We start from the raw sequence: 114611 nt of genomic DNA, 5'->3' as shown, positions 1-114611 counted from the left end.
CTGACGTGCAAACGCACGCGTCAGCGCGAAGATCACCGCAATACCGCTGGCGGCAGAGAGGAAGTTCTGCACGGTTAATCCGACCATCTGGCTGAAGTAGCTGAGCGTGGTTTCACCGGAATAGGACTGCCAGTTGGTGTTGGTGACAAAACTGACTGCCGTGTTCAGCGCAAGATGCCAGGACAGGCCCGGTAATTGTTGCGGATTCAGCGGCAGGATGCCTTGCAACATCAGCATGGCAAAAAGCGCAATGAGTCCGACAATGTTCAGCAGCAGAATGGCGATCAGATAGTCACGCCAGTTCATCTCCCGATCGTCTACACCCAGTACGCGCCAGATCCCTTTTTCAACGCTTCCCGTGCCGGGCAGGGGAACGTTATTGATCAGCCGTGCCAGCCCCGAGCCCAGTGGCCTTGCCAGGACGAACAACACCACTAAGAAACTGGCAATAAGCAAAAACGCCTGAGCAGCCATCAGAATGCCTCCGCATTAATCAGGGCATAAACCAGATAACCCAATAACAGGAACACCAGCACGATGCCGGCAATAAGACCTGCACTCACAATCCACCTCCGGGTGACTTTTGTTGTTGTGCTAACGGTAGAATTTATGGCGCAAAGATTTCGCAAAAATGAGAAGGGTGGGTGTAAAAAAAGTATAAAAATGGCAAAGCCCACAATTTAACTATTGATAAGTAAATCGTTAACTTTTTTGTAACTTAATTACGGTGCGAGTGTAAATTTTGGCTAAACGGACGAAAATAAGTGGTCGGATGAGTAGTAAAATTACAAACAAAGCGATATTATTTTAGCCAGGTCACAGATTTTGAATTTTCCGGATGACGTTTCCGGCCAACTATAGGGGAGAAAAATATGGATCTTTATAAAGAGTTTCCGGCTCATATCGTGTTCATGCGCCGCGCTTTCGCCGTAGTGGCTGGCGTGCTGGCTCTGCCGGTGATGCTGTTCTGGAAAGATCGTGCACGTTTTTATAGCTATCTGCACCGCGTCTGGGCGAAAACCAGCGAGAAGCCGGTATGGATGGATCAGGCCGAGAAAGCGACCTGCGACTTCTACTAAGACTACACACAGCAATAAAAAAACCGCCAACAGCAATGTGGCGGTTTTTTTGTCCCTCCGGATTCGCGGTCCGTTGGGTGGTTTTCAAGCCCTCGTCAGAGGCTTAAAAGAATATCTCGGGTCCTTAAGTAATCAAACTGCAACTCCCTAAATATATTCTTAAAAACCTTTTCGGTGGATTACGTTTTACGCCAGGGCCAACTACTATGCAGCGTCCCTTTCCGCCATCTCGCACATGGGCACCGGTCCCGGGAAAGGCGTGACCACAACCGTAAGTCAGGCTCTCGTCAGAGCTTGTGTCCACCGATTTATCACCGGTGGTGAACGGTGGAGCGGTTAGCAGCAGGGACCGCATAATGAAACGCTATTTTTGCATCGCGTTCATTGTCGCCAGCGTACTCGTTGTCAAAAGTGATGAACCGATCGGGTTTGTTGCATTTACCACGATAGCGCAGGACAAGTAGCGTTAAGGCCGCCTTGGGCGGCCTTTTTTATTTCATCCCGTCTACACTTCATGGCAAAGTAGTTCAATGCATGCTTTTTCCTTTTACGGCATGCCCTTACGGACATAATGGATATTTGCCTGGAGTTTTATGCCCACCCATCTGGTTTGGTTTCGCGCGGACCTGCGCGTACATGACAACATCGCCCTGGCGGCGGCCTGCCGCGCCAAAGACGCTAACGTACTGGCTCTGTTTGTGGCTACGCCCGAGCAGTGGCGGCAGCATGATATGGCGCCACGCCAGGCGGCCTTGCTGCGTGCGTATCTGACCGATCTGCAGCATTCGCTTGCCGGAAAAGGCATACCGCTGATTTATAAAGAGGTAAGTGATTTTGCCGCTCAGCTGCAGACGGTGCAGGAGACCTGTAAGCAGCACAACGTCACGCATCTTTTTTACAACTATCAGTACGAATTCAACGAGCAGCAGCGCGACCGTCAGCTGGAGAAGATGCTGGAGGATGTGGTCTGTGAAGGATTTGATGACAGCGTGATGCTGGCGCCGGGCAGCGTGATGACCGGCAACCGTGAGATGTATAAAGTTTTCACTCCGTTTAAAAATGCCTTTATCAAGCGTCTGAAAGAGTCGCTGCCGGAGTGCGTTGCCGCGCCTGCCGCGAGGGGCGAACCCCTGAAGGACCTGTCTGAACTGACGTTTGACTACCCTCAGGAGCCGTTTGACAAAGCGCTGTTCCCCGCCGATGAAAAAGCGGCCATCGCGCAGCTCCGCCAGTTTTGCAAACAGGGCGCGGCCAACTACGACGCGCGGCGGGATTTTCCGGCCATCGAGGGCACCAGCCGCCTGTCGGCCTGTCTGGCGCTGGGCGCGATCTCTCCTCGCCAGTGTTTACACCGTCTTCTGGCCGAGCAGCCGCAGGCGCTGGATGGGGGCACCGGTTCTGTCTGGCTGAACGAGCTTATCTGGCGTGAGTTCTACCGCCATCTGATGACGTATCATCCCGATCTCTGTAAGCATCGTCCGTTCATTCCCTGGACCGACAACGTAAAATGGCAGCATGATGAGGCACTTTTACAGGCCTGGAAAAAAGGGGAGACGGGCTATCCGATTGTTGATGCCGCGATGCGTCAGCTCAATGAGACGGGGTGGATGCACAACCGCCTGCGAATGATTACCGCGAGCTTTCTGGTGAAGGATCTGCTTATCGACTGGCGTATCGGAGAGCGCTATTTTATTTCTCAACTGATCGACGGCGATCTCGCCGCGAATAACGGCGGCTGGCAGTGGGCGGCCTCTACGGGCACCGATGCGGCTCCCTATTTCCGGATTTTTAATCCAACCACTCAGGGACAAAAATTTGATGAGAACGGCGAGTTTATCCGCCGCTGGCTCCCTGAACTAAAAGAGATACCGGCTAAAGCGATCCACGAACCGTGGGCATGGGCGGATAAACAGCGTGTAAAACTGAATTATCCCCGTCCGATCGTTGACCATAAACAGGCGCGTGTCGCCACGCTGGCAGCGTACGAAGCGGCCCGCAAAGCATAAGAGAGTGATGATGAAAAACAGCGAACTGGAACGCCTGATTAACGAAAAACTCAATACCGCCTCCTTTAGCGACTACGGTCCAAATGGCCTGCAGGTAGAAGGGCGCGAAACGGTGCAGAAAATTATCACCGGCGTCACGGCAAGCCAGGCACTGCTGGACGAGGCTGTCCGTCAGGAAGCCGATGCGGTGATTGTCCATCACGGTTACTTCTGGAAAAACGAATCACCGATTATTCGCGGCATGAAGCGCAACCGCCTGAAAACGTTGCTGGCAAATGACATCAACCTGTACGGTTACCACCTGCCGCTGGACGCGCACCCGGAGCTTGGCAACAACGTTCAGCTTGCCCGACTGTTGGGGATCACCGTAATGGGTGAAATCGAGCCGCTGGTGCCGTGGGGCGAGCTGGCGATGCCGGTTCCCGGACTGGAGCTGGCCTCGTGGATTGAAGCGCGCCTGGGACGTCGTCCGCTGTGGAGCGGCGATACCGGTCCGGATACGGTGAAGCGTGTTGCCTGGTGCACCGGGGGCGGGCAGAGCTTTATCGACAGCGCCGCGCGCTTCGGTGTCGATGCCTTTATCACTGGCGAGGTTTCCGAGCAGACCATTCATTCGGCACGTGAACAGGGGCTGCATTTCTACGCGGCCGGGCATCATGCCACCGAGCGCGGCGGTATTCGTGCCCTCAGCGAGTGGCTGACGGAAAATACCGATCTGGATGTAACCTTTATTGATATCCCTAATCCGGCCTGATGAGAGGTGCCTGAGTGCAGCGAGCGCGTTGTTATCTTCTGGGAGAAACGGCAGTGGTTCTGGAGCTCGAGCCGCCGGTGACCCTTGCCACGCAAAAGCGTATCTGGCGGCTAACCCAGCGTCTGGTCGAACTGCCGGACGTGGTTGAAGCCATTCCGGGAATGAATAACATCACGGTGGTGCTGCGTAGTCCGCATACGCTGGCACTGGATGCCATTGAACGTTTACAGCGATGGTGGGAAGAGAGCGAGGCGCTGGAACCGGAATCGCGTGCCATTGAGATCCCGGTCGTTTATGGCGGTACGGGGGGACCGGATCTTGGTGTGGTCGCAGACCATTGCGGACTCACCGAAAAGCAGGTTGTTGAGCTGCACAGTTCGGTGGATTACGTCGTCTGGTTCCTGGGGTTCCAGCCCGGATTCCCGTATCTGGGGGGATTATCTCCCCGGCTGCATACGCCGCGCCGCGCTGAACCGCGCCTGAGCGTACCGGCGGGGACGGTCGCGATTGGTGGCGAGCAGACTGGCGTATATCCGCTGACTTCGCCCGGTGGTTGGCAGCTTATTGGGCATACCGCCACCCCGTTATTTGACCCCGGGCTGGCGTCGCCAATACTCCTGCGCCCGGGCGATACCCTTCGCTTTATCCCGCAGAAGGAGGGGGTATGTTAACGCTTATTCGCGCCGGGCTTTATACCTCCGTACAGGATGCCGGCCGCTTTGGCATGCGCCAGTCGGGCGTGAGCTATTGTGGCGCGCTGGACCGTCCTGCGCTGGAAATCGCTAACGTGCTGGTGGGCAACCCCGGCAGCACGGCGGCGCTCGAAATTACGCTCGGCCAGTGTGTCATTGAGTTTGGTCAGGAGACGTGGTTCGCGCTCACCGGCGCCGGCTGTGATGCCACGCTGGACGGCAAAGCGGTGTGGACCGGCTGGCGTCTGCGGGCGAAAGCCGGACAGCGTCTGACCTTAAAGCGTCCTTTGCACGGCGTGCGTAGCTATCTCGCGGTGGCTGGTGGCATTGATGTGCCTGAGGTGCTGGGCTCATCCAGTACCGATCAGAAAGCCGGGATTGGTGGTCACGAAGGACGCTTGTTGCGCGATGGCGATCGCCTGGCGATTAAGCCCTCCTCGCGTCACTTCTCGACGGCGCAGGGGGTGAAACAACTTCTCTGGGGAAACCAGATCCGCGCCTTACCGGGGCCGGAATATCATGAGTTCGACGAGGCCTCCAAAGAGTCCTTCTGGCGCTCGCCGTGGAAGCTCAGTCCGCAGAGTAACCGTATGGGATACCGCCTGCAGGGGCAGCCGCTGATCCGGACGACCGACAGGGAACTGCTTTCCCACGGTTTACTGCCTGGGGTTATTCAGGTGCCGGGCAACGGGCAACCGATCGTGTTAATGAATGACGCGCAGACGACGGGCGGTTATCCGCGAATTGCCTGCATCATTGAAGCCGATCGCTACCATCTGGCGCAAATTCCCCTCGGACAGCCGATTCACTTCGTGCAGTGTTCGCTGGAGGAGGCGCTAAAGGCGCGGCAGGATCAGCAGCGCTATCTCGAACAGCTGGCGTGGAGGCTCGATGGTAAAGATTGATTTGAATGCCGATCTGGGCGAGGGCGGCAGCGCCGATGCGGCGCTGATGACGCTGGTCTCCTCGGTCAATATCGCCTGCGGCTTTCACGCAGGCGATGCGCAAACCATGCTAGAGAGCGTGCGTCATGCCATCAAAAATGGCGTGGCGATTGGCGCCCACCCGAGCTTCCCTGACCGGGAAAACTTTGGCCGCACCGCGATGGACCTGCCGCCTGAGACGGTCTACGCTCAGGTGCTCTACCAGATTGGCGCACTGGAGGCGATGGTTCGCGCCGGGAAGGGCGTACTGCGCCACGTGAAGCCGCACGGCATGCTCTATAACCAGGCGGCAAAAGATCCGGTGCTGGCGGAGGCGATTGCCCGCGCGGTACGCGATTGCAACCCGCAGCTGATCCTTGTGGGGCTGGCAGGCAGCGAGCTTATTCGCGCCGGCGAGCGTCTGGGGTTAACCACGCGGCAGGAGGTCTTTGCCGACCGGGGTTATCAACCCGATGGCAGTCTTGTACCGCGTTCGCAAGCTGGTGCGTTGATAACGGACGAAGGTCAAGCGCTGGCGCAGACGCTGGAGATGGTGCGCGCCGGGCGAGTGACCGCCGTGGATGGCACATCGGCGCACGTTCAGGCTGATACGGTATGTTTACATGGTGATGGCGAGCATGCGCTCCAGTTCGCGCGCCGCTTGCGGGCAGCGTTCTCTGAAGAGGGCATTCTTGTCAGCGCAGACTAATCATGAAAGGACAGAAAAATGCCAGAAGGCCCGGAGATCCGCCGTGCGGCGGATAGCCTCGAGGCGGCGATAAAGGGCAAACCGCTGACGGAGGTCTGGTTTGCTTTTCCTCAACTGAAACCGTTTGAATCACAGCTGGTGGGGCAGTCGGTAACGCATATTGAAACGCGCGGCAAAGCGCTGCTGACGCATTTTTCCCATAACCTGACGTTATATAGCCATAACCAGCTTTACGGCGTCTGGCGAGTGGTGGAGGCGGGTGAACAGCCGCAGACTACCCGCGTGCTGCGCGTCAGGCTGCAAACGGCCGATAAGGCGATCCTGCTCTATAGCGCCTCTGATATCGAAATGTTAACGCCGGAGCAACTCCTCACGCACCCGTTTCTACAGCGAGTGGGGCCGGACGTGCTGGATATGCGTCTGACGGCGAGCGATGTGAAAGCCCGACTGCTATCGCCCACATTCCGCAACCGGCAGTTTTCCGGCCTGTTTCTTGACCAGGCGTTTCTGGCCGGGCTTGGCAACTACCTGCGGGTGGAGATCCTCTGGGAAGTCGGGCTGGCGCCGCAGCATAAAGCCTCTCAGCTGAGCGATGAACAGCTGGAGGCGCTGTCCCACGCGCTGCTGGACATCCCGCGGCTGTCGTACAACACGCGCGGCATCGTAGATGAAAACAAGCACCACGGGGCGCTGTTCCGGTTCAAGGTGTTTCATCGGGCGGGGAAAAAGTGCGAGCGGTGCGGTGGCGTGATTGAGAAGGCTACGATCTCTTCCAGACCGTTTTACTGGTGTCCAGGGTGCCAGATGTAAAAAAGCCGGGTGGCAGCTACGCCTTACCCGGCCTACGTTTCGCATTTATTTGTAGGCCCGGTAAGCGGTAGCGCCACCGGGCTTAACTTTTAGCGCTTCAGGTCAGACTTAAAATCACGCTGCTCGTAGCCGGTATACAGCTGACGAGGACGGGCGATCTTCATGCCTTCGCTGTGCATTTCGTTCCAGTGCGCAATCCAGCCTACGGTACGGGCCATCGCGAAGATGACGGTGAACATGGAAGACGGAATGCCCATCGCTTTCAGAATAATGCCAGAGTAGAAATCGACGTTCGGGTAGAGTTTCTTCTCGATGAAGTACGGGTCGTTCAGCGCGATGTGTTCCAGCTCCATCGCCACTTCCAGCAGGTCATCTTTGGTACCCAGCTCTTTCAGCACTTCGTGGCAGGTCTCACGCATCACGGTGGCGCGTGGGTCGTAGTTTTTGTAAACACGGTGACCGAAGCCCATCAGGCGGAAGGAGTCATTCTTGTCTTTCGCGCGACGCACGAACTCAGGAATATGCTCAACGGTGCTGATCTCTTCCAGCATCTTCAGTGCCGCTTCGTTCGCGCCGCCGTGCGCCGGTCCCCACAGGGAGGCGATGCCCGCAGCGATACAGGCGAACGGGTTCGCGCCTGAAGAGCCTGCGGTACGAACGGTTGAGGTCGAGGCGTTCTGTTCGTGGTCAGCGTGCAGGATCAGAATACGGTCCATCGCGCGTTCCAGAACCGGGTTCACTTCGTACTCTTCGCACGGCGTGGAGAACATCATGCGCAGGAAGTTACCCGCGTAGGAGAGGTCGTTACGCGGATACACAAACGGCTGACCGATGGAGTATTTGTAACACATCGCAGCCATGGTCGGCATTTTGGACAGCAGACGATAAGCGGCGATTTCACGGTGACGCGGATTATTTACGTCAAGGGAGTCGTGGTAGAACGCTGCCAGCGCACCGGTAATCCCGCACATCACCGCCATTGGGTGAGAGTCACGACGGAACGCATGGAACAGACGGGTAATCTGCTCATGGATCATGGTGTGACGGGTCACGGTGGTTTTAAATTCATCGAACTGGGCCTGCGTCGGTTTTTCGCCGTTCAGCAGGATGTAGCACACTTCCAGGTAGTTGGATTCGGTGGCTAACTGATCGATAGGGAAGCCGCGATGGAGCAGGATACCTTCGTCACCGTCAATGAAGGTGATTTTGGATTCGCAAGATGCGGTAGAGGTAAATCCAGGGTCAAAGGTAAACATCCCTTTGGAACCCAGCGTACGGATATCAATAACATCCTGACCGAGCGTGCCTTTTAGCACATCCAGTTCAATAGCAGTGTCACCATTTAGGGTGAGCGTTGCCTTTGTATCAGCCATTTACGGTCTCCTTAGCGCCTTATGCTTAAGACTGCGCTTTACCGGATTTGCTTTCAGCTGTTAATCACCGTTACCAGATTGTTATTTGGCTTACCGCTCAGCTCACGAGGACAAACCAGGGTACAGAGCTATGGCGCCTTGCAGGTAAACGAATGAAATATCAGTGAAACAACAGCAAATCAGCGTTTTTGCAGTCCGAATTATTCAAACCTGTATATCACTAATAACTGTCCTGATAACTTCGGTCAATACCATCACACTGTTACATAACTATTTGTCAGGTGAAAGAGAGACCTCATAACTTTTGCGCATTATATGCCTTTTCTGATGACGTTTGTAACAATATTGTTTAACATTTGTCAAATCAGATGATTAAAAATTAAAAAGATGTTGTTATCGTGACCCTGATCACTGTTCCAGAGAAAACCCGACAAACTGTATGTAGGTTAATTGTAATGATTTTGTGAACGGCCTATACTGCCGCCAGGTCTCCGGAACACCCTGCAATCCCGAGCCACCCAGCGTTGTAATGTGTCGTTTAAGCATCTGGAAGCACTGTTTTGCATGACGCGCAGTTATAGAAAAGGAACGCTGTCTGACCCGCATCGCAGTCCGGAGGAAGGAAACAATAAGAACAGCATGTGGGCGTTATTCATGATAAGAAATGTGAAAAAACAAAGACCTGTCAATCTGGATCTCAAAACGATCCGGTTCCCCGTAACAGCAATAGCGTCCATTCTGCACCGTGTTTCTGGTGTGATTACGTTTGTGGCGGTCGGTATTCTGCTGTGGTTACTGGGCACCAGCCTCTCTTCCCCTGAAGGATTCCTCCAGGCCTCAGCCATCATGAACAGCTTCTTCGTGAAATTCATCATGTGGGGCATTCTGACCGCACTGGCGTACCACGTTGTGGTGGGTGTTCGCCATATGCTGATGGACTTTGGCTACCTGGAAGAAACCTTCGAAGCCGGAAAACGCTCCGCTAACATTTCATTTGTGATTACAGTCGTGCTTTCACTTCTCGCAGGAGTTCTCGTATGGTAAGCAACGCCTCCGCATTAGGACGCAACGGCGTACATGACTTCATTCTGGTCCGTGCTACCGCCATCGTTCTCACCCTCTACATCATCTATATGATCGGTTTCTTCGCGACCAGCGGCACGCTGACGTGGGAAATCTGGAGTGGGTTCTTCGGATCCGCCTTCACCAAAGTGTTCACCCTGCTGGCCCTGTTCTCCATCCTTATTCATGCCTGGATTGGCATGTGGCAGGTGTTGACCGATTACGTTAAACCGCTGGCGATTCGCCTCCCACTGCAGCTGGCCATTGTCGTTGCACTGGTGGTTTACGTTATTTATGGATTCGTTGTGGTGTGGGGTGTGTAATGAAACTGCCAGTCAGAGAATTTGATGCTGTTGTGATTGGTGCCGGTGGCGCAGGTATGCGTGCCGCACTGCAAATTTCCCAGAGCGGCCAGAGCTGTGCGCTGCTCTCTAAAGTTTTCCCGACCCGTTCCCACACTGTGTCCGCGCAGGGCGGTATCACCGTTGCGCTGGGTAACTCCCATGAAGATAACTGGGAATGGCACATGTATGACACGGTAAAAGGTTCCGATTACATCGGCGACCAGGATGCCATCGAATATATGTGTAAAACCGGCCCGGAAGCGATTCTGGAGCTGGACCATATGGGTCTGCCGTTCTCCCGTCTGGAAAATGGCACCATCTATCAGCGTCCGTTTGGCGGCCAGTCGAAAAACTTCGGCGGCGAGCAGGCGGCACGCACCGCGGCGGCGGCTGACCGTACCGGTCACGCGCTGCTGCACACCCTGTATCAGCAGAACCTGAAAAACCACACCACCATCTTCTCCGAGTGGTATGCGCTGGATCTGGTGAAAAACGCCGATGGCGCAATTGTTGGCTGTACCGCGCTGTGTATCGAAACCGGTGAAGTGGTTTACTTCAAAGCCCGCGCTACCGTGCTGGCGACTGGTGGTGCAGGCCGTATTTACCAGTCTACCACCAACGCCCACATCAACACCGGTGACGGTGTCGGTATGGCTATCCGCGCGGGCGTGCCGGTGCAGGATATGGAGATGTGGCAGTTCCACCCAACCGGTATCGCCGGTGCGGGCGTTCTGGTGACGGAAGGCTGCCGTGGTGAAGGTGGCTACCTGCTGAACAAACACGGCGAGCGCTTCATGGAGCGTTATGCCCCGAATGCGAAAGACCTGGCGGGTCGTGACGTGGTGGCGCGTTCCATTATGATCGAAATCCGTGAAGGCCGCGGCTGTGACGGCCCATGGGGTCCACACGCGAAGCTGAAACTCGACCATCTGGGTAAAGAAGTGCTGGAATCCCGTCTGCCGGGCATCCTGGAACTCTCCCGCACCTTCGCGCACGTCGATCCGGTGAAAGAGCCGATTCCGGTTATCCCAACCTGCCACTACATGATGGGCGGTATTCCGACCAAAGTGACCGGTCAGGCGCTGACCGTGAACGAGCAGGGCGAAGACGTGGTCATTCCTGGCCTGTTCGCGGTGGGCGAAATTGCCTGCGTATCCGTACACGGGGCAAACCGTCTGGGCGGCAACTCGCTGCTGGATCTGGTGGTGTTTGGTCGTGCGGTGGGTCTGCATCTGCAGGAATCCATTGCCGAGCAGGGCGCGCTGCGTGACGCAACCGACGACGAAATTGATGCCTCTCTTGAACGCCTCAACCGCTGGAACGGCAACCGTAACGGCGAAGATCCGGTGGAAATCCGCAAAGCGCTGCAGGAATGCATGCAGCACAACTTCTCGGTATTCCGTGAAGGCGACGCGATGGCTAAAGGTCTTGAGCAGCTGAAAGCGATCCGCGAGCGTCTGAAAAATGCCCGTCTGGACGATACCTCCAGCGAGTTCAACACCCAGCGCGTTGAGTGCCTGGAGCTGGATAACCTGATGGAAACCGCGTTCGCGACCGCGATGTCGGCAAACTTCCGTACCGAAAGCCGTGGCGCGCATAGCCGCTTCGACTTCCCGGAGCGTGATGACGAAAACTGGCTGTGCCATTCCCTGTATCTGCCAGAGTCGGAAACCATGACGCGTCGTAGTGTCAACATGGAACCGAAACTGCGTCCGGCGTTCCCGCCGAAGATTCGTACTTACTAATGCGGAGACAGGATAATGAAACTCGAATTCTCAGTTTATCGTTATAACCCGGATGTAGACGACGCTCCGCGCATGCAGGACTACACCCTGGAAGCGGAAGAAGGTCGTGACATGATGCTGCTGGATGCCTTAATCCAGCTGAAAGAAAAAGATCCAACCCTGTCGTTCCGCCGCTCCTGCCGTGAAGGGGTGTGTGGCTCTGACGGTGTGAACATGAACGGCAAAAATGGCCTGGCCTGCATCACGCCAATTTCAGCGTTGCAGCGTCCTGGTCAGAAAATTGTTATCCGTCCTCTGCCAGGCCTGCCGGTCGTGCGTGATTTGGTGGTAGACATGGGGCAATTCTATGCACAATATGAGAAGATTAAGCCTTACTTATTGAATAATGGGCAAAATCCACCCGCTCGCGAGCACTTACAGTCTCCTGAGCAGCGTGAAAAACTCGATGGTCTGTACGAGTGTATTCTCTGCGCATGCTGTTCTACGTCCTGCCCGTCGTTCTGGTGGAACCCGGACAAGTTTATCGGCCCGGCCGGTCTGCTGGCTGCCTATCGCTTCCTGATCGATAGCCGCGACACCGAAACCGACAGCCGTCTGGAAGGACTGAGTGACGCTTTCAGCGTATTCCGCTGCCATAGCATCATGAACTGCGTCAGTGTGTGTCCGAAGGGGCTGAACCCGACGCGCGCCATCGGCCATATTAAGTCGATGCTGCTGCAGCGTAGTGCGTAAGTAAATTTGCCGGATGGCGCTGCGCTTATCCGGCCTACGAAACTGTAGGCCCGGTGAGCGTAGTGCCACCGGGCAAAATGCAGAAACCTTTAAAAACTGCCCTGTACTACCCTGAAGTCCAGACAGTTTCTAAAGGTTCCTTCGCGGGCCACAAAGAGCTCGCAGGTGAACCCCGGCACGTACACGTGGTGTGCGTGGTAGTTTCTACGGCGAAAGTAAGCATAAAAATGCTTAAGGGATCACGATGCAGAACGGCGCAATGAAAGCCTGGCTGGACTCTTCTTACCTCTCTGGTGCCAACCAGAGCTGGATAGAACAGCTCTATGAAGACTTCTTAACCGATCCTGACTCAGTGGACGCAAACTGGCGTTCCATGTTCCAGCAGTTGCCTGGTACAGGGGTCAAACCGGATCAATTCCATTCCAAAACACGTGATTATTTCCGTCGTCTGGCGAAGGATGCCTCACGTTACTCTTCTGCGATTTCCGACCCTGACACCAATGCGAAGCAGGTTAAAGTCCTGCAGCTTATCAACGCTTATCGCTTCCGTGGTCACCAGCATGCGAATCTCGATCCGCTGGGACTGTGGAAACAAGACCGTGTGGCCGATCTCGATCCGGCGTATCACGATCTGACCGAGGCCGATTTCCAGGAAAGCTTTAACGTAGGTTCCTTTGCCATCGGCAAAGACACGATGAAGCTGGGCGATCTGATTGACGCGCTCAAGCAAACCTACTGCGGCTCCATCGGCGCGGAATACATGCACATTACCTCTACCGAAGAGAAGCGCTGGATCCAGCAGCGCATCGAATCCGTAGCGGGCCACGCGACCTTCTCGGCTGACGAGAAAAAACGCTTCCTCAGCGAACTGACCGCAGCGGAAGGCCTTGAGCGCTATCTGGGCGCGAAGTTCCCGGGCGCAAAACGCTTCTCGCTGGAAGGCGGTGACGCCCTGGTGCCGATGCTGAAAGAGCTGATTCGTCACGCAGGCAAGAGCGGCACCCGTGAAGTGGTGCTGGGCATGGCACACCGTGGTCGTCTGAACGTACTGGTCAACGTGCTGGGTAAAAAACCGCAGGACCTGTTCGACGAATTCGCGGGCAAACATAAAGAACACCTCGGCACCGGCGACGTGAAGTACCACATGGGCTTCTCGTCTGATATCGAAACCGAAGGCGGTCTGGTTCACCTGGCGCTGGCGTTTAACCCGTCACACCTGGAAATCGTCAGCCCGGTGGTTATCGGTTCCGTGCGCGCGCGTCTGGATCGTCTGGACGAGCCAAGCAGCAATAAAGTTCTGCCAATCACCATCCACGGTGATGCGGCGGTCACAGGGCAGGGCGTGGTGCAGGAAACCCTGAACATGTCGAAAGCGCGTGGTTATGAAGTGGGCGGTACCGTTCGCATCGTAATCAACAACCAGGTGGGCTTCACCACCTCTAACCCGCTGGACGCGCGTTCTACCCCGTACTGCACCGACATCGGTAAGATGGTGCAGGCGCCGATCTTCCACGTTAACGCGGATGACCCGGAAGCCGTGGCTTTCGTTACCCGTCTGGCGCTGGACTTCCGTAACACCTTCAAACGCGATGTGTTCATTGACCTCTTCTGCTACCGCCGTCACGGCCACAACGAAGCGGATGAGCCAAGTGCAACCCAGCCGCTGATGTACCAGAAAATCAAAAAACACCCGACCCCGCGCAAAATCTATGCTGACAAGCTGGAGAGCGACAAAGTGGCGACGCTGGAAGATGCGACCGAAATGGTCAACCTTTACCGCGACGCACTGGATGCGGGTGAGTGCGTAGTGAAAGAGCTGCGCCCGATGAACATGCACTCCTTTACCTGGTCGCCGTACCTCAACCACGAGTGGGATGAGAGCTACCCGAACAAGGTGGAGATGAAGCGCCTGCAGGAGCTGGCTAAACGCATCAGCACCGTGCCGGACGCTATCGAGATGCAATCTCGCGTAGCGAAAATTTATGCTGACCGTCAGGCCATGGCGGCAGGCGAGAAGCTGTTCGACTGGGGCGGCGCGGAAACGCTGGCTTACGCGACGCTGGTTGACGAAGGTATTCCTGTGCGTCTGTCCGGTGAAGATGCGGGCCGTGGCACCTTCTTCCACCGTCACGCGGTCGTTCACAACCAGTCTAACGGTTCAACCTACACCCCGCTGCAGCACGTGCACAACGGTCAGGGCCAGTTCAAGGTCTGGGACTCCGTGCTGTCTGAAGAAGCGGTACTGGCTTTCGAGTACGGTTACGCCACGGCAGAACCGCGCACCCTGACCATCTGGGAAGCGCAGTTCGGCGACTTCGCCAACGGTGCGCAGGTGGTTATCGACCAGTTCATCTCCTCCGGCGAACAGAAATGGGGCCGTATGTGTGGCCTGGTGATGCTGCTGCCGCACGGCTATGAAGGCCAGGGTCCGGAGCACTCTTCCGCGCGTCTGGAACGTTATCTGCAGCTCTGCGCTGAGCAGAACATGCAGGTTTGCGTACCGTCCACCCCGGCGCAGGTTTACCACATGCTGCGTCGTCAGGCGCTGCGCGGTATGCGTCGTCCGCTGGTGGTCATGTCACCAAAATCCCTGCTGCGTCACCCGCTGGCGGTGTCCAGCCTGGAAGAGCTGGCGAACGGTACCTTCCTGCCAGCCATCGGTGAAATTGACGAGCTGGATCCGCAGGCCGTGAAGCGTGTGGTGATGTGTTCTGGTAAGGTTTATTACGACCTGCTGGAACAGCGCCGTAAGAACGATCAGAAAGATGTCGCCATCGTGCGTATCGAACAGCTTTATCCGTTCCCGCACCAGGCGGTGCAGGAAGCGCTGAAACCGTACGCTCACGTTCATGATTTTGTCTGGTGCCAGGAAGAGCCGCTCAACCAGGGCGCATGGTACTGCAGCCAGCATCATTTCCGTGAAGTGATTCCATTTGGGTCAGCCCTGCGCTATGCAGGTCGCCCGGCCTCCGCCTCTCCGGCGGTAGGGTATATGTCCGTTCACCAGAAGCAGCAACAAGATCTGGTCAATGACGCGCTGAACGTCGATTAATTAAAGGATACATAATGAGTAGCGTAGATATTCTTGTTCCCGACCTGCCTGAATCTGTAGCAGATGCGACCGTCGCTACCTGGCACAAAAAACCAGGCGATGCCGTTAAGCGCGATGAAGTGCTGGTAGAAATCGAAACTGACAAAGTGGTACTGGAAGTACCGGCTTCGGCGGATGGCGTTCTGGACGCGGTGCTGGAAGATGAAGGTACCACCGTCACCTCTCGTCAGATCCTGGGTCGCCTGCGTGAAGGCAACAGCGCGGGCAAAGAGTCCAGCGCGAAGTCTGAAGAGAAAGCCTCTACGCCGGCTCAGCGCCAGCAGGCTTCTCTGGAAGAGCAGTCTAACGACGCCCTCAGCCCGGCGATCCGTCGCCTGCTGGCGGAACACAGCCTTGACCCGGCAGCCATTAAAGGCACCGGTGTGGGCGGTCGTCTGACCCGCGAAGACATCGACAAGCATCTGGCGAAAGCGCCAGCTCAGGCAGAAGCGAAAGCCCCTGCGGCAGCACCGGCTGCACAGCCTGCGCTGGGCGCACGCAGCGAAAAACGCGTGCCAATGACCCGCCTGCGTAAGCGCGTGGCCGAGCGTCTGCTGGAAGCGAAAAACTCTACCGCGATGCTGACCACCTTCAACGAAGTAAACATGAAGCCAATCATGGACCTGCGTAAGCAGTACGGTGACGCGTTTGAAAAACGTCACGGTATCCGTCTGGGCTTTATGTCCTTCTACGTGAAGGCGGTAGTTGAAGCGCTGAAACGCTACCCGGAAGTGAACGCGTCCATCGATGGCGATGACGTGGTTTACCACAACTATTTCGACGTCAGCATGGCGGTTTCTACCCCACGTGGCCTGGTAACGCCGGTTCTGCGTGATGTGGATACCCTGGGTATGGCTGACATCGAGAAAAACATTAAAGAGCTGGCTGTGAAAGGCCGTGACGGCAAGCTGACCGTAGACGATCTGACCGGCGGTAACTTCACCATTACCAACGGCGGCGTATTCGGCTCGCTGATGTCTACCCCGATCATTAACCCGCCGCAGAGCGCGATCCTGGGTATGCATGCCATTAAAGATCGTCCTATGGCGGTAGACGGTAAAGTTGAGATCCTGCCGATGATGTACCTGGCACTCTCTTACGACCACCGCCTGATCGACGGCCGCGAGTCCGTGGGCTTCCTGGTTGCCATCAAAGAGCTGCTGGAAGATCCAACGCGTCTGCTGCTGGACGTCTAGTCACGATTTAGCATCACCTGCCCCGTGGACCGGCACACGCTGCGCCGGTCTACAGGTTTGAAGATAACGATTACCCTGAAGGATGGATAGAACACATGAACTTACATGAATATCAGGCCAAACAGCTGTTTGCCCGGTATGGCTTACCGGCACCGGTGGGTTATGCCTGTACTACCCCGCGTGAAGCAGAAGAAGCCGCATCTAAAATCGGTTCCGGCCCGTGGGTAGTTAAGTGTCAGGTTCACGCTGGTGGCCGTGGTAAAGCGGGCGGTGTGAAGGTTGTTAAGAGCAAAGAAGAGATTCGTGCGTTTGCTGAACATTGGCTCGGCAAGCGTCTGGTAACGTACCAGACAGATGCGAACGGCCAGCCGGTTAACCAGATCCTGGTGGAAGCGGCGACCGATATCGCGAAAGAGCTGTATCTGGGCGCGGTGGTTGACCGTAGCTCCCGTCGCGTGGTGTTCATGGCGTCTACCGAAGGCGGCGTGGAAATCGAAAAAGTGGCGGAAGAAACCCCACACCTGATCCACAAAGTGGCTATCGATCCGCTGGCGGGCCCAATGCCTTACCAGGGACGCGAGCTGGCGTTCAAACTGGGTCTGGAAGGTAAACTGGTTCAGCAGTTCACCAAGATCTTCATGGGTCTGGCGACCATCTTCCTGGAGCGCGATCTGGCGCTGATCGAGATCAACCCGCTGGTGATCACGACCCAGGGCGATCTGATCTGCCTCGACGGCAAGCTGGGTGCTGACGGCAACGCGCTGTTCCGCCAGCCGGATCTGCGCGAAATGCGCGACCAGTCTCAGGAAGACCCGCGTGAAGCGCAGGCGGCACAGTGGGAACTGAACTACGTGGCGCTGGACGGTAACATCGGTTGCATGGTTAACGGTGCGGGCCTGGCAATGGGCACCATGGACATCGTTAAGCTGCACGGCGGTGAGCCAGCAAACTTCCTCGACGTGGGCGGTGGCGCCACCAAAGAGCGCGTAACCGAAGCGTTCAAAATCATTCTCTCCGACGACAACGTGAAGGCCGTTCTGGTTAACATCTTCGGCGGTATCGTCCGTTGTGATCTGATCGCCGACGGTATCATCGGCGCGGTAGAAGAAGTAGGTGTTAACGTTCCGGTGGTTGTGCGTCTGGAAGGTAACAACGCTGAACTCGGCGCGAAAAAACTGGCTGACAGCGGCCTGAATATTATTGCAGCGAAAAGTCTGACGGATGCAGCTCAGCAGGTTGTTGCCGCAGTGGAGGGGAAATAATGTCAGTTTTAATTAATAAAGATACCAAGGTTATCTGCCAGGGCTTCACCGGTAGCCAGGGGACTTTCCACTCCGAACAGGCGATTGCCTACGGCACGCAGATGGTTGGCGGCGTAACGCCAGGTAAAGGTGGCACTACCCACCTGGGCCTGCCGGTGTTCAACACCGTGCGTGAAGCCGTAGAAACGACGGGCGCAACCGCGACCGTGATCTACGTTCCGGCACCGTTCTGCAAAGATTCTATTCTGGAAGCGATCGACGCAGGCATCAAACTCATCATCACCATCACTGAAGGCATCCCGACGCTGGATATGCTGACCGTGAAGGTGAAGCTGGATGAAGCTGGCGTGCGTATGATCGGCCCGAACTGCCCAGGCGTTATCACCCCGGGCGAATGCAAAATCGGCATCATGCCGGGCCACATTCACAAGCCGGGTAAAGTGGGCATCGTGTCCCGTTCCGGTACCCTGACCTATGAAGCGGTTAAGCAGACCACCGACTACGGTTTCGGCCAGTCCACCTGCGTGGGCATCGGCGGTGACCCAATCCCGGGTTCTAACTTCATCGACATCCTGAAGCTGTTCCAGGAAGATCCACAGACCGAAGCGATCGTGATGATCGGTGAGATCGGTGGTAGCGCGGAAGAAGAAGCCGCTGCTTACATCAAAGAACACGTGACCAAGCCAGTTGTGGGTTACATCGCGGGTGTGACTGCGCCGAAAGGCAAGCGTATGGGTCACGCAGGCGCGATCATCGCCGGTGGTAAAGGTACGGCTGATGAGAAATTCGCAGCGCTGGAAGCCGCAGGCGTGAAGACCGTTCGCAGCCTGGCGGATATCGGCGAAGCACTGAAATCCATCATTAAGTAAGTCCTCTCTGCTCCCCGGAAGGGGGGCGTTGCAGTATAAAAATGTCCGTTTCGACATGGTTGGCCGCTGTAAAGCGGCCTTTTTTATTGCCTGCGTCTGGCGACTAGCGTGAACTTGTAATCATCGGTATTGAACACGTTGCGGCTGTATTCAAATACCCGTCCGTCCTTCAGAAACCCGCGGGAGACTTTTTCCAGGATCGGCTTTGTCGGATCGAGCGACAGCGCGGCGATCGCCTCCTCTGACGGCATGATCGGCACCAGCTCCTGCTCGCTGCGATCGATAACCAGCTTTTTGATCTGCTCAACGTAGTGGTATTTCGAATTCTCCATCACTTCCCAGGTGAGATCGGGGAACAAGGCTAGCGGCATCCACGTTTCTTCCAGATTTACCGGTTTTTGTTTGATAAAGCGGACGCGTTTGACGTGCCAGATTTTATCGTCATGAGAGAGATTCAGCTTTTCGGCAAGTTTTGCATCGGCTTTCAGCACTTCGAAAATGCTCACCTCACTGTGGGTATCCACGTTCCGGTCCGCCAGTTTTTCGTAAAACCCGGTGAGCTGGTAAATATCGTAATTGACGCGCTCTTCTTTTACGTAGGTGCCGCTGCCCTGAATGCTCTCGACGATCTGCTCTTCCGTAAGCAGCTTCAGCGCCTGTCTCACCGTGACGCGACTCACGTTGAATGCCTCCTGAAGGCTGGATTCCGTCGGTAACGCATCGCCAGGCTTTAACTCTCCCGCACTGATTTTTTCGCGAAGCGCATCGGCTATTTGCCGGTACATCGGTTTGTTACCCATCGAATCTGCCTTTCTAATACCTTTTCATGGAATTATGCCTCCCACTTAAAATTTGTAAATAATACAACTTAAATACAAATTTGCGTTGTTAGTGAAAGTGATCACATAAATGTATTGTATGACCTGCCAAAATTGCCGCCAGACAATAACAACTTATGTGTGAGGATCTTATGAACCTGACGACTCTGACCCATACCAGTGCTGTCTGTGTGCAGGAGCACTATGTCAGCCGTGATGAGGCCATTCGCCAGCTTACAATGCGGCTGGTGGCGCTGGGCAAAATTACAGATGGCGATGCATTTTTGGCGGAGGTCTACCGTCGCGAATCGCAGGGGCCAACCGCCCTGGGTGAAGGGCTGGCTGTCCCGCATGGTAAATCGAACGCGGTGAACGAAGCGGCTTTTGCGGTTGCTACGCTGCGCGAACCGCTGGAGTGGGAGGGGGTGGACGGCCCTGAACGCGTAGAGCTGATCTTCCTGCTTGCCATCCCGCCAGCTGAAGCGGGATCCACGCATATCCAGGTGCTGACGGCGCTGACGTCTCGCCTTGCCGATGATGCCCTCCGGGGACGCGTTATGGCTGCCGAGACGGCAGAGGATCTGCTTGATGCGCTGAACGGTGTCTCGAAGGAAGACGAGGCTGATACGCCGGTGAATGCACCAACCGTCGTCTGTGTCACCGCCTGTCCTGCGGGGATCGCGCATACCTATATGGCCGCAGAGTACCTGGAGAAAGCGGGACGTAAGCTCGACGTCAACGTGGTGGTCGAAAAGCAGGGGGCGAACGGCATCGAAGGGCGAATTACTGCCCAGCAGTTGCAGGAGGCGAAAGCGTGTATTTTTGCCGCTGAAGTGGCGATCAAAGAGAGCGAGCGCTTTCAGGGGATCCCCGCCATTTCCGTGCCCGTTGCGGAACCCCTGCGTCATGCCGAAGCGTTGATTGAGCGCGCGCTGGCGCTAAAGCCTTCTACCCATGCGCGCCATGCGCAAGTTGATACCGAAACGAAAAAGTGCGTTAAAACTGAACTCAAGCAGGCGCTTCTCAGCGGCATCTCTTTTGCGGTGCCGCTGATCGTCGCCGGCGGTACGGTGCTGGCCGTATCGGTACTGCTGGCGCAAATCCTTGGCCTGCAGCACCTGTTTGACCAGGAAAACTCGTGGCTGTGGATGTACCGCAAGCTTGGCGGCGGCATGCTTGGCATTTTGATGGTGCCTGTCCTGTCGGCCTATACCGCCTACTCGCTGGCGGATAAACCTGCGCTGACGCCGGGCTTTGCGGCCGGTCTGGCTGCCAACATGATCGGCTCCGGTTTTCTTGGCGCTATCGTCGGCGGGCTGATCGCGGGCTATCTAATGCGCTGGGTGAAAAACCACATCCGGCTCAGTAGTCGCTACAACGGCTTTCTGACTTTTTATCTCTATCCGGTGATTGGCGTGCTGGGCGCGGGCAGCCTGATGCTGTTTGTGATTGGCGAACCGGTGGCCTGGCTCAATAACACGCTCACCGTCTGGCTTAACGGTCTGTCCGGCGCGAATGCGCTGCTTCTGGGGGCAATCCTCGGGTTTATGTGCTCATTCGATTTGGGTGGCCCGGTCAACAAAGCCTCTTACGCGTTCTGCCTGGGGGCGATGGCGAACGGGGTATACGGTCCCTATGCCATCTTTGCCTCCGTCAAAATGGTCTCAGCCTTCACCGTCACGGCGTCAACGATGCTGGCACCGAAGCTGTTTAAGTCGTTTGAAATTGAAACCGGCAAATCCACCTGGCTGCTCGGCCTTGCGGGCATTACCGAAGGGGCGATTCCGATGGCGATAGAAGATCCGCTTCGCGTTATTGGCTCATTTGTACTCGGATCCATGGTGACAGGCGCGGCTGTCGGTGCGATGGGGATCGGGTTGTCTACGCCGGGGGCCGGGATTTTCTCTCTTTTTTTACTACACGATGCCGGGTTGGGTGGTGTGGTTGCTGCGGCGGGCTGGTTTGGCGCGGCGCTGGTGGGTACCGCTATCTCCACCCTGGTTCTGCTGCTCTGGCGACGCCTGGCGGTAAAAAAGGGCAACTACGTCACTGAAGACGCCTTATCGTAAAAACGCAAAAACAGGAAACGAAGATGAAAGCTGTATCTCGCGTTCATATCACGCCGCATATGCACTGGGACCGTGAGTGGTACTTCACCACCGAAGAGTCGCGTATTCTTCTGGTCAATAATATGGAAGAGATCCTGACCCGGCTGGAGCAGGATGATGAGTACAAATACTATGTTCTCGATGGACAGACGGCTGTTCTGGAGGATTATTTTGCCGTTGTGCCCGAAAACCGCTCTCGCGTGAAGGCGCTTGTCGAGCGTGGAAAGCTGATTATCGGCCCCTGGTATACCCAGACCGATACCACGATCGTGAGCGGCGAGTCGATTGTCCGCAACCTGATGTACGGCATCCGGGATTGTATGGCCTTCGGCGAGCCGATGAAGATCGGCTATCTGCCGGATTCGTTTGGCATGTCCGGCCAGCTTCCGCATATCTATAACGGGTTTGGCATTACCCGCACGATGTTCTGGCGCGGTTGTTCTGAACGCCACGGGACCGATAAAACCGAATTTCTCTGGCAGAGCCAGGACGGCAGTGAAGTGACGGCACAGGTGCTGCCACTGGGCTACGCGATTGGTAAGTACTTACCGGAGGACGAAGCGGGGCTGCGAAAACGGCTCGACAGCTATTTCGAGGTTCTGGAAAAGGCGTCCGTCACCAAAGCGATTTTGCTGCCCAACGGACACGACCAGATGCCGCTGCAGCAGAACATTTTCGCGGTGATGGAGAAGCTGCGTGAAATCTATCCGCAGCGTCAATTTGTGATGAGCCGGTTTGAGGAGGTCTTTGATCGCATCGACGCGCACCGCGATGACCTGGCGACGTTAAAAGGTGAGTTTATCGACGGGAAATACATGCGCGTGCACCGGACCATCGGCTCCACGCGCATGGATATCAAAATCGCCCATGCGCGTATTGAGAACAAAATTGTCAATATCCTTGAGCCGCTGGCGACGCTTGCCTGGACGCTGGGCTTCGACTACCACCACGGCTTGCTGGAGAAAATGTGGAAAGAGATCCTCAAAAACCACGCTCACGACAGCATCGGCTGCTGCTGCAGCGACAAGGTGCATCGCGAGATTGTCTCCCGCTTCGAGCTGGCTGAGGACATGGCAGACAACCTGGCGCGTTTCTATATGCGCAAGATTGTCGACAACATGCCGCAAAGCGATGCCGATAAGCTGGTGATGTTCAACCTGATGCCCTGGCCGCGTGAAGAGGTGATGAACACCACGATTCGACTGCGCGCCAGCCAGTTCCGTCTGCGGGATGACAAAGGCAACGAGATCCCGTATTTCATCCGCAGCGCACGCGAGCTCGACCCGGGCCTCATTGACCGACAGATTGTTCACTACGGCAATTACGAACCGTTTATGGAGTTTGATATTCAGCTCAGCCAGATACTGCCGGCGATGGGCTACCGTACGCTGTTTATCGAACCTAACGTGGCCGGGAAGGTACTCTCTCCGGGGGAAAACACCGCATCCTTACTTGAAAACGCCTTCTGGCAGATTGACGTAAATGACGACGGTACGTTGCGCCTGCGCGACAAAGAAACCGGGCTTGTTTATGACCGCGTGCTGGAAATCGAAGAGAGCTCGGATGATGGCGACGAGTACGACTACTCGCCTTCGCGGGAAGAGTGGAGACTCACTTCCGCGCAGGGCGGGCATGAATGTGAGGTTACGCATGAAGGCTGGCAGAGCAGGGCGGTTATCCGCCATCGAATCGCCGTTCCGGCGAACCTGGCCGAACGCGCGGCGCGCCAGCGAAACGGCTATCTCGACGCTGAATTTGAGATTACGCTAAGCCATAACAGCAGACGCATTGACGTGGTGGTGTGCCTGGATAATCAGGCCGATGACCACCGCGTTCGCGTGCTGATCCCAACGCCGTTTATGACAGAGGAAGTGTTAGCGGATACGCAGTTTGGCTCGATCACTCGCCCGGTGCAGGACGCAGCGATGCAAAACTGGCAGGAGGAGGGGTGGAAAGAAGCGCCGGTTCCCGTCTGGAATTTACTGAACTACGCCGTCCTGCAGGAAAAACGAAACGGGCTTGCGCTATTTACCGAGGGGCTGCGTGAATTTGAAGTCGTGGGCGATGAACAAAAAGCATTTGCTCTGACCTTGCTGCGCGGCGTGGGGGTACTCGGCAAAGAAGATCTGCTCCTGCGCCCCGGCAGACCATCTGGTATCAAAATGCCGGTCCCGGACTCTCAGGTGCGTGGTCCGCTAAGCTGTCGCTTTAGCCTCTTCAGCTTCAGCGGCTCGCCGGAAAACGCGGGTGTCGCGCAGCAGGCTCAATCGTGGTTAACGCCGGTGCAGTGTTATAACAAGATCCCCTGGGATGCAATGAAGTTGAATCGCGCGTCGTTGACCACGCCGGAAAGCTACAGCCTGTTAGCGCTTTCGCCAACGGGATGCGTACTCAGTGCGATCAAAAAAGCGGAAGATCGTGATGAGCTCATTCTTCGTCTGTTCAATCCTTCACAGTCCAGCGCATGTGATGCGACGCTATCCGTCAATCCGGCGGTGAAGCGGTGCTGCGAAACGGACATGAATGAACGGCTGATGGACCACGGTGAAGACGAAGGGATTGTCGGGGCGTTCAGACCGGGACAGTCGCGAACCTTTAGCCTTCTTCTTGCCTGAGAATCGCTGATATCATTAAAAGGCTGCACTGTTTGCGGCCTTTTTCATTAAATAGTCACTCCGCGGTGTTAAGTTATGGGGTGACAAAAGTAAAATAAATGTAATTACGAAGGGTTGCATAAATGCCGTGGAAAAATAACCCGGCCCGACTATGCTTTATTGTTTGCCGCGCATCGAAATGAGGCTTTTGTTTCGCGTTAATTAAAATCACTTCTGTTTATATTTTTTTCCGTCTTCGATAACCAATCACATCTTAGCATGCACATATCATTAACATGGTTTTTACCATTCTTACCACGATTAAACATAGTTAACATCAAGGTTTGTTTTTGATTTAAATCAAAGTTTAATCCTTGGAAAAAGGTGCTGAAAAGCGCTAAATTGTCCCCGATCAAAATGGCCGAAAAGTGGTAATTTTGCTATAAATTGATCACCGTCGAAAAACGTAAATGTGACTCTATAAAAACCTGTTTATTGTAAGGGTTTTGCAGCGTATTATATTTGCGGGATCAATTTGAGTTTTTTATTAACGTATTTGTAACCTCACGTCATCGTTTTTATCCTCCTTCAGGGTAATAACGACGACAAGGATGCGAATAATTTGTATTGGGGCATGCGTGTGGATCGCTTTGATGGGGTTCACTCTCGGAGTCTTCATGCGATGAGCAAGGAGTCATAATGTTAGATATAGTCGAACTGTCGCGCTTACAGTTTGCCTTGACCGCGATGTACCACTTCCTGTTTGTGCCACTGACGCTCGGTATGGCGTTCCTGCTGGCCATCATGGAAACGGTATACGTTCTCTCCGGCAAACAGATTTATAAAGATATGACCAAGTTCTGGGGCAAGTTGTTTGGTATCAACTTCGCACTGGGCGTGGCAACCGGTCTGACCATGGAGTTCCAGTTCGGGACTAACTGGTCTTACTATTCCCACTATGTCGGGGATATCTTCGGTGCGCCGCTGGCCATTGAAGGTCTGATGGCATTCTTCCTCGAATCCACCTTTGTAGGTCTGTTCTTCTTCGGTTGGGACCGTCTGGGTAAAGTCCAGCATATGGCGGTGACCTGGCTGGTGGCATTAGGTTCGAACCTGTCCGCGCTGTGGATCCTGGTCGCGAACGGTTGGATGCAGAACCCTATCGCGTCTGATTTCAACTTCGAAACCATGCGTATGGAGATGGTCAGCTTTGCCGAGCTGGTCCTGAACCCGGTTGCTCAGGTTAAATTCGTTCACACCGTCGCTTCTGGCTATGTGTGCGGCGCGATGTTTGTACTGGGCATCAGTTCTTACTATATGCTGCGCGGTCGTGACTTCGCGTTTGCTAAGCGCTCCTTTGCTATCGCTGCAAGCTTCGGTATGGCTGCTATCCTCTCCGTTATCGTTCTGGGTGATGAATCCGGTTACGAAATGGGTGACGTGCAGAAAACCAAACTGGCCGCCATCGAAGCCGAATGGGAAACCCAGCCGGCGCCTGCTGCCTTTACGCTGTTCGGTATTCCGGATCAGGACGCGCAGGAAAACCGCTTCGCCATTCAAATCCCTTACGCGCTGGGTATCATCGCCACCCGTTCTGTTGATAAGCAGGTGACAGGTCTGAAAGAGCTGATGGTGCAGCACGAAGAGCGTATCCGTAACGGTATGAAAGCCTACTCGCTGCTGGAACAGCTGCGTGCCGGTTCTACCGACCAGGCCGTTCGCGACCAGTTTAACGACGTGAAGAAAGATCTGGGTTACGGTCTGCTGCTGAAGCGTTATACCCCGAACGTGTCTGATGCGACGGAAGCGCAGATCCAGATGGCAACCAAAGACTCGATTCCACGCGTTGCGCCACTGTACTTCGCATTCCGTATCATGGTGGGCTGCGGCATCATCATGCTGCTGATCATTGCGGCGTCCTTCTGGTCCGTGATTCGCAACCGTATCGGCGAGAAAAAATGGCTGCTGCGCACTGCGCTGTACGGTATTCCACTGCCGTGGATCGCAATTGAATCCGGCTGGTTTGTGGCGGAGTATGGCCGTCAGCCATGGGCGATCGGTGAGGTGCTGCCAACGGCGGTAGCGAACTCGTCCCTGACCGCAGGCGACCTGATCTTCTCCATGCTGCTGATTTGTGGTCTGTACACCCTGTTCCTGGTGGCTGAACTGTTCCTGATGTTCAAGTTCGCGCGCCTTGGCCCAAGCAGCCTGAAAACCGGTCGCTATCACTACGAGCAGTCCACTGCGACTACTCAGCCGGCACGCTAAGACAGGAGTCATCAAATGATCGATTATGAAGTATTGCGTTTTATCTGGTGGCTGCTGGTTGGCGTTCTGCTGATCGGTTTCGCCGTCACGGATGGTTTCGACATGGGGGTGGGGATGCTCACCCGTTTCCTCGGTCGTAATGACACCGAGCGTCGAATCATGATCAACTCCATCGCCCCGCACTGGGACGGTAACCAGGTGTGGCTGATCACCGCAGGCGGCGCGCTGTTCGCTGCCTGGCCGATGGTCTACGCGGCTGCGTTCTCCGGTTTCTATGTGGCGATGATTCTGGTGCTGGCCTCTTTATTCTTCCGTCCGGTCGGTTTCGACTACCGTTCCAAGATTGAAGATACCCGCTGGCGCAATATGTGGGACTGGGGCATCTTCATCGGTAGCTTCGTTCCACCGCTGGTGATCGGCGTGGCGTTCGGTAACCTGCTGCAGGGCGTGCCGTTCCACCTGGACGAATACATGCGTCTTTATTACACCGGAAACTTCTTCCAGCTGCTGAATCCGTTTGGTCTGCTGGCCGGTGTCGTGAGCGTGGCGATGATCATCACTCAGGGTGCAACCTATCTGCAGATGCGTACCGTGGGTGAGCTGCATCTGCGTTCCCGCGCGACGGCTCAGGTTGCTGCGCTGGTTACGCTGGTCTGCTTCGCGCTGGCCGGTGTGTGGGTGGTGTACGGCATTGATGGTTACGTGGTGACGTCTGCGATCAACCACACCGCACCGTCTAACCCGCTGACCAAAGAAGTGGCGCGTCAGGCGGGGGCATGGCTGGTGAACTTCAACAATACCCCTGTGCTGTGGGCGATCCCGGCGCTGGGCGTGCTGCTGCCGCTGCTGACCGTGCTGACGTCTCGTCTGGAAAAAGGCGCGCTGGCGTTCGTGTTCTCTTCACTGACCCTGGCATGCATTATCCTGACGGCGGGTATTGCGATGTTCCCATTCGTCATGCCATCCAGCACCATGCTGAATGCTAGCCTGACCATGTGGGATGCAACGTCCAGCCATATGACGCTGAACCTGATGACGTATGTTGCATGCGTGTTCGTTCCGATCGTTCTGGCCTACACCATCTGGTGTTACTGGAAAATGTTCGGTCGTATCACGAAAGAACATATTGAAAGCAATACCCACTCTATGTACTAAGTAAGGAGCTGAATATGTGGTATTTCGCATGGATTTTAGGGACGCTTCTTGCCTGTGCATTTGGTGTCATCACTGCCCTGGCGCTTGAGCATGTAGAAGCGACCAAAGCGGGTGAAGAAAAACACTGATGAATATTATCGCGAAACTTTACGCGGTAATGGACAAGCGCCCGTTACGGGCGCTTTCTTTAGTGATGGCATTACTGCTGGCAGGTTGTATCTTCTGGGACCCTTCGCGCTTTGCAGCGAAAACCAGCGAGCTTGAAATCTGGCACGGCTTCCTCATTATGTGGGCGGTGTGCGCAGGTGTGATCCACGGCGTGGGCTTTCGTCCGAAAGCCGTTCACTGGCAGGGAATTTTCTGCCCGCTGATTGCCGATCTGGTGCTACTCGCCGGTTTGATTTTCTTCTTCTTCTGAATAAGAAATGTCCGTTAACGTTATGGGCTTACCCGAGCCCATAAAAATTTACTCTCCGTTTACTTTCCCCCATTCCAAAGCATCTTTCCCGCGCGTATAGTAGCGAAGTTTAAAAGCTCTAACTTTTGTTGCATTACTGGGATGTAAAGTGAATACAACGCTGTTTCGATGGCCGGTTCGTGTCTATTACGAAGATACCGATGCCGGTGGTGTGGTTTACCACGCCAGCTACGTTGCTTTTTATGAACGGGCACGCACAGAGATGCTGCGCCATCATCACTTTAGTCAACAGGTGCTGTTGGCTGAGCGAGTTGCCTTCGTGGTACGCAAGATGACGCTTGAGTATTTTGCGCCTGCCAGACTCGACGATATGCTCGAAGTCCAAACTGAAATTACATCAATGCGCGGGACCTCACTGGTTTTCACGCAGCGGATAGTCAACGCAGAGAACACCGTACTGAACTCAGCTGAAGTACTGATTGTTTGTGTTGATCCAACCATAATGAAGCCTCGTGCGCTTCCTAAGTCTATTGTCGCGGAGTTTAAGCAGTGACTGACATGAATATCCTTGATTTGTTCCTGAAGGCAAGCCTTCTGGTTAAACTTATCATGTTGATTTTGATTGGTTTTTCAATCGCATCCTGGGCCATCATCATCCAGAGAACGCGTATCCTCAATGCCGCCGGCCGTGAAGCTGAAGCGTTTGAAGATAAGTTCTGGTCGGGCATTGAGCTTTCTCGTCTGTACCAGGAGAGCCAGGGACGCCGTGAAAACCTGACCGGCTCCGAGCAAATTTTCTATAGCGGTTTCAAAGAGTTCGCCCGTCTGCATCGTGCAAACAATCATGCGCCGGAAGCGGTGGTGGAAGGTGCCTCGCGCGCGATGCGCATTTCCATGAACCGTGAGCTGGAAAACCTTGAAACGCATATTCCTTTCCTCGGTACTGTCGGTTCCATCAGCCCGTATATTGGTCTGTTTGGTACCGTGTGGGGGATCATGCACGCCTTTATCGCGCTGGGCGCGGTGAAGCAGGCGACGTTGCAGATGGTTGCACCGGGTATCGCTGAAGCACTGATTGCGACCGCTATCGGTCTGTTTGCGGCAATTCCGGCAGTTATGGCCTATAACCGTCTGAACCAGCGCGTGAACAAACTGGAACTGAACTACGACAACTTTATGGAAGAGTTCACTGCGATTCTGCACCGTCAGGCGTTTACCAGCACCGAGAGCAACAAGGGGTAAACCATGGCCAGATCGCGTGGACGAGGTCGTCGCGAGCTCAAGTCCGAAATCAATATCGTTCCACTGCTGGACGTCCTGCTGGTACTGCTGCTGATCTTCATGGCAACAGCGCCAATCATTACCCAGAGCGTGGAAGTGGATCTGCCGGATGCGACAGAATCACAGGCGGTGAGCACCAATGACGATCCTCCGGTTATCATTGAAGTTTCCGGCGTAGGGCAATACAGCGTCGTGGTAGAGAAGGATCGTATGGATCAGCTGCCACCTGAGCAGGTTATTGCCGAAGCGCAGCGTCGCCTGGAGTCAAATCCGAAAACGGTCTTCTTAATCGGTGGCGCGAAAGACGTACCCTACGATGAAATTATTAAAGCGCTGAACTTGCTACATAGTGCGGGTGTTAAGTCAGTTGGCTTAATGACCCAACCTATTTGATCATCCGCGTAGTTTTTGGGAACCGATAGTGTCAAAGGCAACCGAACAGAACGACAAGCTTAAGCGAGCGATAATCGTCTCCGCAGTGCTGCACGTGATTCTTTTTGCAGCGCTGATCTGGAGTTCGTTCGACGAGCATATTGATGCATCAGCCGGCGGCGGTGGAGGGTCTTCCATTGACGCCGTGATGGTGGATCCCGGTGCGGTAGTACAGAACTATAATCGCCAACAACAGCAGAAGGCGAGTGCAAAACGGGCTGAAGAGCAGCGTGAAAAACAGGCGCAACAGCAAGCGGAAGAACTGCGTGAAAAGCAGGCCGCAGAGCAGGAGCGTCTGAAGCAGCTTGAGAAAGAACGTTTGCAGGCGCAGGAAGCCGCGAAAGCGCAGGCAGAACAGCAGAAACAAGCCGAAGAGGCCGCGAAAAAAGCACAGGAACAGCAAAAGCAGGCGGAAGAGGCGGCAGCAAAAGCCGCAGCGGACGCGAAAGCACAGGCTGATGCCCAGGCGAAATTAGCGGCAGAAGCGGCGAAGAAAGCGGCTGCTGATGCCCAGAAGAAAGCGGAAGCCGAAGCCGCGAAGAAAGCCGCCGCTGATGCTCAGAAGAAAGCGGAAGCCGAAGCCGCGAAGAAAGCCGCAGCTGATGCTCAGAAGAAAGCAGAAGCGGAAGCCGCGAAGAAGGCCGCTCAGGAAGCAGAGAAGAAAGCTGCTGCCGAGGCCGCGAAGAAAGCGGCTGCTGCCGAGAAAGCCGCAGCAGAAAAAGCCGCGGCAGAAAAAGCGGCAGCCGCCGAAAAAGCCGCTGCTGACAAAAAAGCTGCAGCTGAGAAGGCCGCTGCCGATAAGAAAGCAGCTGCTGAAAAAGCGGCTGCTAAAAAGGCTGCCGCCGCTGAAAAAGCCGCTGCTGCCGCAGGGGTTGACGATCTGCTGGGCGATTTGAGCTCCGGTAAGAATGCGCCGAAAACGGGCGGTGGGGCGAAAGGAAACAACGCAGCGCCGACCGGAAGTGGTAACACTAAGAGTAACGGTGCGACAGGGGCTGAAATCAACGGTTATGCCGCGCAGATTAAATCCGCTATTGAAAGCCGATTCTATGATGCGTCTTCCTATACCGGTAAAACGTGTACGTTACGTATAAAACTGGCTCCGGATGGCATGCTGCTGGATATTAAGTCTGAAGGTGGCGACCCGGCTTTATGTACTGCGGCCCTGGCTGCAGCGCGTCAGGCGAAGATGCCTAAACCGCCTTCGCAGGCAGTCTACGAAGTCTTCAAAAATGCGCCGCTGGACTTCAAACCTTAAGTTACATTTTCCCCGTGCAAACGGGGAAAAATAGACCAGGTTTAGTCACAGGGTTCGGGTAGTTTTGTCTATTTGAGTTTGTTAACATTCTGCTAAATTATCGTGGGTAAGGTTACCCGGATAAGGGAGATATGATGAAGCAGGCATTACGTGTAGCATTTAGTTTTTTAATGCTGTGGGCAGCAGTACTGCACGCAGAAGTACGTATCGAGATCACCCAGGGGGTGGACTCGGCACGCCCAATCGGTGTTGTTCCGTTCCAGTGGGCCGGTCCTGGCGCTGCACCTGAAGATGCTGGTGGCATCGTGGCGGCTGACCTGCGTAACAGCGGTAAATTCAACCCGTTAGATCGTTCTCGTCTGCCTCAGCAGCCGGGTAGCGCGCAGGAAGTACAGCCTGCAGCATGGTCTGCACTGGGTATTGATGCCGTGGTTGTGGGTCAGGTTACCCCTAATCCAGACGGTTCATACAACGTGGCCTGGCAGCTGGTGGATACCGGTGGTGCACCAGGTACCGTTCTGGCCCAGAACTCTTACAAGGTCACCAAGCAGTACCTGCGCTACGCGGCACACGCTGCCAGCGATGCGGTATTTGAAAAACTGACCGGCATTAAAGGTGCGTTCCGTACCCGTATCGCGTACGTGGTGCAGACCAACGGTGGTCAATTCCCGTATGAGCTGCGCGTATCTGATTACGATGGCTACAACCAGTTCCTGGTGAAACGCTCTTCGCAGCCACTGATGTCTCCAGCCTGGTCTCCGGACGGTTCTAAGCTGGCGTATGTCACCTTCGAAAGCGGCCGTTCTGCGCTGGTTATCCAGACGCTGGCAAACGGTGCGGTTCGTCAGGTGGCGTCTTTCCCACGTCACAACGGTGCGCCTTCGTTCTCTCCAGATGGCTCTAAACTGGCGTTTGCGTTGTCTAAAACCGGTAGCCTGAACCTGTACGTGATGGACATTGGCTCTGGCCAGATCCGTCAGGTGACCGACGGTCGCAGCAACAACACCGAACCTTCATGGTTCCCGGACAGTCAAAACCTGGCGTTTACCTCTGACCAGGCCGGCCGTCCACAAATCTATAAAGTCAACATCAACGGCGGTGCTCCGCAGCGTATTACCTGGGAAGGTTCACAGAACCAGAACTCAGACGTGAGCAGCGACGGTAAATTTATGGTAATGGTCAGCTCCAACGGCGGGCAGCAGCACATTGCCAAACAAGATCTGGTAGCGGGTGGCGTTCAAGTTCTGTCGTCAACGTTCCTGGATGAAACGCCAAGTCTGGCACCTAACGGCACGATGGTAATCTACAGCTCTTCTCAGGGGATGGGATCTGTGCTGAATCTGGTTTCTACAGATGGGCGTTTCAAAGCGCGTATTCCGGCTACTGATGGACAGGTAAAATCACCTGCCTGGTCGCCGTATCTGTAAATAATAATTAATTGATTACTAAAGGAATCATAGAAATGCAACTGAACAAAGTGCTGAAGGGGCTGATGATCGCTCTGCCTGTAATGGCAATCGCAGCGTGTTCTTCTAACAAGAACGCCAGCAATGACCAGAGCGGCGAAGGCATGATGGGTGCCGGCACCGGTATGGACGCGAACGGCAATGGCAACATGTCTTCTGAAGAGCAGGCGCGTCTTCAGATGCAGCAGCTGCAGCAGAACAACATCGTTTACTTCGATCTGGATAAATACGACATCCGTTCTGACTTCGCTGCGATGCTGGATGCGCACGCTAACTTCCTGCGTAGCAACCCATCTTACAAAGTCACCGTAGAAGGTCACGCGGACGAACGTGGTACTCCAGAGTACAACATCTCCCTGGGTGAACGTCGTGCTAACGCTGTTAAAATGTACCTGCAGGGTAAAGGCGTTTCTGCTGACCAGATCTCCATCGTTTCTTACGGTAAAGAAAAACCTGCAGTACTGGGTCACGACGAAGCGGCTTACTCCAAAAACCGTCGTGCCGTACTGGTTTACTAAGAGAATTGCATGAGCAGTAACTTCAGACATCATCTGTTGAGTCTGTCGTTACTGGTTGGAATAGCGGCCCCCTGGGCCGCTTTTGCTCAGGCACCAATCAGTAGTGTCGGCTCAGGCTCGGTAGAAGACCGGGTCACTCAACTCGAGCGTATTTCTAACGCTCACAGCCAGCTTTTAACCCAACTCCAGCAACAACTTTCCGATAACCAGAATGATATTGACTCTCTCCGCGGTCAGATTCAGGAAAGCCAGTATCAGCTTAACCAGGTTGTGGAACGTCAGAAGCAAATCTTGTTGCAGATCGATAGCCTGAGCAGTGGTGGTAGTGCAGCAGCACAGCCAGCCGCAGGCGATCAGAGTGGTGCGGCGACGTCTACGCCAGCGCCATCGGCTGATACGTCAGCCTCAACAGGCGCGCCTGTACAGAGCGGTGACGCGAATACGGACTACAATGCGGCCATTGCCCTGGTACAGGATCAATCTCGTCAGGATGACGCGATTGCTGCGTTTCAGAACTTTGTTAAGAAATACCCTGATTCCACTTATCAGCCAAATGCCAATTACTGGCTCGGTCAGTTGAATTACAACAAGGGTAAAAAGGACGATGCGGCGTTTTATTTTGCCTCAGTGGTGAAAAATTACCCAAAATCGCCGAAAGCGCCCGATGCGATGTATAAGGTTGGCGTGATCATGCAGGACAAAGGCGACACCGCGAAAGCCAAAGCGGTTTATCAGCAGGTGGTCGCAAAATTCCCGGGTACCGAAGGTGCTAAGCAGGCGCAAAAACGTCTGAATTCGATGGGATGATTATCGCATGACCAGAAATCGCGTTATTTCTGGTCGTGCAGCATGATTACTAAGCAGTTAAGTGATCTTCATCGAAATTTTTGTTGCGCAGAATTCTTAAATCAGTAATATATGCCGCCGTTGCCACGGGATATCAAACAACGTGAAAGCAGCATAAAAGTGGGTCGTTAGCTCAGTTGGTAGAGCAGTTGACTTTTAATCAATTGGTCGCAGGTTCGAATCCTGCACGACCCACCACTAAGTCAGGTGGAAGTAGTAGTAAAACGTGAAGGATAACGTTGCGTCAGCAACGGCCCGTAGGGCGAGGCGAAGCCGAGTCATCCTGCACGACCCACCACTTAACGCAGTTCCGGCAGTACAGAGTGGGTGATTAGCTCAGTTGGTAGAGCATCTCCTTTACACGGAGGGGGTCGGCGGTTCGAGCCCGTCATCACCCACCACTCGGGTCGTTAGCTCAGTTGGTAGAGCAGTTGACTTTTAATCAATTGGTCGCAGGTTCGAATCCTGCACGACCCACCACTTTAAAGTGGTACCGAGTAAAAATCTTCGAAGTCAGCACCCGAATGGGTCGTTAGCTCAGTTGGTAGAGCAGTTGACTTTTAATCAATTGGTCGCAGGTTCGAATCCTGCACGACCCACCACTTCGAAGAAAAAAATCCCGCAAGGGGTCGTTAGCTCAGTTGGTAGAGCAGTTGACTTTTAATCAATTGGTCGCAGGTTCGAATCCTGCACGACCCACCAGTGTAGAAAGGCGCCCTAAAGGCGCCTTTTTGCTATCTGCGGTACAACAAATGCTCCGCCCATCTATTCCCGGTGACTTTTCACGCCAGATTCGCTATCTTGTTTAGTATACAAAACACAATTGCCACGCGTTTTGCTATGTCAGGCAAATGAAAGGCAATATTGTTAAGCCCGTAAAACGAGAAGCCATAATGAGTGTGATGTTTGATCCTGAAGCCGCAATCTATCCGTTTCCGCCAAAGCCTGTCCCGCTGAGCCAGGACGAAAAGCAGTTCTACCGCGAGAAGATCAAACGTCTTCTTAAAGAGCGCGATGCGGTAATGGTGGCCCATTACTACACCGACCCGGAAATCCAGCAGCTGGCGGAAGAGACCGGCGGCTGCATTTCTGACTCACTGGAGATGGCGCGCTTCGGTGCACGACATCCCGCTTCCACGCTGCTGGTTGCCGGCGTGCGTTTTATGGGCGAGACGGCAAAGATTCTGAGCCCGGAAAAAACCATTCTGATGCCCACGCTTAACGCGGAGTGTTCCCTGGATCTGGGCTGTCCGATTGACGAATTCACGGCCTTCTGTGACGCTCACCCTGACCGGACCGTGGTGGTCTACGCTAACACCTCTGCGGCGGTAAAAGCGCGGGCTGACTGGGTGGTCACGTCGAGCATCGCCGTTGAGCTGATTGAACATCTGGACAGCCTGGGGGAGAAAATTATCTGGGCGCCTGACCGTCATCTCGGCAATTATGTTCAGAAGCAGACGGGGGCTGACGTTCTTTGCTGGCAGGGTGCCTGCATTGTGCATGATGAATTCAAAACTCAGGCGCTGGCGCGCATGAAGGCGCTTTATCCTGACGCCGCCATTCTTGTTCACCCCGAGTCACCGCAGTCAATTGTCGACATGGCGGATGCCGTGGGCTCAACCAGCCAGCTTATCAACGCGGCCAGGACGTTACCTCACAAGCAGCTCATTGTCGCGACCGATCGCGGTATCTTCTATAAGATGCAGCAGGCCGTGCCGGAGAAAGAGCTTCTTGAAGCACCAACGGCGGGCGAGGGCGCAACGTGCCGCAGCTGCGCGCATTGTCCCTGGATGGCGATGAACGGCCTGAAAGCAATTGCCGAAGGGTTAGAAACCGGTGGTGCGGCGCATGAAATCCATGTGGATGCCGCCCTGCGTGAAGGCGCGTTAATTCCGCTTAACCGCATGCTGGATTTTGCGGCTACACTACGTACTTAATTCAACTCGCCCCGGGGAAAAGATGGATTTTTTTAGCACACATAACATTCTGGTTCATATACCGATTGGTGCAGGTGGCTATGACCTGTCATGGATTGAGGCCGTTGGTACGCTGGCGGGCTTATTGTGTATCTGGTTGGCAAGCCTGGAGAAGATCAGTAACTACGTGTTCGGGCTGATTAACGTCACGCTGTTTGCGATTATCTTCTTCCAGATCCAGCTGTACGCCAGCCTGCTTTTACAGCTGTTCTTCTTTGCCGCCAATATTTACGGCTGGTATGCCTGGTCGCGTCAGAACAGCCAGCAGGAGGCCGAGCTGCAGATCCGCTGGCTGCCCCTGCCGAAAGCCATCGCCTGGTTCGTCGCCTGCGTGGTGGCCATTGGCTTAATGACCGTTTACATCAACCCGGTGTTTGCCTTTCTGACCCGCGTTGCCGTTTCGGTTATGTCCGGCATCGGCCTGAACGTAACGATGCCAGAACTCCAGCCGGATGCTTTCCCGTTCTGGGATTCCTGCATGATGGTGCTGTCGATTGCGGCAATGATTCTGATGACCCGTAAATACGTCGAGAACTGGCTGCTGTGGGTCATCATCAACGTGATCAGCGTGGCGATCTTCGCCCTGCAGGGCGTCTATGCCATGTCGCTGGAATATCTGCTGCTGACCTTCATCGCGCTGAACGGCAGCCGAATGTGGATTAACAGCGCGCGTGAGCGAGGCTCTCACGCGCTTTCCAGCTAGTGGTCATGATGATGTGAATGACCGGACCGCGCCTCGTTAAGGTGGCAGTCCGGTCCGCTACAGGGCTGATACTCCATCTGGACGGTAGCGTGGCTAATGTCGTAGTGGTGCTCCAGGAAGTGCTGGATGCGATCGAGCAGCGCATCGTGGTCGTGAGGTGGGATCACCTGGACATGTAGCGTCATGACCGGTTTCTCTCCCACCAGCCAGACGTGCACGTGATGGACATTACGGACTTCCGGGACAGTGCGGCGCAGGTTACGCTTCAGCTCATCAATGTCCATGGATGCTGGCGCCCCTTCAAGCAGTTCGTTCACGCTCTCCTTCAGCAGCCGCCAGGCGCTGCGCAAGACCAGACACGACACCAGCACGGACAGAATCGGATCGACAGGCGTCCAGCCGGTATAGAGGATCACCAGCGCGGCGACAATCGCCCCGACTGAACCGAGCAAATCCCCCAGCACATGCAGTGCCGCCGCGCGCACGTTGAGGTTCTTTTCCCCGCTCCCGCGGTGCAGGATCCAGAAGGCCAGAATATTCGCCAGCAACCCTGCCACGGCAATGACCATCATTGTCGCCCCGGCGATCGGCTGTGGATGCCGAAAGCGCTGTATGGCTTCCCAGACGATAAGCACGGTAATGACCACCAGCGCAATGGCGTTAACAAACGCGGCCAGGGTGGTCAGCCTCAGCCAGCCGAAGGTGTGGCGCGCATTCGGTGGGCGGCGCGCAAACTGCACGGCCAGCAGGGCGAAGAGCAGGGCGGCGGCATCGGTCAGCATATGTCCGGCATCGGCCAAAAGCGCCAGAGAGCCGGAAACCAGGCCGCCAATGACCTCGATAATCATAAACGTTGCCGTGACGCCAAAGGCCAGCATCAGTCGTTTAGCGTTGTCGTTGCCGGGTGCATGCGAGTGGGAATGGGAGTGCGCCATGTCTGCTTTCCTGAAGTGTTATTGTTTTTAGTGTAGCGTTTTTAATAGGTTACTCCAAAAAGAAAGGAGAGCCTGGGCTCTCCTTTTTCTGACGGTGCATACAAATTACTGTGTGGTACCATCCGTTTTGGTATTGGCGTCGTTACCCACTTTGTCGTTAGGGTCCGGGCATTTGCCGTCCTTACACATGGAGTTCTTGTGGACCTCGTCTGAACTCATATTGTCATGGTTCATGGTGCCGGAACCGCTACCGTCTGGATGCAGCATGGTGCCGCCCGTGTTGGTATTGCCGGTATTGATCTGGCCGTTGTCGACGTTATTCGGGGCAATATTCTGTTTTGCATCAGGTGCAGGCTGACCTGCCGCCGCAGCCGCATTCGCGTCACCGTTGCTCTCTGAGGTGCCCGTTTCGGCGGCCAGGACGCTGCCGCTTGCCAGGGTAAGGGTGGCGGTCAGGAAGAGGGTTGCCAGTTTTGTCATTTTCATCATGGTGCTCCTGTTCTTGTCGTTACGCTGGATAACATTCTCCAACAGTGCATCTTTTTTGAGGCGAAAGATTCCGCCTTACGGACTTACGTCAGTAGGGAATCGCGTTTAAGCGTTTAAAATTGGTTGTTACAGTTAAAAAGCTTAGGTTAGATCTCATTTTTCGCTATTTTGTGGCGATTTTTAGGCGAATTCCAGGAATTATCTGCGTGAAGTGTAAAACCGTGTTTACACTTCCTGGTCGACAAGATAGATTGAAAGGATTGCTTTCATTACTAAAGATATGGCAGAGCTGGAACGAAGATGAATTATCAGAACGACGATTTACGCATTAAAGAGATCAATGAGTTATTACCTCCTGTAGCACTCCTTGAGAAATTCCCCGCCACTGAAAATGCCGCAAACACGGTTTCTCATGCTCGTAAAGCGATCCATAAGATCCTGAAAGGTAATGACGATCGTCTTCTGGTGGTGATTGGCCCGTGCTCGATTCACGATCCTGCTGCCGCGAAAGAATACGCTGCCCGTTTGCTCACCCTGCGTGAAGAGCTGAAGGACGAGCTGGAAATCGTCATGCGCGTCTACTTTGAAAAACCGCGTACGACCGTGGGCTGGAAAGGGCTGATTAACGATCCGCACATGGATAACAGCTTCCAGATCAACGACGGTCTGCGCATTGCGCGCAAGCTGCTGCTGGAGATTAACGACAGCGGGCTGCCTGCGGCCGGTGAATTCCTGGACATGATTACGCCCCAGTATCTGGCAGACCTGATGAGCTGGGGGGCAATTGGTGCCCGCACTACTGAATCTCAGGTTCACCGCGAGCTGGCGTCCGGTCTCTCTTGTCCGGTGGGCTTCAAAAACGGCACTGACGGCACCATTAAGGTGGCTATCGACGCCATCAACGCAGCGGGCGCACCGCACTGCTTCCTGTCCGTGACCAAGTGGGGTCACTCTGCCATCGTTAACACCAGCGGTAACGGTGACTGCCATATCATTCTGCGCGGCGGCAAAGAGCCAAACTACAGCGCAAAACATGTGGCCGAAGTCAAAGTCGGGCTGGAAAAAGCCGGGCTGCCACCGCAGGTGATGATCGATTTCAGCCACGCCAACTCCAGCAAGCAGTTTAAAAAGCAGATGGAAGTGGGCGCAGATGTCTGTCAGCAGATTGCCGGCGGTGAGAAGGCGGTAATTGGGGTGATGATCGAAAGTCATCTGGTTGAAGGTAACCAGAACCTGGAAGGCAGCGAGCCGCTGGTGTACGGCAAGAGCGTGACCGATGCCTGTATCGGCTGGGACGATACCGACGCCATCCTGCGCCAGCTGGCTAACGCAGTAAAAGCGCGTCGCGGTTAATTCTGACGGCTCAAATAAAAAAGCGCGGATGGTTCCGCGCTTTTTTTATGGTCAGCGAAATTACTTCGCTTTACCCTGGTTCGCAACGGCCGCCGCTTTCGCTGCGATTTCGTCCGCATTACCCAGGTAGTAGTGTTTGATTGGCTTGAAGTTTTCGTCGAACTCATACACCAGCGGTACGCCAGTTGGGATGTTCAGTTCGAGAATTTCGTCTTCACCCATGTTGTCCAGGTATTTCACCAGCGCACGCAGGGAGTTACCGTGAGCCGCGATAATCACGCGCTCGCCGCTTTTCAGGCGTGGCAGAATGGTTTCGTTCCAGTAAGGCACAACGCGGTCGATGGTCAGCGCCAGGCTCTCGGTGGTTGGCAGCTCAGCGTCGGTCAGTTTTGCGTAACGCGGGTCGTGGCCTGGGTAGCGCTCGTCATCTTTGGTCAGCTCTGGTGGGGTGACCGCAAAGCCGCGACGCCACTGTTTAACCTGCTCGTCACCGTATTTCTCAGCGGTTTCCGCTTTGTTCAGGCCCTGCAGCGCACCGTAGTGACGCTCGTTCAGTTTCCAGGATTTCTCAACCGGCAGCCAGGCCTGGTCCAGTTCGTCCAGCACGTTCCACAGGGTGTGGATGGCACGTTTCAGCACAGAGGTGTAAGCAAAATCAAAGCTGAAGCCTTCTTCCTTCAGCAGTTTACCTGCTGCTTTTGCTTCGCTTACGCCTTTCTCGGACAGATCAACGTCGTACCAACCGGTAAAGCGGTTTTCGTTGTTCCACTGGCTTTCGCCGTGACGCACCAGAACCAGCTTAGTAATAGCCATCTCTTACTCCTCAAGCATTTTTAGAATGATAACAATTCTCATTATATTGCCGTGGCCGTGCCAGCAGCAACGCTTAACCCTAACCATAGCGAAAATAGTCTCTGAGTGTAAGATGCTTGTGAATCCAGGGTTATGATTTTGTCTGCGATCGGCGCTATTTTCAGCAAGGCGCGCAGAAAAAAGCCCTCCAGAGGGAGGGCTGAAGATTAATGTGGAATAAAATGATATTCCGTCACGCTAACGTACTCTTCACCCGGGCGCAGCACGCAGTCCGGCTGCGGCCATTCCGGATGATTCGGGCTGTCCGGCAGGAACTCGCTCTCCAGCGCCAGGCCTTGCCAGTCGCTGTACTCTTCGTGTTCGCGCGCCGTGGTGCCGCCGAGATAGTTACCTGAGTAAAACTGCAGGGCAGGAGCGGTGGTATAAACCGTCATCTGCAGCTTCTCATCCGCAGACCAGACCTGTGCGGCAGGTTGTTTCACATCACCTTTGGCCTGCAGCAGGAACGCGTGGTCGTATCCTTTCACCTTGCGCTGGTCGTCATCGCTCAGGAAATCCTGGGCGATCGTTTTCGCGCGGCGGAAATCAAAGCTGGTCCCGCTCACGTCCTTGAGCCCCTGATACGGAATGCCCATTTCGTCAACCGGCAGATACGCATCCGCCAGGATCTGCAGCTTGTGCTCACGCACGTCGCACTGGTTACCGTCCAGATTAAAGTACGCGTGATTGGTCAGGTTGACCGGACACGGCTTGTCGACCGTCGCACGGTATTCAATGGCAATACGGTTGTCGTCCGTCAAGGTAAAGCGCGCAGAGGCGATAAGGTTACCCGGGAAGCCCTGATCGCCATCCTGCGAATCCAGCGAGAACAGCACTTCGCCGTCGTTTTGCCGAACAATTTTCCAGCGGCGTTTATCAAAGCCTTCCGGGCCGCCGTGCAGCTGGTTTTCACCCTGGCTTGGAAGCAGGGTGTACTGCACGCCGTCGAGCTCAAAGCGGCTCTTCGCGATGCGGTTAGCATAGCGTCCTACGGATGCGCCCAGATAGGCGGACTGATTAACATACTGCTCGGGCGATGCGCAGCCGAGCAGGGTTTCGCGCACGCTGCCGTCCGGCATCGGTACGCGGGCTGAAAGCAGGGTTGCACCCCAGTCCATAAGCGTAACCACCATCCCCGCGCGGTTGCGCAGGGTTAACAGGCGATACGGCAGACCATCCGGTGCGAGGGTCGGTGTTTCGTTTAGCACTGTCCGGCTCCTTGTGATGCTTTGCAAACATAGAAGGTTTCTTTAATACCTGTTTTCGCTTCGTACTGCTTCGCCACGGCGTCCTGTACGGCAGGGACCAGCTCCTCAGGCACCAGCGCAACGATGCAGCCGCCAAAACCGCCGCCCGTCATGCGTACGCCGCCTTTGTCGCCAATGACCGCTTTGACAATCTCCACCAGGGTGTCGATTTGCGGAACGGTGATCTCGAAATCATCGCGCATGGAGGCGTGAGATTCTGCCATCAGCTCACCCATGCGTTTCAGGTCACCTTTCGCCAGTGCGGAGGCGGCTTCAACGGTACGGGCATTTTCCGTCAGCACGTGACGAACGCGTTTGGCGACAATCGGATCCAGCTCGTGCGCCACTTTGTTGAATTCATTGAGCGTCACGTCGCGCAGGGCGGGCTGCTGGAAGAAGCGGGCGCCGGTTTCGCACTGCTCGCGGCGGGTGTTGTACTCGCTGCCCACCAGCGTGCGCTTAAAGTTGCTGTTGACGATCACGACAGCCGCGCCTTTTGGCAGGGGAACGGCTTTGGTGCCAAGCGAGCGGCAGTCGATCAGCAGCGCGTGTTCTTTTTTGCCCAGCGCGGAGATCAGCTGGTCCATGATGCCGCAGTTGCAGCCCACGAACTGGTTTTCCGCTTCCTGACCGTTCAGGGCGATTTGTGCGCCATCCAGCGGTAAATGATAGAGCTGCTGGAACACGGTGCCCACGGCGACCTCCAGAGACGCAGAGGAGCTTAAGCCCGCCCCCTGCGGCACGTTGCCGCTGATGACCAAATCGGCGCCGCCGAAGTTTTTGTTACGCTTCTGCAGATGCTTCACCACGCCGCGCACGTAGTTAGACCACTGCTGGCTGTCGTGCGTCACAATCGGGGCATCGAGGGAAAACGCGTCCGTCTCATTGCCGTAATCCGCCGCAATCACGCGAACCTGGCGGTCGTCGCGCTTCGCGCAGCTGATGACCGTCTGGTAATCAATGGCGCACGGCAGCACAAAACCGTCGTTATAGTCGGTGTGTTCACCGATCAGGTTAACGCGTCCAGGCGCCTGAATTACGTGGGTGGCAGGGTAGCCAAATTTCTCAGCAAACAGGGATTGTGTTTTATCTTTCAGACTCATTTTTTAGACTCCTGATTCGCGATAGTGGACGTCGCTAACGGCACGCAGACGTTCTGCCGCCTGTTCCGCCGTCAGATCACGCTGGGTTTCCGCCAGCATTTCGTAGCCCACCATAAATTTACGTACCGTCGCAGAGCGCAGCAGCGGCGGATAGAAATGGGCATGCAGCTGCCAGTGCGGATTCTCTTCCCCGTTAAACGGTGCGCCGTGCCAGCCCATGGAGTACGGGAAGGAGCACTGGAACAGGTTGTCATAACGGCTGGTCAGTTTTTTCAGCGCGAGGGCAAGGTCGTCGCGCTGCGCGTCGCTGAGTTCGGTGATGCGCTGCACGTGTGCTTTCGGCAGCAGCAGCGTCTCAAACGGCCAGGCGGCCCAGTAAGGGACGACGGCCAGCCAGTGTTCGGTTTCCACCACGGTACGGCTGCCGTCGGCCAGCTCACGCTGTGCGTAATCCACCAGCATCGGCGAGCCGTTTTCCGCGTAATACGCTTTTTGCAGACGGTCTTCACGCTCGGCTTCGTTAGGCAGGAAGCTGTTCGCCCAGACCTGGCCATGCGGATGCGGGTTGGAGCAGCCCATTGCCGCACCTTTATTTTCAAACACCTGCACCCACGGGTAAGTTTGACCCAGCTCGGCAGTTTGCGCCTGCCAGGTGCTGACCACCTCTTTCAGTGCCTCAACGCTCAGCTCCGGCAGCGTTTTGCTGTGATCGGGAGAGAAGCAGATCACGCGGCTGGTACCGCGCGCGCTTTCACAGCGCATCAGCGGATCGTGGCTTTCCGGCGCGTCCGGCGTGTCGGTCATCAGGGCGGCAAAATCGTTGGTAAACACGAAGGTGCCTTTGTAGTCCGGGTTTTTATCCCCGGTCACGCGTGTGTTGCCCGGACAGAGGAAGCAGTCCGGGTCGTGCTGCGGTAAGGTCTGTTTTGCAGGCGTCTCCTGCGCCCCCTGCCAGGGGCGCTTGGCGCGATGCGGAGAAACTAAAATCCATTGCCCGCTTAACGGGTTAAAGCGACGATGCGGATGATCGACGGGATTAAATTGCGTCATGACGGATCCTTAGTCCGGATAGCCTTGCGGGTGGCGTGACTGCCAGTGCCAGGTATCGTGTGCCATTTCATCAAGCGTGCGCGTAACACGCCAGTTAAGCTCTTTGTCGGCTTTGGTGGCGTCGGCCCAGTAAGCAGGCAGATCGCCCTCACGACGCGGTGCGAAGTGGTAGTTCACCGGCTTGCCGCAGGCTTTGCTGAAGGCATTGACCACGTCCAGCACGCTGCTGCCGACCCCGGCGCCGAGGTTGTAAATATGCACGCCAGGTTTATCCGCCAGCTGCTGCATGGCGGCAACGTGGCCGTCTGCCAGATCCATCACATGGATATAGTCGCGCACGCCAGTGCCATCTTCGGTGGGGTAATCATTGCCAAAAATCGCCAGCGAATCGCGACGACCGACGGCAACCTGCGCGATATACGGCATCAGGTTGTTCGGAATGCCCTGCGGATCTTCACCCATATCGCCTGACGGATGGGCACCGACCGGATTGAAGTAGCGCAGCAGCGCGATGCTCCACTCCGGCTGGGCTTTTTGCAGGTCGGTCAGGATCTGCTCCACCATCAGCTTGCTTTTGCCGTACGGGCTCTGCGGCGTCCCGGTCGGGAAGCTTTCAACGTAAGGAATTTTGGGCTGATCGCCATAGACGGTGGCGGAAGAACTAAAGATGAAGTTTTTGACGTTAGCCGCACGCATGGCGGAGATGAGACGCAGGGTACCGTTGACGTTGTTGTCGTAATACTCGAGCGGTTTTGCAACGGACTCCCCGACGGCTTTCAGACCCGCGAAGTGGATCACCGCTTCAATGGCGTGGTCGTGAAGGATCTCGGTCATCAACGCTTCGTTGCGGATGTCGCCTTCCACGAAAGTCGGTTGTTTACCGCCAAGACGTTCAATCACAGGCAGCACGCTGCGCTTACTGTTGCACAGGTTGTCGAGAATGATGACGTCATGGCCGTTTTGCAGCAGCTGCACGCAGGTATGACTACCGATGTAACCGCTACCACCTGTTACCAGAACTCGCATATTTCGCTCCATTGGGCTTATGGTATGTAATAACCATAGCATAACAGAGACGCAAAAAGTGTGACATGGGATAAAATAGTGGAATCGTTTACACTGTTTTTAAAATCCGATTTTCAGCTGCCACGAGGCATTGTAGATCAACGGGATAGCAATGTATTAGTGCAGGTTATCTGAAAAACGGAGGGCGGTGCCCTCCGGGGGTCAATCGATTTTGCTTTGCAGATAACGATAGTGCTCACCATCCGGAACAAACTCCAGGCGATGCGTGATGCAGGAGGGGGCATCTTCGGCATGATGTGAAACAAACAGCAGCTGCGTTTCACCTTCGCTAATCAGCACGTCCACAAAGCGGCGGATAAGCTGTCGGTTCAACGGGTCGAGTCCCTGCAGCGGTTCGTCGAGGATCAGCAGCGTAGGGTGTTTCACCAGCGCGCGAACGATCAGTGCCAGACGCTGTTGCCCCCACGACAGGCTATGAAACGGCGCGTCAGCGACCCGGTTGTCCATGCCCAGGATATCCAGCCACTGCTGGGCCAGCTTGTGCTGTTTGTCCGACACCGCCTGATAAATGCCGATCGAGTCAAAATACCCGGAGAGGATCACGTTGCGTACCGTGGTACTGACCCGATAATCCAGATGCAGGCTGCTGCTGACATAGCCGATATGTTTTTTAATATCCCAGATGGTTTCGCCGCTGCCGCGACGCCGACCGAACAGCGTCAGATCGTTGCTATAGCCCTGCGGGTGATCGCCGGTGATCAGGCTCAGCAGCGTGGATTTCCCCGCGCCGTTGGGGCCGACAATCTGCCAGTGCTCGCCCGGATTGACCGTCCAGCTGAGGCGGTTAAGAATCGGGCGATCGTCATAAGCAACCATCCCGTCACGCAGCACGATGCGCGGCTGGTGGGGATCAAGCGCGTGGCGCGCCGACGGGGCGTCAGGTTCCGGAAGGGTAATACCGTCGAGCTGTTCGCTGTGGGCGAGCTGGGCAATCAGCGCCTGCTTAAGCAGCGCGGTTTTTTCGCCGGTCTCGGTCAGGTTACAGTCGGCCAGGACGCCCGCGTGCTGGATAAAGTCCGGAATTTCATCGAAGCGGTTAAGCACCAGCACGAGGGTATATCCCTGCTGATTAAGCGATGCCAGCAGGGACGCCAGCTGCGCCCGGGACTGCACGTCAAGACCGTCGAACGGTTCGTCCAGAATAAGCAGTTCAGGTTGGCTCATCAGCGCCTGACAAAGCAACGTTTTTCGCGTCTCGCCGGTCGAAAGGTATTTAAAGCGCCGGTCCAGCAGAGGGGTGATACCGAACTGTTCTGCCAGGCGCTCACAGCGGGCGGGGTCTTTCACCTCATCCTGTATAATTTCTGCGGTCGTGCGGCCGGTATCGTCTTCGCCAGGGCTGAGCAAATCGGTGTTGTTGCGCTGCCACTCGTCGCTGACCAGCTTTTGCAGTTGTTCAAACGACAGGCGCGTCAGACGCGTAAAGTCGCTCTGATATTCGCCCTTGAGGAGGTTGAGCTCTCCCGCCAGCGCACGGGCCAGCGCAGATTTACCGCTGCCGTTGGTGCCGACAAACGCCCAGCTTTCACCCGCGCGTAGTGTCAAATCAGCAATCGTCAGCGTTCGGGTATCGCTAAGACGAAACGTGCCTTGCGAAATATGCAATGATGACATGATTTATCCCTGTTTTTGCAGCAATAGATATCAGGGATACGCACTGTCGGTACGATTGTCAATGCGCTCAGCACAAAGTGGCGATAATCACCCGGTCCGCGTTGAAATACGCGGTGACGACAGCACCTTCTTCTAAGTCGTCCGACTCGCTGAGCGGTAGGGTCGCGCAAAGCGGTTGCCCGTCTGCCAGGGTCATGAGCACTTCGCACTGCGCCTGGCCGCGTTCGATGTGGCTGATTGTTCCCTGCAGCTGGTTATCTGCTGCCTTTGCCGCATCGGGATCGCGCGTGATAGTGACCCACGGCGCCTTCAGCAGCACCAACACCTCTTTGCCTTCATCCAGTTCAAGACGTTCCGCGCTTTGCGCCGTTATGGCGGCTTTCAGGCGGGTGGTGCCATCGGCAAGCAGGATCTCAATATGCTGCTGTATCTGCAGATTATCGCGTGCCGTCACCGTTCCAAACCACTGATTGCGGGCGCTGGTTTGTAGCGAGAAGCGGGAAATGGCGGCCAGCAGACTGTCCAGCGGCACGTTATCGTCATCGCTTAACACATCGAACGCTTTTTGCTGAATCTGGGCCAGCAGATCGTAAAGCTGAATAAGGCGCTGGCCATAACGCGTCACGATCGCACCGCCGCCACCTTTGCCGCCCGTGGCTCTGTCCACCAGCGGCTGTTCGCTCAGGGTGTTCATTTCGTTGATGGCGTCCCAGGCGCTTTTATAGCTGATGCCCGCGTTTTTCGCCCCCTGGCTAATCGAGCCTGTTTGTTCTATTTGTTTAAGCAGGGCGATACGTCGCGGATCGGCGAAAAGCTTTTGCTGAAGTCGGAGTGTGAGGAGAATTTCGGCCTGCATAACAGTGTCCTGGCAAAAAGGGTATTGTGACCCAAATGGTGCAGGGCGCAAAGGGTACCGCACAAAAGGGGATGTTTTTCTCAGTTGAAAGGATAGAATACGCTATTCACAATATCTGGAGAAAACCATGTTAGAGTTGTTGAAAAGTCTGGTATTCGCCGTGATCATGGTACCAGTAGTGATGGCCATCATCCTCGGTGCCATCTACGGCCTGGGTGAAGTGTTCAACGTCTTTTCGAACATTGGTCACAGAGACCAGGCTAAAAAGCAGCATTGATTCCTCCCAAAACGCCCGGCTTGCCCGGGCGTTTTGCTCTCAAGATTTTCCCGTTTTCGCCGATAATATTTAACGTATCACACCGGTTTACCTCTTCAGCGGTACGATTTAACGCTGGGATCTCCCTGATGTTACCGTTATATTAATGTGTATATAACGCTACTCACAGGAGTTAAAAATGGCACGTACCTGGGTACGCCTTTTCGCAGGGGCAACGCTGACGCTTTCACTTACCGGCCATGCGCTGGCGGACGACGGTAAAATCACGGTCTTTGCGGCGGCGTCGCTGACCAACGCGCTGCAGGATATCGCGGCGGCGTATAAAAAAGAGAAAAACGTCGAGGTGGTCTCCTCGTTTGCCTCTTCCTCGACGCTGGCGCGCCAGATAGAAGCGGGCGCACCAGCGGATCTGTTCATCTCGGCTGACCAGAAGTGGATGGATTACGCGGTGGAGAAGAAAGCGATTGATGCGGCAACCCGCGAAACGCTGCTGGGGAATAGCCTGGTTGTCGTGGCGCCAAAAGCCAGCGCCCAGGCTGACTTCACCATCAACAAAGAGACCCACTGGATAAGTCTGCTGAACGGCGGGCGTCTGGCGGTGGGCGATCCGGAGCACGTTCCGGCCGGGATCTACGCCAAAGAAGCGCTGCAAAAGCTGGGCGCGTGGGAGACATTGTCGCCGAAGCTGGCTCCGGCGGAAGATGTCCGCGGCGCGCTGGCGTTGGTGGAACGCAACGAAGCCCCGCTGGGCATTGTGTATGGCTCTGATGCCGTAGCCAGCAAGGGTGTGAAAGTGGTGGCAACGTTCCCGGAAGACTCCCACAAGAAAGTGGAATATCCTGTTGCGATTGTTGATGGACATAAAAATGCGACCGTGACGGCTTTCCGCGATTATCTGAAGGGGCCGGAAGCGTCCGCAATCTTTAAACGTTACGGATTTACGACTCACTGATGATATTGACCGATCCTGAATGGCAGGCTGTTCTGCTGAGCCTTAAAGTCTCTTCCCTGGCGGTTGCGCTGAGTTTGCCCTTTGGGATCTTCTTTGCCTGGTTACTGGTTCGCTGTCAGTTTCCCGGTAAAGCGCTGCTCGACAGCGTGCTTCATCTTCCGCTCGTGTTGCCGCCCGTGGTGGTTGGTTATCTGCTGCTGATTTCGATGGGGCGGCGCGGTTTTATCGGCGAGAAGCTCTACGACTGGTTTGGGCTGACGTTCGCTTTTAGCTGGCGCGGTGCGGTACTGGCGGCAGCGGTAATGTCTTTCCCGCTGATGGTGAGGGCGATCCGCCTCGCGCTGGAAGGCGTGGACATGAAGCTCGAGCAGGCGGCCCGCACGCTGGGCGCCGGGCGCTGGCGAGTCTTTTTCACCATCACGCTCCCCCTGACGTTACCCGGCATTATTGTCGGGACGGTACTGGCCTTCGCCCGCTCGCTGGGCGAGTTTGGCGCGACAATCACCTTTGTCTCGAACATTCCCGGCGAGACGCGAACCATTCCGTCGGCCATGTATACCCTGATTCAAACGCCGGGCGGAGAGGGCGCGGCGGCGCGGCTCTGTATTATCTCAATCGTATTAGCCCTTGTATCGCTGCTGGTGTCGGAATGGCTGGCGCGGCTCAGCCGTGAGCGGATGGGGAAATAAGCATGCTGGAACTGAATTTCTCCCAGACGCTGGGAAACCATACCCTGACGCTTAACGAGACGCTGCCTGCAAGCGGTATCACCGCCATTTTCGGCGTGTCGGGGGCGGGAAAAACATCGCTGATAAATGCCATCAGCGGCCTGACGCGCCCGCAGTCAGGACGGATTGTATTGAATAACCGCGTTCTGAATGACGTGGAAAACAAGGTGTATCTGTCGCCGGATAAACGCCGCATTGGTTATGTTTTCCAGGACGCACGCTTATTCCCACACTACAGCGTGCGCGGCAACCTGCGTTACGGCATGGCGAAAAGCATGGGCGGGCAGTTTGATAAGCTGGTGACGCTTTTAGGTATTGAGCCACTGCTTGACAGGCTGCCATCCTCGCTTTCCGGCGGAGAAAAACAGCGCGTGGCCATTGGCCGCGCGTTGCTGACCGCACCCGAACTGCTGCTGCTCGACGAACCGCTGGCCTCGCTGGATATTCCGCGCAAACGTGAGCTCCTGCCCTACCTGCAGCGCCTGACGCGGGAAATTAATATTCCAATGCTCTACGTCAGCCATTCGCTGGATGAGATCCTGCATCTGGCCGACAAAGTGCTGGTGCTGGAAGAGGGCAGCGTCAAGGCCTTCGGCAACCTGGAAGAGGTGTGGGGCAGCAGCGTAATGCACCCGTGGTTGCCCCGGGAACAGCAGAGCAGCATCCTGAAAGTGAGCGTGCTGGAACATCATCCGCACTACGCGATGACGGCGCTGGCGCTGGGCGATCAGCACCTGTGGGTCAATAAGATCGACAAGCCATTACAGTCCGCGCTGCGTATTCGTATTCAGGCATCTGACGTTTCGCTGGTGCTGCAGCCGCCGCTGCAAACCAGTATTCGAAATATCCTGCGCGCCAAAGTGGCGGAGTGTTTTGATGATAACGGCCAGGTGGAAGTGAAGCTCGAGGTGGGAAGCAGAACGCTCTGGGCACGCATCAGCCCGTGGGCCAGGGATGAGTTAGGGATCAAACCTGGCCTGTGGCTCTACGCGCAAATCAAGAGCGTCTCGATCACCGCCTGATTACAGCAGGTGGGTATAAATGTACTGCGCGATGCTGTCGGTGGTGTTGTCGCCAATCACCACGTTAGCGCGCGCTTTTACCGCGTCGTCGGCATTGCCCATCGCCACGCCCGTACCGACGGCTTCCAGCATGCTGATGTCGTTGTAGTTGTCGCCGAAGGCGATCGCGTCCTGCATTGACCAGCCCTGCGATTCTACATACTGCGTCAGACGCTTGCCTTTGCTGTTGCCTTTGCGGGCAATATCCACCTGATCGTGCCAGGACCATTCGCACTCCAGACCCAGCGTCTGTTCCACGTGTTTCGCGAAGGCATTCAGTTTGGTGGTGTCTTCATCCGTCAGGGCAAATTTCCAGATAGCCTCAACGTCCTGGGCTGCCTGACGCAGGGAAGATACCTGAGTAAAGACCGGACGCTGCGCTTCAGGCAGGGACAACGCCCAGTTGCTGGTGCGCACCACATGGCCGGTTGGGCGCTCGTACACCATCGCGTTATCCACGTACATCAGGCCGTGAATGGCATGCTCATCCAGCAGATCAATCAGTTGCAGCGCCTGGTGAACCGGCAGCGGGTCGGAGGCTAAAACCTTTTTTGCCTGATAATCATACAAATAAGTGCCATTACAACAAATTGCAGGTGTATCTAACGCCAGTGCCTGATAAAAAGGGTGAATGGCAACGTGATGTCGACCCGTTACGATAAGGAGTTGATATCCCGCTTCCTGTGCGCGTTTAAGCGCTTCCAGAGAAGAGGGGAGAAGGGTTTTTTGCGGCGTCAGTAAGGTACCGTCTAAATCCAGAGCAATCACACGCGAGGTCATTTGTTTTTCCGGGTTAATATTGAATTTACGTTTTGATGGGATGGTACACCGAGAGGCGAACGCTTCAAAACTCCTGTCGACAATTCAGCATTCACCGTCAAAAGTTAACTACTTTCATGCGCAGTGAGGAGTGAATATTCATGAAACAAACCGTTTATACCGCCAGTCCTGAAAGCCAGCAGATCCACGTCTGGCGTTTAAATACCGAAGGGACACTCACGCTGGTTCAGGTTGTTGATGTGCCAGGTCAGGTGCAACCGATGGTTATCAGCCCGGATAAACGTTTCTTGTACGTGGGTGTGCGCCCGGAGTTTCGCGTGCTGGCCTATCGCATCTCTCCGGACGACGGCGCGTTGACTTACACTGCCGAAGCCCCGTTGCCGGGCAGCCCAACCCATATCTCAACCGATCGTAAAGGCAACTTTGTCTTCAGCGGCTCTTATAACGCGGGTTGCGTCAGCGTAACCCGTCTTGAAGATGGCATTCCGGTCGAAACCGTGGATGTGGTGGAAGGGCTTGAAGGCTGCCACTCGGCGAATATCTCTCCGGATAACCGCACGCTGTGGGTGCCTGCGCTGAAGCAGGATCGTATCTGCCTGTTCACCCTGAGCGACGATGGTCACCTGGTGGCGCAGAATCCAGCTGAAGTCACGACGGTAGAAGGCGCAGGTCCGCGTCATATGGTCTTCCATCCGAACCAGCAGTACGCCTACGTGGTCAACGAACTGAACAGTTCTGTGGACGTATGGGAACTGAAAGATCCAAACGGTCAGATTGAGTGCGTGCAGACGCTGGACATGATGCCGTCTGATTTCTCCGACACCCGCTGGGCGGCAGATATCCACATTACGCCAGATGGCCGTCATCTGTACGCCTGTGACCGTACCTCCAGCCTGATTACCGTGTTTAGCGTTTCCGAAGACGGCAGCGTGCTGGCGGTTGAAGGTTTCCAGCCGACGGAAACCCAGCCGCGCGGCTTTAATATCGATCACAGCGGCAAATACCTGATTGCGGCGGGGCAGAAATCCCACCATATCGCGCTGTATGAAATTAAAGGCGAGCAGGGTCTGCTGGAAGAGAAAGGGCGCTACGCCGTAGGCCAGGGGCCGATGTGGGTGGTGGTTAACGCTCACTAAGCGGCTTAAAACAAAAAACCTCGCGAATGCGAGGTTTTTTTATGGCCGGTGGCACTGCGTTTACCGGGCCTACATAACCTGTAGGCCGGGTAAGGCGAAGCCGCCACCCGGCAAAAGGACTGCTTACTGCTTCGGCTCAGCAACCACTTTGCTACCCAGACCGCGGTTGTTGTACTCCCACATGCGGTTGAAGTTAGCGTCGTTCAGGTTACGCTGCACGTTCCCTTTATCGTCCACCGCACCGGTATTGCCGGAGAACGGACGTTTGGAGATCGCCGCATCCGCCCACGGTTTCGCCATGTTGAAGCCTTCGTTGATCACGCTGTCGCGGATCACAACCTGACCGTTGGTCGCAGCGTCCACGTCCAGGGAGCGTCCCAGCTGCGCCACGCCGTCACCGGCAGCGTTAAAGCGGCTGTTCACGGCCAGGAAGCCGAAGAAGAGGTTCGACTGGGTTGCCGGAGCAAACACGTAACCTTCCTGCTGAGTACGTGAGTTCACCACGCGGAAATCGGTGTTATCAAATACCACCGCGCCGCGGCCGGACACCAGATCCACATCACCTTCAACGTAGCTGTTGGTCACCAGCGTACGGGTCAGACGATTATTCTGCAGCGTGTTCTGTACACCGCTGTTGGTCACGAAGAAAGTGTTCTGACGACCCAGAATGTTGACGTTGTTAATCTGCACCTTATCGCCATCGCTGCGCAGCGCGACGGCCTGGTGGTTACCGGCGTCAACGCTGTCACCCAGGGTATTCTGGATGGTAAGGTTCTGCAGCTGCAGACCGTTATTCTGGGACCAGAACACCGCAGAGCACATCACGCCAATGGTGGCGGCACGCTTGCTCTGGCAGTTATCAAACATGTACCACGCCGGTTTACCCGGCATATATTTACCGGCCGGGTTCACAAGGTGACGCCAGGTGTTGCTGTCGATTTCGGAATCAATCGCCAGGCCAATTTTTACGTCGATCGCTTTTTCGCCCAGACCGTAAAGCGTAATGCTGCCCGGTGCCGCCGGAACATACACGGTGCCTTCATATTCACCTGGCAGGATCGCAATGTACTGGCGAGACGCGCTGTGTTTCGTGATGGCAGCATCTACCGCAGCCTGAATCGAGGTATGCGTTACGCCCTGCGCTCCCGCCGGGCCAACCACGAAGTCAGGCTGTTTCGGCAGGTTAATCGAGGACGGGGTCCACGGCGCAGCGTTAGGATCCATCGACGAGAAGTAGTGCGCACGGTCGAAGTTCTTCGCTTCATCAGCAGACAAAATCGGGCGGGAGGCCGTACCGGGCGCGACCTGCTCAGAAGGCCGCTGATCCGGTGGGGTTGAACTGCATGCGGATAATGTCACGCCAAAGGCGAGTGCTAACGCCAGACGGGAAATCCTGGAAATGTTCAAGGTGAAGCTCCTGGGTATGCAAGTCTTTACGGGATAGACGAAATAGCCTGCTTTTTTATACTAAGTTGAGCGAAACGGGAAGATAAAAAGGGTAAAAGTTGCATTTTTAGCCCAGGGACGGCGGGTAAGTGATCACAAATAAATAACATTTTCCGCAAAGTCGGTTGACAGCAGACAATAGATGAAAATAAATGTCTATACAACCTATGACAAGTGGAATGCCCATGCAGCAGATTCATCCCGACGATGTGATATGGCGAAATGCGCGACTGGCTACGATGGCACCGGACGTCTGTGCGCCCTATGGACTGAAAGAGCAACACGCCCTGGTCGTACGCGGCCACACCCTTCTGGCCGTGATCCCTGAATCTGACATTCCGGCCGGACACCGTCACTGTGTCGATCTTCAGGGACGTCTGGTCACGCCGGGCCTGATTGACTGCCATACCCACCTGGTGTTTGGCGGCGATCGCGCGGCGGAATGGGAGCAGCGTCTGAACGGTGTCTCTTATCAAACCATCAGCGCCCAGGGGGGCGGGATTAACGCTACCGTGACGGCGACGCGCAGCAGCTCGCCCGAAACCCTGCTTAAGCTGGCGCAGCAGCGACTTCAGCGTCTGATGAATGAAGGTGTCACCACGGTTGAAATCAAATCCGGATACGGTCTCAACGCCGAGGCCGAAGAGAAGATGCTGCAGGTCGCACGCCAGCTGAGCCTCAATAATCCGGTTGATATCAGCCCAACGCTGCTGGCGGCTCATGCGGTTCCGCCGGAATACCGACAGGATCCGGATGCGTACCTCACGCTGGTCTGTGATCAGATATTGCCCACGCTGTGGCAAAAAGAGTTATACGAATCAGTAGACGTGTTCTGCGAAAACGTCGGCTTTACGCCGTCGCAAACCGAGCGCCTCTTTAAGGCGGCGACCGCGCTCGGTATTCCGGTGAAAGGGCACGTCGAGCAGCTGTCGAATCAGGGCGGTGCGGCGCTGGTCAGCCGGTATAAGGGGCTCTCCGCCGATCATATCGAATATCTTGACGACGCAGGCATTCAGGCGATGGCGCAAAGCGGCACGGTTGCGGTCCTGTTGCCGGGCGCGTTCTATTTTCTGCAGGAGCGCCAGCGTCCGCCGGTGGAACAGCTAAGAAAACAGGGCGTGCCGATGGCGGTCGCGACCGACTATAACCCCGGAACCAGCCCGTTTGCGAGCCTGCACCTGGCGATGAACATGGCCTGCGTCCAGTTTGGCCTGACGCCTGAAGAGGCCTGGGCTGGCGTCACGCGGCATGCCGCGCAGGCGCTGGGCCGCGGTGAAACCCACGGACAGCTGCGGGCCGGGTTTGTCGCTGATTTCATCGTCTGGGATGCACACCATCCGGTAGAGATGGTCTACGAGCCGGGACGCAATCCGCTGTATCAGCGTATTTTCCGTGGGGAGGCAGTATGAGGTTATGGCGGCCCGTAGCCGAAACGGTCTGGCAGGGGCGCGACGACAGCGCCGAGGCCAGCAACGCAACGCGCATTTTCCAGACGATACGGCAGCAGGGAGCGTTCACGCCGCTATCATCCGGCATTGCGCTGATAGGCTTTGAATGTGATGCAGGCGTAAAACGCAATCAGGGCAGGCCCGGCGCTGTGCAGGCGCCTGATATGCTGCGAAAGGCGCTGGCGAATATGGCCAGCCATCAGGGACACGATCGGCTGGCGGATATGGGATCGGTCTACGTTGAAGGTGACGAGCTTGAGGCGGCACAGCAGACGTTAAGCGATGCCGTGACAGCCTGCCAGCGCTCCGGGATGCGCACGCTGGTCTTTGGCGGCGGACACGAAACCGCGTGGGCGCACGGTCGCGGCGTGCTGGACGCCTTCCCGAATGAGCGGGTTGTCATTATCAACCTTGATGCCCATCTCGATCTGCGCAAGGCCGAGCGGGCGACGTCCGGCACGCCGTTTCGCCAGCTGGCGCACTACTGCGATGAGCGCGGGCGGGCATTTCAGTACGCCTGCTTTGGCGTGAGCCGTGCGGCCAACACGCAGGCGTTGTGGGATGAGGCTGAACGCCTGAACGTCACGCTGGTGGAAGATCTCCATTTCAGGCGCGATGCACTGTCTGCGCTGGAAAGTGTGCTGGCGCAGGCCGATCGCGTCTACCTGACGATCGATCTGGACGTCCTGCCCGCCAGCGAAATGCCTGCCGTTTCCGCTCCGGCTGCGTTAGGCATTCCGGCACTGGATCTCCTCCCCGTCATCGAACATATCTGCCGTAGCGGTAAGCTCCAGGCCGCCGATCTGGTAGAGTTAAACCCGCAGTACGATCGGGACGGGCAGGGCGCTAAGCTCGCCGCCCGCCTGGCCTGGCAAATTGCTCACTGGTGGGCATAACACTATTCAAGGAGTCACGATGTTTTCACGCTCACCCCTGCCGCAGTCGAGCTCTCCCGCACCTTTCTACGAAAAGGTGAAGCAGGCGATCAGCGAAAAAATCGCCACCGGCGTCTGGCGGCCGCACGACCGCATTCCCTCGGAGGCCGAACTGGTGGCACAGTTTGGTTTTAGCCGGATGACCGTCAACCGGGCGCTGCGCGAGCTGACCGACGAAGGGCTTCTGGTGCGCCTGCAGGGCGTCGGGACGTTTGTGGCGGAACCGAAAGGGCAATCCGCCCTGTTTGAAATCCGCAGTATTGCGGACGAAATTGCCGCGCGTAATCATCAGCACCGCTGTGAGGTGCTGGTGCTCGAAGAGACCCAGGCCAGCCCCGAGCAGGCGGTAGAGCTGAATGTCAAAGAGGGAAGTCGCATCTTCCACTCCGTGATGGTGCATTTCGAAAACGACATTCCGGTGCAGATTGAAGATCGCTGCGTTAACGCCGAACGGATACCGGACTATCTGAACCAGGATTACACCCACACCACGCCGCATGCCTATCTTTCGCTTGTCGCACCGCTGACGGAAGGGGAGCACATTGTGGAAGCCGTGCGCGCCACGCCGCAGGAGTGCGAGCGGCTGCGCATTAAAGAGCACGACCCGTGCCTGCTGATCCGTCGTCGAACCTGGTCCTCATCGCACATTGTGTCGCATGCCCGGCTGCTTTTCCCGGGTAACCGTTACCGGCTGCAGGGCCACTTTATGTCATAAGTTTTATAAGCGTGATCGCTAACGCAATATAACAAAATTGTATAGTTTTTGTTAAATCTGACCTTGTGTGTGCTTGTCTATACAAGTATATCTAAATGCATCATCTGTCCCGTATAGGAGCACACAATGTCGTCAGGTAAATACCGCCAGCAGGACGTCCGCGCCGCGCGCGGCACCACCCTTACCGCCAAAAGCTGGCTCACCGAAGCCCCGCTGCGCATGTTGATGAACAACCTCGATCCTGAGGTGGCGGAAAACCCCCACGAGCTGGTGGTTTACGGCGGCATAGGCCGCGCTGCGCGCAACTGGGAATGCTATGACGCAATTGTAAAATCCCTGACCGAACTCGAACACGACGAAACCCTGCTGGTGCAGTCCGGCAAGCCGGTGGGCGTGTTTAAAACGCACAAAAACGCCCCGCGCGTGCTGATTGCCAACTCAAACCTCGTGCCGCACTGGGCAACGTGGGAACACTTCAACGAGCTGGACGCGAAAGGGCTGGCGATGTATGGCCAGATGACCGCCGGGAGCTGGATCTACATCGGCAGCCAGGGGATCGTGCAGGGCACCTACGAAACCTTCGTGGAAGCCGGTCGCCAGCACTACAACGGCTCGCTGAAAGGCCGCTGGGTATTGACCGCTGGTCTGGGCGGCATGGGCGGCGCGCAGCCGCTGGCCGCCACGCTGGCCGGCGCGTGCTCTCTGAACATTGAGTGCCAGCAGAGCCGCATTGATTTCCGACTGCGCACCCGTTACGTCGACGAACAGGCCGAGAATCTCGATGACGCGCTGGCGCGCATCAAAAAATACACGTCCGAAGGCAAAGCGGTGTCGATTGCTCTGTGCGGCAACGCGGCAGATATTCTTCCTGAACTCGTCGCCCGCGGCGTGCGTCCGGATCTGGTCACCGACCAGACCAGCGCCCATGACCCGCTGCACGGTTACCTGCCAAAAGGTTGGACGTGGGAAGCCTACCAGCAAAAAGCGGAAACCGATCCGGAAGGCACGGTGCTTGCCGCGAAACGCTCCATGGCCGAGCACGTCTCCGCCATGCTGACCTTCAGCCAGATGGGTATTCCGACCTTTGATTACGGCAACAACATTCGCCAGATGGCGAAAGAGATGGGCGTGAATAACGCCTTCGATTTCCCCGGCTTCGTTCCGGCCTATATCCGTCCGCTGTTCTGCCGCGGCATCGGGCCGTTCCGCTGGGTTGCCCTGTCCGGTGACCCGGAAGATATCTACAAAACCGACGCCAAAGTGAAGGAAATCGTCGCCGATGACGAACATCTGCACCACTGGCTGGACATGGCCCGCGAGCGCATTAACTTCCAGGGCCTGCCAGCGCGTATCTGCTGGGTAGGGCTGGAGTGGCGTCAAAAACTCGGCCTCGCCTTTAACGAAATGGTGCGCAGCGGTGAAGTTTCCGCACCGATCGTCATTGGCCGCGACCACCTGGACTCCGGCTCCGTTGCCAGCCCGAACCGCGAAACGGAAGCCATGCGCGACGGCTCGGATGCGGTGTCCGACTGGCCGTTGCTGAATGCCCTGCTGAATACCGCCAGCGGCGCGACCTGGGTGTCGCTGCACCACGGCGGCGGCGTGGGGATGGGCTTCTCCCAGCATTCCGGGATGGTTATTGTCTGTGACGGAACGGATGAAGCCGCCGCGCGTATCGCTCGCGTGCTCCACAACGACCCGGCCACCGGCGTGATGCGTCACGCGGATGCGGGTTACGAGATTGCCATTGACTGTGCCAAAGAGCAGGGCCTTAACCTGCCGATGATCCCTGCCACACAAGGAAAGCATGAATGAACGCATTAACCCTCACTCCCGGCTCACTGACGCTCAAACAGCTGCGTAACGTCTGGCGTCAGCCGGTCACCCTTTCGCTGGATGAAAGCGCCCACGCCGCCATTAACGACAGCGTGGCCTGCGTTGAAGCCATCGTTGCCGAAGGGCGCACGGCTTACGGGATTAATACCGGCTTTGGGCTGCTGGCGCAGACCCGCATCGCGACGCACGATCTGGAAAACCTGCAGCGTTCTCTGGTGCTGTCGCACGCGGCGGGCGTCGGCCAGCCGCTTGACGATGAGATTGTCCGTCTGATGATGGTGCTCAAAATCAACAGCCTGGCGCGCGGTTTCTCCGGCATCCGCCTGAGCGTGATCCAGGCGCTGATGGCGCTGGTTAATGCGGAGGTCTATCCGTGGATCCCGGCGAAGGGTTCCGTCGGGGCCTCCGGCGATCTCGCGCCGCTGGCGCACATGTCGCTGCTGCTGCTGGGTGAAGGCAAAGCGCGCTGGCAGGGCGAGTGGCTTCCGGCGAAAGAGGCGCTGAAAAAAGCCGGCTTAACGCCGATCACGCTGGCGGCGAAAGAGGGGCTGGCGCTGCTGAACGGCACCCAGGCGTCGACCGCCTTCGCGCTGCGCGGCCTGTTTGAAGCGGAAGATCTGTTTGCCTCGGCGGTGGTGTGCGGTGCGCTGACAACCGAAGCCGTGCTGGGCTCGCGTCGCCCGTTCGATGCCCGCATCCACGAGGTGCGCGGTCAGCGCGGGCAGATCGATGCTGCCGCGATGTACCGTCACGTGCTTACCGACACCAGCGAGATCGCGGAGTCACACCACAACTGTGAGAAGGTGCAGGATCCGTATTCCCTGCGCTGCCAGCCGCAGGTGATGGGCGCGTGCCTGACGCAACTGCGCCAGGCGGCGGAGGTGCTGCTGGTGGAGGCCAACGCGGTGTCCGATAACCCGCTGGTGTTCGCTCAGGAAAACGAGGTGGTCTCCGGCGGTAACTTCCACGCCGAGCCTGTGGCAATGGCGGCGGATAATATCGCCCTGGCGATTGCCGAAGTCGGCGCGTTGTCCGAGCGCCGCATCGCGCTGATGATGGATAAACACATGTCCCAGTTGCCACCGTTCCTGGTGCGTAACGGCGGGGTCAACTCGGGCTTTATGATTGCTCAGGTGACGGCCGCAGCGCTGGCAAGCGAGAACAAGGCGCTGTCGCATCCGCACAGCGTGGACAGCCTGCCAACCTCGGCGAATCAGGAAGATCACGTTTCGATGGCACCGGCTGCCGGGCGTCGTCTCTGGGAAATGGCCTCCAACACCCGTGGTGTGCTGGCGGTGGAATGGCTGGCGGCGAGTCAGGGTATCGATCTGCGTGAAGGGCTCAAATCCAGCCCGCTGCTGGAGCAGGCGCGTCAGGTGCTGCGCGAGCACGTCACCCATTACGACGACGACCGCTTCTTTGCCCCGGATATTGATAAGGCGATGCAGCTTCTGGAAGAGGGACGGCTGGTAGGACTGCTACCTTCGGTGCTGTGATTTTTTTGCCCGGTGGCGCTGCGCTTACCGGGCCTACGAGTGCGAAATCCAGGCCGGGTAAGGCGTAGCCGCCACCCGGCTTTTTTTACGAATACATCGCCGTAATCGACGCGCTGCCAAGCGTATGGAAATGCACGTTAAACCCGACCATTGCGCCGCTCGCGCCTTCATCGACCTCAATCTTCTCCACATCCAGCGCGTGCACCGTGAAGATATAGCGGTGAGTTTCCCCTTTTGGTGGCGCCGCGCCGCCGTAGCCCGCTTTACCAAAGTCAGTGCGCGTCTGAATGGCACCTTCAGGCAGGGCAACCAGGTCTGAACCGGAACCCTGCGGCAGCACGCGCGTGTCGGCAGGGAGGTTCGCCACAATCCAGTGCCACCAGCCGGAGCCAGTTGGCGCATCCGGGTCGTAGCAGGTCACGACAAAGCTTTTGGTGCCTGCCGGAACCTCGTCCCACGCCAGGTGCGGGGAGATATTGTCTCCCTGATACCCCATGCCGTTAAAAACGTGACGTTCCGGCAGTTTTTCACCGTCGCGCAGATCTTTACTGATGATTTTCATACGGTTTACCTTCGTTGATCGCTCGTTCAGCAAGTGTAATGCATAGGGTTAAATCGTGAAATGCGCGGGAATGTTAACGGCTGTTACGACCGCGTCGGTTAATTTACGAAGCTGCTCCGGCGTAATGCTGTACGGCGGCATCAGGTAGATAAGCTTGCCGAAAGGCCGTACCCACACGCCCTGATCCACGAAGAAACGCTGCAACGCCGCCATATTCACTGGATGGGTGGTTTCAATCACCCCGATGGCGCCCAGCACGCGCACGTCCGCCACGAAATTCACGCCCGAGGCGGCGCTCAGCTCCGCTTTCAGCTGTGCTTCAATCGCCGCAACCTGCGTCTGCCACTCGCCGCTATCCAGAATCGCCAGGCTTTCGCTTGCGACCGCGCAGGCCAGGGGGTTACCCATAAACGTCGGGCCGTGCATAAAGCAGCCTGCTTCGCCGTCGCTGATGGTGTCGGCGACCTGGCGGGTCGTGAGCGTGGCGGAGAGCGTCATGGTGCCGCCCGTCAGCGCTTTACCGAGGCACAGAATATCCGGGGCGATACCCGCATGTTCGCAGGCAAACAGCTTGCCGGTGCGGCCAAAGCCGGTGGCGATCTCATCGGCAATCAGCAGAATGCCCTCGCGGTCGCACATCCTGCGAATACGCCTCAACCATTCCGGATGGTACATCCGCATTCCGCCCGCGCCCTGCACGATCGGTTCAAGAATGACGGCAGCAATCTCGTGACGATGTGCTGCCATCAGCCGCGCGAAGCCGACCATGTCCATCTCGTTCCACTCGCCGTCGAAGCGGCTCTGCGGCGCAGGGGCGAACAGGTTTTCCGGCAAATACCCCTTCCACAGGCTGTGCATGGAGTTATCCGGATCGCACACCGACATCGCCCCGAAGGTATCCCCGTGATAGCCGTTGCGGAAGGTGAGGAAACGCTGGCGCGCTTCGCCCTTCGCGTGCCAGTACTGCAGCGCCATTTTCATCGCCACTTCCACCGCCACGGAGCCGGAATCCGCCAGGAATACGCACTCCAGCGAGTCAGGCGTCATCGCTACCAGACGTCGGCATAAATCCACCGCGGGCTGATGGGTGATCCCGCCAAACATCACGTGCGACATCTGGTCAATCTGGGCCTTCATCGCCGCATTCAGGCGCGGGTGGTTGTACCCGTGAATCGCCGCCCACCAGGAGGACATCCCGTCAACGAGCCGCTCGCCGCTGGCGAGGTGCAGCTCGCAGCCGTGGGCGGAGGCCACCGGATAGACGGGAAGGGGGCGGATCGTGGAGGTGTAAGGGTGCCAGATATGCTGCTTGTCGAAGGCGAGATCGTCCTGGGTCATAATCGACTTGTAAACCATTTTGAAAAGTTTTAGGTTTACGAGTATAAACCGAACCGAAAATTAACAAAACCCTTTGGAGAAGCCCGATGGCTCACCACGCACGCTGGACGATGTCGCAAGTTACTGAATTATTCAACAAACCTTTCCTTGAGCTGATGTTCGAAGCCCAACAGGTGCATCGTCAGCATTTCGATCCTCGCCATGTTCAGGTCAGCACGCTGCTGTCGATCAAGACCGGCGCCTGCCCCGAAGACTGCAAATATTGCCCGCAGAGCGCGCGCTACAAAACCGGTCTGGAGTCAGAGCGCCTGATGGAGGTCGAGCAGGTCCTCGACTCCGCGCGCAAGGCGAAAAACGCTGGCTCAACCCGCTTCTGCATGGGCGCGGCGTGGAAGAACCCGCACGATCGCGACATGCCGTACCTGGAGCAGATGGTGAAGGGCGTGAAGGAGATGGGGCTCGAAGCCTGTATGACCCTCGGTACGCTCAACGAAGAGCAGGCGCAGCGCCTCTCGGCCGCGGGGCTGGATTACTACAACCACAACCTCGACACCTCGCCGGAATTTTACGGCAATATCATCACCACGCGTACCTACCAGGAGCGTCTGGATACGCTGGATAAAGTGCGTGACGCGGGGATCAAGGTCTGTTCCGGCGGCATCGTGGGCTTAGGCGAAACGGTGAAAGACCGCGCGGGCCTGCTGCTGCAGCTGGCGAACCTGCCGACTCCGCCGGAAAGCGTGCCGATCAACATGCTGGTGAAGGTCAAGGGCACGCCGCTAGCGGATAACGAGGACGTGGATGCGTTTGATTTTATCCGCACCATCGCGGTGGCGCGCATCATGATGCCAACGTCTTACGTTCGCCTCTCAGCGGGCCGCGAGCAGATGAACGAGCAGACCCAGGCGATGTGCTTTATGGCCGGGGCCAACTCCATCTTCTACGGCTGCAAGCTGCTGACCACGCCGAACCCGGAAGAGGACAAAGACGTTCAGCTGTTCCGCAAGCTGGGGCTGAACCCGCATCAGACCGAGGTGCTGACAGGCGATAACGAGCAACAGCAGCAGCTGGAGCAGCAGATTTTCAACGCCGACACTGACCAGTTCTACAACGCGGCAGCCGTATGACCTGGCAGGCACGTATCAACTCTGCGCTCGACGACCGTCGGGCGGCAGAGGCATTTCGCGTTCGCAGGGTGGTGGAAAACGGCGCGGGTCGTTTTCTTACCCGTGAAGGCCAGCGGTTCTGCAATTTCTCCAGCAACGACTATCTCGGGCTGAGCCAGCATCCGGCCATTATCCGCGCCTGGCAGCAGGGCGCGGAGCGGTTTGGCGTAGGCAGCGGCGGATCGGGACACGTCAGCGGATACACCACGGCGCATCAGGCGCTGGAAGAGGCGCTTGCCGACTGGCTGGGCTACCCGCGCGCGCTGCTGTTTATCTCCGGCTTTGCCGCCAACCAGGCGGTCATCACGGCCCTCATGGGGAAGGACGATCGCATTGTCGCCGACCGCCTGAGCCACGCCTCCCTGCTGGAGGCGGCAAATTTAAGCCCGGCGCAGCTGCGGCGTTTTGCCCATAACGATGCGGGACAGCTCGCTGCGCTGCTGGATAAACCCTGCGAAGGACAACAGCTGGCGGTCACGGAAGGGGTGTTCAGCATGGACGGCGACAGCGCGCCGCTTGCCGCGCTGCACGAGGCCGCAAAGCGGCAGCATGCCTGGCTGCTGGTCGACGATGCCCACGGCACTGGCGTGATGGGCGACGAAGGGCGCGGGAGCGCGTATCAGCACAACGTGAAGCCGGAACTGCTGATTGTCACCTTCGGCAAAGGCTTTGGCGTTAGCGGTGCCGCCGTGCTGTGCAGCGAATCCGTCGCCGACTATCTGCTGCAGTTTGCCCGCCACCTGATTTACAGCACCAGTATGCCTCCGGCGCAGGCCGTGGCGCTGTCAGCGTCGCTGGCGGTGATACGCAGCGCGGAAGGGGATGAGCGTCGCCAGCGGCTGGCAGAGCATATCGCCCACTTCCGCCAGGGACTCGCGGCGCTGCCCTTCCGCAGCACCGATTCGCAGAGCGCTATCCAGCCGGTGATTGTCGGTGAAAATGCCCGCGCGCTGGCCCTGGCACAGGCGCTGCGCCAGAGCGGCATGTGGGTGACCGCCATTCGCCCGCCAACAGTACCACCGGGCACGGCGCGGCTGCGCTTAACCCTGACGGCAGCGCATGAACGACAGGATATTGAGACGTTGCTGGAGGCGCTCCATGATGCCGGTGAATAAGCAGGCCATCGCGGCGGCATTTGGCCGCGCCGCGCAGAGCTATTCGCAGCATGATGAGCTGCAGCGTCTGAGCGCGCAGGGGCTTCTGGCCGCCCTTGGCGAGAACCGTTTTCCCCAGGTGCTGGACGCCGGCTGTGGTCCCGGCAGCAACAGCCGCTACTGGCGCGGGGCAGGAAGCCAGGTGACGGCTATCGATCTCTCAGCACAGATGCTGGAAGAGGCGCGCCAGCGGCAGGCGGCAGATCGTTATCTACTGGCTGATATCGAGGCGATCCCGCTGGCGGACGCGCAGTTTGATCTGGTCTGGAGCCATCTGGCGGTTCAGTGGTGCAGCAGCCTGCCGCAGGCCTTGCGCGAGCTTTATCGCGTGGCGCGACCGGGCGGGAAGGTGGCGTTTACCACCCTGCTGGAAAGTTCGCTGCCGGAGCTGAATCAGGCCTGGAAAGCGGTGGATGAACAGCCGCACGCTAACCGGTTTTTATCGCATGAGCAGGTGACGCAGGCGCTGGCAGGCTGGCGCGCTCGCAGCGTGGTGCAGACCATCACGCTCAATTTTAGCGATGCGTTCAGCGCCATGCGTTCGCTGAAGGGCATAGGCGCCACGCACCTGCATACCGGACGCGAGAAAAAACCGCTCACCCGCGGTCAGCTGCAGCGCCTTGAGCTGGCCTGGCCGCAGCAGCGGGGTCAATTCCCGCTCTCCTATCAACTTTTTCATGGGATTATCGAACGTGACTGAACGTTATTTTGTCACCGGCACGGACACAGAAGTGGGCAAAACGGTGGCCAGCTCGGCGCTGCTGCAGGCGGCACGGCTGCTCGGGAAAAACACCGCCGGGTATAAGCCCGTGGCGTCCGGCAGCGAGATGACGGCGGAAGGGTTACGCAACACCGACGCGCTGGCGCTCCAGCGTAACAGCACGCGTGAACTCGCCTATTCCGCGGTGAATCCGTACACCTTTGCCGAGCCGACCTCGCCGCACATTATCAGCGCCGATGAAGGTCGTCCGATTGATTTCGCCGTGCTGTCTGCCGGACTGCGGACGCTGGAAAATCAGGCCGACTGGGTGCTGGTGGAAGGGGCTGGCGGCTGGTTTACGCCGCTTTCGGACACGCAGACGTTTGCTGACTGGGTGCAGGCCGAGCAGCTTCCGGTCATTCTTGTCGTCGGCGTCAAGCTGGGTTGCATCAATCACGCCATGTTGACGGCGCAGGCCATACAGCAGGCCGGGCTGCGTCTGGCGGGCTGGATAGCCAACGACGTGGTTGCGCCGGGTAAACGACACCTGGAGTATCTGGCGACGCTCAGGCGCGTCCTGCCCGCCCCGTGCCTCGGGGAGATCCCCTGGCTTGCTGACGGCGCGGAAAATGCCGAAACCGGACGTTATCTCGATCTCAGCGTTTTGCTTCCCGCGACATCCAGTGAGCGATAAGCTCGTCATCCAGTTCGTTAACGTGGCCCTGCGCCACGTTACGCCCGCGATAGAGCATACAGAAACGGTCCGCCACCCGACGGATAAACGACAGCTGCTGCTCCGCTAACAGCACCGTCATACCCAGCTCCCGGTTTAATCGCCCCAGCAGCTGCACCAGCCTCTGGGCAACGCTGTGCCCCGCGCCGTGCAGGGGTTCATCCAGGATCAGCAGGTGAGGGCGGTTGACCAGCGCATTAGCCAGCGCCAGCTGATACTGGTCGTCCGGAGAGAGCGTGTTGGCGCGGGTTTGCCGCACCCCATAGAGCGCCGGAAACAAGTCGTAAACGTCATTTTTCGCCTCCGGGTTAGGTTTCCCCGTCGCCCGCATGGCGATATGCAGGTTCTCCTCAATCGTTAGCTGAGAGAAGATCCGCCTGTCCTGCGAGACATAGCCAATCCCCGGCCCGGAGCGCTGTTCTGACGGCGGGTGGAGCAAATCACGCGGCGGTGCGCCCGCCTCATACCAGATGATGCTGCCGCTTTCGACGGGCACTTTCCCGGCGATGCAATTCATGAGGGTGGTTTTCCCCATGCCCGGCAGACCAACGACGCCTGTACACATCCCTTGCGGAAAATCTAAATCCACATTCCATAGCGTATGTTGACTTCCGTAAAACTGATTCACTGCACGCAGACTCAACATCTTTCTCTCCTTAAAAATGTGTGTAGGTGTGGCTCGTGGATGAATCTGCAAAACCCCTGCCATAAAGCGGAAAGTGGTTAAAAAAGCGACTTTTTTAGGAATAAGTCACAGAAGCGCGGCGGATAAAAACCGGGCTTGCACATCGACGGTGCTGGCGGTGGTGAGTTGTGGTGCAGAGCCCGAAAGGGTGAAAATGTGAGCAAGATCGCATCGGTTGGTTATGAATGACGCAACTGTTAATCAGCAAAAAATAGCTATAAAAATTTTTTGCCGCCGTCTCGTGGGAAAATCCGGGAATTTGCGGAGCGCCAGTCTGTATGGGCTGGAAGCAGTTATCCACTATTCCTGTGGATAACCATGTGCATTAGAGTTAGAAAACACGCGATAAGCGAGAGAAGACGCGGCTTACGCCCAAATTGACGCGAAACGCGGCTTTAGAAAATATCGTTTAGTTTTTAATTGCTTAGATAAAAGCAATTCCCGTCATGAAAGTGTCACCGGTTGCCACAAAACTATCATTACCTGGCTTGACAAATGTTAAAAAAGAAAAAGTTCTGGGGATAACCTGACCTGACTGGTGTTTTATGTTGTCACAGTCCAAATTTTGGTCGCTATCGCGCTAATCATTCAGGCGCTACTTTAAATATCCTGACATGCTACTGGTTTTTCATCCAGTGTTTTTTACTGGCATTCCTGGCAACAAGGAGTAAAATTACTCACCTGCCGCTTATAACGTCATCAGGTTGTCGCCCATGAGTAAACCGTTCAAATTGAATTCTGCTTTCCGTCCATCTGGCGATCAGCCTGAGGCGATCCGTCGTCTGGAAGAGGGGCTGGAGGATGGGCTGGCGCACCAGACGCTGCTGGGGGTCACCGGCTCAGGTAAAACATTTACCATTGCCAACGTGATTGCGGATCTCCAGCGCCCAACGATGGTGCTGGCGCCCAATAAAACCCTGGCGGCGCAGCTTTACGGCGAGATGAAAGAGTTCTTCCCGGAAAACGCGGTAGAGTATTTCGTCTCCTACTACGATTACTACCAGCCTGAAGCCTATGTGCCGAGCTCTGACACCTTCATTGAGAAAGATGCCTCGGTGAACGAACACATCGAGCAGATGCGACTGTCGGCCACAAAGGCGCTTCTGGAGCGTCGCGATGTGATCGTCGTTGCCTCGGTTTCCGCGATCTACGGTCTGGGCGATCCGGATCTCTATCTCAAGATGATGTTGCACCTGACGCAGGGGATGATCATTGACCAGCGCGCGATTTTGCGTCGCCTGGCGGAGCTGCAGTACACCCGCAACGACCAGGCCTTCCAGCGCGGCACCTTCCGCGTGCGCGGTGAAGTGATCGACATCTTCCCGGCAGAATCGGACGATATGGCGCTGCGCGTCGAGCTGTTTGACGAGGAGGTCGAACGCCTGTCGCTCTTCGACCCGCTGACTGGACACGTTGAGTCGGTGATCCAGCGCTTCACCATCTACCCGAAAACGCACTACGTGACGCCGCGCGAGCGTATCGTGCAGGCGATGGAAGAGATCAAAGTGGAGCTGGCCGAGCGCCGTAAGGTGCTGCTGGCGAACAATAAGCTGCTGGAAGAGCAGCGCCTGAGTCAGCGTACCCAGTTCGACCTGGAGATGATGAACGAGCTGGGCTACTGCTCCGGCATCGAAAACTACTCTCGCTTCCTCTCCGGGCGCGGGCCGGGCGAGCCGCCGCCGACGCTGTTTGATTACCTTCCGGCCGACGGTTTGCTGGTGATCGATGAATCCCACGTCACGATCCCGCAGATCGGCGGGATGTACCGTGGCGACCGGGCGCGTAAGGAGACGCTGGTGGAGTACGGTTTCCGCCTGCCGTCAGCGCTGGATAACCGTCCGATGAAGTTTGAAGAGTTTGAGGCGCTGGCGCCGCAAACCATCTACGTCTCGGCCACGCCGGGCAACTATGAGCTGGAAAAATCGGGCGATGAGGTGGTTGACCAGGTGGTTCGTCCGACCGGGCTGCTGGATCCGGTTATCGAGGTGCGTCCGGTAGCCACGCAGGTGGACGACCTGCTCTCTGAGATCCGCGCCCGTTCCGCCATCAACGAGCGCGTGCTGGTGACCACGCTCACCAAGCGTATGGCGGAAGACCTGACCGAGTATCTTGAAGAGCACGGCGAGAAGGTGCGTTATCTGCACTCGGATATCGATACCGTGGAGCGCATGGAGATTATCCGCGACCTGCGTCTGGGTGAGTTTGATGTGCTGGTAGGGATTAACCTGCTGCGAGAAGGTCTCGATATGCCGGAGGTCTCGCTGGTGGCGATTCTGGATGCGGACAAAGAGGGCTTCCTGCGTTCCGAGCGTTCGCTGATTCAGACCATTGGCCGCGCCGCGCGTAACGTCAACGGTAAAGCGATTCTGTACGGCGACAAAATTACCCCGTCGATGGCGAAAGCGATTGGTGAGACGGAGCGCCGCCGTGAGAAACAGCAGCGCTACAACGAAGAACACGGCATTACCCCGCAGGGGCTGAACAAGAAGGTGGTGGATATTCTGGCGCTGGGTCAGAACATCGCCAAAACCAAAGCGAAAGGCCGCGGCAAGGCGCGTTCAGTGGTGGAAGAAGATACCGTCGTGCTGACGCCAAAAGCGCTGCAGCAGAAAATCCACGAGCTGGAAGGGCAGATGATGCAGCATGCGCAGAACCTGGAGTTCGAAGAGGCGGCGCAGATCCGCGACCAGCTTCATCAGCTGCGAGATCTGTTTATCGCGGCGTCGTGAGTAAAGCGTTGTTTTCTCCCTCTCCCCGTGGGAGAGGGCCGGGGAGAGGGCATCAGGCCTCACAAAACGAATCTAACCCAGCGCCTGAATCGCCTTCTCCAGCGCCTCGCGCAGCAGGTGGCGGTCGTGACGGTACTTGATGTCTGAGGCCTCCAGCGGCTCCTGCACCACCAGGCGATCGCCGATACCGGATACATCCACCTTCGGCCCCACCACCACGCCGTCAATGATCTTCTTACCGACGTAATGCTCCATCAAAATGAGTTTATCCGACAGCGACAGGCTTGCGGCTGCCGGGCTCAGTTCACGCCCGAGGTTACCGATGTAAACCATTGGCGCAGGGGTGCGACGCAGCGCCTGCGCCAGCTCTTTCACCAGCAGGATAGGCATCAGGCTGGTGTAAAAGCTGCCCGGGCCGATCAGAATTAAATCCGCGTCGCCAATTGCTTCTACGGCTTCACGCGTCGCCGGCACGCTCGGGTAAGTCATCAGCTCTTTGGGAGGCAGCAGAAGCTGGTCAATGTTCACCTCGCCGTACACTTCATGCCCTTCGGCGTCGATGGCCATCAAGTCAACCGGTTGTTCCGACATGGGGATCAGGAATGCGTCCACTTTGAGCAGATTACGGATCAGATTGATGGCTTCGAGAGGCCTTACGCTCAGGTGATCCAGCGCCTTTAACATTAGATTTCCGAGGTTATGTCCGGAAAGTTCGCCATTACCGCCAAAACGGTACTCAAACATCGCCGACGCGACGCTCGGCTCGGTAATTAACTGGTTCAGGCAGTTGCGCATATCGCCCCAGGCAATGCCGCCTTCGGCACGTCTGATCCGCCCGGTTGAGCCGCCGTTGTCGGTGGTGGTCACTATCCCTGTCAGCCTTGAGCCGAGTGACGACAATGAAGACATGACGCGGCCCAGGCCGTGGCCTCCGCCAAGAGCGACCACTCGGTCAAGATCCGCAAAAGTGCGATTGCGCATACGTATTCCTTATCACGTTCGATCGCGTAACAGTAACCTAACTACCCCTAAAAGACGATGCCTCACCCGATGCAAAATGACGTATATCAATGTGAAAGTGCGATTTTTAGGTATTCTGTAGCGAAAATGGACGAATGATTCGCTATATACGTAATTATATAGCGAAAAGCGACAATGGCGCTGTCCGGATTTCCGCGCTACTATCGCCCTAACCACGTTTTCAACATTGAAAACATACACTCTAGCCCTTGTGCCTGTGTCGAAAGATATGGCGCTCTGGCCGTGGCGAATTTGCCACCAGGGTACAGAAAGAAATGACTGTGCCTCCCGATCTGGAAAGGTGTACATGGCTTCACAACTTACTGATGCTTTCGCGCGTAAGTTTTATTACTTACGTCTGTCGATTACCGATGTGTGCAATTTCCGTTGCACCTACTGCCTGCCCGACGGCTACAAACCGGGCAGCGTCACCAATAACGGCTTTCTCTCCGTGGATGAAGTGCGCCGCGTCACGCGCGCCTTCTCTGAGCTCGGCACCGAAAAAGTGCGCCTTACCGGCGGTGAACCCTCGCTGCGCCGCGATTTCCCCGACATCATTGCCGCCGTGCGTGAAAACGAACGTATCCGCCAGATTGCGGTGACCACCAACGGTTACCGTATGGCGCGCGACGTAGCCACCTGGCGCGATGCGGGCTTAACCGCCATTAACGTCAGCGTGGACAGTCTGGACGCCCGCCAGTTTCACGCCATTACCGGCCAGGATAAATTCCAGCAGGTCATGGACGGTATCGATGCGGCATTTGCGGCCGGCTTCGAAAAAGTCAAAGTCAACACGGTGCTGATGCGTGATGTAAACCATCACCAGCTCGATACTTTCCTGGCGTGGATCAAAACCCGCCCCATTCAGCTGCGTTTTATTGAGCTGATGGAAACCGGCGAGGGCAGCGAGCTGTTTCGCCGCCATCACATCTCCGGCATGGTGCTGCGCGACGAACTGCTCAGGCGCGGCTGGATCCACCAGATCCGCCAGCGCAGCGACGGTCCGGCGCAGGTCTTCTGCCATCCTGATTATGAAGGCGAGATCGGGCTTATCATGCCTTACGAGAAAGACTTCTGCGCCAGCTGCAACCGCCTGCGCGTCTCTTCCGTGGGCAAACTCCATCTCTGCCTGTTCGGCGACGGCGGGGTGGACCTTCGCGATCTGCTGGAAGACGATGCGCAGCAGGACGCGCTTGAAGCGCGCATTTCTGAAGCACTGACGCATAAAAAACAGACCCACTTCCTGCATCAGGGCAATACCGGCATTACTCAGAACCTGTCTTACATCGGCGGGTAACCAGTCTTAAGAAGGAATCAGAAGATGAGTCAGGTCAGCGCAGAATTTATCCCGACACGCATTGCGATCCTTACCGTTTCCGACCGCCGTGGCGAAGAGGATGATACCTCCGGCCACTGGCTGCGCGAGGCGGCCCATGACGCGGGGCATAACATTGTTGATAAAGCGATCGTGAAGGAGAACCGCTACGCCATTCGCGCGCAGGTCTCGCAGTGGATCGCCAGTGATGAGGTGCAGGTGGTGCTGATCACCGGCGGCACCGGCTTTACCGCGGGCGATCAGGCGCCTGAAGCGCTGCTCCCGCTGTTCGACCGCGAGGTGGAAGGCTTCGGCGAGGTGTTCCGCATGCTCTCCTTTGAAGAGATTGGCACCTCCACGCTGCAGTCGCGCGCCGTTGCCGGGGTGGCGAACAAAACCCTGATTTTCGCCATGCCGGGCTCGACGAAAGCCTGCCGAACCGCGTGGGAAAACATCATCGCCCCGCAGCTGGATGCCCGTACCCGTCCGTGTAATTTCCATCCCCATTTAAAGAAATAAGCTATGTCACAACTGACCCACATTAACGCCGCTGGCGAAGCGCATATGGTTGACGTCTCCGCCAAAGCGGAAACGGTGCGCGAGGCGCGCGCCGAAGCGTTCGTCACCATGCTGCCGGAAACGCTGGCGATGATTATCGACGGCAGCCATCACAAGGGTGATGTCTTTGCCACCGCGCGCATCGCGGGTATTCAGGCCGCCAAGCGCACCTGGGATCTCATCCCGCTGTGCCATCCGCTGATGCTGAGCAAGGTGGAGGTGAACCTGCAGGCCCAGCCGGAGCAGAGTCGCGTGCGCATTGAGTCACTCTGCCGCTTAACCGGCAAAACCGGCGTGGAGATGGAGGCGCTGACGGCGGCCTCCGTTGCCGCGCTGACCATCTACGACATGTGCAAAGCGGTGCAGAAAGATATGGTGATTGGCCCGGTTCGCCTGCTGGCAAAAAGCGGCGGCAAATCCGGTGATTTTAAGGTGGACAGCCATGATTAAGGTGCTCTTTTTTGCGCAGGTGCGCGAGCTGGTAAATACCGACAGCCTGACGCTGGATGCCTCTTTTGAAAACGTTGCGGCCCTGCGCGCGCATCTGGCGGCACAAAGCGACCGCTGGGCGCTGGCGCTGGACGAAGGCAAGCTGCTGGCCGCCGTTAACCAGACGCTGGTGGAGCTTACCCATCCGCTGAAGGCCGGGGATGAAGTGGCCTTCTTCCCGCCGGTCACAGGGGGCTAATATGAGTGAAACCCGCATTCTGGTGAGCCCCGAGCGTTTTAACGTGGGGACCGAATACAGCTGGCTGGCGGAACGCGATGAAGACGGCGCGGTCGTGACCTTTACCGGCAAAGTGCGCAATCACAACCTCGGTGACAGCGTGAAGGCGCTGACGCTGGAGCATTATCCCGGCATGACGGAAAAATCGCTGGCGGAGATTGTGAACGAGGCGCGAGGCCGCTGGCCGCTCGGGCGCGTCACGGTGATTCACCGCATCGGCGAGATGTGGCCTGGCGAGGAGATTGTCTTTGTCGGGGTGACCAGCGCGCACCGCGGCAGCGCGTTTGCGGCAGGGGAGTTCATTATGGATTACCTCAAAACCAAAGCGCCGTTCTGGAAGCGCGAAGCCACGCCGGAAGGCGATCGCTGGGTAGAATCTCGCGATAGCGATAAACAGGCCGCCAGCCGTTGGTAGTCGGTTTACGTGGATGTGTTACTCTTAACGAGTGTGTCTACTTAATCTTAATCAGGAGTGAATCATGGACCGATTTCCGCGTTCCGATTCAATAGTACAGCAGACCCGTAGCGGCCTGCAGACGTATATGGCTCAGGTGTACGGCTGGATGACGGTTGGCCTGCTGCTTACCGCGTTTATTGCGTGGTATGCAGCGAACACGCCGGAGCTGATGATGTTTATCTTCTCCAGCAAAATCACCTTCTTTGGGTTGATTATCGCGCAACTGGCGCTGGTGTTTGTGCTTTCGGGTCTGGTGCACAAGCTGAGTGCCGGCATGGCAACGACCCTGTTTATGCTCTATTCGGCGCTAACGGGGCTGACGCTTTCCAGCATCTTTATCGTTTACACCTACTCATCCATCGCCAGCACCTTCGTGGTCACCGGTGGGATGTTTGGTGCGATGAGCCTGTACGGTTACACCACGAAGCGCGATCTGAGCGGCTTCGGCAGCATGCTGTTTATGGGGCTGATTGGGATTGTGCTGGCGTCACTGGTGAACCTGTGGCTGAAGAGCGAAGCGCTGATGTGGGCCGTGACCTACATCGGGGTGGTGCTCTTCGTCGGGTTGACGGCTTATGACACCCAGAAGCTGAAAAACATCGGCGAGCAGATCGACGTGCGCGACAGTTCAAACCTGCGCAAATATTCGATTCTGGGCGCGCTGACGCTCTATCTGGACTTCATCAACCTGTTCCTGATGCTGCTGCGAATTCTTGGCAACCGTCGTTAAGATTGCTTTGCCGGGTGGCGGTTTCGCCTTGCCCGTCCTGCGAAGCGCGAACCGTAGGTCGGGTAAGGCGAAGCCGCCACCCGACTTATTCACTTCGCTAGCATCCTCTCATTCTTCGCCCGCAGCTTTTTCGCCCGACTTTCCAGCACCAGATAGCAGATCGTTGCCAGCGCCAGCGGCAGGAAGTAATACAGCATGCGGTACGCCAGCAGGGCGGCGATAATCGTTCCCTGAGAAACATGCTCCCCGGCCAGCAGGGCAATAAACACCGCCTCCAGCACGCCGATCCCCGCCGGAATATGCACAATCACCCCGGCAATACTGCTCACCAGCAGCACGCCCAGCACGAAGAAGTAGTTTACGTCCTCGCCGATCAGCAGCCAGATGATGGCTCCCATCGCCATCCAGTTGGCGCTGGAAACCGCCATCTGCAGCACCGCAAACTTCCACGAGGGCAGAACCAGCTTTTGCCCTTTAATGGTCATATGACGGCGTCTGGCAAAGGCGCAGGCCCACAGATAAACGGCGATAATCAGCAGCAGTACGATGCCCAGAATCCGCAGCGTAGCCTCATCGATATACCAGTGCGCGGGCAGCTGCACCACGCCGATGGTGAAGATCACCCCGCCGAGCAGAATATAGCCCAGCCAGTTCGTGGTGATACTCAGTGAAAAAATGCGGGTGATGGTTCCGCCCGGCAGCCCGAGCCGCGAGTAGAGGCGATAGCGCATGCCAATCCCCCCGACCCAGGTGCTCAGCGTCAGGTTAAAGGCGTAGCAGATAAACGACACCAGCATTACCTGACGTTTGGCCAGCTTGTGGCCGCAGTAGGCCCGACCCAGCAGATCATAGCAGCCATACATCAGGTAGCTCACGATAACCAGCCCCGTCGCGCCCAGCAGCACCATCCGGTTATAGTTGCGGATGACTTTCCACACCTCTTCCCAGTCCACTCTCTGCGCGTAGACCACCAACAGCACCGCGACGGCAATAAAGAATACCCAGGTGAGGATCTTTTTTGCCAGACGCCAGCGTGGATGCGATTTTGACATCAGGGTTTGCCTCCGTCTTCCGCTTCTATGCGGTCCTGGGTTTCCATTTCGGGTTGTACCGGCGGGTCCACCTGCGCCAGCTTCGGCGTATGCGCCGGCAGCCAGCCGACCATCGCCGGGAAATGCCGCAGAAAGTGGAACACCACCACGCTGATGCCCAGGTTCCACCAGGTGCGTTTGGGGACCATGGACTCATCCACGCGCACGCAGTCGTTAACGATCAACGCCTGCAGGTTATCCCGCAGGGTCTGGTTAAACTGGCGGTCGTGAATGATCAGGTTGGCTTCAAGATTCAGCGACAGGCTCAGCGGATCGAGGTTGCTGGAGCCCACGGTGGCCCAGTGATCGTCCATCAGCGCGACTTTGCCGTGCAGCGGCCGACGGCGGTATTCGTAGATCTGGACGCCGCCCTTCACCAGGTAGTTATACAGCAGCCGCGCCCCGACTTTGACGATCGGCATATCCGGCTCGCCCTGCACGATCAGCTTCACGCGCACGCCGCGACGGGCAGCATTGCGCATGGCATGCAGCAGGCGATAGCCCGGGAAAAAGTAGGCGTTAGCAATAATCACTTCGTGCTTGGCGTTGGCGAGCATCTTAAGGTAGTGGCGTTCAATGTCGTCCCGGTGCTCGCCGTTGTCGCGCCAGACGAAAAGCGCCTGCGCTTCGCCGGGCTTCCGGTTCTCTTCCGGGCGATGACGGCGTCGCCACCAGCGGCGAACGGCCTCTTTCCCCGGCAGGTTCTCCAGCTCAAACAGCAAGATGTCCTGCACTACCGGGCCTTCAATGCGAATGGCGTAATCCTGCTTCGCTTCCGGGCCGTAGTCGGACATATGCTCAGCGGAGTAGTTAATGCCGCCGACAAACGCCACCGTCTCATCCACCACCACAATTTTGCGGTGCATCCGGCGGAAAAGGTTGGTACGCATGCCGAACAGGCGAGGGCCGGGATCGTAGTAGCGGAACACCACCCCCGCGGCGGTCAGTTCATTGACGAACGCATCGCTGAGGTCCGGCGAGCCGTAGCCATCCAGCAGCACTTCAATTTTGACGCCACGCTGTGCGGCGCGCAGCAGCACGCTGTGCAGCTGCTTGCCGACGTTGTCTTCGAACCAGATGAAAGTTTCGAGGATCACCTTTTGCTGGGCGTGATCAATCGCCTTAAAGACGGCCGGGTAATACTCGTCCCCGTTGACCAGCAGCGTGATCCGGTTGCCTTCCTGCCAGGAACATTTCATAGGTGGATCTCCGCGCTGAGCGGGGCATGGTCGGAAAGATGCCGCCAGTTAAGGAGCGCCAGGGCGGTCGGGCTACTGGCATGGGCATTTTTTACGTAGATGCGGTCAAGCCGCAGCAGTGGGAAACGGACCGGGAACGTGCGCGCAGGTCTGCCGTTCGCCCGGGTGAAGATCTCCTCCAGTCCGGCCTCCACCTTCAGGGGGTGGTTTGCCCGCAGGCGCCAGTCGTTGAAATCGCCTGCCACGACAACAGGTTCACCGTCAGGCAGCGCGTTGGCCCATTCGGCCAGCATTTTCAGCTGCGCCTGACGATGGGCTTCGCGCAGGCCCAGGTGAACGCAGCCGACGTGGATGGGCAGCTCAAGGTCTGGCGGGGTAATGCGGCAGTACAGCAGGCCGCGTTTTTCGCTCTCCCCGACGGAAACGTCGCGGTTCTCGTAATGTTCAATGGGGTAGCGGGACAGCACCGCGTTGCCGTGATGCCCTTCCGGATAGACCGCGTTGCGGCCGTAGGCATAATCACTCCACATGGTGTCGGCCAGAAATTCATAGTGCGGCGTGTCGGGCCAGTTCTCAAAGTGAAGCGGATGCACTTCGTGTGCGCCCATCACCTCCTGCAGGCAGACAATATCCGCGCTGACGGTGCGCACCGCGTCGCGCAGCTCCGGTAAAATGAAGCGGCGGTTAAATGCTGTGAAGCCTTTATGAATGTTTATCGTCAGCACTTTAAGCGAGAAATGCTGCATTTTTTTCGTCATAAGCTCCTTCCTGAGTGACTATCCCAATGAAAATAAAGTGTAGTCGGCGTCACAAAAAGATGCGGCGTTACGGAATTTTCCGTAAAGTGCGGTAGTCTGATTAAGCAGAGAAAAATCCTTCAGGAGAGAAGCCATGAAGTGGCAACAACGTGTTCGTGTCGCAACTGGCCTGAGTTGCTGGCAGATAATGTTGCATTTACTGGTCGTGGCCGTACTGGTGATGGGCTGGATGAGCGGCACGCTGGTGCGTGTTGGCCTGGGGCTATGCGTCCTTTACGGCGTCACCGTGCTGTCGATGCTGTTCTTACAGCGCCACCATGAAGCGCGCTGGCGTGAGGTGGGTGATGTGCTCGAAGAGCTCACCACCACCTGGTACTTTGGTGCAGCGATGATTGTCTTGTGGCTGCTGTCACGCGTCCTGCAAAACAACCTGCTGCTGGCCCTGGCGGGTCTGGCTATCCTCGCAGGGCCTGCGGTGGTCTCGTTGCTGACCAAAGAGAAAAAGCTACGCGATGTTGCGTCTAAACATCGCATAGGCCACTGAGCCCGTCGTGGCCGCGATGACCAGTAGCGGCCACAAACTTCCCCAGACAATATCCAGACTCGCATCCTTCAGATAGATCTGCTTGGTGATATCCGTAAAGTGTCGTATCGGGTTTATCCACGTCAGATCCTGGAGCCACACCGGCATATTCTCGACGGGTGAGACGTACCCCGAGAGCAGGATCGCGGGCATCATAAAGACGAATACCCCGATAAACGCCTGCTGCTGCGTCGAGCAGAGTGCGGAAATCAGCAGCCCAAACCCCACCAGCGACAGCCCGTAAATCACCATCGTGAAGTAAAACAGCGCCAGCGATCCGGCGAACGGGATCTGGTAGGCCCAAATTCCCACCCCCAGCACGATGGTGGCCTGGAAGGTCGCGACAATCAGCGCCGGCACCGCTTTGCCGACGAAAATTTGCCAGGTGGCGAGCGGGGAGACCAGCAGCTGATCCAGCGTGCCCTGTTCGCGCTCGCGGGCGACGGAGAGAGAGGTCACAATCATCACCCCGATGGTGGTGATCATGGCGATCAGCGACGGCACCACAAACCACTTGTAGTCCAGATTCGGGTTATACCAGTTGCGCACCACCAGTTCGCTGTTGTTGGGCTTCGGTTTGCCGTCCATCAGCTCCTGCTGGTAATCCTTCACGACCTGCTGCAGATAGTTGGCCGCGATCTGGGCGCTGTTGGAGTTGCGTCCGTCGAGGATCAGCTGCAGCGGCGCGGTCTGGAAGGTATCCAGATTGCGGGAAAAATCCGCCGGGAACCGCACCAGCAGCAGCGCTTTTTGCGTATCGATGGTAGGCTGGATCTCCTGCGGGCTTTTCAGCAGCAGGATGTGGGTAAAGGCTTTCGCACGCGCAAAGCGCTGCGTTAACTCGACGGAATGTTTGCCGTTGTCTTCGTTGTAAATGGCAATGGTAGCGTTGGTCACCTCCAGCGTGGCGGCAAACGGGAACAGTAAAACCTGGATCAGCACCGGCAACACCAGAATGGCGCGGGTTTGCGGCTCGCGCAGCAGGGATTGCAGCTCTTTGCGTATTAACGTCCATAAACGGTGAAACATGCGCGCTCCTTAATCTAACCGCCGTTTGGTTTTCATCCACGTTAACCCGATAAACATCGCCGCAGACGCCAGTAAAAACAGCGTGTTGACGATCAGCACCACCGGAATATTCCCTGCCAGGAACAGGCTCTGCAGCGTGCTCACAAAGTAGCGCGCCGGAATCACGTAGGTCACGGCGCGGATCACGGCAGGCATGCTGTCTATCTGGAAGATAAAGCCGGACAGCATAATCGACGGCAAAAAGGCGGCGTTGAGGGCCACCTGGGCCGCGTTAAACTGGTTGCGGGTGATGGTGGAGATGAGCAGCCCCATCCCCAGCGTGCTGAGTAAAAACAAGCTGGTGATAAAGAACAGCACCACCAGCGAGCCGCGATACGGCACGCCGAGGATAAAGACGGACACCAGCATACAGAGCAGCATCGCCAGCATGCCGAGGAAGTAGTAGGGAATAAGCTTGCACAGCAGCAGCTCGACGCGCGTCACTTCGGTTGAAAGCAGCGCCTCCATGGTGCCGCGCTCCCACTCGCGGGCGATCACCAGCGAGGTCAGAATCGCGCCAATGACCGTCATAATAATCGTCACCGCGCCCGGAATAATAAAGTGCTGGCTGATGGCGGCGGGGTTAAACCAGTAGCGCGTCTGCACGTCGATGAGTGGTTTAAATTCTTCACCCCGATCTTCCGCCCGCTGCATCTGCCAGAGCTGCCAGATCCCCTCCGCGTAGCCCTGCACGAAGTTCGCGGTGTTCGGCTCGCTGCCGTCGGTGATCACCTGGATCGGCGCATCGGTATTCGCCCGCGCCATATTGGCGGCAAAATCCACCGGAATGACGATCAGACCGCGAATTTTCCCGGCCTGCATCTTCTGGATCAGCTCCTGACGATTGTCGCTGATGGTGGCGTCAATGTAGGGCGAACCGGTCATGGCGTGGGTGAAGTCCAGCGCCTCCTCGCTCTGCTGCTCCAGCAAAATCCCGACCCGCAGCTTGCTGGAGTCCAGATTAATGCCGTAGCCAAAGATAAACAGTAGCAGCAGGGGGATCACCACCGCAATCAGCCAGCTGCTGGGGTCACGCACGATCTGCCGCGTCTCTTTTATGCACAACGCGCGCACCCGGCGCCAGGAAATGGCGTTACTGCGCATGGGCATTCTCCTTATCCCAGTCGTGGATGAGGGTGATAAACGCCTGCTCCATGGTCGGGTCCGGGACCTCATCGTCGGCGGCCTGGTTTTTCAGGTCGTCCGGTGTACCGTGAGCAATCAGCTTGCCGCGATACACCAGCCCGATGCGGTCGCAGTACTCCGCCTCGTCCATGAAGTGGGTGGTCACCATCACGGTCACCCCTTTTTCCACCATGCTGTTGATATGCAGCCAGAACTCGCGGCGGGTGAGGGGATCAACGCCGGAGGTCGGCTCATCCAGAAACAGAATATCCGGCTCGTGCATCAGCGAGCAGGCCAGCGCCAGCCGCTGCTTAAAGCCGAGCGGCAGTTCGTCGGTGGCGTGGGAAGCAATCGTCGTTAACCCGAAGGCGTCGCTCATGCGGCGGATCTTCTCGTTCTGCGCCCGTCCGCGCAGGCCATACACGCCAGAGAAAAAGCGCAGATTCTGCTCGACCGTCAGGTTGCCATACAGCGAGAACTTCTGCGCCATATAGCCCAGATGCTGGCGCGCCTTGCCGGAGCTGACCTTCAGATCCATATCCAGCACCAGCGCTTTGCCGGTCGTCGGCACCAGCAGGCCACACATCATCTTAAAGGTGGTGGATTTTCCCGCGCCGTTCGGACCAAGCAGGCCAAAAATCTCGCCGCGTTTTACCGCGAAATTGACGTTATCGGTGGCGGCGAAATCCCCGAACTTTTTGGTGAGGGATTTGGCTTCGATCACCGTTTCGCCCGGCGTGCCGTCCACCGTGTGCAGGATTGCGCCAAGCGGCGACTCGGACGTCCCCGCGCCACCCAGCAGGTCGATAAACGCATCTTCAAAACGCGGCGCCGTCTCTTCCATCTCAATCGTCGGCATGCCGGGGGCATGGCGAATATCGTCGACGGTGGCCTCTTTTTTGAGGATCACCCGCACCGAGCGGCCCTGAATCATTCCGTCGCTGACCTGCGGCAGCTTGAGCACCCGCTGCAGCAGCGAGCGGTTGGACGCCTGCGAGCTGTGCAGCAGGAAGCTGCGCCCGTCCATGCTCTGCGTCAGCGTCGTCGGCTCGCCCTGATAAAGCAGTTCGCCTTCGTTCATCAGCAGCACGTCCCGGCACTGTTCCGCTTCATCGAGGTAGGAGGTGCTCCAGAGAATCAACATCCCGTCGCCCGCCAGCTCGTGTACCATCTGCCACAGCTCGCGGCGCGATATCGGGTCGACGCCCACGCCGGGCTCGTCCAGCAGCAGCACTTTTGGCTCGCCCACCAGCGTGCAGGCCAGACCCAGCTTCTGCTTCATCCCACCGGAAAGCTTGCCCGCCAGCCGGTCGGTGAACGGGCCGAGGGAGGTAAATTCCAGCAGGCGGGCGAAGGTCTTCTGTCGGGCTTCGCCGGTGACGCTGCGCAGGTCGGCGTACAGGTTCAGGTTTTCCATCACCGTCAGGTCTTCATACAGGCCAAACTTCTGCGGCATATAGCCGAGCATGGCGTGGAGCGCGCCATCGTCTTTTATCGGGTCAAGGCCCAGCACGCTGGCCGATCCTTCATCCGGCTTCAGCAGCCCCGCCAGCATGCGCATCAGCGTGGTCTTTCCCGCACCGTCCGGGCCGACCAGGCCGGTGACATAGCCTTTCTGGATGGTGCAGTTCAGCGGCGCGACCGCCGGTTTGTCCATCCCTGCGAAGCGTTTGACCAGATTGTTGAGCTGGATAACCGCATCATTCATGTCGTTCCCCGCTGTTCACTTTTACGGTGACGGGCATGCCCTGGCGCAGGGCGTCATCCGCATCAGTCACGATGATGCGCAGGCGATACACCAGGTCGGTACGCAGGTCCGGCGTTTCTACTGTTTTCGGCGTGAATTCGGCGGTAGGGGAGACAAAGCCCACCTTGCCGTGATACGGCTTGTCCGGGCGACCGTCGGTATAGAGCAGCAGCTCGCGGCCCGGCTGCATCTGGCCGAGATTAGGCTCATCAATGTAGGCACGTACCCAGACCGGGCGGGTCAGGGAGAGGGTTAACACGGTGCTGCCCGCGCTGAGCATGCTGCCCGGTTCCACGGCGCGGGTCATCAGCGTGCCGTCAGACGGCGCGATGAGCGTGGTGTCGTGCAGATCCAGCTCCGCCTGGGCCAGTTGCGCCTGCGCCTGTTCAAGGCTGGCTTTCGCCTGGGCGATATCCTGCGGGCGGTTACCGGTGTGGTACTGGCTTAATTTATCCTGCGCGGATTTCAGCGTTGCCTGCGCCTGGTCGCGGGAGGAGCGCGCATTTTCCAGGTCATTCGCGGAAATGGTTCGGCTTTTCCACAGCCCCTGCTGGCGAGCGTAGAAGTTCTGCGCGTAGTTATAGGCCGCCTGCGCCTGTTTGACGGCCGCCGCGGCCTGGGCGATCTCTTCGTCGCGATAGCCGGCCAGCATCAGGTCATACTGCGCCTGCGCAACGGAGACGCCCGCTTTGGCCTGCAGTAGCGCATTTTCATAGGGCGCTTTGTCCAGCATCCCCAGCGTCTGCCCGGTTTTAATGGCATCGCCTTCGTCAACGCTCAGCGCGGCGAGACGTCCGCTGACGCGGAAGCTCATGTTCACCGTGCGAATATCCACGTTACCGTACAGCGTCAGGCCTTTATCCTGATGGCTCTGGTACCACAGCCATCCACCGACGCCCGCGGCAAGCAAAACAACAACCACCAGAATGATGGCGACAGGTTTTTTCATGACTTCAGGCTCCTTTGCGTTAAGCCTTGCAGGATCAGATCGAGATGACAGGCGATCACCTCACCGATCTGCGCGGCTTTATCCTCATCAAATTGTGTCCAGCCGGTGCGTAACAGGATGGTTTCCCGGCCCAGACGGAAGGCAAGGATTTCACCCAGCAGGGCGTGGGTATGCAAAATTGTCGCGGTATCGTTGGCATCCCGCCCGGTATAGGCGGCGATCAGCCGGGTCAGGTGGGTATGCATCGGGGCAATGACCCGATCGTGTACCCGCTGATAGGCGGCAGTGGGGGAGAGCTGCTCGCGGGAGATAAACTTGCTCAGGTTGAGCGTATCGTCGTGGGTCAGCACGCGGATCATGTTGTGGCAGGCATTGAGGATCAGCTGGCGGATGGCCTCGCGATCGGGCGACGGCTGGCTGAGCAGCGCGGTGGCCTCCTCGACGTGAGGGTGAAACTGCGTGCCGATAAAATCGGCAATCCACTCGGCGCAGGCGAGATATAAATCCTCTTTTGAGCCAAAATAGTAGGTAATCGCCGCAATGTTTTGCCCGGCCAGCGCGGCGATATCGCGCGTGGTCGCATGCAGCCCATACTCACCAAACTGCGCCAGCGCGGCGGCAATAAGCTGGTTTTTGGCCTGTTCACCTTTGGTTGTTGTGGGTGTTGTATTCATGGCGGCATTAAAAATTAATCAATCGATTGATTAAGATTATGCCTGATTCACGCTTACGTCGAGGGAACGCGGAGGGATATTTTATGCGCCACGTCACAAAAGCTGCTACACTCCGCCCCTTCGCGACATTGTGGTTTTTGTCCTCCTAATTGTTATATCTCCCTGAAAACTACACCTGTGATGGTCGGGGCGGTTCGGAGTTTTTATGTCTTTTGATTCCCTTGGCCTGAACCCGGAAATTCTGCGCGCGATCGCAGAGCAGGGCTACGTTGAGCCAACCCCAATCCAGCAGCAGGCTATTCCTGCCGTTCTTCAGGGCCGTGACCTGATGGCCAGCGCCCAGACAGGCACCGGTAAAACCGCGGGCTTTACGCTGCCGCTGTTAGAGCTGCTGGTAAAAAACCAGCCGCACGCCAAAGGCCGTCGTCCGGTTCGTGCGCTGATCCTCACCCCAACCCGCGAACTGGCCGCGCAGATTGGCGAGAACGTGCGTGACTATAGCCGCTATCTCAACATTCGCTCGCTGGTGGTGTTCGGCGGTGTCAGCATCAACCCGCAGATGATGAAGCTGCGCGGCGGCGTGGACGTGCTGGTGGCAACGCCGGGCCGTCTGCTGGATCTGGAACACCAGAACGCGGTGAAGCTCGATAGCATTGAAATTCTGGTGCTGGACGAAGCCGACCGCATGCTCGACATGGGCTTTATTCACGATATTCGCCGCGTGCTGGCCAAGCTGCCACCGCGTCGTCAGAATCTGCTCTTCTCCGCGACCTTCTCCGACGAGATCAAGGCGCTGGCGGAAAAGCTGCTGCATAACCCGCTGGAAGTGGAAGTGGCGCGCCGCAACACCGCCTCTGAGCAGGTGACGCAGCACGTTCACTTTGTGGATAAAAAGCGCAAGCGCGAACTGCTCTCCCAGATGATCGGCCAGGGTAACTGGCAGCAGGTGCTGGTCTTTACCCGCACCAAGCACGGCGCGAACCACCTGGCGGAACAGCTGAATAAAGACGGCATCCGCAGCGCGGCGATCCACGGCAACAAGAGCCAGGGCGCGCGTACCCGTGCGCTGGCGGACTTTAAATCTGGCGACATCCGCGTGCTGGTGGCAACCGACATTGCTGCCCGTGGCCTCGATATTGAAGAGCTGCCGCACGTGGTGAACTACGAGCTGCCAAACGTGCCGGAAGACTACGTGCACCGTATCGGCCGTACCGGTCGTGCGGCGGCAACCGGTGAAGCGCTCTCTCTGGTTTGCGTGGACGAGCACAAGCTGCTGCGTGATATCGAACGTCTGCTGAAGAAAGAGATCCCGCGTATCGAAACCCCGGGATATGAAGTGGATCCGTCGATCAAAGCCGAGCCGATTCAGAACGGTCGCCAGGGCGGTCGCGGTCAGGGCGGCGGTGGTCGCGGTCAGCAGCCGCGCCGTGCCGAAGGCGGCGCGCCGAAGTCAGCGGGCAAACCGCCGCGTCGTAGCAACGACAGCAAACCGGCCGGTGACAATCCGTGGCGCAGCGGCGAAGGCAAGCCGGCAGGAGAAGGGCAGCGCCGACGCCGCCCGCGCAAGCCTGCTAACCCGCAGTAATCTGGAAGCCCGGTCGTAAAGCCGGGCTTTTCTTTTTGCGGCTGCGAAGAGAAAGTGCCACAATAGTGGCTGTTTATACAGTATTTCAGGTTTTCCGATGGCTTTAACCGCTGCGCTCAAGGCGCAAATTGGCGCATGGTATAAGGCGCTACAACAGCAGATCCCCGATTTTATCCCCCGAGCGCCGCAGCGGCAGATGATTGCTGACGTGGCAAAAACGCTCGCCGGGGACGACGGGCGACATCTGGCGATTGAAGCCCCGACCGGCGTCGGGAAAACCTTGTCGTATCTCATTCCCGGCATTGCCATCGCGCGGGAAGAGGACAAAACGCTGGTGGTCAGCACCGCCAACGTGGCGCTGCAGGATCAGATCTTCAGCAAAGATTTACCGCTGCTGCGCAAAATCATCCCCGACCTGCGGTTTACGGCCGCCTTTGGTCGCGGTCGCTACGTCTGTCCGCGTAACCTGGCAGGGCTTGCCAGCAGCGAGGCGTCGCAGCAGGATCTGCTGGCGTTCCTCGACGACGATCTCACGCCAAACAACAAAGCCGAGCAGGAGCTCTGCGCAACGCTGAAAGGCGATCTTGATGGCTATAAATGGGACGGCCTGCGCGATCACACCGATAAAGCCATCAGCGACGATTTGTGGCGCAGGCTCAGCACCGACAAAGCCAGCTGTCTGAACCGCAACTGTCACTACTATCGCGAATGCCCGTTTTTTGTCGCCCGGCGTGAAATTCAGGAAGCCGAAGTGGTTGTGGCTAACCACGCCCTGGTGATGGCGGCGCTGGAGAGCGAAGCGGTGCTGCCGGAGCCGAAAAACCTGCTGCTGGTGCTCGACGAAGGCCACCATCTGCCCGACGTGGCGCGCGACGCGCTGGAGATGAGCGCAGAAATTACCGCCCCCTGGTTCCGCCTGCAGCTGGATCTCTTCTGCAAGATTGTCGCTACCTGCATGGAGCAGTTCCGGCCGAAAACCACGCCGCCGCTGGCGGTGCCGGAGCGTCTGAGCGACCACTGCGAAGAGGTTTACAGCCTTATCTCGTCGCTGAACAACATCCTGAATCTTTATCTTCCTGCAACCCAGGAAGCGGAACACCGCTTTGCGATGGGCGAACTGCCGGACGAGGTGATGGAGATTTGCCAGCAGCTGGCGAAGCATCTCGAAAAGCTGCGCGGGCTGGCGGAGATGTTCTTAAACGATCTCAGCGAGAAAACCGGCTCGCACGACGTGGTTCGCTTGCACCGTATTCTTTTGCAAATGAACCGTGCGCTCGGCATGTTTGAAGCGCAGAGCAAGCTCTGGCGGCTGGCCTCGATGGCGCAGGCGTCGGGCGCGCCGGTCACCAAATGGGCCACCCGGGAAGTGCGCGACGGGCAGGTCCATCTGTTTTTCCACTGCGTGGGCATCCGCGTGGCCGATCAGCTGGAAAAGCTCATCTGGCGCAGTGTACCGCACGTGGTGGTCACCTCTGCCACGCTGCGCTCCCTGAACAGTTTTTCGCGTTTGCAGGAAATGAGCGGGCTTAAAGAGAAAGCGGGCGATCGTTTTGTCGCGCTGGACTCGCCGTTTAATCACTGCGAGCAGGGGAAGCTGGTGATCCCGCGCATGAAATTCGAGCCGCTGATCGACAACGAAGAGCAGCACATTGCGGAAATGGCGGCCTACTTCCGTGAACAGGTTGAGAGCAGAAAATACCCAGGCATGCTGGTGCTGTTTGCCAGCGGGCGCGCGATGCAGCGCTTCCTGGAGCACGTCACCGATCTGCGTTTATTGCTGCTGGTCCAGGGCGATCAGCCGCGCTACCGGCTGGTGGAAACGCACCGCAAACGTATCGATAACGGCGAGCGCAGTGTGCTGGTGGGATTACAGTCCTTCGCGGAAGGTCTGGATTTGAAGGGCGATTACCTGACGCAGGTGCATATTCATAAAATTGCCTTCCCGCCCATCGACAGCCCGGTCGTCATCACCGAAGGCGAGTGGTTGAAAAGCCTCAATCGCTATCCGTTTGAGGTGCAAAGTTTACCTGCGGCGTCGTTTAATCTCATTCAGCAGGTCGGGCGTCTGATCCGTAGCCACGGCTGCTGGGGGGAGGTGGTGATTTATGACAAACGTCTGCTGACCAAAAATTACGGCCAACGTTTGTTAAACGCGCTGCCGATCTTTCCGATTGAACAGCCAGAAGTGCCCGAGGTAAAAAAACGCCCGGCAACACTGACCGCCGGGCGCAGGAAAAGCATCCGTGCTAAGGGGCGCGGTCCTACTGGTAAGTGAAGGTCACCTGCACCACGCTGCTGAACGTCCCCGCGCTCACTGGCATGGAGGTGGCGTAGTAGCGTGCGGCGAGTGGGAAGGTGGCCGTGTGATCGTTTTGATTAATCACCGCGTTAAAGCTCGCCTGCGGGGCAATGAGGATATTGTCCTGCCGGTCCGCCAGCTCAAGCGCCAGCCCTTTTGCGCTGCCGATGTTGGCAAATTTTGTCGGGTGCAGGCTGTCTGCCTGGCCATAGAAAAAGGCCGTTGCCAGCGTCAGCGTTTTGGGACAATGCGAGACGTTCAGCGAAAATTCTTTCCATTCACCCGTATCCCCCACGTCTTTAAAGTTGCCGGACGCTGTCTGACCGAGGTCGACGGTTAAGTTTTTGCTGGCGCTGTCGATTACGCAGGTATTGGCATAGATGTTCCCGACCATCTGAACCTGGATATCATCCGCCCACGCCTGCGTCATCAGGGCCATCCCAACGAAAAGCACAATTTTTTTCATCATCGTCACTTATAGGCCAGAGTTATGGTGGCTACGGTGTTGGCCGGGCCGGGCGTGACCTCGTCGCTGATTTGCTGGTAGCGCACCTGGAAAGGAATATCCAGCGTCTGGTTGGCAACGGCCTTGCTGGAGGTCGTGACGTATTGATCGAAGGTGGCGATATCGTTGTCGAATAACATTCTCACCCCGACCCCGGTGGCCATTCCGGGCTGCTGAGTGAGTTTGATCACCCCAGCGTAGCCGGTCTCATAGCCGTTAGCGCTGGTGATTTTCACTTCAGGCTGTACCGTGGCGTTACAGTTGACCGTTACGTTAAACTCCTGCGCCGGCATGGAGAGCGTGCCGATGCCGATAAAATCGCTGACCGGAAAATCGCCTAGTACAACGGTGAGGTTTTTAGGGGAAACCGAACAGGTCACCTCCTGAATATTGACGTCGCCAGCGTAAGATACGGTGTTCGGAGAACCAATCCCGTCCATGCCATAAACGCCAATCCCAAACTTTGTCTGGTCAATTGAAAGCGTACCCGAGCTTACCGCATTGCTGGTTTTTATCAGTTCAAGGGTGACATCGAAGCTGAAGTTTCGCGCATCATCATTTGAGATGTAGCCAATGGGTGTACTGCGCGAATCGCAATAGACCCCACCCGCGCCCGTTATCCGCTGGCCTTTGTCGTTGACCAGCGCAATGCCAATCCCCTCCACGCCGGTACCGTACACGCCAGCGAGGCCCGGAATTTCGGTGCCGGTGCCGTAGTAGCAGGAGACAATTTCCTGACCGGCTTCATAGGCGTGGTCGCAGCTTCCCGCAACGTGAACGGTTTGTTCCGTTCCGGGAATACTTTCGCCCACGGGCAACGTGCTGGGCACCGATATGGTTGCCACGTTTAGCAACTTTGGCATATCGGGAGTCGTACATTCGGCCTTTGCATGGGGCATGAATAGCGCCGACAGGCCGAGCACGAATAAGAACACCAGTTGTTTTACAATCTGCATAAGGTCAACCTTTACGGTGAATCAATGACACTGCGCGGCAGCGTTAATGATGCTGTTTTTGTCTTTCTCATCCGTGAGGGCGTATTCAGCGACGCAATGTTCGCCGGCACCTTCACCCCACGAAACCGAGAGCGTGCCGCGCTGTGGCATGCCGGAGAGGTAGGTCTGGCCGCCGCTGCCCACGATAAATTCGCTGTCCTTATCGTCGGTGGTCACCGTTGCGCCAAAGGGCAGCGGTTTCCCGTTTTGCGTGAGCACCATCAATACCCGGTTCCCCACGCGGGTGTTAAAGCTGGCGCGCACCACCGCGCCGCGGGTCGGGGTAACAACCTGCGCGGCGTGGGTAACGTCGGCGTCGTCCGGCAGCGTTTCGGTGTCCAGGGCAATCGTGTTATGGCGGTAGGCCGTGACGAACGGCACCACGGTATAGCCGCGGAAGTCGGTTTCAACGCCGGTCTGGTTGGCAATGTGCGTACCATGGGTGCCCGGCGCTTTGACCAGTGCAATCGTTTCGCCGAGCGGCTGGCTCAGCGTTATGCCGTTGGCGTGGGCGATAACGCCGCCCTGCACGCCGACGTTTACGCTCTGCTGATAGTTGTCCTGACTCACGCCGCCGCTGAGCTCGCCGTAGGTGCCTTTGTAGTCAGCGTTCATGCTGGTCGAGTTTCCGCTACCGGTGCGGCTAAGCCCCTCCTGGATGTTCCAGTTCAGGTTATCTTCGGCCAGCGCCGTGCCGTTAAGGCCAATGTTCTGCGTCGTGCCGTCTTTGGTATTGTTCAGGTTGTAGGTTGCCCAGGTGTTATGCATCCAGCGATCGAGCGGCACGGAGACGCTCAGTGAAAACTGGTTGTCGTTGGAGACGGAATTGCCGTTTTCATCGCTGGCGTCGGTATTCTTGTTCATGCTGTAGCTCAGGCTGTAGCTCACGCCGTGCCAGCTGTTGTTGTAGCTGACGCTCATTGAGGTCATGTCCTGGCTCTGGCTCCAGTAGGTCTCTTTGACCAGGCTCAGCGTCATTGAGCCCCAGCCTTCGGGCAGGGTTTGGTCGATGGTGGCTTCTTCACGCTCACGGCGCTGCTGCGGTGCCGACCAGTCATCCGAGCGGATATAGGATTCCATGGTGTCTTCCAGCGTGTAGAACCCTTTGCTGTTGTAGCGATAGCCCGCCACGGAAAAATTCGTCCCCGATCCCGCAAAATCTTTGCTGTAGCGGAGGCGCGCAGACTGCCCTTTGCTGGACTGCTGTTTTTTCAGCAGCGCTTTTGCGCGGGTGACGTCGAGCGAGAAGGCGCCTAAATCTCCCATGTTTTTACCGACGCCCACCGCCTGAGACTGATAATGGCTGCTCTGCTGCACGCCGCCGTAGGCGGTGAATCCGTAAGGTAAGCCGTAAATTACGCTCCCCTGGGCAAACGGTGTTTTCTCGACGTCGCTGTCATACGAGCGGTAGCGGCCTGCGGTTACGCTGTAGCGCAGGTTTTTTTCACGCTGCAATACCGGCACCGACGCGTAGGGCACCACAAAGTGGCTTTCGCTTCCGTCGGTCTCTTTTACGGTCACCTGCAGATCGCCGCTGCTGCCGGTAGGGTAGAGATCGTTAATTTCAAACGCGCCGGGGGCGACGGTGTTCTGGTAAATGACATAGCCGTTCTGGCGAACCATCACCAGCGCGTTACTGTGGGCCGTTCCGCGAATAATCGGCGCATAGCCTTTTTCGCTGTCCGGCAGCATGTCGCTGTCGGAGTTAATCTGCACCCCGGTATAGGGCACGCTGTCGAACACATCGGCAGGCGAAGAGCTCTGCCCGACGGTGAGATCGCTTTTCATCGACACGATATCGCGCTGGGCATAGGTATAGACGGAGGAGAACTTCTGCTGTTCTTCCTTGCCCGTCGTACTGCGATTCCAGGTGGAATAGTTGCGTACGCGCCAGGCCCCGACATTAAAGCCCGGGCGCAAATTGACGTACTGGCTGCTGTTATCCTCTTCGCCCTGCTGGCGAGCGTGGCTCTGGCTGGCGTTGGCGCTGTAGTTTAATAAGCCTGCGGTGATCCCTTCATCAAACTCTTTGGGATCGATATAGCCGCGTGGCACCTGGCCCAGTGCCGTTTGCGGTATGCTCAGGAGCAGCTGTTGATTCCGAACGTGGAACGAGGCCGATGCCGAAGGGATGGCGCTTAAGTCGACACACGAGCCCTTTGCCATTAACTGCGGGTATTTTTGGGTTTTGATGCCCAGACTTTTTAACTCTTCGAGGCTAAAACAAGGCTGAAGCGAACTGTTGCCCCGGCTATCCTGCTGCAATGTAAACGTCACGTCGCGGGTGTCGATTTTATTATTATCAATATAGATCGCGACCTGGTATTTCCCTGGTGCCTGTCCAGGCCCTTTTTCATATACGGAGAGGTCCGTTTTGGTCTGCTGAGGGTTGTCAATATCCAGCAGTGCCGGGTTAAAATAATCATCAGCCCACGCGAGCTGCGCAAAACACACGGCTGACAGACCACATAGTAGGGTCAGCAGCGTGAATAATTGGCAGGTGAACGGCTTTTTATGGCTGTACATGATTATTTTAATGCGTTATCAGACATGAAATTAATGAACGGATTTTGTCCAGGTTTTGCTGATGCTGCCGTAATCCGTAATAATGGAATACGTCACAGTATCGCCACCCGTATTGGCTGGCAGGGTAATGTGCGTTCCGGTTTCAGGCACGGCCCAGGTGGCTTTCGTGATTTTATGACCATTCAACGTCACGCTCTGGAAATTCATATAGAAGGGGGTCGGATTATTAACGACCAGATCGTTGCCTTCACGATGCCATTCCAGCTTATCCGCCATCTCTTCCGGCTTGCCCTTAACGGACGATGGACGGTAGAGTAATTTGATGCGCGTATTAATCGCAATTTGCAGCGTATTCACCCCCTCCACGTGCTTCGATGAGGGAATCGCTTTAATATTTAACCAGTACAGCGATTCGCGATCTTCCGGTAAATTTCCGCCGGTGCGAACGACGCGCAGTACGTTATCCTCTTTCGCATCAAGACGAAACAGGGGCGGTGTAATCAGGAATGGCGCAGCGGCATGATTTTTACTGTCGGCATCAACCCAGGACTGCACCAGATAATCCGTTGTATCTGGATTTGAAATACCAAGAGATGACTCCTTTTTATCTCCCCGGTAGACCAGACGGGTGCCATTAATAATGACCCCCGCATGAGCGGTCGCGGCTACCAGTAACAGAGTGCTCAGTAAATAACCATGGCGCATAAATATTTCTCAACATAAAGAAAAGATATTAGCTTTGACACAAAGCTAATATCTTCAGATTGAAAATATCAGTTATAAATAACGGTGAAGGTCGATACGGAGTTAGCAGGGCCAGCCGTAACGGCAGCCTGCGTCTGAATATATCGCGCTGCAAATTCCAGATCGTTAACCGTACTTCCTGCGTTGAGTGGATACGCGCGGGAAGGCGTATATAAGCTGACGGGTTGTTCAGATGAGTCAAGCAATTGAATGGCGACGCCGGTTGCGGCATTCGCATCTGCCGTTAACGCCAGCGTGGTGCTGTTATTCGCATCTGGCGTACCGCCAAAATTAATTGCTGCAGAGGTGACCGTCTCCGGACAATCTTTTAATTGAATATCAAATTTTGTTGGTGTGCTGGTGGAGCCTGCACCGGTGAATACCGTTTTAGAAACTTTGCCTAACTGGACGTTGAGTGGATCGCTTAATCCATTTACTACCTGACAGGCAGAATCAATAATTTCGCCGGTAAAGTTAATCTGTCCTTCACCGTTTGTTGCCGCAAAGGCGGATGCAGAACACCCTATCGTTGCAGCGATAAATAAACCTAAAGCAACCTTGTTCATAGTCAATCCTGGTGTGTTTCGGGTAAAAACGTTGCCTGGACGTTTTCACCGTGACCCTCAATAGTGTTTCGGCGACTATTTAATCAAAAAAGATATGCGTTAGAATCTTCTATAGAAATCACAAATAATTGAAATAAAGCTTGTCTTTCGTTAACTGCTAAAAAATCAGCGGGTTGATTGTCTTCATAAAAAACTATCGGCCAGCGCTTCTTCAGGACTATAGTGTTCACAAGATGACGTAGTCAGGAGAAAAGACGTGGATTATCGCAAAATTATCAAAGAGGTAGGGCGGGGCAAAAATCATGCGCGCGACCTGGATTACGAAACGGCTAAGGCACTTTATACGCACATGCTGAATGGCGATGTGCCAGATCTGGAGATGGGCGGCATCCTGATCGCGCTGCGTATTAAAGGGGAAGGTGAAGCGGAGATGCGCGGTTTTTACGAGGCGATGCAGGCGCAAACGATGCGCTTAACGCCGCCAGTCGCAAAGCCGATGCCGATTGTCATCCCCAGCTATAACGGGGCGCGTAAACAGGCAAACCTGACGCCGCTGCTGGCGATTTTACTGCACAAGCTTGGATTCCCGGTTGTCGTTCACGGCGTAAGTGAAGATCCCACGCGCGTGTTGACGCAAACCATCTTTGAGCTGCTGGACATCAAGCCGACCCTTCATGCGGGTCAGGCGCAGGCGAAGCTTGACGGGCATCAGCCGGTCTATATTCCGGTTGGTGCGTTCTGCCCGCCGCTGGAAAAGCAGCTGGATATGCGCTGGCGTATGGGGGTGCGTAACAGCGCCCACACGCTGGCCAAACTGGCAACGCCGTTTGGCGAAGATGCCGCGCTGCGGCTTTCCAGCGTCTCTCATCCGGAGTACGTGACGCGAGTCGGCAAGTTCTTTGAAGAGGTTGGCGGGCGCGCTTTACTGATGCACGGCACCGAAGGGGAGGTGTATGCCAACCCGCAGCGCTGCCCGCAGATTGTGCACATTGATTCTACCGGCGCGCGCGTCATTCTGGAGCGCGGGACGGATAATCGTGATGTGGCGTTGCCCGAAGCCAAAGATCCGCACACCACCGCCCACTGGATCACCCAGTGTCTGGCGGGCCAGGTCCCTGTTCCGCACGCCATTACGCAGCAGATGGCCTGCTGTCTGCTGGCGACGGGTGAGGTGGACTCGATAGAGGACGGTCTGGCGCGCGTGGCGCAGTCTTTTTAACTAAAAAAAAGCCCGTCCAGTGGCGGACGGGCAAGCAAGGGTAACAAACAACAGGGTCAATGAGGGTTGGAGCAGCTCACCAGAGGGTTTGGCGAGGGGACAGCATTCGTTCAGGCGATTATTTGTAGATAACCGCGGTACCGCTCAGCTTGTTATTGCCGTTAGCGGAGGTAATGGTGTATCCGCTTGCACCGGCAGCAGCCGCTTTCTCAGCCAGTTTGGCTTCCAGACCGTCCAGCGTGGTCGCGCCATCAGCGCTTACCACACCGACTTTATTCATGTTCTGTGCCTGAGTTGAAGAGACTGGCTCTACGGCGAAAGCACCGAAGGACAGAGCGGACAGGGCAACAGCAGCTACAGCATATTTGATGGTTTTCATAATTAATCTCTCGCAGGTGTTTCTGTTAAGGGGACGATGTTCCGTCGATGTGATAAGTATCACGGTTTTTTTCGAGGGATAAAATCGAAGAGAATTGACGTGGTTGCTCAAAAAAATTGAATGACAAATAACTTATTGAATATTAATAAATTCAAACTGGCGATTTACACTTCTTGTTGATGCGCTTTACAGAAGAAAGATGAAGGGCACATTTTGCTACGCGGTTCGCTAAAAATCGTGAGCGTAAAGGTAAGGGCCTGTGCGGTTAACTTAGGTAAAGGAAAGTCAACGTAACTGGCTGTCTTTCGAACCCCTGCGATTATATCCCGAATGTGATGAATTTTTCGAATCTTTATGCTGCTGGCAGGTGATGCAAAGCCTTACGCCGGGGATGGCTTTTCGGCGCGCCTCGGGAATAGGGTCTCCACACTCTTCGCATTCAGTTAAGCTTTCGCCGCGCGGAATTTCACCGCGGGCACGCGCTACCGCATCTTCAATTGTACTGTTGATCTGGTCGTTAACGGCATCATCATTTGCCCAGCCGGAAGCCATTATGCCCTCCTGATATTGGTTCAGCCCTGCTTTTAATATGGGGTTAAAAAACGAACAGTCAAGGCGAGGGGGAAGAGAACTGCATCCGGTGGACAGATGCAGTCTGGGGAAAAAAGCTGATTATTTATAAATGGTCGCTGTGCCGTACATATGGTTATCGCCGCCAGCGGAATTCACCACGAAGCCTTTTGCACCTTCCTGACGGGCTTTTTCGGCAAGTTTAGACTGGAGATCGTCAAGGTTGCTGGCACGGCTTACCGAGACGGTGCCCGCAGGCCGAAGCTGGCTGGTGTCGGTACTCGGGGTCAGCGACTGAACGGCCATCGCAGAGAATGACGCAGTCGCCAGGGCGGCAGCGATAACAGCAAGGGTCAGATACTTTTTCATAATCACATCCTCATGAGGAAACAACAGGTGATTCCCCTTAAGTTTAGAAGCCGGAGGAGTGTGACTTAGCGCAAATATTTGATGATGATCTGCTTATTTTTTGAACAACATCATTTGACATTTCGCTGACAGATCATAGACATAAAGGTGTTTGATTTATGTCGAATTTTTAATCGATGCAGAGAAAGATTTACCGTTGGGCCAGCAAAGGGTATCTTACGCCGCTGTTTAAAGGAGAACGCCATGACTTCCCAAAAGCCGGGATTGCACCCACGAAATCGCCACCGCAGCCGCTACGACATGAATGCGTTATGCCTGAGCTGCCCGCCGCTGCAGGACTACATTGTCCAGACCCCCGCGGGTGAACCTTCGGTCAACTTTGCTGACCCCCAGGCGGTTAAAATGTTGAACAAAGCGCTGCTTGCACACTATTACGGTGTGGCGAACTGGGATATTCCCGAAGGCTTTCTCTGTCCACCTGTGCCGGGCCGCGCGGATTACGTGCATCACCTTGCCGACCTTCTTGCCGAAGGTAATGAGGGCGTTGTTCCAGAGCAGGCCACCATTCTGGATATTGGCACCGGGGCGAATCTGATTTACCCGCTGATCGGCGCGCATGAATACCACTGGCGCTTTACCGGAAGCGAAATCGGTGCCGAGGCCTTTGCCAGCGCCCAGGCGATTATCAGCGCGAACCCTGGGTTAAGCCGCGCCATTCGTCTGCGTCGTCAGAAAGAGGCGGCGTCGATCTTCAACGGTATCATTCACAAAAATGAAAGCTATGACGCCACGATGTGCAACCCGCCGTTCCATGATTCGGCGGCCGCGGCCCGTGCGGGCAGCGAGCGCAAGCGCCGCAACCTGGGTCAGGCGGAAGATGCCGCGCTGAACTTCGGCGGTCAGCAGCAGGAATTATGGTGTGAAGGCGGCGAAGTGGCGTTTATCCTGCGCATGATTGCGGAAAGCAAACAGTTTGGTCGTCAGGTGAAGTGGTTCACGACGCTGGTTTCCCGCGGAGATAACCTGCCGCCACTCTACCGCGCGCTCACCGAAGCGGGTGCCGTAAAAGTGGTGAAAAAAGAGATGGCGCAGGGCCAGAAGCAAAGCCGCTTTATCGCCTGGACGTTTATGGACAATAACAAACGTCGCAAATAGCACGCCGTCGTAGGCCGGGTAAGGCGAAGCCGCCACCCGGCAACAAGGCTACAGCGTTGGCTCCTGCGGTGGGAGCGGCGCTGCGGGCGGCGGCAGTACCTGATAGGTCTGGACCGGCATCCGCACGTTCGCCAGATCGAAGTGTTTTTTCACCATGCTGTCGAGCGCAAAGCGCACCGTCCACTGCTTCAGCGGCTGGGTGGTGAACGACACGCGCAGGGTAAAGGCCGTGTTCGTCAGCCCGACAATGCCGGCAAATGACGGCTCGCCAATCACCAGTCCGCGAATATCCTCCATCTGCATCAGCTCTTCTACCGCATCGCGCAGCGCCTGCTTCGCTTTATCGGCATCCTCATGACGATCCACATCGTAGTTCGCTACCACGGAGCCAATGCCGCGTACAAAGTTGGCGAAGGTGGTTATCGAGGACCAGGGAATGATGTGGTACGCCCCGGTGTCCTGGCGCACGCCCACCGAGCGAATCGACATCCTCTCAACGGTGCCGGTTAACGGCCCAATAGTCACCAGATCGCCCGTGTTCATCCCGTTCTCAAACTGGATAAAGATGCCGGTAATAATATCCTTCACCAGCGTTTGCGACCCGAAGGAGATCGCCAGCCCCAGGGCACCGGCACCGGCCAGCAGCGGGGCGATATTCACCCCGATTTCCGACAGCACAATCATGATGGTGATGGTACTGATAATGACCGCCAGCGCGTTGCGGAACAGGGTTAACAGCGTTCTTGCCCGCGCGCTGGGCAGGGGACGGCCATGAATATCCGATACCAGACGGTTCTCGATAAGGCTCGCCAGCAGCGTCCAGCCGACGGCAGAGAAGAACAAAATCAACGCGATGCGAATCAGGATGTCGACCGTTTTCTCACCCGCACCGTTGTGCAGCCAGTTCCAGAAATCAAACAGGCTCCACGCATTCAGGAGCAGCATAATCGCCACGCAGACGGTGAGGATGCGCGCCACCTTCAGCGATACCGACATCCAGCCGTTTACCCGTTTTTGCAGTTCCGGGTAATTACGCTGTACCTGCGGCGACAGGGTGATGGTTTTCGAAATCCAGCGCGACAGCAGCCCCGACACAAACGCCGCGATGCCGATAATGGCCAGGCTTTTGAACGTCGCCCCCATCATGAATTTCAGGCTGTTTCCCGGGTCGAACAGCGAGAAGAAGCACAATACGATGAAGTAGGCGCTTGCCAGCCAGTGCCACACCAGGGCGAAAGCGCGAATAAACAGGCTGAAGAACGAGAGGGATCGATCGGCCAGATTTAGCAGGCTTTGGGTAATGGTTTTTTTATTGTGGAAGATCAGATACAGCGACCAGACGGTAATGCAGATCATGATAATGACGTTTGCCAGGGCGCCAAACTGGACGTTTACCTGGTTGGAGATGATCGGCACGGCAACCAGCAGGCCGTAGCCAATCAGCCCGCTGAGCACGCTCAGGCGCAGCGCCCAGTACTTCGCCGTTTCATCCCGGATGGCGAAAGGACGCAGCGCAGGCACGTGGGGACAAAAGAGTAATCGCAGCAGCGCCTTGAAGAACTCAATCAGGGCAAAGGCATTCAGGAAAAGCGACTGCTGGAAGGCGATGGTTTTGTTGCCCGCGTTCAGCCTGTCGGCCAGCATCTGGCCTAAGAACAGCGTCAGGGCCAGCAGCAGTAAATCAATGATAAACGCAGAGGCTATCATCAACGGCAGGTGCAGCCAGCTGCTTTTCTGCTGATTCTTTCTGCGTCCCCATTGCCCCATTTTGCGGTACAGCGGCCACGCGCACAGGCGCACCAGCCAGTAAAAAAGGAAGACTGCACCAGCCAGCATCAGGAACTGCGTGGCGGCGGCGGTAAACGTTTGTGGGTTAAACGGCTTATGCGGTGAGCCAATCAGGTTGCGGTAGAGCTGAGCAAAGCGCGAGGAGAGCGCTTCTCCATAGTGTCGGCTCACGTCGGTGACATTTTCCAGCACCGTTTTTTGTTCCTCCACCTGGGGAGGGGTGATGACAGGCACCGGCTCCTGCGGCGGCGTGGCGGCCACTTTCCGCAGCTGGCTGATGAGTTCGTGCCGGGAGGTGTCGTTCTCAAGGACGTCGGCGAGGGCGCTGTAGGCGGCTTTTTTCTGTTCGACATCGGGTTCAGGAGGGGGCGTACTTTGCTGACTGGCGGTTGTTCCGGTGGTCACGCCGGGGATCGCGACGGCGAACGATGGCGCACTAAACAGGCTAATCAACAGCAACAGGATCCACGGCACGGCGTCCTCCGGTGAAAATGTCGAACAAAATGATAAGTATAGAAGTCGGGACGCGGAGGGGGATTTTTGGGAACAATCTGGCGTAAAAAAGCCGGGCAAGCCCGGCTTTAGCGTCAAGCGAGGGATCAGGAGACGTGCTGCAGGAACTCCTGCAGACGCGGGCTCGGCGGGTTCGCAATCAATTCCTGCGGGTTACCGTCTTCCGCGATACGGCCTTTATCAATAAAGATCAGGCGGGACGCCACTTTCTCAGCGAAGCCGATTTCGTGGGTCACGATAACCATCGTCATCCCTTCTTCCGCCAGATCCTGCATGACCTTCAGCACCTCGTGGCGCAGCTCCGGGTCGAGTGCGGACGTAGGCTCATCAAACAGCATCAGTTTCGGTTTGACCGCCAGCGCACGGGCAATTGCCACGCGCTGCTGTTGACCACCGGACAGCTCAGAAGGGTAGTGGTGCGCGCGTTCAGCCAGGCCGACTTTCGCCAGCAGATCTTTGGCCAGCGCTTCTGCCGCCGCTTTGTTGGCACCGCGCACGCGCAGGGGGCCAAACATCACGTTCTCCAGCGCCGTCAGGTGCGGGAAAAGATAGAACTGCTGGAACACCATGCCCGCTTCCTGACGAATCAGACGGTCATCCACTTTCGGGTCATTCACCTTCAGACCGTCGACGATCAGATCGCCGCTGGTGATCTCTTCCAGCTTGTTGATGCAGCGCAGCAGGGTCGACTTACCGGAGCCGGATGGCCCGATAATGACCACCACTTCACCCTGCTGGATGTTCAGATCGATATTGTGCAGCACCTGGGTTGGGCCAAAGTGCTTGGAAACGTTTTTAAATTCAATCACAGGATTTTCATCCTTCTTTCAAGACGACGCAGAACGAAGCTCAGAACCAGAGTAATGATCAGGTAGACCACGGCCACCGCACTCCAGATTTCCAGCGCGCGGAAGTTGCCAGCAATGATCTCCTGCCCCTGACGGGTCAGTTCGGCCACGCCGATAACAATGAACAGCGACGTATCTTTAATGCTGATGATCCACTGGTTACCCAGCGGTGGCAGCATGCGACGCAGCGCCAGCGGCAGAATAACGTGGCGGATCGTTTCGCGACGTGAAAGGCCTAATGCCAGACCGGCTTCACTGAAACCTTTATGAATCGACAGCACCGCACCGCGGGTGATTTCCGCAATGTAGGCGCCTGAGTTGATCATAATGGTGACGACGGCTGCGCTGAACGGGTCGATGCGCAGGTCAGTGAACGCCATAGGCAGGGCGAAGTAAATGAACATGACCTGCACGACAATAGGGGTGCCGCGGATCACTTCGATGAAAACCAGTGCGATGTGGTTTGCAATCCAGCCACCGTAGGTACGGGCGAAACCGGCGACAAGACCGATAATCAACCCGCCAACCAGACCCAGGACCGAAATCCACAGAGTCATTTTAGCGCCTTCAAGCAAGAGTGGAATGGCAGGCCAGATGGCGCTCCAGTCAAACTGCATGATGTATTCCTGTATACCGTGGTGAAAAACGAAAAACGTAGGCCCGGTAAGCGGCAGCGCCACCGGGCGTTACAAACCTGAATTCAGGTGAAATTATTTAGGCTCGGTACCGAACCATTTTTTGTAGATTTCGTTATAGGTGCCGTTCTCTTTCAGCGTTTTCAGCGCGCCGTTAACTTTCGTGCGCAGGTCGTCGCTGCCTTTCGGGAACGCGATACCGTACTGCTGGGCTTCCAGAGACTCGCCAACGGCTTTGAACTTGCCGTTACCGGCTGTTTTGATGAAGTACAGGATGTTCGGCGTGTCGTGCAGAACAGCGTCAGCACGGTTGGTGCCGAGTTCCATGTACGCGTTGTCGATGTTCGGGAACTGACGCAGGTCTTTGGTTTTGATATTGGCTTTCGCGTAATCAACCGAACCGGTGCCGCTCTTCACTGCCACCACTTTGCCGTCGAGATCTTTCACGCTTTTTACGTCGTTATTATCGGCTTTGACCATCACCAGCAGGCCGCTTTTGTAGTAGCCATCAGAGAAGTCGATCGCTTTTTTACGTTCGTCGGTAATGGTGATACCCGCCAGAGCCAGATCAACGTTCTTGGTTTGCAGTGCCGGGATGATGCCGCTGAAGTCCATCGGCTTCAGGGTGTAATCCAGTTTGAGTTCTTTTGCGACGGCGGCCCACAGATCCACATCGAAACCAACGTATTTATCACCCTGTTTGAATTCAAACGGAACGAACGCCGTGTCGGTCGCCACAACCAGTTTGTCGGCAGCCTGAGAGGACACCGCAAAAGCCAGGGTAAGTGCAGCCAGTGAAACTTTTAATACAGACTTCATAGCATTTCCTTTTATATCCACGGGGCGATCCCCTGCGAGAACAGGTGACACAATGAAAAAATCGTGCCAACTTTACAAGCTATTGTTTTGCAAAGGGGATGATGTCATGCATTGCACAATAAATGGGGCAATGAGGTCTTATTGCACCAAAGTGGAGCACTGTTTTGGTGCGCTTCGTTTGGCTCAACTGACGGGGAGATATTTAGCGTAAATTCTGACGAAAAAACAATCTTCCGTTAACGGTTGTGTGAGGTGATTATTACAATTTCTTCACTTTTGCACGTTCTCAGGCAAAAAACGTGCACCATAGATGTGCAAAACCCTCACCGAAGGGCGAGGGTTTGATAGAAAATTCGTATGAATTATTCGATGTTAGATTCGATGAACCACAAGAACTGATCCAGATCGCGGGACGCGGCGGTGAAGATGTCTGCGGTATCTTCGTCTTTCGCTTCGCTAATCGCTTTGCGCACATCGTTCGCCACAATCGCATAGCGGTCCGCCAGCTCTTTCAGGTGATCCTGAACGGTATGGATATCCAGCGGATAGCTTTTCAGCGGGGTTTTGCTGTTGATCACCTGTGTGGTGCCCAGCGCCACGCCGCCTAACTGAACGGCACGTTCAGCCATCGTATCGAGGTGGGCAACCAGTGCTGTGCGGAAGCCATCCAGCATTTCATGAACGGCAATAAAGTTTGCACCGCGCATATTCCAGTGGGCCTGTTTGGTGATCAGCGAAAGATCGATGAACTGGATCACCTGGCGATTCAGCAACTCAATGGTCGCTTTTTTGTCGCTGTCCGATACATCGTTACGGGTATAAAGCAGATTAGACGCTTTCGTTTTCACCAGTTTAGCGGTACTCATAATCTCATATCCTCTTGATGTTTATGTCCCAGGTAATTACGGAACTAAGTATAGCACCGGATTTTTTCTCTGCGGTTTGGCTGTGCCTATCGGTTTAATAGCGAGAAGGAGGTTGAGAATTTAATTTATTGAAAGTATTAGATAATTTATAAATTGATACAGATCAATCTTAATTGCTGAATGGGGAAGTTAACGCAGAGGAATATTTTGCTGGCAGGAGTGAGTGTGTAAGAAATTATAACGCCTGTGTTTCTGGCCTTTATTCTGCATGGCGTGGAAGCCATGCAGAATATATGGCCTTAGTTGATATCCACTTTCTCAACTTTTGGCTCCGGGCGCATGGTAAGCGTCGAGCCCATTGATGCCGCGATAATCGAGCAGAGCGCCAGCGTCTGGGTCAATGTCAGGGTTTCGCCGAGAAACACCATCCCGGAAATCGCGGCAAGCGCAGGCTCCATACTCATCAGGGTGCCAAATATGCGTGTCGGCAGACGCGTCAGCGCAATCATCTCCAGAGAATAGGGGAGTGCGGTAGAGAGAATCGCGACCGCCAGACCGATGGGCATGACGGACCATTGCCAGATAGACTCTGTCGCCTGCGCCATGCCGATGGGCACAAACACGATGGCCGCAATCAGGGAACCCAACGCGACGGTCGCCGGACCGTGCTCTTCCCCAGCGCGCTGGCCGGTGAGGATATAGACAGCCCAGCAGGCACCTGCGCCCAGCGCCAGCGCTGCGCCCGTCAGGTCAATCTCAGAAACGCTCTGGCCCAGCGGCAGCAGGAACCATAAGCCCAGTACGGCTAACACGACCCAGATAAAATCGACCGGACGTCGGGAGGAGAACAGCGCCACCGCCAGCGGGCCGGTAAACTCCAGCGCGACGGCAATACCCAGCGGTATCGTCTGGATGGAGAGGTAGAACAGGTAGTTCATTGCCCCCAGGGAGAGTCCATAAAACAGCAGCGGTAAACGCTGCTCCTTTTTGAAGCGCAGACGCCACGGTTTAAAAATGACCACCAGTATCGCCGTGCCTAGCACAATACGCAGGGCGGTCACCCCGGGCGCGCCAACCAGCGGAAAAAGCGATTTTGCCAGCGAGGCACCGCTTTGAATGGACAACATGGCAATGAGTATTACGGCTACCGGCAACCAGACCGACGACGTGCGGGATAACCCAGGCATCCTTTCTCCTGTCAGCTTATGTCAAATGAGGTAAAGGTTGCAGTGTAAAGGAAATATGCGGCTACGGTTGAGGTACTGTTGAAAAAAAAGCAGGTGAAATCCGTAAAATGGTTAAGCGCTGGTGGATTTATCGCCTGTCAGATTAGGAATAATCTGGATGAATGTAACTGCGCAGACGCGCACTATGCGCATTTAGTAGTGAAAATTGCATGTGATTTGAAAGAGATAGCTGATGCTGGAAACGTTCTGTTACAGGAAAGGTTTCATTAGACATCATGAATCACAAAGAGTTTCGCAAATTTTTTTGATATATTTAAAACTTACGGACTTACTTGGATCACATTTGAGGTGGTTATGAAAAAAATTGCATGTCTTTCAGCACTGGCCGCTGTACTGGCTGTTTCCGCAGGTACCGCTGTAGCTGCTACTTCTACTGTTACTGGTGGTTACGCTCAGAGCGACTATCAGGGCGTGATGAACAAAGCTAACGGTTTCAACCTGAAGTATCGTTACGAGCAGGATAACAACCCACTGGGCGTGATCGGTTCTTTCACCTACACCGAGAAAGATCGTTCTGAAAACGGCGCATACAACAAAGGCCAGTACTACGGTATCACCGCGGGCCCAGCTTACCGTCTGAACGACTGGGCAAGCATCTACGGTGTTGTAGGTGTTGGCTACGGTAAATTCCAGCAGACCGAAAACGAAGGTCTGAACCGCACTGCAAGCAACAGCGACTACGGCTTCTCCTATGGCGCAGGCCTGCAGTTCAACCCAATCCAGGACGTTGCTCTGGACTTCTCCTATGAGCAGAGCCGTATCCGCAACGTTGACGTTGGCACCTGGATCGCGGGCGTAGGTTACCGCTTCTAATCACTTCGGTGATTAAATAAAAAATCCGCCCACTGTGGCGGATTTTTTTTGTCTTTTTCCCTCTCCCTGTGGGGGGAGGGGGGGAACATACGGCTGTAGTGGTCATTCCGTTCACTTCATGTTCCTTGCTACTCTGTAACAGCATGACCTGTGAACGTGCCAGGGCGGCTCAATCGCCGCCGCCCTGGCGACCCGGGCTCCCGGCGGTAAATCGCCGCTTCGCGGTCCCCTCAGCTTATTCCTTCAGGCTATCGGGTCGGGCATGAGCCTGCATCCCTGCAGGCCACGCCCTCTCGGCGCATCCCTGCGCCTCGCCCCGGCCTTACGGAAACGCTTCGGCGATTTACAGCCGGACCAGGACGTCGCTGTAAGTCATTAATTTTGCGAAGCAACGTTCATCGCTTCAAGTAAAAAATTACTGGGGGATCCCTCAGCCCTGTAGGAGAGGACCAGGGTGAGGGCATCAGACCGCTACTTACTCTTAATATCAAAAATATCCGTACCCAGATGGTTGTAGTCAACTTTCTGTAACTTGAAGTTGGTAACGTACACTTGGGGAGCTTTCTTGTTAGAGACAAACGGGTAAGCGTTTTTTATCTGCCCGGCGGTAATCCCCGTCCACTGCGAGAAAAACTGCAGGAAATCATTCGCTGAACGACGCGCTTTAATGACGCGATGCGTTTTATCGTCACTCGACAGCACCATAAACGGCACCTGGAAGTTCTGCTGGAACTTGTCATCGTGCGCCAGGTACTGCACCTCTTTCCCGCGCTCTTTAAACGCCAGCCCGTGATCCGAGAAATAGACCAGAGAGAAGCTGTCGCCCGTATTGCGCAGCTGATCGTAGAGCTTGCTCAGCAGGTCGTCGGTTTGCGTCATGGTGTAGAGATAGCAGGAGGTCTCTTTGGACTGCACGAACTCCGCGTACTTCCCGCCGGTCCGATCGCAGGCCTGCGGGTGCGACCCCATCAGATGCAGGACGATCAGCTGAGGCTGGGTGCGCGGGGTAGCGAAGACCTGCGCCGTCATTTTCAGCAACGCTTCGTCCTTGGTATTTTTGTCGGCTTCAAAGTCGCCATTTTTCAGGAACTGTACTTCGTCAGCCCGTTTGGCGATGCTGGCGATGGCCGTATCGTATTCGCCAATTTGCCCCTGATTCGAGAACCACCACGTCTGAAAACCTGCGCGGTTTGCCAGGGTGACGAAATTATCCTGATACTGCGGTTTGCCATCCACCACCCGGTTAAGGGTCAGGCCGAGCGATTTCTGCGTTGAGCCGCTGGCCGCGACATAATCGGTAAACAGGGTGCCTTTGACCGAACTGGCAAACGGGGTGTTATCCCAATGGCCGCCAAACGCGCCCATTGCATCTCGACGCGCGCTTTCGCCAATCACCACCACATAGGTGTGATATTTCGGCTTAACGGCCAGCACGTTCCAGGTGTCTTTCATATTGGAAAGCTCAGCCATGCGGGCCTGTTCGTCGAGAACCTCTTTATTATTTACAACGACATCTTTCACGAAGCGGAAAACCGGATAGCCGATGTTAATAAGTCTTAGCTTACCGTCCCAGGGAATATTCTGGATAGGGGCGACAAATGCCACGGCAACGCTGAATACCAGACAGAGTATGTCGATCTTACCCCAGGATTTTTTCTCGCCCGGCTGACGGCGAATGGCGATAATGCCCAGCGCGAAGATAAAGAGCCCGACCACGTAGCTGTACCACGGGAAGATCGTCAGGATCTCCGTCGACTCTTCCATATTGGTCGAGTGCAGCGCCAGCAGGGTATTAAAGTTTGGCGAGCCGTACGCCTGACCAAACGGAAAATAGAGCGCCGCAACCAGCGAACAGATGCCGATTAATGCTTTTTGCGCGCGCGGCGCGGCTCGCCACAGCACATGCAGAATGCAGGTGAAGGCCACCGCGTAGAGCAGACTAAAGGGATAACCGAGCGCAAAGTTAATCAGTAATGACTGCAAAAAGTAAAACCCCGTCCACGGGCTTAAGGCCCGGCTGCGGGTCACAACGGTATCTATCAGGGTTAAATTCATAGGTCACTATCATGGATGAAAACGCCATGTGCTCACCCTGGCGTCAAGGGTCATAACCTGCCTGACAGTGCGTGGAGAGGGAATGAGGGTCCGCTTCAGCGAGCCGCAAATTGTGCAGGGCTGCAAGAAGATAGTGCGAGCGCTAAATAATATCAACAGTTGCTAAGCAGATGTTTTGCGAAGGGGATTGCAAATCCGTAAAAAAGATCGGGAATAGGGCGGCTGGAAGCCAGTTTACAGCGAAAATGTGACGGGAAAATGAAGCGGCGTACCGCGACGCCGCTTAGTGGGAAGGTTTGTCATCCTGATGCGGTTTGCCGTTAAACATATCGCACAGCATGTTCAGCAGCATTAAGCGCACTTTAAAGGGTGAGTGGGTAAACACGGTCATGCACCTCTTGAATTCGTTCATAAGACCTCCTGATTTTTGATCCCTTCGATCCGTGAAGGGTGACTGCATTACATACAGATATAGCACAGGCTATATTGTATAGCTATGGCTATTTCGTTAATTTTTTGTGCTTGTGGAGGGATGGTTTACAATGTGCGCTCTCGATACCGGGCGCTGGAAGCGTCACCCCACTGAGGAAGTACAATGAACCGTCGCGCAGGTAAGCCAACCATTAAAAAAACGACGCAACTGGTGAATGTTGAAGAGCATGTCGAAGGTTTTCGCCAGGTCCGTGAAGCGCACCGGCGTGAACTGATTGATGATTATGTTGAACTCATTTCCGATCTGATTCGTGAGGTCGGGGAAGCGCGTCAGGTCGATATGGCCGCCAGGCTGGGGGTATCGCAGCCAACTGTCGCAAAAATGTTAAAACGTCTCGCCTCCGTGGGCCTAATCGAAATGATCCCCTGGCGCGGGGTCTTTCTGACGCCAGAAGGGGAGAAACTCGCGCAGGAGAGCCGCGAGCGCCATCAGCTTGTCGAGAATTTTTTGCTGGTGCTGGGCGTTAGCCCGGAGATTGCCCGCCGGGATGCGGAAGGAATGGAACACCACGTCAGCGAAGAGACGCTGGTGAAGTTTCGTGAGTTTACGCTTAAATATGGTCCCTCCGCTGAATGAAAATCCCTGGACTGCAGGCCCTGGCACGCGATCGTTTCTTCCATCTCTTATTACTCATTGGCGCAGGGTTAAGCCTCTTTGTGCCGTTTGCGCCACAGGCCTGGCCCGCTGCCATTGACTGGCGCACCATCATTACCCTGAGCGGCCTGATGATGCTCACCAAAGGGGTCGAGCTGAGCGGCTATTTTGACGTGCTGGGCCGTAAAATGGTGCGCCGTTTTGCCACCGAGCGCAGGCTGTCCCTGTTTATGGTGTTTTCCGCCGCGGTGCTGTCGACGTTTCTGACCAACGACGTGGCGCTGTTTATCATCGTACCCCTCACGCTCACGCTGCGTAAGCTTTGCGAGATCCCGGTCAGCCGGCTGATCATCTTTGAAGCGCTCGCCGTTAACGCCGGTTCTCTGTTAACGCCTATCGGCAACCCGCAAAATATCCTCCTCTGGGGACGTTCCGGGCTGTCGTTCGCCGCCTTTACCTGGCAGATGGCGCCGCTGGCGCTGGTGATGATGCTGTCGCTGCTGGTGGTGTGCTGGTTTGCGTTTCCGGATAAAAAACTGCAATACCACAGCGGCACCACGGGCCCGCAGTGGCAGCCGCGTCTGGTCTGGAGCTGTCTCGGGTTATATATCGTCTTTCTGTTCGCGCTCGAGCTGAAGTATGAGCTGGCGGGTGTCCTGCTGGTCGCCGCAGGCTTTGTCGTCCTCGCGCGGCGCGTGCTGGTCAGCGTGGACTGGACGCTGCTGCTGGTCTTTATGGTGATGTTTATTGATGTGCATCTGCTTATCCAGCTTCCGGTGCTGCAAAACGTGCTCCACAGCGTCAGTACGCTGTCTCAGCCGGGACTGTGGCTGACGGCGATTGGCCTGTCGCAGTTTATCAGCAACGTGCCGTCCACCATTCTGCTACTCAACTATGTTCCGCCGGACACGCTGCTGGCCTGGGCGGTGAATATCGGCGGGTTTGGGCTGTTGCCCGGCTCGCTGGCCAACCTGATTGCTCTGCGCATGGCCAACGACCGTCGTATCTGGTGGCGCTTCCATCTCTGGTCGATCCCGATGCTGGTTTGGGCCGCGGCGATCGGTTTCGGAATATTCCTTCTCATATAGTGCGCAATTTGTCAGTTTTTCCTGGCAAACGTATAGCAACGTCCTAGCTTTAGTGAACGGCATAGTGTGATGCCGCTCACTGACAGGACCGTTGCTGAACTATGGCTGAAGATCAAACTCCACCTGCTGACGAGCAGGACAAAAATAATAATGAGCGTAAGCGCCCGGGCAAAAAACCGTTAATTATCCTCGGCATTGTCGTGGTGGTGATGGTTGTCGTGGCGCTGGTCTGGTGGTTTTTAACCCGTAACGAAGAGACGACTGACGACGCCTTTACCGACGGCGACGTAGTGACGATTGCCCCGAAAACGGCAGGCTACGTCACCGAGTTGCGGGTGCGCGATAACCAGCGCGTGAAAAAGGGCGATCTGCTGGTGGTCATCGATCCGCGTGATACCACCGCGCAGCGCGATCAGGCTCAGGCCCAGCTTGGGCTGGCCATCGCGCAGCTGCATCAGGCTCAGGCGCAGCTGGCGCTCTCAAAAGTGCAGTATCCTGCCCAGCGTGACGAAGCCAAAGCGCAGGTGCTGAAAGCGCAGGCCGATCTGGCGAACGCGCAGGCGGAGTACCGTCGCCAGCGCGGTGTCGACCCGCGGGCAACCACCCAGCAAAGCATTGATTCCGCGAACGCTCAGCTGCGCAGCGCGCAGGCTGGGCTGGCCAGCGCTCAGGCGCAGCTGGAAGTGGCAGAGCAGGTCCAGCTGCAAATCCGCCAGCAGGAAACCAACGTTGAAGCGCGCGAGCGTCAGGTCGATCAGGCCAAAGCGCAGCTGGAAACGGCCAATCTGAACCTCTCTTACACCGAAGTCCGCGCCCCGTTCGACGGGTTTGTCACCAAACGCAACGTTCAGCCCGGCACGCTGGTGCAGGCGGGTACGGCGCTGTTCTCCCTGGTTTCGCCGAACGTGTGGGTGGTGGCGAACTTCAAAGAGTCCCAGCTTGAGCGCATGAAGCCCGGCGATAAGGTCACCATGTCGGTCGACGCGTGGCCGGATATGGCGCTTGAGGGCCACGTTGACAGTATCCAGCAGGGCAGCGGCTCGCGCTTCTCCGCCTTCCCGGCAGAAAATGCCACCGGTAACTTCGTCAAAATTGTGCAGCGCGTGCCGGTCAAAATCGTGATTGATAAGGGGCTCGATCCGAACAAACCGCTGCCGCTGGGACTGTCGGTTGCGCCGAAGGTGACGGTGGAATGACGGATCACAGCCACGACAGCTGGAAGCCCGCCAGCAATCCGTGGGCGGTGGCGATTGTCGTCACCCTGGCGGTGTTTATGGAGATCCTCGACACCACTATCGTCAACGTGGCGCTGCCCCACGTGGCGGGTTCGCTCTCGTCCAGCTATGACGAATCCACCTGGGTGTTAACCAGCTACCTGGTCGCGAACGGCATCGTGCTGCCCATCTCGGCGTTTCTGAGCCGCGTCTTCGGCCGCAAGCAGTTCTTCCTGATCTGCATCGTCATGTTCACCGTCTGCTCGTTCCTCTGCGGCATCGCCACCGAGCTGTGGCAGATCATCCTGTTCCGCGTGATGCAGGGCTTTTTTGGCGGCGGGCTACAGCCCACGCAGCAGTCGGTACTGCTCGACTACTTCAAGCCGGAGGACAGGGGCAAAGCCTTTGGGCTCTCGTCCATCGCGATTATCGTTGCACCGGTCCTCGGCCCGACGCTGGGGGGCTGGATCACCGACAACTACTCCTGGCGCTGGGTGTTCTTTATCAACATCCCGGTGGGGATTGTCACGGTGCTGGCGATCTACCAGCTGCTGGAAGATCCGCCGTGGGAGAGTAAGTCAAAAGAGAAGCTGACCATCGACTGGACGGGGATCGGCCTGATCGCCCTGGGGCTGGGCTGCCTGCAGGTGATGCTTGACCGGGGGGAAGATGAGGACTGGTTCTACTCGAACTTTATTCGTACCTTCGCGGTGTTAACGCTTATCGGCATTATCGGTGCCATTTACTGGCTGGTGTATGCCAGAAAACCGGTGGTGGATCTGCACTGCATGAAGGACCGCAACTTTGCCATCTCCAGCCTGCTGATGGCGGGGATGGCGATGATTTTGTACGGCAGTTCCGTGGTGATCCCGCAGCTGGCGCAGCAGGACCTGGGCTATACCGCCACCTGGTCAGGGCTGGTGCTGTCGCCCGGGGCGGTGCTGATTGTGCTGACCATTCCGCTGGTGCTGAAGCTGATGCCGGTGGTACAGACGCGCTGGATTATTGCCTTTGGCTTTACCTGTCTGGCGGTGTCGTTCTTCTGGTCGCGCACGCTGACCCCGGATATCGACTTCGAGACGCTGGTGCTGTTCCGCAGCGCCCAGTCGCTGGGGCTGGGGTTCCTGTTTGTGCCCCTGACCACCATTGCCTTTATTTCGATTCCAAGACGGCTGAATGCCGATGCGGCTGCGCTGTTCACCATGTTCCGTAACGTCGCGGGCTCGGTCGGGATCTCGCTGTCGACGGCGGCCATCACCGAACGATCCCAGGCGCACAGCGCGCATCTGGCGTACCACGCCTCGCCGTTTAACGAGCAGTTCCAGCAGGCGATACGCGAAAGCGCCCAGGCGATCCAGAACTTCACGACCCAGGTGGGAGACCCCACCGGCATCGCCACCGGACGCCTGTATCAGACCATGATCGAGCAGTCGCGCTTTTTGGCCTACATCGACGTCTTCACCATCCTGAGCGCCGTGGCCTTGCTATTGATTCCGTTTTGTTTGTTGCTCTCGCCGGTTAAGAGCGAGGGGAGTGCAGGAGCACATTGATGATACACAGACGTTTACACCCCCTGATGATAATGATGCTGCTGGCAGGTTGCGCCGTCGGGCCGGACTATCAGCCGCCCGCGCCGCCTGCCGTTACGCACTGGAACGATAAGGGCGACAGCGCGGTAAAATCGCAGACGACCTCCGCCGCGACCAACCCGCGCTGGTGGAAGACCTTCGGCTCGTCACAGCTCGACAGCCTGGTGGAACGCGCCATCGCCGGGAACCTGACGCTGCAGCAGACGGTGCTGCGCATCGCCGGCGCGCGCGAACAGATTAACCAGGCGGGCGGGGCATTTTATCCGTCGGTGAACGGCAATCTGCAGGCGACGCGCCAGCAGCTCGGGCTGGAAGGGGAGCTGAAATCCCACGGCGTGTATGACCAGGTGGATAGCATCGATCCCGCTCTCAAGGGCGCGCTGGGACCGCTAACGCAGCCGATCAACCTCTACCAGGGCAGCTTCGACGCCCAGTGGGAAATTGACCTGTGGGGTAAGGTGCGTCGACAGGTGGAAGCCGCCGAAGCGCAGCAGAAAGCGGCTATCGAGCAGCGTAACGACGCGCTGGTGTCGCTGGAGGCGGAAGTGGCGCGCGCGTGGCTCCAGCTGCGCGGGGCGCAGAGCGTTATCGCCACGCTGAACACCCAGATTAAAAGCGCGCAGCAGACGCTGGATCTGACCGAGAGCCGCCAGCGCGGCGGGCTGTCGCCGCAGATGGACGTGGAGAATGCGCGTGCACAGCTGGGTAACCTGGAGGCGCAACTGCCGCAGTACCAGGCGCAGGCGCGTCAGGCGATGAATGGCCTGGCAATCCTCCTGGGCAAGCCGCCGGGGGCGCTGGATGCGGAATTACAAAGCGTGCAGCCGATGCCCGCGCTGCCGGATATCGTGCAGACCGGCATTCCGTCGACGCTGGCGCGCCGCCGTCCGGACGTGCGTGAAGCTGAGGCGAACCTTCATGCCGCCACGGCGCAAATCGGCGTCTCGGTGGCGGAGCTGTTCCCGAGCTTTACCCTCTCCGGGCAGTTTGGCCTGCGCAACAGCGAAACCAACTGGCTGACCGACTGGAGCAGCCACTTCTACAGCTTTGGCCCGCAGGTCTCCATTCCCATCTTCCAGGGCGGTCGGCTGGTCTCCAGCGTGAAGGTGGCCCGCGCGCAGCAGGGGGCGGCGGTGCTGGACTATCGTCAGACGGTGCTCACCGCGCTTGGCGATGTCGAAAATGCGCTGGTGAGCTATCGCACCGACCAGCAGCGTGAAGCGGGTCTCGCAAAAACGATCGACGCCCTGCAAAACGCCTTTGACCTGGCGAGCGACAGCTATCGCCAGGGGATCGCCAGCTTCATTGACGTGCTGGACGCCCAGCGGCAGTTGGCCCAGGCCGAGCAGCAGCGCGCGCAGGCGCAGGTGCAAAGCGCGCTCGATCTGGTGGCGCTCTACAAGGCGCTCGGCGGCGGCTGGGAGCCGTATCAGCAGGTGCAATTACCGGACTACAGCGTCTTTGGCGACGCCCCGCGCGGATAAATTTTCAGAGGATTGGGCAAGAAACGGACAGGAACGCCACATTCGCGATGGCTGAGGGGCGGGTATAACTATCGGGTACCCCTTAAACGACATGCGAGGATTATCTTATGCGTTATCAAAAACTGGGCAACACCGGTCTGTTCGTTTCTGAACTGTGCCTCGGCACCATGACCTTCGGCGGTGAAGGCGGCATGTGGGGCAAGATTGGTCAGCTCCAGCAAAGCGAAGCAGAACAGCTGGTGGGCCGCGCGCTGGATGCCGGGATCAACTTTATCGATACCGCGGACGTTTACTCGGAAGGGCGTTCGGAGGAGATCACCGGCCAGGCGCTGAAAAACCTGAAAATCCCCCGCGAGAACGTGGTCGTCGCGACCAAAGTGTTCGGCGAAACCGGAACGGCAGGGGTGAACTCGCGCGGCAGCTCGCGCTATCACATCATCAGCAGCGTGAAGGAGAGCCTGCGTCGCCTACAGCTGGATCATATCGATCTCTATCAGCTGCACGGCTTCGACCCGGCCACGCCGATTGAAGAGACGCTCTATGCGCTGGATAACCTGGTGCAGCACGGTCACGTGCGCTATATCGGCGTCTCGAACTGGGCGGCGTGGCAGATAGCCAAAGCGCTGGGCATTTCCGAGCGTCTCGGGCTGGCGCGTTTCGCATCCCTCCAGGCGTATTACACCATCGCCGGACGCGATCTTGAGCGCGAGCTGGTGCCGATGATGCAGAGCGAAGGCGTCGGGCTGATGGTCTGGAGCCCGCTGGCGGGCGGCCTGCTGAGCGGAAAATATGGTCGCGACGGGCAGAGCGAAGCCGGTGGTCGTCGTCTGGAGTTTGATTTCCCGCCGGTGAACAAAGATCGCGCCTTCGACTGCGTGGACGTGATGCGCACGATCGCCGAAAGCAAGGGCGTCTCCGTCGCGCAAATCGCGCTGGCGTGGCTGCTGCACCAGAAAGCGGTGACCAGCGTCATCATTGGCGCGAAACGCGTTGAACAATTGGACGACAACATTGCCGCCACCGGGATCCGTCTCAGCGAAGAGGAGCTTCAGCAGCTTGATGCGGTGAGCGCGCTGCCGCGGGAATATCCTGGCTGGATGCTGGAGCGGCAGGGTGAGTATCGCCGTAATCAGCTCGCGCAGCAGTAACATTCCGCATCAGGTAATTTTTTAATTTGTTTGCCCCTCGTTGCAGCAGTCGGCAAAAGCTGTTTATTTCATTGAGCATGCTTTTGCCGATTTAACGATGGGCCGTGGCGGCAATCAGCAACCGTCTTTGCAGGTTGCCGCTGGATTTTGCTCAAGGACTCTTACCAGCAGGGCTCGGGGTTCTCTAACTACATCTGTTCCAATTGACAGTACTTTGCCGTCCCGTTCTGCTGAATACTTCGCGACAACATCACCGAACGCATTTCGCTGCAGGGCGACCTCTTGTCCTGCTTTTACCGTGTCGCCGGGTTTAACGAAAACTTCCGCAAACCCACCTGTGGTTGCACGTATTGAACTGATAGCATTACCAATATACGTTTTATTACTGCTGGCGGTTGCGCCGATTTTGCCTTCAATAACCTTGTAGTGGATCAGTACATTGAGGGCACCCTCTAAGCCCCGGGCAATCATATCCTGCTGGTAAATCCTCGGTTCTCCCGTCTCGGCCGTTATCGCCGGGATACCATTTTGAATAAAGGTTGTCTCCATTGAGCCGGCTTCGCCGGGATCTTTCTTAATTTGATCGGCCGGAAAAAGTTCTGCAATCGTCCGGGCATCCGCATTGCGGTAGTCGGCATAAATGAACAGCGGATAAGCCGTTCCGGTAGACTGGGTGTGATAGTCAATCGCCAGGTCTACATTTCCCTTGTAAACCTTATTCCACATCATCCATGCCTGACGCTCAGCAGAGTTACCCGTTTCTTTTCCTGGATGTACGCGGTTGTAGTCGATCGTCTCACCACCATCGGTTGAAACAGACCATGTCCGGGAGACCCTTTCAAGTCCAGAACGGTTTGGACCAATAATGCCAATAACGCTGCCGTTCATTTTGGCGGGGGCCAGTTGTTCCATCACTTTTTGTACGATGCGCACTCCGTTTAGCTCATCCCCGTGGACGCCCGCCTGCAGCAGAACTTTCTTCCCGTCCGTTTTCCCTTTTGCCACCATGATGGGTACATACCATCGCTGTCCCGTTCCTGTCTCAACCCCCTCGAACATGAAGCGATGTTGTCCTGCTGTCAGGTCAGCTACATCCAGAGTCGAGATAACAGGTACTCCCTGTACCTTATCACCCGTATACACCGTTGCCGCGTGAGTCATTGAGCATGACAACGCTAAGCTAAGAGCGAATGCGATACGGCTAGTAGATATCTTCATGTGCGTCATTTTCCATTTGATAGGGTTGAGATTTTTATTTTCCGGCCAGGGCCTGGGTTCATGCTCATTAAGTTAATAATGATTTTATGAGGCCAGCCAGTGGCACGATCGGGAAATGTGATTTTGCATAGGCTTACGCTCCGGCCTCAGGAAAAGGATTTGCGCGATCTATTTTCCTGCCCGGCTTCCTCTTTCCAACATACCTCACAAAAAACGATCCTCCTCTTTGATCGTTTTTACATCTTCGCCTATATGACTAGTCATGAATTTTTAAATGACTAGTCATATAGGGAGGGAACATGAACAATCAGCTGCCGGCCAACTTTTTATGGGGCA

The 114611-nt window shown here is 56.5% G+C and carries 109 protein-coding genes, 5 tRNA genes and 1 riboswitch (2 of these 115 cut by a window edge); of the genes, 70 read left to right on the top strand and 44 right to left on the bottom strand.

Annotation, left to right across the window (positions count from 1 at the left end):
• Together kdpA and kdpF are read right to left on the bottom strand one after the other, a co-directional pair.
• Positions 1–474, bottom strand: partial view of a potassium-transporting ATPase subunit KdpA gene (gene kdpA, locus BFG58_RS08150; protein WP_045909575.1) — the 5' end (the start) only. The gene continues 1206 nt to the left of window position 1, outside the view; the window shows 474 of its 1680 coding nt (coding positions 1–474); it begins with the start codon at positions 472–474; its stop codon lies off the left edge, out of view.
• On the bottom strand, positions 474–563 hold the full coding sequence (gene kdpF / locus BFG58_RS08145; RefSeq protein ID WP_014069365.1) for a K(+)-transporting ATPase subunit F: 90 nt from the start codon (positions 561–563) through the stop codon (positions 474–476). Before kdpF ends, kdpA begins: the two co-directional genes overlap by 1 nt.
• 309 nt (positions 564–872) lie before the next feature.
• Between kdpF and BFG58_RS08140 the strand changes: the two genes are divergently transcribed.
• From BFG58_RS08140 to nei, 7 genes are all read left to right on the top strand, one after another.
• Positions 873–1079, top strand: a complete 207-nt coding sequence (locus BFG58_RS08140; RefSeq protein WP_008501079.1) for a YbfA family protein — start codon at positions 873–875, stop codon at positions 1077–1079.
• Positions 1080–1672: 593 nt separating this feature from the next.
• Positions 1673–3085 (top strand): deoxyribodipyrimidine photo-lyase, encoded by a 1413-nt coding sequence (gene phrB / locus BFG58_RS08135; RefSeq protein ID WP_069719602.1) that lies wholly within the window; start codon positions 1673–1675, stop codon positions 3083–3085.
• Positions 3086–3095: 10 nt separating this feature from the next.
• Positions 3096–3839, top strand: coding sequence for a type 2 GTP cyclohydrolase I (locus BFG58_RS08130; protein ID WP_069719676.1), 744 nt, complete (start codon positions 3096–3098; stop codon positions 3837–3839).
• Positions 3840–3853: 14 nt separating this feature from the next.
• Positions 3854–4510, top strand: coding sequence for a 5-oxoprolinase subunit PxpB (gene pxpB, locus BFG58_RS08125; RefSeq protein WP_045909571.1), 657 nt, complete (start codon positions 3854–3856; stop codon positions 4508–4510).
• A complete protein-coding gene (pxpC, locus tag BFG58_RS08120; RefSeq protein ID WP_048026969.1) occupies positions 4504–5436 on the top strand; it encodes a 5-oxoprolinase subunit PxpC in 933 nt (310 codons plus the stop codon). The genes pxpB and pxpC overlap by 7 nt, the downstream gene beginning before the upstream one ends.
• A complete protein-coding gene (gene pxpA, locus BFG58_RS08115; RefSeq protein WP_069719601.1) occupies positions 5423–6163 on the top strand; it encodes a 5-oxoprolinase subunit PxpA in 741 nt (246 codons plus the stop codon). The genes pxpC and pxpA overlap by 14 nt, the downstream gene beginning before the upstream one ends.
• 18 nt (positions 6164–6181) lie before the next feature.
• Positions 6182–6973 carry an endonuclease VIII gene (gene nei, locus BFG58_RS08110; protein ID WP_045909568.1) on the top strand — a complete coding sequence of 264 codons (792 nt, stop codon included), beginning with the start codon at positions 6182–6184 and terminating at the stop codon, positions 6971–6973.
• Positions 6974–7062: 89 nt separating this feature from the next.
• On the opposite strand, the gene BFG58_RS08105 is transcribed toward nei, so the two are convergent.
• Complete coding sequence (locus BFG58_RS08105) at positions 7063–8346, bottom strand: citrate synthase (protein ID WP_045909567.1); 1284 nt, start codon at positions 8344–8346, stop codon at positions 7063–7065.
• A 639-nt stretch (positions 8347–8985) separates the two neighbouring features.
• On the opposite strand from BFG58_RS08105, the gene sdhC reads away from it, so the two are divergent.
• The 8 genes from sdhC to sucD all read left to right on the top strand — a co-directional run bounded on the left by sdhC (position 8986) and on the right by sucD (position 18647).
• The gene (sdhC, locus tag BFG58_RS08100; protein WP_020684965.1) at positions 8986–9390 is read left to right on the top strand and encodes a succinate dehydrogenase cytochrome b556 subunit; all 405 of its coding nucleotides are present in this window, start codon (positions 8986–8988) and stop codon (positions 9388–9390) included.
• Entirely contained in the window at positions 9384–9731 is a 348-nt protein-coding gene (gene sdhD / locus BFG58_RS08095) for a succinate dehydrogenase membrane anchor subunit (protein WP_008501088.1), read from the top strand. The genes sdhC and sdhD overlap by 7 nt, the downstream gene beginning before the upstream one ends.
• Positions 9731–11497, top strand: coding sequence for a succinate dehydrogenase flavoprotein subunit (gene sdhA, locus BFG58_RS08090; protein WP_008501089.1), 1767 nt, complete (start codon positions 9731–9733; stop codon positions 11495–11497). The genes sdhD and sdhA overlap by 1 nt, the downstream gene beginning before the upstream one ends.
• Before the next feature lie 15 nt (positions 11498–11512).
• A complete protein-coding gene (sdhB, locus tag BFG58_RS08085) occupies positions 11513–12229 on the top strand; it encodes a succinate dehydrogenase iron-sulfur subunit SdhB (RefSeq protein WP_008501090.1) in 717 nt (238 codons plus the stop codon).
• Positions 12230–12473: 244 nt separating this feature from the next.
• On the top strand, positions 12474–15281 hold the full coding sequence (sucA, locus tag BFG58_RS08080) for a 2-oxoglutarate dehydrogenase E1 component (protein ID WP_008501092.1): 2808 nt from the start codon (positions 12474–12476) through the stop codon (positions 15279–15281).
• A gap of 14 nt (positions 15282–15295) precedes the next feature.
• Positions 15296–16516, top strand: a complete 1221-nt coding sequence (gene odhB / locus BFG58_RS08075) for a 2-oxoglutarate dehydrogenase complex dihydrolipoyllysine-residue succinyltransferase (RefSeq protein ID WP_008501093.1) — start codon at positions 15296–15298, stop codon at positions 16514–16516.
• 95 nt (positions 16517–16611) lie between these two features.
• A complete protein-coding gene (gene sucC, locus BFG58_RS08070; protein ID WP_006809579.1) occupies positions 16612–17778 on the top strand; it encodes an ADP-forming succinate--CoA ligase subunit beta in 1167 nt (388 codons plus the stop codon).
• Positions 17778–18647 carry a succinate--CoA ligase subunit alpha gene (gene sucD, locus BFG58_RS08065; RefSeq protein ID WP_069719600.1) on the top strand — a complete coding sequence of 290 codons (870 nt, stop codon included), beginning with the start codon at positions 17778–17780 and terminating at the stop codon, positions 18645–18647. The genes sucC and sucD overlap by 1 nt, the downstream gene beginning before the upstream one ends.
• A gap of 83 nt (positions 18648–18730) precedes the next feature.
• On the opposite strand, the gene BFG58_RS08060 is transcribed toward sucD, so the two are convergent.
• Positions 18731–19447 (bottom strand): GntR family transcriptional regulator, encoded by a 717-nt coding sequence (locus tag BFG58_RS08060; RefSeq protein ID WP_048026971.1) that lies wholly within the window; start codon positions 19445–19447, stop codon positions 18731–18733.
• Positions 19448–19617: 170 nt separating this feature from the next.
• Here BFG58_RS08060 and mngA point away from each other — a divergent pair, with 170 nt between their 5' ends.
• The 20 genes from mngA (at position 19618) to pnuC (ending at position 36488) form a co-directional block, all read left to right on the top strand.
• The gene (mngA, locus tag BFG58_RS08055) at positions 19618–21534 is read left to right on the top strand and encodes a PTS 2-O-a-mannosyl-D-glycerate transporter subunit IIABC (protein WP_069719599.1); all 1917 of its coding nucleotides are present in this window, start codon (positions 19618–19620) and stop codon (positions 21532–21534) included.
• Between the two features lie 23 nt (positions 21535–21557).
• On the top strand, positions 21558–24188 hold the full coding sequence (gene mngB / locus BFG58_RS08050) for a mannosylglycerate hydrolase (protein ID WP_069719598.1): 2631 nt from the start codon (positions 21558–21560) through the stop codon (positions 24186–24188).
• 678 nt (positions 24189–24866) lie between these two features.
• Entirely contained in the window at positions 24867–26435 is a 1569-nt protein-coding gene (gene cydA, locus BFG58_RS08045; protein ID WP_008501098.1) for a cytochrome ubiquinol oxidase subunit I, read from the top strand.
• A 15-nt stretch (positions 26436–26450) separates the two neighbouring features.
• Positions 26451–27590: a cytochrome d ubiquinol oxidase subunit II gene (gene cydB, locus BFG58_RS08040; protein WP_048226125.1), complete on the top strand. Its 1140-nt coding sequence runs from the start codon at positions 26451–26453 to the stop codon at positions 27588–27590.
• 14 nt (positions 27591–27604) lie between these two features.
• Positions 27605–27718, top strand: coding sequence for a cytochrome bd-I oxidase subunit CydX (gene cydX / locus BFG58_RS08035; RefSeq protein WP_003858598.1), 114 nt, complete (start codon positions 27605–27607; stop codon positions 27716–27718).
• On the top strand, positions 27718–28008 hold the full coding sequence (gene ybgE / locus BFG58_RS08030) for a cyd operon protein YbgE (RefSeq protein ID WP_008501100.1): 291 nt from the start codon (positions 27718–27720) through the stop codon (positions 28006–28008). The genes cydX and ybgE overlap by 1 nt, the downstream gene beginning before the upstream one ends.
• 148 nt (positions 28009–28156) lie before the next feature.
• The gene (gene ybgC / locus BFG58_RS08025) at positions 28157–28561 is read left to right on the top strand and encodes a tol-pal system-associated acyl-CoA thioesterase (RefSeq protein WP_003858593.1); all 405 of its coding nucleotides are present in this window, start codon (positions 28157–28159) and stop codon (positions 28559–28561) included.
• The gene (gene tolQ / locus BFG58_RS08020; protein ID WP_008501101.1) at positions 28558–29250 is read left to right on the top strand and encodes a Tol-Pal system protein TolQ; all 693 of its coding nucleotides are present in this window, start codon (positions 28558–28560) and stop codon (positions 29248–29250) included. The genes ybgC and tolQ overlap by 4 nt, the downstream gene beginning before the upstream one ends.
• Before the next feature lie 3 nt (positions 29251–29253).
• The gene (gene tolR, locus BFG58_RS08015) at positions 29254–29682 is read left to right on the top strand and encodes a colicin uptake protein TolR (RefSeq protein WP_003858589.1); all 429 of its coding nucleotides are present in this window, start codon (positions 29254–29256) and stop codon (positions 29680–29682) included.
• Between the two features lie 28 nt (positions 29683–29710).
• Positions 29711–30979, top strand: a complete 1269-nt coding sequence (gene tolA / locus BFG58_RS08010) for a cell envelope integrity protein TolA (protein WP_008501102.1) — start codon at positions 29711–29713, stop codon at positions 30977–30979.
• Between the two features lie 134 nt (positions 30980–31113).
• Entirely contained in the window at positions 31114–32406 is a 1293-nt protein-coding gene (gene tolB / locus BFG58_RS08005) for a Tol-Pal system beta propeller repeat protein TolB (protein WP_008501103.1), read from the top strand.
• A 35-nt stretch (positions 32407–32441) separates the two neighbouring features.
• Positions 32442–32963: a peptidoglycan-associated lipoprotein Pal gene (pal, locus tag BFG58_RS08000; RefSeq protein WP_003858578.1), complete on the top strand. Its 522-nt coding sequence runs from the start codon at positions 32442–32444 to the stop codon at positions 32961–32963.
• 9 nt (positions 32964–32972) lie between these two features.
• Positions 32973–33770, top strand: coding sequence for a cell division protein CpoB (gene cpoB, locus BFG58_RS07995; RefSeq protein ID WP_069719597.1), 798 nt, complete (start codon positions 32973–32975; stop codon positions 33768–33770).
• A 161-nt stretch (positions 33771–33931) separates the two neighbouring features.
• Positions 33932–34007 (top strand) — tRNA-Lys (locus tag BFG58_RS07990).
• 127 nt (positions 34008–34134) lie between these two features.
• Positions 34135–34210, top strand: a tRNA-Val gene (locus BFG58_RS07980).
• A 3-nt stretch (positions 34211–34213) separates the two neighbouring features.
• Positions 34214–34289 (top strand) — tRNA-Lys (locus BFG58_RS07975).
• A 46-nt stretch (positions 34290–34335) separates the two neighbouring features.
• Positions 34336–34411 (top strand) — tRNA-Lys (locus BFG58_RS07970).
• Positions 34412–34435: 24 nt separating this feature from the next.
• Positions 34436–34511, top strand: a tRNA-Lys gene (locus tag BFG58_RS07965).
• 191 nt (positions 34512–34702) lie between these two features.
• Positions 34703–35746 (top strand): quinolinate synthase NadA, encoded by a 1044-nt coding sequence (nadA, locus tag BFG58_RS07960; protein ID WP_008501105.1) that lies wholly within the window; start codon positions 34703–34705, stop codon positions 35744–35746.
• A gap of 22 nt (positions 35747–35768) precedes the next feature.
• A complete protein-coding gene (gene pnuC / locus BFG58_RS07955; RefSeq protein WP_069719596.1) occupies positions 35769–36488 on the top strand; it encodes a nicotinamide riboside transporter PnuC in 720 nt (239 codons plus the stop codon).
• On the opposite strand, the gene zitB is transcribed toward pnuC, so the two are convergent.
• Together zitB and BFG58_RS07945 are read right to left on the bottom strand one after the other, a co-directional pair.
• Positions 36485–37423: a CDF family zinc transporter ZitB gene (zitB, locus tag BFG58_RS07950; protein ID WP_069719595.1), complete on the bottom strand. Its 939-nt coding sequence runs from the start codon at positions 37421–37423 to the stop codon at positions 36485–36487. The genes pnuC and zitB overlap by 4 nt on opposite strands.
• Before the next feature lie 105 nt (positions 37424–37528).
• Complete coding sequence (locus BFG58_RS07945; protein ID WP_069719594.1) at positions 37529–37909, bottom strand: protein YbgS; 381 nt, start codon at positions 37907–37909, stop codon at positions 37529–37531.
• 303 nt (positions 37910–38212) lie between these two features.
• On the opposite strand from BFG58_RS07945, the gene aroG reads away from it, so the two are divergent.
• Complete coding sequence (aroG, locus tag BFG58_RS07940; RefSeq protein ID WP_008501110.1) at positions 38213–39265, top strand: 3-deoxy-7-phosphoheptulonate synthase AroG; 1053 nt, start codon at positions 38213–38215, stop codon at positions 39263–39265.
• Between the two features lie 60 nt (positions 39266–39325).
• On the opposite strand, the gene gpmA is transcribed toward aroG, so the two are convergent.
• The 7 genes from gpmA to modE form a co-directional block, all read right to left on the bottom strand.
• Entirely contained in the window at positions 39326–40078 is a 753-nt protein-coding gene (gene gpmA, locus BFG58_RS07935) for a 2,3-diphosphoglycerate-dependent phosphoglycerate mutase (protein WP_008501111.1), read from the bottom strand.
• A gap of 206 nt (positions 40079–40284) precedes the next feature.
• A complete protein-coding gene (gene galM, locus BFG58_RS07930) occupies positions 40285–41325 on the bottom strand; it encodes a galactose-1-epimerase (RefSeq protein WP_048026977.1) in 1041 nt (346 codons plus the stop codon).
• Entirely contained in the window at positions 41319–42467 is a 1149-nt protein-coding gene (gene galK / locus BFG58_RS07925) for a galactokinase (protein ID WP_021241009.1), read from the bottom strand. The genes galM and galK overlap by 7 nt, the downstream gene beginning before the upstream one ends.
• A 3-nt stretch (positions 42468–42470) precedes the next feature.
• Entirely contained in the window at positions 42471–43517 is a 1047-nt protein-coding gene (gene galT / locus BFG58_RS07920) for a galactose-1-phosphate uridylyltransferase (RefSeq protein ID WP_069719593.1), read from the bottom strand.
• 9 nt (positions 43518–43526) lie between these two features.
• Complete coding sequence (gene galE, locus BFG58_RS07915; RefSeq protein ID WP_069719592.1) at positions 43527–44543, bottom strand: UDP-glucose 4-epimerase GalE; 1017 nt, start codon at positions 44541–44543, stop codon at positions 43527–43529.
• Positions 44544–44744: 201 nt separating this feature from the next.
• Positions 44745–46217, bottom strand: a complete 1473-nt coding sequence (gene modF, locus BFG58_RS07910) for a molybdate ABC transporter ATP-binding protein ModF (RefSeq protein WP_069719591.1) — start codon at positions 46215–46217, stop codon at positions 44745–44747.
• A 67-nt stretch (positions 46218–46284) separates the two neighbouring features.
• Positions 46285–47073 (bottom strand): molybdenum-dependent transcriptional regulator, encoded by a 789-nt coding sequence (gene modE / locus BFG58_RS07905; protein ID WP_069719590.1) that lies wholly within the window; start codon positions 47071–47073, stop codon positions 46285–46287.
• A 127-nt stretch (positions 47074–47200) separates the two neighbouring features.
• Between modE and BFG58_RS07900 the strand changes: the two genes are divergently transcribed.
• The 4 genes from BFG58_RS07900 to modC all read left to right on the top strand — a co-directional run bounded on the left by BFG58_RS07900 (position 47201) and on the right by modC (position 50052).
• On the top strand, positions 47201–47350 hold the full coding sequence (locus BFG58_RS07900) for an AcrZ family multidrug efflux pump-associated protein (protein WP_008501118.1): 150 nt from the start codon (positions 47201–47203) through the stop codon (positions 47348–47350).
• Positions 47351–47528: 178 nt separating this feature from the next.
• Entirely contained in the window at positions 47529–48302 is a 774-nt protein-coding gene (modA, locus tag BFG58_RS07895; protein ID WP_048026983.1) for a molybdate ABC transporter substrate-binding protein, read from the top strand.
• Positions 48302–48991, top strand: a complete 690-nt coding sequence (modB, locus tag BFG58_RS07890) for a molybdate ABC transporter permease subunit (RefSeq protein ID WP_069719589.1) — start codon at positions 48302–48304, stop codon at positions 48989–48991. Before modA ends, modB begins: the two co-directional genes overlap by 1 nt.
• A gap of 2 nt (positions 48992–48993) precedes the next feature.
• Positions 48994–50052 (top strand): molybdenum ABC transporter ATP-binding protein ModC, encoded by a 1059-nt coding sequence (gene modC, locus BFG58_RS07885; protein WP_069719588.1) that lies wholly within the window; start codon positions 48994–48996, stop codon positions 50050–50052.
• Here the strand turns inward: modC and BFG58_RS07880 are convergent, their stop codons facing one another.
• The gene (locus tag BFG58_RS07880) at positions 50053–50871 is read right to left on the bottom strand and encodes a pyridoxal phosphatase (RefSeq protein WP_069719587.1); all 819 of its coding nucleotides are present in this window, start codon (positions 50869–50871) and stop codon (positions 50053–50055) included.
• Positions 50872–51011: 140 nt separating this feature from the next.
• Here BFG58_RS07880 and pgl point away from each other — a divergent pair, with 140 nt between their 5' ends.
• A complete protein-coding gene (pgl, locus tag BFG58_RS07875; RefSeq protein ID WP_045909472.1) occupies positions 51012–52007 on the top strand; it encodes a 6-phosphogluconolactonase in 996 nt (331 codons plus the stop codon).
• 123 nt (positions 52008–52130) lie between these two features.
• On the opposite strand, the gene BFG58_RS07870 is transcribed toward pgl, so the two are convergent.
• A complete protein-coding gene (locus tag BFG58_RS07870) occupies positions 52131–53414 on the bottom strand; it encodes a putative acyl-CoA thioester hydrolase (protein ID WP_045909473.1) in 1284 nt (427 codons plus the stop codon).
• Between the two features lie 224 nt (positions 53415–53638).
• Here BFG58_RS07870 and hutI point away from each other — a divergent pair, with 224 nt between their 5' ends.
• The 5 genes from hutI to hutH all read left to right on the top strand — a co-directional run bounded on the left by hutI (position 53639) and on the right by hutH (position 59883).
• A complete protein-coding gene (hutI, locus tag BFG58_RS07865) occupies positions 53639–54862 on the top strand; it encodes an imidazolonepropionase (protein WP_069719586.1) in 1224 nt (407 codons plus the stop codon).
• Complete coding sequence (hutG, locus tag BFG58_RS07860) at positions 54859–55797, top strand: formimidoylglutamase (protein WP_069719585.1); 939 nt, start codon at positions 54859–54861, stop codon at positions 55795–55797. The genes hutI and hutG overlap by 4 nt, the downstream gene beginning before the upstream one ends.
• A 19-nt stretch (positions 55798–55816) precedes the next feature.
• On the top strand, positions 55817–56551 hold the full coding sequence (locus BFG58_RS07855; RefSeq protein WP_069719584.1) for a histidine utilization repressor: 735 nt from the start codon (positions 55817–55819) through the stop codon (positions 56549–56551).
• A 126-nt stretch (positions 56552–56677) separates the two neighbouring features.
• Positions 56678–58366, top strand: a complete 1689-nt coding sequence (hutU, locus tag BFG58_RS07850) for a urocanate hydratase (RefSeq protein WP_069719583.1) — start codon at positions 56678–56680, stop codon at positions 58364–58366.
• On the top strand, positions 58363–59883 hold the full coding sequence (gene hutH / locus BFG58_RS07845) for a histidine ammonia-lyase (RefSeq protein ID WP_023326936.1): 1521 nt from the start codon (positions 58363–58365) through the stop codon (positions 59881–59883). Before hutU ends, hutH begins: the two co-directional genes overlap by 4 nt.
• Before the next feature lie 85 nt (positions 59884–59968).
• Here hutH and BFG58_RS07840 read toward each other — a convergent pair whose 3' ends face one another.
• Positions 59969–60445: a kinase inhibitor gene (locus tag BFG58_RS07840; protein WP_024908770.1), complete on the bottom strand. Its 477-nt coding sequence runs from the start codon at positions 60443–60445 to the stop codon at positions 59969–59971.
• A gap of 48 nt (positions 60446–60493) precedes the next feature.
• A complete protein-coding gene (gene bioA / locus BFG58_RS07835; RefSeq protein ID WP_069719582.1) occupies positions 60494–61801 on the bottom strand; it encodes an adenosylmethionine--8-amino-7-oxononanoate transaminase in 1308 nt (435 codons plus the stop codon).
• Between the two features lie 68 nt (positions 61802–61869).
• Here bioA and bioB point away from each other — a divergent pair, with 68 nt between their 5' ends.
• From bioB to bioD, 4 genes are read left to right on the top strand one after another with little or no spacing between them, the layout of a single operon-like run.
• The gene (bioB, locus tag BFG58_RS07830; RefSeq protein WP_008501133.1) at positions 61870–62910 is read left to right on the top strand and encodes a biotin synthase BioB; all 1041 of its coding nucleotides are present in this window, start codon (positions 61870–61872) and stop codon (positions 62908–62910) included.
• The gene (bioF, locus tag BFG58_RS07825; RefSeq protein ID WP_069719581.1) at positions 62907–64064 is read left to right on the top strand and encodes an 8-amino-7-oxononanoate synthase; all 1158 of its coding nucleotides are present in this window, start codon (positions 62907–62909) and stop codon (positions 64062–64064) included. The genes bioB and bioF overlap by 4 nt, the downstream gene beginning before the upstream one ends.
• A complete protein-coding gene (gene bioC, locus BFG58_RS07820) occupies positions 64048–64803 on the top strand; it encodes a malonyl-ACP O-methyltransferase BioC (RefSeq protein WP_069719580.1) in 756 nt (251 codons plus the stop codon). Before bioF ends, bioC begins: the two co-directional genes overlap by 17 nt.
• Positions 64796–65497: a dethiobiotin synthase gene (bioD, locus tag BFG58_RS07815; RefSeq protein ID WP_074180315.1), complete on the top strand. Its 702-nt coding sequence runs from the start codon at positions 64796–64798 to the stop codon at positions 65495–65497. Before bioC ends, bioD begins: the two co-directional genes overlap by 8 nt.
• Here the strand turns inward: bioD and BFG58_RS07810 are convergent.
• On the bottom strand, positions 65460–66182 hold the full coding sequence (locus BFG58_RS07810; protein ID WP_069719579.1) for an ABC transporter ATP-binding protein: 723 nt from the start codon (positions 66180–66182) through the stop codon (positions 65460–65462). The genes bioD and BFG58_RS07810 overlap by 38 nt on opposite strands.
• A 752-nt stretch (positions 66183–66934) precedes the next feature.
• On the opposite strand from BFG58_RS07810, the gene uvrB reads away from it, so the two are divergent.
• The gene (uvrB, locus tag BFG58_RS07805; RefSeq protein WP_045909484.1) at positions 66935–68950 is read left to right on the top strand and encodes an excinuclease ABC subunit UvrB; all 2016 of its coding nucleotides are present in this window, start codon (positions 66935–66937) and stop codon (positions 68948–68950) included.
• 72 nt (positions 68951–69022) lie between these two features.
• Here uvrB and yvcK read toward each other — a convergent pair whose 3' ends face one another.
• Positions 69023–69931 (bottom strand): uridine diphosphate-N-acetylglucosamine-binding protein YvcK, encoded by a 909-nt coding sequence (gene yvcK, locus BFG58_RS07800; RefSeq protein WP_069719578.1) that lies wholly within the window; start codon positions 69929–69931, stop codon positions 69023–69025.
• Between the two features lie 225 nt (positions 69932–70156).
• A riboswitch (molybdenum cofactor riboswitch) is annotated at positions 70157–70290 on the top strand.
• Here yvcK and moaA point away from each other — a divergent pair.
• From moaA to BFG58_RS07770, 6 genes are all read left to right on the top strand, one after another.
• Positions 70278–71267: a GTP 3',8-cyclase MoaA gene (gene moaA / locus BFG58_RS07795; protein ID WP_053076358.1), complete on the top strand. Its 990-nt coding sequence runs from the start codon at positions 70278–70280 to the stop codon at positions 71265–71267. (Overlaps the previous riboswitch by 13 nt.)
• A gap of 24 nt (positions 71268–71291) precedes the next feature.
• A complete protein-coding gene (gene moaB / locus BFG58_RS07790) occupies positions 71292–71804 on the top strand; it encodes a molybdenum cofactor biosynthesis protein B (RefSeq protein ID WP_045403780.1) in 513 nt (170 codons plus the stop codon).
• Positions 71805–71807: 3 nt separating this feature from the next.
• Positions 71808–72293, top strand: a complete 486-nt coding sequence (gene moaC / locus BFG58_RS07785) for a cyclic pyranopterin monophosphate synthase MoaC (protein ID WP_023292962.1) — start codon at positions 71808–71810, stop codon at positions 72291–72293.
• A complete protein-coding gene (moaD, locus tag BFG58_RS07780; RefSeq protein WP_008501143.1) occupies positions 72286–72531 on the top strand; it encodes a molybdopterin synthase sulfur carrier subunit in 246 nt (81 codons plus the stop codon). Before moaC ends, moaD begins: the two co-directional genes overlap by 8 nt.
• Position 72532: 1 nt before the next feature.
• Complete coding sequence (gene moaE / locus BFG58_RS07775; RefSeq protein ID WP_069719577.1) at positions 72533–72985, top strand: molybdopterin synthase catalytic subunit MoaE; 453 nt, start codon at positions 72533–72535, stop codon at positions 72983–72985.
• Positions 72986–73049: 64 nt separating this feature from the next.
• On the top strand, positions 73050–73757 hold the full coding sequence (locus BFG58_RS07770) for a Bax inhibitor-1/YccA family protein (RefSeq protein ID WP_069719576.1): 708 nt from the start codon (positions 73050–73052) through the stop codon (positions 73755–73757).
• A gap of 89 nt (positions 73758–73846) precedes the next feature.
• On the opposite strand, the gene BFG58_RS07765 is transcribed toward BFG58_RS07770, so the two are convergent.
• Genes BFG58_RS07765 through BFG58_RS07755 form a run of 3 tightly spaced genes read right to left on the bottom strand, consistent with a single transcriptional unit; the run spans position 73847 to position 76805 of the window.
• A complete protein-coding gene (locus BFG58_RS07765; protein WP_069719575.1) occupies positions 73847–74809 on the bottom strand; it encodes a YbhN family protein in 963 nt (320 codons plus the stop codon).
• Positions 74809–76047 carry a cardiolipin synthase ClsB gene (gene clsB, locus BFG58_RS07760; RefSeq protein ID WP_069719574.1) on the bottom strand — a complete coding sequence of 413 codons (1239 nt, stop codon included), beginning with the start codon at positions 76045–76047 and terminating at the stop codon, positions 74809–74811. The genes BFG58_RS07765 and clsB overlap by 1 nt, the downstream gene beginning before the upstream one ends.
• Complete coding sequence (locus BFG58_RS07755; protein WP_069719573.1) at positions 76044–76805, bottom strand: endonuclease/exonuclease/phosphatase family protein; 762 nt, start codon at positions 76803–76805, stop codon at positions 76044–76046. The genes clsB and BFG58_RS07755 overlap by 4 nt, the downstream gene beginning before the upstream one ends.
• 133 nt (positions 76806–76938) lie before the next feature.
• Here BFG58_RS07755 and BFG58_RS07750 point away from each other — a divergent pair, with 133 nt between their 5' ends.
• Entirely contained in the window at positions 76939–77349 is a 411-nt protein-coding gene (locus BFG58_RS07750; RefSeq protein ID WP_045909493.1) for a YbhQ family protein, read from the top strand.
• On the opposite strand, the gene BFG58_RS07745 is transcribed toward BFG58_RS07750, so the two are convergent.
• The 5 genes from BFG58_RS07745 to cecR are packed head-to-tail and all read right to left on the bottom strand — an operon-like array spanning position 77311 to position 82951.
• Complete coding sequence (locus BFG58_RS07745) at positions 77311–78417, bottom strand: ABC transporter permease (RefSeq protein ID WP_063621223.1); 1107 nt, start codon at positions 78415–78417, stop codon at positions 77311–77313. The genes BFG58_RS07750 and BFG58_RS07745 overlap by 39 nt on opposite strands.
• 9 nt (positions 78418–78426) lie before the next feature.
• Positions 78427–79560 (bottom strand): ABC transporter permease, encoded by a 1134-nt coding sequence (locus BFG58_RS07740; protein WP_045909495.1) that lies wholly within the window; start codon positions 79558–79560, stop codon positions 78427–78429.
• On the bottom strand, positions 79550–81289 hold the full coding sequence (locus tag BFG58_RS07735) for an ATP-binding cassette domain-containing protein (RefSeq protein ID WP_069719572.1): 1740 nt from the start codon (positions 81287–81289) through the stop codon (positions 79550–79552). Before BFG58_RS07735 ends, BFG58_RS07740 begins: the two co-directional genes overlap by 11 nt.
• Positions 81282–82277: a secretion protein HlyD gene (gene hlyD, locus BFG58_RS07730; protein WP_069719571.1), complete on the bottom strand. Its 996-nt coding sequence runs from the start codon at positions 82275–82277 to the stop codon at positions 81282–81284. Before hlyD ends, BFG58_RS07735 begins: the two co-directional genes overlap by 8 nt.
• Complete coding sequence (gene cecR / locus BFG58_RS07725; protein ID WP_045909498.1) at positions 82274–82951, bottom strand: transcriptional regulator CecR; 678 nt, start codon at positions 82949–82951, stop codon at positions 82274–82276. Before cecR ends, hlyD begins: the two co-directional genes overlap by 4 nt.
• Positions 82952–83156: 205 nt before the next feature.
• Here cecR and rhlE point away from each other — a divergent pair, with 205 nt between their 5' ends.
• The gene (gene rhlE / locus BFG58_RS07720; RefSeq protein WP_024908724.1) at positions 83157–84536 is read left to right on the top strand and encodes an ATP-dependent RNA helicase RhlE; all 1380 of its coding nucleotides are present in this window, start codon (positions 83157–83159) and stop codon (positions 84534–84536) included.
• 97 nt (positions 84537–84633) lie between these two features.
• Complete coding sequence (dinG, locus tag BFG58_RS07715) at positions 84634–86811, top strand: ATP-dependent DNA helicase DinG (RefSeq protein WP_069719570.1); 2178 nt, start codon at positions 84634–84636, stop codon at positions 86809–86811.
• On the opposite strand, the gene BFG58_RS07710 is transcribed toward dinG, so the two are convergent.
• The 5 genes from BFG58_RS07710 to BFG58_RS07690 form a co-directional block, all read right to left on the bottom strand.
• Positions 86798–87301, bottom strand: a complete 504-nt coding sequence (locus BFG58_RS07710; protein ID WP_069719674.1) for a fimbrial protein — start codon at positions 87299–87301, stop codon at positions 86798–86800. The genes dinG and BFG58_RS07710 overlap by 14 nt on opposite strands.
• A 5-nt stretch (positions 87302–87306) precedes the next feature.
• On the bottom strand, positions 87307–88296 hold the full coding sequence (locus tag BFG58_RS07705; protein ID WP_048027011.1) for a fimbrial protein: 990 nt from the start codon (positions 88294–88296) through the stop codon (positions 87307–87309).
• A gap of 21 nt (positions 88297–88317) precedes the next feature.
• Entirely contained in the window at positions 88318–90861 is a 2544-nt protein-coding gene (locus BFG58_RS07700; RefSeq protein WP_083261461.1) for a fimbria/pilus outer membrane usher protein, read from the bottom strand.
• A 30-nt stretch (positions 90862–90891) separates the two neighbouring features.
• The gene (locus tag BFG58_RS07695) at positions 90892–91566 is read right to left on the bottom strand and encodes a molecular chaperone (RefSeq protein WP_069719569.1); all 675 of its coding nucleotides are present in this window, start codon (positions 91564–91566) and stop codon (positions 90892–90894) included.
• A 68-nt stretch (positions 91567–91634) separates the two neighbouring features.
• Positions 91635–92171, bottom strand: coding sequence for a fimbrial protein (locus tag BFG58_RS07690; RefSeq protein WP_045909503.1), 537 nt, complete (start codon positions 92169–92171; stop codon positions 91635–91637).
• A 256-nt stretch (positions 92172–92427) separates the two neighbouring features.
• On the opposite strand from BFG58_RS07690, the gene ybiB reads away from it, so the two are divergent.
• Complete coding sequence (gene ybiB, locus BFG58_RS07685) at positions 92428–93390, top strand: DNA-binding protein YbiB (RefSeq protein ID WP_069719568.1); 963 nt, start codon at positions 92428–92430, stop codon at positions 93388–93390.
• 118 nt (positions 93391–93508) lie between these two features.
• Here ybiB and ybiJ read toward each other — a convergent pair whose 3' ends face one another.
• The 3 genes from ybiJ to mcbA all read right to left on the bottom strand — a co-directional run bounded on the left by ybiJ (position 93509) and on the right by mcbA (position 94708).
• Positions 93509–93769, bottom strand: coding sequence for a DUF1471 family protein YbiJ (ybiJ, locus tag BFG58_RS07680; RefSeq protein ID WP_023310874.1), 261 nt, complete (start codon positions 93767–93769; stop codon positions 93509–93511).
• A 285-nt stretch (positions 93770–94054) separates the two neighbouring features.
• A complete protein-coding gene (locus tag BFG58_RS07675) occupies positions 94055–94321 on the bottom strand; it encodes a DksA/TraR family C4-type zinc finger protein (protein ID WP_048027017.1) in 267 nt (88 codons plus the stop codon).
• A 120-nt stretch (positions 94322–94441) separates the two neighbouring features.
• Complete coding sequence (mcbA, locus tag BFG58_RS07670; RefSeq protein ID WP_045909506.1) at positions 94442–94708, bottom strand: DUF1471 family periplasmic protein McbA; 267 nt, start codon at positions 94706–94708, stop codon at positions 94442–94444.
• Between the two features lie 243 nt (positions 94709–94951).
• Between mcbA and rlmF the strand changes: the two genes are divergently transcribed.
• The gene (rlmF, locus tag BFG58_RS07665) at positions 94952–95863 is read left to right on the top strand and encodes a 23S rRNA (adenine(1618)-N(6))-methyltransferase RlmF (protein WP_045909507.1); all 912 of its coding nucleotides are present in this window, start codon (positions 94952–94954) and stop codon (positions 95861–95863) included.
• 48 nt (positions 95864–95911) lie between these two features.
• Here the strand turns inward: rlmF and ybiO are convergent, their stop codons facing one another.
• The 6 genes from ybiO to rhtA all read right to left on the bottom strand — a co-directional run bounded on the left by ybiO (position 95912) and on the right by rhtA (position 102519).
• On the bottom strand, positions 95912–98125 hold the full coding sequence (gene ybiO, locus BFG58_RS07660) for a mechanosensitive channel protein (RefSeq protein WP_069719567.1): 2214 nt from the start codon (positions 98123–98125) through the stop codon (positions 95912–95914).
• Between the two features lie 125 nt (positions 98126–98250).
• Positions 98251–98973: a glutamine ABC transporter ATP-binding protein GlnQ gene (glnQ, locus tag BFG58_RS07655; RefSeq protein WP_023292945.1), complete on the bottom strand. Its 723-nt coding sequence runs from the start codon at positions 98971–98973 to the stop codon at positions 98251–98253.
• Complete coding sequence (gene glnP / locus BFG58_RS07650; protein WP_003858462.1) at positions 98970–99629, bottom strand: glutamine ABC transporter permease GlnP; 660 nt, start codon at positions 99627–99629, stop codon at positions 98970–98972. Before glnP ends, glnQ begins: the two co-directional genes overlap by 4 nt.
• A gap of 93 nt (positions 99630–99722) precedes the next feature.
• On the bottom strand, positions 99723–100466 hold the full coding sequence (gene glnH / locus BFG58_RS07645) for a glutamine ABC transporter substrate-binding protein GlnH (protein WP_023310880.1): 744 nt from the start codon (positions 100464–100466) through the stop codon (positions 99723–99725).
• Positions 100467–100828: 362 nt separating this feature from the next.
• A complete protein-coding gene (dps, locus tag BFG58_RS07640) occupies positions 100829–101332 on the bottom strand; it encodes a DNA starvation/stationary phase protection protein Dps (RefSeq protein ID WP_069719566.1) in 504 nt (167 codons plus the stop codon).
• A gap of 299 nt (positions 101333–101631) precedes the next feature.
• Entirely contained in the window at positions 101632–102519 is an 888-nt protein-coding gene (rhtA, locus tag BFG58_RS07635; RefSeq protein WP_008501172.1) for a threonine/homoserine exporter RhtA, read from the bottom strand.
• Positions 102520–102873: 354 nt separating this feature from the next.
• Between rhtA and ompX the strand changes: the two genes are divergently transcribed.
• Positions 102874–103392, top strand: a complete 519-nt coding sequence (gene ompX / locus BFG58_RS07630) for an outer membrane protein OmpX (protein ID WP_008501173.1) — start codon at positions 102874–102876, stop codon at positions 103390–103392.
• A 471-nt stretch (positions 103393–103863) separates the two neighbouring features.
• Here ompX and BFG58_RS07625 read toward each other — a convergent pair whose 3' ends face one another.
• Entirely contained in the window at positions 103864–105447 is a 1584-nt protein-coding gene (locus BFG58_RS07625) for a phosphoethanolamine transferase (protein ID WP_069719565.1), read from the bottom strand.
• A 283-nt stretch (positions 105448–105730) separates the two neighbouring features.
• Entirely contained in the window at positions 105731–105859 is a 129-nt protein-coding gene (gene mntS / locus BFG58_RS07620) for a manganase accumulation protein MntS (protein ID WP_008501175.1), read from the bottom strand.
• A gap of 183 nt (positions 105860–106042) precedes the next feature.
• Between mntS and mntR the strand changes: the two genes are divergently transcribed.
• The 6 genes from mntR (at position 106043) to BFG58_RS07590 (ending at position 113057) form a co-directional block, all read left to right on the top strand.
• The gene (gene mntR, locus BFG58_RS07615; RefSeq protein ID WP_008501176.1) at positions 106043–106516 is read left to right on the top strand and encodes a manganese-binding transcriptional regulator MntR; all 474 of its coding nucleotides are present in this window, start codon (positions 106043–106045) and stop codon (positions 106514–106516) included.
• On the top strand, positions 106513–107622 hold the full coding sequence (locus tag BFG58_RS07610) for an anion transporter (protein WP_048222158.1): 1110 nt from the start codon (positions 106513–106515) through the stop codon (positions 107620–107622). Before mntR ends, BFG58_RS07610 begins: the two co-directional genes overlap by 4 nt.
• A 101-nt stretch (positions 107623–107723) precedes the next feature.
• Entirely contained in the window at positions 107724–108818 is a 1095-nt protein-coding gene (locus BFG58_RS07605; protein ID WP_069719564.1) for an HlyD family secretion protein, read from the top strand.
• Positions 108815–110386 (top strand): DHA2 family efflux MFS transporter permease subunit, encoded by a 1572-nt coding sequence (locus tag BFG58_RS07600; RefSeq protein WP_048027030.1) that lies wholly within the window; start codon positions 108815–108817, stop codon positions 110384–110386. Before BFG58_RS07605 ends, BFG58_RS07600 begins: the two co-directional genes overlap by 4 nt.
• Positions 110386–111909, top strand: coding sequence for an efflux transporter outer membrane subunit (locus BFG58_RS07595; protein WP_069719563.1), 1524 nt, complete (start codon positions 110386–110388; stop codon positions 111907–111909). Before BFG58_RS07600 ends, BFG58_RS07595 begins: the two co-directional genes overlap by 1 nt.
• Before the next feature lie 107 nt (positions 111910–112016).
• The gene (locus BFG58_RS07590; protein ID WP_045909418.1) at positions 112017–113057 is read left to right on the top strand and encodes an aldo/keto reductase; all 1041 of its coding nucleotides are present in this window, start codon (positions 112017–112019) and stop codon (positions 113055–113057) included.
• 114 nt (positions 113058–113171) lie between these two features.
• Here the strand turns inward: BFG58_RS07590 and BFG58_RS07585 are convergent, their stop codons facing one another.
• Entirely contained in the window at positions 113172–114275 is a 1104-nt protein-coding gene (locus BFG58_RS07585; RefSeq protein ID WP_083261460.1) for a succinylglutamate desuccinylase/aspartoacylase family protein, read from the bottom strand.
• A 299-nt stretch (positions 114276–114574) separates the two neighbouring features.
• Between BFG58_RS07585 and BFG58_RS07580 the strand changes: the two genes are divergently transcribed.
• On the top strand, positions 114575–114611 hold the beginning of the coding sequence (locus tag BFG58_RS07580; protein WP_069719562.1) for a glycoside hydrolase family 1 protein. 1340 nt of this gene lie beyond the right edge of the window; only the first 37 of its 1377 coding nucleotides appear in the window; it begins with the start codon at positions 114575–114577; its stop codon lies beyond the right edge, outside the window.

The sequence above is a fragment of the Enterobacter sp. ku-bf2 genome (genome assembly GCF_001742765.1).
Taxonomy (GTDB): domain Bacteria; phylum Pseudomonadota; class Gammaproteobacteria; order Enterobacterales; family Enterobacteriaceae; genus Enterobacter; species Enterobacter quasiroggenkampii.
The sequence above is the reverse complement of the archived record's forward strand: the minus strand, read 5'-3'. Positions and strand labels throughout refer to the sequence as shown.

Excerpts from the sequence above, each read along its gene's own strand:
- BFG58_RS08140 (WP_008501079.1), top strand. The coding sequence starts at position 873 with ATGGATCTTTATAAAGAGTTTCCGGCTCATATCGTGTTCATGCGCCGC.
- phrB (WP_069719602.1), top strand. The coding sequence starts at position 1,673 with ATGCCCACCCATCTGGTTTGGTTTCGCGCGGACCTGCGCGTACATGAC.
- BFG58_RS08130 (WP_069719676.1), top strand. The coding sequence starts at position 3,096 with ATGAAAAACAGCGAACTGGAACGCCTGATTAACGAAAAACTCAATACC.
- pxpC (WP_048026969.1), top strand. The coding sequence starts at position 4,504 with ATGTTAACGCTTATTCGCGCCGGGCTTTATACCTCCGTACAGGATGCC.
- pxpA (WP_069719601.1), top strand. The coding sequence starts at position 5,423 with ATGGTAAAGATTGATTTGAATGCCGATCTGGGCGAGGGCGGCAGCGCC.
- nei (WP_045909568.1), top strand. The coding sequence starts at position 6,182 with ATGCCAGAAGGCCCGGAGATCCGCCGTGCGGCGGATAGCCTCGAGGCG.
- BFG58_RS08105 (WP_045909567.1), bottom strand. The coding sequence starts at position 8,346 with ATGGCTGATACAAAGGCAACGCTCACCCTAAATGGTGACACTGCTATT.
- sdhC (WP_020684965.1), top strand. The coding sequence starts at position 8,986 with ATGTGGGCGTTATTCATGATAAGAAATGTGAAAAAACAAAGACCTGTC.
- sdhD (WP_008501088.1), top strand. The coding sequence starts at position 9,384 with ATGGTAAGCAACGCCTCCGCATTAGGACGCAACGGCGTACATGACTTC.
- sdhA (WP_008501089.1), top strand. The coding sequence starts at position 9,731 with ATGAAACTGCCAGTCAGAGAATTTGATGCTGTTGTGATTGGTGCCGGT.
- sdhB (WP_008501090.1), top strand. The coding sequence starts at position 11,513 with ATGAAACTCGAATTCTCAGTTTATCGTTATAACCCGGATGTAGACGAC.
- sucA (WP_008501092.1), top strand. The coding sequence starts at position 12,474 with ATGCAGAACGGCGCAATGAAAGCCTGGCTGGACTCTTCTTACCTCTCT.
- odhB (WP_008501093.1), top strand. The coding sequence starts at position 15,296 with ATGAGTAGCGTAGATATTCTTGTTCCCGACCTGCCTGAATCTGTAGCA.
- sucC (WP_006809579.1), top strand. The coding sequence starts at position 16,612 with ATGAACTTACATGAATATCAGGCCAAACAGCTGTTTGCCCGGTATGGC.
- sucD (WP_069719600.1), top strand. The coding sequence starts at position 17,778 with ATGTCAGTTTTAATTAATAAAGATACCAAGGTTATCTGCCAGGGCTTC.
- BFG58_RS08060 (WP_048026971.1), bottom strand. The coding sequence starts at position 19,447 with ATGGGTAACAAACCGATGTACCGGCAAATAGCCGATGCGCTTCGCGAA.
- mngA (WP_069719599.1), top strand. The coding sequence starts at position 19,618 with ATGAACCTGACGACTCTGACCCATACCAGTGCTGTCTGTGTGCAGGAG.
- mngB (WP_069719598.1), top strand. The coding sequence starts at position 21,558 with ATGAAAGCTGTATCTCGCGTTCATATCACGCCGCATATGCACTGGGAC.
- cydA (WP_008501098.1), top strand. The coding sequence starts at position 24,867 with ATGTTAGATATAGTCGAACTGTCGCGCTTACAGTTTGCCTTGACCGCG.
- cydB (WP_048226125.1), top strand. The coding sequence starts at position 26,451 with ATGATCGATTATGAAGTATTGCGTTTTATCTGGTGGCTGCTGGTTGGC.
- cydX (WP_003858598.1), top strand. The coding sequence starts at position 27,605 with ATGTGGTATTTCGCATGGATTTTAGGGACGCTTCTTGCCTGTGCATTT.
- ybgE (WP_008501100.1), top strand. The coding sequence starts at position 27,718 with ATGAATATTATCGCGAAACTTTACGCGGTAATGGACAAGCGCCCGTTA.
- tolR (WP_003858589.1), top strand. The coding sequence starts at position 29,254 with ATGGCCAGATCGCGTGGACGAGGTCGTCGCGAGCTCAAGTCCGAAATC.
- tolB (WP_008501103.1), top strand. The coding sequence starts at position 31,114 with ATGAAGCAGGCATTACGTGTAGCATTTAGTTTTTTAATGCTGTGGGCA.
- pal (WP_003858578.1), top strand. The coding sequence starts at position 32,442 with ATGCAACTGAACAAAGTGCTGAAGGGGCTGATGATCGCTCTGCCTGTA.
- cpoB (WP_069719597.1), top strand. The coding sequence starts at position 32,973 with ATGAGCAGTAACTTCAGACATCATCTGTTGAGTCTGTCGTTACTGGTT.
- nadA (WP_008501105.1), top strand. The coding sequence starts at position 34,703 with ATGAGTGTGATGTTTGATCCTGAAGCCGCAATCTATCCGTTTCCGCCA.
- pnuC (WP_069719596.1), top strand. The coding sequence starts at position 35,769 with ATGGATTTTTTTAGCACACATAACATTCTGGTTCATATACCGATTGGT.
- zitB (WP_069719595.1), bottom strand. The coding sequence starts at position 37,423 with ATGGCGCACTCCCATTCCCACTCGCATGCACCCGGCAACGACAACGCT.
- BFG58_RS07945 (WP_069719594.1), bottom strand. The coding sequence starts at position 37,909 with ATGAAAATGACAAAACTGGCAACCCTCTTCCTGACCGCCACCCTTACC.
- aroG (WP_008501110.1), top strand. The coding sequence starts at position 38,213 with ATGAATTATCAGAACGACGATTTACGCATTAAAGAGATCAATGAGTTA.
- gpmA (WP_008501111.1), bottom strand. The coding sequence starts at position 40,078 with ATGGCTATTACTAAGCTGGTTCTGGTGCGTCACGGCGAAAGCCAGTGG.
- galK (WP_021241009.1), bottom strand. The coding sequence starts at position 42,467 with ATGAGTCTGAAAGATAAAACACAATCCCTGTTTGCTGAGAAATTTGGC.
- galT (WP_069719593.1), bottom strand. The coding sequence starts at position 43,517 with ATGACGCAATTTAATCCCGTCGATCATCCGCATCGTCGCTTTAACCCG.
- galE (WP_069719592.1), bottom strand. The coding sequence starts at position 44,543 with ATGCGAGTTCTGGTAACAGGTGGTAGCGGTTACATCGGTAGTCATACC.
- modF (WP_069719591.1), bottom strand. The coding sequence starts at position 46,217 with ATGTCATCATTGCATATTTCGCAAGGCACGTTTCGTCTTAGCGATACC.
- modE (WP_069719590.1), bottom strand. The coding sequence starts at position 47,073 with ATGCAGGCCGAAATTCTCCTCACACTCCGACTTCAGCAAAAGCTTTTC.
- BFG58_RS07900 (WP_008501118.1), top strand. The coding sequence starts at position 47,201 with ATGTTAGAGTTGTTGAAAAGTCTGGTATTCGCCGTGATCATGGTACCA.
- modA (WP_048026983.1), top strand. The coding sequence starts at position 47,529 with ATGGCACGTACCTGGGTACGCCTTTTCGCAGGGGCAACGCTGACGCTT.
- modB (WP_069719589.1), top strand. The coding sequence starts at position 48,302 with ATGATATTGACCGATCCTGAATGGCAGGCTGTTCTGCTGAGCCTTAAA.
- modC (WP_069719588.1), top strand. The coding sequence starts at position 48,994 with ATGCTGGAACTGAATTTCTCCCAGACGCTGGGAAACCATACCCTGACG.
- BFG58_RS07880 (WP_069719587.1), bottom strand. The coding sequence starts at position 50,871 with ATGACCTCGCGTGTGATTGCTCTGGATTTAGACGGTACCTTACTGACG.
- pgl (WP_045909472.1), top strand. The coding sequence starts at position 51,012 with ATGAAACAAACCGTTTATACCGCCAGTCCTGAAAGCCAGCAGATCCAC.
- hutI (WP_069719586.1), top strand. The coding sequence starts at position 53,639 with ATGCAGCAGATTCATCCCGACGATGTGATATGGCGAAATGCGCGACTG.
- hutG (WP_069719585.1), top strand. The coding sequence starts at position 54,859 with ATGAGGTTATGGCGGCCCGTAGCCGAAACGGTCTGGCAGGGGCGCGAC.
- BFG58_RS07855 (WP_069719584.1), top strand. The coding sequence starts at position 55,817 with ATGTTTTCACGCTCACCCCTGCCGCAGTCGAGCTCTCCCGCACCTTTC.
- hutU (WP_069719583.1), top strand. The coding sequence starts at position 56,678 with ATGTCGTCAGGTAAATACCGCCAGCAGGACGTCCGCGCCGCGCGCGGC.
- hutH (WP_023326936.1), top strand. The coding sequence starts at position 58,363 with ATGAACGCATTAACCCTCACTCCCGGCTCACTGACGCTCAAACAGCTG.
- BFG58_RS07840 (WP_024908770.1), bottom strand. The coding sequence starts at position 60,445 with ATGAAAATCATCAGTAAAGATCTGCGCGACGGTGAAAAACTGCCGGAA.
- bioA (WP_069719582.1), bottom strand. The coding sequence starts at position 61,801 with ATGGTTTACAAGTCGATTATGACCCAGGACGATCTCGCCTTCGACAAG.
- bioB (WP_008501133.1), top strand. The coding sequence starts at position 61,870 with ATGGCTCACCACGCACGCTGGACGATGTCGCAAGTTACTGAATTATTC.
- bioF (WP_069719581.1), top strand. The coding sequence starts at position 62,907 with ATGACCTGGCAGGCACGTATCAACTCTGCGCTCGACGACCGTCGGGCG.
- bioC (WP_069719580.1), top strand. The coding sequence starts at position 64,048 with ATGATGCCGGTGAATAAGCAGGCCATCGCGGCGGCATTTGGCCGCGCC.
- BFG58_RS07810 (WP_069719579.1), bottom strand. The coding sequence starts at position 66,182 with ATGTTGAGTCTGCGTGCAGTGAATCAGTTTTACGGAAGTCAACATACG.
- uvrB (WP_045909484.1), top strand. The coding sequence starts at position 66,935 with ATGAGTAAACCGTTCAAATTGAATTCTGCTTTCCGTCCATCTGGCGAT.
- yvcK (WP_069719578.1), bottom strand. The coding sequence starts at position 69,931 with ATGCGCAATCGCACTTTTGCGGATCTTGACCGAGTGGTCGCTCTTGGC.
- moaA (WP_053076358.1), top strand. The coding sequence starts at position 70,278 with ATGGCTTCACAACTTACTGATGCTTTCGCGCGTAAGTTTTATTACTTA.
- moaB (WP_045403780.1), top strand. The coding sequence starts at position 71,292 with ATGAGTCAGGTCAGCGCAGAATTTATCCCGACACGCATTGCGATCCTT.
- moaC (WP_023292962.1), top strand. The coding sequence starts at position 71,808 with ATGTCACAACTGACCCACATTAACGCCGCTGGCGAAGCGCATATGGTT.
- moaD (WP_008501143.1), top strand. The coding sequence starts at position 72,286 with ATGATTAAGGTGCTCTTTTTTGCGCAGGTGCGCGAGCTGGTAAATACC.
- moaE (WP_069719577.1), top strand. The coding sequence starts at position 72,533 with ATGAGTGAAACCCGCATTCTGGTGAGCCCCGAGCGTTTTAACGTGGGG.
- BFG58_RS07770 (WP_069719576.1), top strand. The coding sequence starts at position 73,050 with ATGGACCGATTTCCGCGTTCCGATTCAATAGTACAGCAGACCCGTAGC.
- BFG58_RS07765 (WP_069719575.1), bottom strand. The coding sequence starts at position 74,809 with ATGTCAAAATCGCATCCACGCTGGCGTCTGGCAAAAAAGATCCTCACC.
- clsB (WP_069719574.1), bottom strand. The coding sequence starts at position 76,047 with ATGAAATGTTCCTGGCAGGAAGGCAACCGGATCACGCTGCTGGTCAAC.
- BFG58_RS07755 (WP_069719573.1), bottom strand. The coding sequence starts at position 76,805 with ATGACGAAAAAAATGCAGCATTTCTCGCTTAAAGTGCTGACGATAAAC.
- BFG58_RS07750 (WP_045909493.1), top strand. The coding sequence starts at position 76,939 with ATGAAGTGGCAACAACGTGTTCGTGTCGCAACTGGCCTGAGTTGCTGG.
- BFG58_RS07745 (WP_063621223.1), bottom strand. The coding sequence starts at position 78,417 with ATGTTTCACCGTTTATGGACGTTAATACGCAAAGAGCTGCAATCCCTG.
- BFG58_RS07740 (WP_045909495.1), bottom strand. The coding sequence starts at position 79,560 with ATGCGCAGTAACGCCATTTCCTGGCGCCGGGTGCGCGCGTTGTGCATA.
- BFG58_RS07735 (WP_069719572.1), bottom strand. The coding sequence starts at position 81,289 with ATGAATGATGCGGTTATCCAGCTCAACAATCTGGTCAAACGCTTCGCA.
- hlyD (WP_069719571.1), bottom strand. The coding sequence starts at position 82,277 with ATGAAAAAACCTGTCGCCATCATTCTGGTGGTTGTTGTTTTGCTTGCC.
- cecR (WP_045909498.1), bottom strand. The coding sequence starts at position 82,951 with ATGAATACAACACCCACAACAACCAAAGGTGAACAGGCCAAAAACCAG.
- rhlE (WP_024908724.1), top strand. The coding sequence starts at position 83,157 with ATGTCTTTTGATTCCCTTGGCCTGAACCCGGAAATTCTGCGCGCGATC.
- dinG (WP_069719570.1), top strand. The coding sequence starts at position 84,634 with ATGGCTTTAACCGCTGCGCTCAAGGCGCAAATTGGCGCATGGTATAAG.
- BFG58_RS07710 (WP_069719674.1), bottom strand. The coding sequence starts at position 87,301 with ATGAAAAAAATTGTGCTTTTCGTTGGGATGGCCCTGATGACGCAGGCG.
- BFG58_RS07705 (WP_048027011.1), bottom strand. The coding sequence starts at position 88,296 with ATGCAGATTGTAAAACAACTGGTGTTCTTATTCGTGCTCGGCCTGTCG.
- BFG58_RS07700 (WP_083261461.1), bottom strand. The coding sequence starts at position 90,861 with ATGTACAGCCATAAAAAGCCGTTCACCTGCCAATTATTCACGCTGCTG.
- BFG58_RS07695 (WP_069719569.1), bottom strand. The coding sequence starts at position 91,566 with ATGCGCCATGGTTATTTACTGAGCACTCTGTTACTGGTAGCCGCGACC.
- BFG58_RS07690 (WP_045909503.1), bottom strand. The coding sequence starts at position 92,171 with ATGAACAAGGTTGCTTTAGGTTTATTTATCGCTGCAACGATAGGGTGT.
- ybiJ (WP_023310874.1), bottom strand. The coding sequence starts at position 93,769 with ATGAAAACCATCAAATATGCTGTAGCTGCTGTTGCCCTGTCCGCTCTG.
- BFG58_RS07675 (WP_048027017.1), bottom strand. The coding sequence starts at position 94,321 with ATGGCTTCCGGCTGGGCAAATGATGATGCCGTTAACGACCAGATCAAC.
- mcbA (WP_045909506.1), bottom strand. The coding sequence starts at position 94,708 with ATGAAAAAGTATCTGACCCTTGCTGTTATCGCTGCCGCCCTGGCGACT.
- rlmF (WP_045909507.1), top strand. The coding sequence starts at position 94,952 with ATGACTTCCCAAAAGCCGGGATTGCACCCACGAAATCGCCACCGCAGC.
- glnP (WP_003858462.1), bottom strand. The coding sequence starts at position 99,629 with ATGCAGTTTGACTGGAGCGCCATCTGGCCTGCCATTCCACTCTTGCTT.
- glnH (WP_023310880.1), bottom strand. The coding sequence starts at position 100,466 with ATGAAGTCTGTATTAAAAGTTTCACTGGCTGCACTTACCCTGGCTTTT.
- dps (WP_069719566.1), bottom strand. The coding sequence starts at position 101,332 with ATGAGTACCGCTAAACTGGTGAAAACGAAAGCGTCTAATCTGCTTTAT.
- rhtA (WP_008501172.1), bottom strand. The coding sequence starts at position 102,519 with ATGCCTGGGTTATCCCGCACGTCGTCGGTCTGGTTGCCGGTAGCCGTA.
- ompX (WP_008501173.1), top strand. The coding sequence starts at position 102,874 with ATGAAAAAAATTGCATGTCTTTCAGCACTGGCCGCTGTACTGGCTGTT.
- BFG58_RS07625 (WP_069719565.1), bottom strand. The coding sequence starts at position 105,447 with ATGAATTTAACCCTGATAGATACCGTTGTGACCCGCAGCCGGGCCTTA.
- mntS (WP_008501175.1), bottom strand. The coding sequence starts at position 105,859 with ATGAACGAATTCAAGAGGTGCATGACCGTGTTTACCCACTCACCCTTT.
- mntR (WP_008501176.1), top strand. The coding sequence starts at position 106,043 with ATGAACCGTCGCGCAGGTAAGCCAACCATTAAAAAAACGACGCAACTG.
- BFG58_RS07610 (WP_048222158.1), top strand. The coding sequence starts at position 106,513 with ATGAAAATCCCTGGACTGCAGGCCCTGGCACGCGATCGTTTCTTCCAT.
- BFG58_RS07605 (WP_069719564.1), top strand. The coding sequence starts at position 107,724 with ATGGCTGAAGATCAAACTCCACCTGCTGACGAGCAGGACAAAAATAAT.
- BFG58_RS07600 (WP_048027030.1), top strand. The coding sequence starts at position 108,815 with ATGACGGATCACAGCCACGACAGCTGGAAGCCCGCCAGCAATCCGTGG.
- BFG58_RS07595 (WP_069719563.1), top strand. The coding sequence starts at position 110,386 with ATGATACACAGACGTTTACACCCCCTGATGATAATGATGCTGCTGGCA.
- BFG58_RS07590 (WP_045909418.1), top strand. The coding sequence starts at position 112,017 with ATGCGTTATCAAAAACTGGGCAACACCGGTCTGTTCGTTTCTGAACTG.
- BFG58_RS07585 (WP_083261460.1), bottom strand. The coding sequence starts at position 114,275 with ATGAAGATATCTACTAGCCGTATCGCATTCGCTCTTAGCTTAGCGTTG.